Raw genomic sequence first — 115,343 nt, 5'->3', positions numbered from 1 at the left:
TGGAGGATATGAATTCTATTTCTGAAGATGAGGGAGGAGACTTGTATCTCATAAACGGCAATATGACAAAGCTCAAAGATGCCGGTGCTTTTGCAAACACAGGTGAGCAATCTACCGGCAACTCAAACTTAACAGAAAGGAAGTGATACAACGATATGAAACGTAAATTTTGGAATTGGGTAAGCAATGAAGCCGGAAGGACCCTGTTTCTCAACGGGGAGATTTCGGATGAAACCTGGTATGGAGATGAGGTTACTCCAAAAATGTTTAAGGATGAACTGAATTCCTGTACCGGTGATATTACTGTTTGGATTAATTCCCCAGGCGGAGATGTCTTTAGTGCAGCGCAAATCTACAACATGCTGATGGACTACCAGGGCAATGTGAAAGTCAAAATTGATGGACTCGCTGCTTCAGCGGCTTCGGTCATAGCGATGGCTGGTACGGAGGTTTTGATGTCTCCGGTGGCCATGATGATGATCCACAATCCCATGACTGTTGCCATTGGTGATTCCAGTGAGATGCAGAAAGCAAGCGAGATGCTCGCCGAAGTTAAGGAAAGCATTATGAACGCCTATGAGATCAAGACTGGACTATCAAGGTCTAAGCTTTCACATCTGATGGATGCTGAGTCCTGGTTCAATGCCAAGAAAGCAGTGGAACTAGGCTTTGCAGATAAAATCCTGTTTGACGGTGATGAGGATAAACAGAAGGAACCGTTAGAAGCCATGATGTTTTCACGTTCAGCGGTGACAAACTCTTTGCTCTCAAAACTTATCCCACCTAAGCCTGAAAACAAAACACCAATTGAACAGCTAGAAAAAAGACTGAGCCTGCTGGCTCACTAAAATTAAGGAGGAAAATTTATATGAACACAATTCTTGAACTTAGAGAAAAACGCGCTAAAGCATGGGAAGGGGCAAAAGCCTTTTTAGACAGCAAGAGAGGGACTGACGGCATACTCTCAGCCGTAGATACTGAAACCTACGAAAAGATGGAGACGGATGTTATGAACCTCGGCAAAGAAATTGAGCGACTGGAGCGTCAGGCATCTATCGATGCAGAACTTTCCCGTCCCACATCTTTACCGATTACTAATCAGCCTGGAGCAAGTCAGACGGGGGAGATGAAGAAGGGTCGAGCATCCGATTCCTATAATCAAGCTTTCTGGAAAGCTATGAGAAACAAGAATAGCTATGATGTACAGAACGCCCTGCAGATTGGTACTGACTCCGAAGGAGGATACTTGGTACCGGACGAATTCGAGAGGACATTGATTGAGGCCTTGGATGAAGAGAACATCTTTAGAACAATGGCAAAGGTCATCACAACTTCCTCAGGGGATAGAAAAATTCCTGTCGTCGCATCCAAGGGAACGGCGTCATGGGTAGATGAAGAAGGACAAATCCCAGAAGCGGATGATGCTTTCGGGCAGGTTTCAATCGGTGCTTACAAATTAGCCACTATGATTAAGGTTTCGGAAGAACTCCTTAATGATAGTGTTTTTAATTTGGAGAGCTATATCGCCAGGGAGTTCGCTAGAAGAATTGGGGCAAAGGAAGAAGAATCGTTCTTCATCGGGGATGGCACTGGTAAGCCTACAGGAATCTTCAATGGCACTGGCGGTGCGCAGCTTGGCATCACAGCAGCATCTGCGACTGCCATCACGATTGATGAGGTTATGGATTTGTTCTACAGCTTGAAATCACCTTACAGAAAGAACGCAATATTCATCATGAACGATGCAACCGTCAAGGCAATTAGAAAGCTGAAGGATGGTAACGGACAGTACATTTGGCAGCCTTCAATTCAGGAGGGGCAGCCGGACACTATCTTGAATAGACCAGTCAAGACATCAGTATATGTTCCTACAATTGCCGCCGGAGCAAAGTCCATCGCTTTCGGTGACTTTGGATATTACTGGGTAGCTGACAGACAGGGTAGGTCCTTCCAGAGGCTGAATGAGCTTTTCGCTGCTACAGGCCAGGTCGGATTCAAGGCAACCCAGAGAGTAGATGGAAAGCTGATCCTTCCTGAAGCCATCAAGGTGCTTCAGCAGAAAGCGTAGGTGAAAGAGAATGAGTAACGTCAAGAATTATACAGAACAGGGCGGAGAGAAAACCGTCATTGGTGGAACACTTGAGATTGCAGAGGGTGGCCAGGTTATTGGGCTGCCCTCTGATTTTACACCTGCCGCGTTTCAGGCGGATAGCGTTGCATCAACAATTGCAGGACTGGTCGTTGATTTTAACGCTCTGCTTGCCAAACTCAAAGCCGCAGGGCTTATGGCTACTGAATAATGAGGGGAGGTGGGTGTGTTGGTTGTTACACTTGAAGAAGCAAAGTTATATTTGAAAGTCGATGGTGATGAGGACAATACGCTCATCTCTGATTGTATCAATGCCGCAGAGGAGCTTTGCGAGGACATCCTGCGTTTTCCGGTTTCAGAATTTCTTGAGGTTCCAGAAACAGTGAAGCAAGCGGTCCTCTATGCAATTGGTAATCTATACGAGCAGCGCGAAACCTTGGACATGAAGGCAATGATTGATCTTCTGAAAAGGTTGCTGTTCGCATACCGGAAGGATGGGTGGTAAAGATGCATATTGGAGAACTCAGGCATCGTATCACTATTCGAAGGATTTTGCCTGTGATCAATGAGAATGGCTTCGAAATTGAGGAGCCAGAGGAGTATAGAACAGTATGGGCGGCAGTCACAAATCTTCATGGCAAGGAATACTTCGAAGCAAAAGCAGTCCAGGCAGAAAACACAGTCAAATTCACGATCAGATTTTTGGCCGGGGTTGATCAGACCATGCAAATCCTTTTTCAAGGAAAGAGCTACAACATCACTGCCATTGATAACATTAAGTACAGGAATCGGTATATCGAGATTCAGGCAATGGAGGTGGAACCGGATGGCTAAGATTGAATTGGAAGGCATGCAGGAGCTCATCGATAGAGTGAACAAGCTGGGAAGCCAGGGAACAGAGATCAAAAAGAAGGCACTGGACAAAGCCGGTTCAATGGTCAAAAGCAGCATGGAAGAGAAAGCTCCAAGATCAGAGCTTACTAAAAAGCACATGGCTGACAACATCAAGGTGTCGGAGATTGAAAGCGAAAATGGTGTGGACTTTGTTACAATCGGCCCAAACAAAGGTGATAATTCGGAGTTCTTCTATTCGAAATTTACCGAATGGGGTACATCAAAGATTCCAGCGCAACATTGGGCGGAGAATTCGGTGTTGGAGAACAAAAAGAAAATCAATGAAGTAATTAAAGAGGAACTGGAAAGGGGGCTTGGTGATCTTGATTAATAAACTGGTCATAGATACATTAAAGCCCCTTGGCATTCCAGTAGGATTTCAGAAATATTCCGGATCAGATACGACCTATATCACTTTTCACGAATACCTTCAGTCCGGTGAGGAATTCGAGGAAGATGAAGAAGCATTTACCGGGCATTATGTCCAAGTGGATATCTGGTCAAAAGCGGATTACACCACGTTAGCCAGCAATATAAAAGCACTTCTTATTGCGGCAGGGTTTCAAAGACTTAATGAAGCGGATTTTTACGAGCCGGATACGGGCCTCTATCATAAGGGACTCAAATTTTACTATTTAGAATCAAAGGAGGTCGACTAAATGGCAAGACAAATTGGATTAAGAGATATACACATTGCGCTGCTCACAGACGATGACGAGACAGGCGCAACCTATGCGGCACCAAGCAAGCTGGAAAGGGCAGTCAGCGCCAAGCTTTCGCCAAAAGTGAATTCAGAAAACATTTATTCAGATGATACGGTGGAGGACATCATTGCAGCCTTCGACAGCGTTGATGTGGAAATCGAACTCAACCAGCTGTCGCTTACAAGCAGGGCAACCCTGCAGGGAGCGAAGGTGGTCAAGGGTGTTCTCATTGAAAGCAAAGAGGATATTGCGCCGACACTGGCACTTGGGTTTAAATCCAAGAAGCACAACGGAAAATACCGTTATGTGTGGCTGCTTAAAGGCAAATTCGAACTGGCTACAGATGAGTATGACACTGAAGCAGAAAAGCCACAGCCTAAAAGCGCCAAACTCAAAGGCACATTCTTTTCCAGGGATTTTGACGGCAACTTCAGATTTATCGCCGATGAAGATGAAACCGGAATTGACCAGACCATTATTGCAGCTTGGTTTACAGCAGTACCCGCAGAGCCAACGCCTGCTGTGTAGGAAGGAGTTGATAGTACTTGAAAGCAGCTGAACTAAAAAATAAAGGAATTAAATTCAAACTGGGTGATAAAGAGTATGAGTTGAAGCTGGATATGAACACTTTCTGCGAATTGGAGGAAGTTTATGGGGATCTGAACACCGCTTTTGATGATTTGCAGAGCATGAAGCTTAAAGCGGTCAGGGCGCTCATCTATGCCGCAGTGAAGGTTGAGGATGAGGAAATAACCTTAAAAACCGTGGGCGAGCAGTTGGGCTTGAATGATTTAGAAAGGCTCGGGACAGCAATCAACGAAGCGCTAAGCAAAGCTATGCCGGAGGCGGAGGATGCCTCGGGGGAAGCGAAAGCCACTTAAGTTCTGATACATGGGACTGGGAGTGGCTTTTCTATTTGGGAACAAATCTTCTTCAAATGAGCGAGGAACAGTTTTGGAACAGTACCCCGAAAAAACTGCAGGTGCTATTTAAGGTTTATAAAACAGTCAACGGAATTGATGAGCAGAGTTCCTTTGATACCATTGACAATATTCTGTTCTAGAGGAGGTGGGATGAATGGCAAACGGTAGCAATACTGTAGTGGCTAGGGTTGGACTTGACGACAGCGGATTCCAGGAAGGTGTCAGCAAAATCCAAAGAAGCCTGAAAGTGATACAGAGTGAATTTGCGGCAGCCAGCTCAAAGCTTGGTGATTTTGGTAAGTCTACTGATGGACTCAAGCTGAAAGCGGATAGTTTAAGCCGGCAGATGGAGTTGCAAAAGGACAAGGTCGCAGCCTTGACAAAAAGCTACCAGGAGAGCGTTGAGAAAAAAGGTGCTGATGCCAAGGCCACTGAAAACCTGAAGATTAAACTGAACTACGCCAATGCAGAGCTGGGCAAAATGCAGCAGGAGCTCAAAGCAACCACAGAAGAACTGAAAACGAAAAGTTCAGCCTGGTATAAGCTTTCTGAAAGCATGGACAAAGCCGGAGAAAAAATGAAGGCTGTGGGGGATAAGATATCCTCAGCTGGAAAGACATTGTCTACTGCGGTGACACTTCCTTTGCTCGGAATAGGAACTGCGGCAACCAAGATGGCAATGGATGCTGTAGAATCTGAGAACCTCTTTGAAGTGGCAATGGGAGCAGTGGCAGGCGATGCAAGGAAATGGTCCGAGGAAACCTCCAAGGCACTAGGATTAAACGCCTACAATGTCAGAAACAATATGGCCACCTACAATGCCATGCTCACCTCCATGGGACTTACATCTGATGAATCACTAAAAATGTCAGAAGGACTGACACAGTTATCCTATGACATGGCATCATTTTATAACCTGAAGCCAGAAGAGGCCTTCGATAAATTAAAGTCGGGTATCTCTGGAGAGGCGGAGCCTTTGAAAGCTCTAGGTATCCTGGTCAATGACAACACCATAAAGACTTATGCATATGCAAATGGAATTGCAAAACAGGGTGAGCAGCTGACAGAAGCGCAGAAGGTGCAGGCACGTTATGGCGCGATAATGGAAGCAACGAAGAATGCCCAGGGTGACTTGGCAAGAACCATGGACTCTCCGACCAACAAACTGAGGATTATGAAGGAACAGGCCCAGCAGATTGGGATTCAGTTCGGACAGATACTCATACCAATACTTGAGAAGCTGATTGCTATCATTAAGCCCTTGATGGATAGGTTCCAGGGACTTTCCAAGGAACAACAGGAAATGATCGTCAAAATCGCCCTTGTGGCTGCCGCTGTGGGTCCTTTGCTCCTGATCGTAGGAAAGTTGGTTTCCGTAATAGGAACCATTTCCACGTCATTTGGGGCGGTCTCTGGTGCGATGGCAGCGGCAGGTGGAGCATCCGGAGCTGTAGGTGCAGCAATCGCTGCAATTACTGGACCGGTCGGTATTGCCATTGCTGCAGTAGCAGGCTTTATTGCTATATTTGTTTTGCTCTTTAAGAATAATGAGACCTTTAGAAATAGCGTCATCACCGTGTGGAATCAGATTAAGACAATTATGGCCGGTGTATTCGAAGCGATAAGGGCCTTGATACAGGCTTTTGTGCAAGTCGCAGGAGCAGTATGGCAGAAATATGGAGCAGATATCGTCACAGTAATTTCAGCGGCTTTCAATGTTATAGCTACGGTAGTAACGACAGCATTGAATGTGATAAAAAACATTATCCAGATTGTGACCAGCCTCATCAAGGGAGATTGGCAAGGCGTATGGGATGGCATAAAGAATCTGACTCAGAATCTGTGGAATGGAATCCAAAGTGTTATAAGCGGAGTGTTGAACCTGATTAAAGGCATTATCTCCGTTGAGATCGGATTTGTAAAAAACACCATAACTGGGGCTTGGAACACTGTAAAATCAGTCACCTCGAGTATATGGCAAGGTATCAAGACGGCAATCGAAACTCCGATCAATGCGGCGAAAAACACAGTCAAAAACGCGATTGATGCAATTGTAGGATTCTTCAGGAACATAAAGCTTCCAGAAATAAAGATACCTCAGATCAAATTGCCGCACTTCGAGCTAACAGGCAAATTCAGCTTAAGCCCACCACAGGTGCCGAAGCTTTCGGTTAACTGGTATTCGACAGGTGGGATTTTCTCAAGCCCAAGCGTCATTGGTGTTGGTGAAGCTGGCACTGAGGCGGTTGTTCCTGTAGAAAAGCTCGATGAGCTCATGGCGAGAGCTTTGCAGAAAGTAGGAGTCGGAGCAAAGACTAACACATCTGAGGCAGGAATTCAAAGTGGCAATGTGACAAACAACTACGATATTACAATAAATAATCCTAAGCCGGAAGCAGCTTCTGATAGCACTCGCAGGGCGCTTCTCAGACAGTCCTATGGCTTGGGATAAGGGGAGGTGAAGTGAGATTTGAAAAGACAAACATGGCAGTTTAATGGTGTTAGTTTAAACACCAAAGCATGGTCTGTGATTGAAGTTCCAGAAGGAATAGGGACGCCGGGGTTAAGAGGCAGCAATTTACAGGTACCATTTCAAAATGGGAAGCGGTGGATAAAAAAGAGATATGATGAAAGAATTGTGATGCTGCCCATGTGGGTGAGAGGTCTTGACTCTTTGACCGGAAAACTGCCGAGTGGCATGAGCGAGAATGAAGCATTGTATGACAACATCGACTATCTAAGTGGTGTCTTCGGTAAACGTGGCCTTCATGTACTGAAAAGAATTCTTCCTGACGGAACTGTAAGAGAGGCATTAGCCGAAGTATACCGACCTGTCAGTTTTGGAAAGACACAGGCTGGACACGCCAAGTTCGCAGTGGAATTCGTGCTTTCAGATCCGTTTTTCTATGCTTCCCAGACCGCTCAGGAAACACAGATCATAACTTCGACAACCCAGGAGTGGAGCCACAATAATACGGGGAATGCTCCGGTTACAGACGCAATCATCACTTTAACTGGTCCGATGGAATCACCAAAGATTGAATGTCTGGACAGCGATGTGTGGCTTCAGTATCAGGGGAGCATCGGAGCAGGAGAAAGCGTAGTTATAAACACAGGAGATTTTAAATGCACAAAGGGTACCACCAACATGCTCTCGGCTATAAGACATGGAGGAGACGCATACTGGCACGTGCTTGAAGCAGGGTATAACCAATTGAGATTAACAAACGGAGTGTCGGGTGGCAGCATCAAGCTGGAATATTACCCGGCATTTTTTTAGGAGGTGGAAGCAATGTACGCAGAAGTGGCGGAACACAGAATGCCATATGATATTGATGGAACAGAGGTAGGTTTCCGAAGTATGTCGGACATCAATACTATTGATCAGATAATCGGTAACGGCTTGGCATCGTGGCTTGACAGCACAGCAAAAGGCAACTTGAATAAAGAGAACAGATCTCAGTCCTGGAAGGTTGCTGATTACAGGCTGGGAGCAGCATTCTGGTTTTTCTTTCCTGAACTTAGGGAAGTTAATAAAGTAGCATTCCATTGGGGTTCTACGACTGCCAGCACTTTTGTAAGCCAAACGATTCAAGGTTCGGCTGATACAACAAATGGAGTTGATGGAACCTGGGAAACTGGCGTTTATACAATTCCGGCAGCAAACACGGACATGGACCATTGGAGAAATAAAATATTTACCCTTTCTTTTTCCGGTCCAGTAAAAGCAATCAGAATAGGATTTCGCGAAACTTCTCCGCAATTTGATGATTTATATTTGTGTGGGATTCATTTTTATGGAAGAAAGGCTGCAGGGGAACAGCCGGATGATGTTGCTCTAACAGATGCATCTGGAGTCGAGCTGACCTCACTTATAGATTTTGGAGACCAGCCGGAAGGAACTACGGAAATACAAAGCTTTAAAATCAAAAATACAAGCAGCTCAAAGATTGCTAACAATGTTAATATTCAGCTCAATCATGGAGATTTTACGATTTCATTCAGTCAGGATGGGCCGTGGCAAAGTGTGCTTGATATTTCTTCCATAGGGCCTGGTTCATTGTCCAGCACAATATTTGTCAGAAATCTGCTTGGACCACCGCTTTTGACATTAGGACCAAAGGCAGCGAGGGCTATAGTTACAGTCGGGACCTGGTCATAAAGGGGGTGATTAGATGGGCCTTCCAAGCATAAATCTTGTCAGCCCTGCGAATCAGGTGAATTTGACTGTAACAATTAGTCCTTTTGATGCGATCTATAGCGATAATACGAATCAGCTGATTGCCTCATCAGTCAAATTCGAGATTGATACAGTCAGCACCTTTGATAGTTCAAATAAGATAACAAGTGAATATTTAAATGTGAAGCACAATACCACTTGCCGAGTAGCGACGATGCTATCCAATGGAACATGGTACTGGCGAGTAACCGCAATAAATGCAAGCGGCACAACTGTATCGCAGACACAATCGCTAACTATAAGCCAGGTGCTGAAAAGAGCGTTCTCGTTCTATGAGAATATCGGAAAACTTGATTCTTGGGCCAACAAGAGGGTTCTTGCGTTTTATGAAAATATTGCTAAATTGAATCTCTGGCCAAGAAAAAGGACTATTGCTCTCTACGAGAACGTTGCAAAGGCAAATATATGGACGGATCAAAGGGCGCTATATGAATATGAGAACATCACAAGTGATCCGCCATTTCCGTTTGTCGAAAGGCTGTCAACAACTAGAGCATCTGAAGGCACGATTGTCACAATCTACGGTAACGGGTTTGGATCGAAGTCAGAAGCAGACCCACTGAATGCTGACCGAACAGCGAGAGGTTATGGTGGTTATGTCTATCTTGGCACCCAGCTATGCAATGTGATTTCTTGGAGCTGGGAAAAGATCGTGTTCCAGATACCGCAGGAGGCAGAAAGCGGAGCGGTCAAGGTCGCACTGACAGTGCCAGATCCGCCCGGTGTGCGATACAGTAATGTTATCGGAATGGAAGTCTATGATGCTGAGCCTGCCGATGATATTGGAATCGAACTCTTCGTCTGCGATAAAAACAATCCTAACTCAATCCTTTGCCAGCTTGATGGAGCAAAGAGTAAATCTTTTCAGGTTCTTCTGAACAACCCCGGAAGCGGTAAGTTTTCAATCAGCAGGTATGATGAGAAGGGTGGCAGCAGGGATTATGTAACAGATCAGAATTTAATCCTCTGCAGGCTTGATGGCATTGATCTTTTCAAATGGATCATTGAAACAAGAAGGCCTTCCTATGTGGACGATAGCGAGCAGCAGATGATCGAGGTGAGCGGAAGAGGAGTTCTCTCACTTCTTGATCGAGCTGTGGTTTATCCGGAAGGGATGCCACATCCAGTAACACTAGAAAGAACTTTCAAGGACGCACATGGGGGTGCGATATTAAGACAGCTTTTGTTAGAAGCTCAGCAAAGAGGCTGCTTGACAGGAATTGTTATTGATTGGAGCGCTGATTCAGATACCCTCGGCAATCCATTTGAGGATTCCACGACACTCTCATTTCATTCAGGCACACCGCTATCGCAGGTAGCGACAAAGCTGAGTGAAGGGATGGGACTCTTCGATCTTGAGATGACGCCGACATTGCATCTTAAGCTATACAAGGCGAAGGGTGCTGACAAATATGACACTGTAAAATACAGGCCGGGACAGGCAATTGTGAAACTTCAGAACCAGAGTGACAGCTCAAATATGACGAATGCACTACTGGTCGAAGGTGAAAGTGGCAGCTTGATTGAAACCGCGCATCCCACTAGTCAGACAGATTGGGGCAGGAGAGAAGGTTATCTGCAAGCAAGAAACATCCCTAGTGACTGGGCTAAGCTTCAGGACTATGGACAATTGTTTCTGCGAAATGCAGCTCAGGTAAGTTGGGGTATTCAGGGCACTGTAATTAAGTTTATTGATTCAGATGGAAACAAGCTGAAGCCATTTGAAACCTTCATGATGGGTGATTGGATTGGTTGGTATATCCCGCCGGAAGGGAGTGACATCGACGGCTTTGATGGCAAAGTAAGAGTCAAAGGAATCACCTGTGAGGAGGATGAAGCAGGAGCTTTAAGTTATGTCCTTGAGCTCAACAACATCATGCTGGAGCATGAGATCCGTATGAACCAGATTGTCGAGAGGATGTCGATGTTTACCCAAAACAGCCCTTTATCAACTCCTGCGACAGAAAGCCCTGCAGGGGTGAGCCATAATCATACTCATTCCATGCTGCTTGGATTAAATTCCGATGATCATCCTCAATATTACAATGCAGAAAGACATGCGGCGGATTTGCATAGCAGCATTCAAAGAGTATCGAGCCTAAAAAGAACCGGAGCGAATGCTCTGACAGGCGATGTTACTCTAGCGGCAGGTACCAATGTATCAATATCACAAAATGATGAACAAAAGACAATAACAATCTCGGCCAGCGGAAGTGGTGGAATAAGTTATGCAAATCCAATTGATGTACCACCATCAAATCCACATACTAAAGATGATGAGTTTGATGATACAGCTATGGATAGCAAGTGGTCCTGGATAAATCAAGGAACGTCAACATGGGTAGAAAACGGCAGGTATGGCGCAATTGACCTTCTATCTGGTGGGGATCACACTAGGCTGCTCGTGCAAACCGCACCTGCGGGAGATTTCACCTCAACAGCAAAGATCATAATAAGCGGTCCGAAACTCAATTACTTCAATTTTGGAATCTGCCTGTATAACAGCGCAAATGGAAAGAGAATCATTTTCGGGAAATGCAACAGAGATAATTATTCAGGAATGCAGGCAATCAAATTTACTTCGAATACAGCATACTCAAGTGATGCCTATTTAAATGGAGGCTGGGATTCGAATTTCATATATGTGAGAGTGAGAAAAGTCGGTATCTCATACTATTTGGAAATGTCCATTGACGGGGATTTCTGGTGGCAGATATTCACCGAAACCATAGCAAACTTTTTGTCTGCAATAAGTCACGTCGGTATCGGCTATTTCAGAAATAATTCTAATGGAGTGACCTACAAAGGGAGGTGTGACTGGTTCAGAATCACAGAACCATAAATAGAATAAGTTATATTTTGAAAAGGGCCTAAGGGCTCTTTTACTTTTAAATCAGGAGGATTAATACATGAAAGTCATTATTAACAGCATTCAGATAGTCATTGCTGCGCTTGGTGGATACGTAGGCTATTTCTTGGGGGGCCTTGATGGTTTCCTCTATGCCTTGATAGCCTTTGTAGTCATCGATTATTTGACTGGCATCATGGTGGCAGTCTTAGAAAAGAAGCTATCCAGTGAGGTCGGCTTTAGAGGGATTTTTAAGAAGGTCCTGATTTTCTCTTTAGTGGCGGTAGCACACATTATTGATGCAGAGCTTATAAGAACCGGTAGTGCCATTCGCACTGCGGTAATCTTCTTCTATTTGTCTAATGAAGGGATCAGCATTTTAGAAAATACGGCTAAAATCGGGCTGCCGATTCCAGAGAAACTCAAGACAGTTTTAGAACAGCTGAATAAGGAGGAAAAAGCATAATGGGTAAATCAATATATTTAAGTCCATCAACTCAAGAGCATAACCAGGGCTATGGAAGCTATGGTGTTGAGGAAACAAGAATGAATGAAATAGCTGATGTCACACAAAAAGTGCTTCAGAATCATGGTGTGGATGTTTATAGGAACAGGCCAGAGTGGAGCTTGGGTCAGGTGGTGAATGACAGCAATAGAGTTAAACCAGATCTGCATTTTGCCATTCATAGTAATGCTGGAGGAGGAAGGGGTGGTGAGGTCTTTGCTTATGCTGCAGGCGGCGATGGTGAAAAGGCGGCTAAGGCAATCTATTCAGAAATTGAACCGCTTACACCAACATCTGATCGAGGCGTAAAGTTTAATCCAAGCCTATATGAGCTTCGGAATACGAATGCACCGGCAGCTTTGGTGGAGATAGCTTTCCACGACAATGCAGAAGATGCTGCATGGATAGTCAGCAATATAGAATTGATAGGAATAGCTCTTGCCAAGGGCGTGTTGAAATATTTTGGCATTGCTTATAAGAACGCAGAAGCGGAAACCAATAGTTCAACTCATTATTATCGTGTTCAAATCGGAGCATATTCCGTCAAGTCAAATGCGGAAGAACAGCTTGCAAAAGCAAAAAAAGCGGGGTTTACTGACGCCTACATAAAATATGATTGATTTTGAAACGTGGCCTGAGGAGTGTCAAAGCTCTTCAGGCTATTTTTTTATGTTTGAAAATGGGGTTCGAATTATCTCGAATTTTTGCATATAGGTGCAGGATGGTTTCCTGCGGAAGAGGAGGTCAACCTATATGCAAGTCACAAAAATTACAGATGGATCAAGTACTAATGTAGTTTCAAAACTCAGACCGCTAACATCTGACGAGTTCCAGAGTGAATTAGACTACTGGAGAGCAGAAAATATACTTCGGAAGATGCTGAAAATGGGTCTGATTTCTGAGGATGAATTCGACAAAATCAATAAGCTAAACCGGCAGATTTTCTCACCTTTATATGCACAGCTAATGCCTTAAATACCTTGATATAGTGGGCACTCAGAGGTAATATGTCACATACCTGAAGGAGGTGAGAATGGTGAGAAAAGTAACGAAAATATCGGCAGAATTAATAGCTGCAAAACCTAAGCTGAGAGTTGCGGCCTATTGCCGAGTTTCAACAGATAGTGATGAACAATTAGTCAGCCTTGAAGCTCAAAAGACACATTATGAATCCTTCATAAAAGCAAATCCGGAATGGGAGCTCGCAGGGATTTACTATGATGAGGGAATTACAGGTACCAAAAAGGAAAAACGCACTGAATTGTTGAGAATGCTGAAAGACTGTGAACAGAGGAAGATTGATTTCATTGTAACCAAGTCAATCAGCAGGTTTGCCAGAAATACAACAGATTGTCTTGAGCTAGTTCGTAAGCTGACCGACCTCGGAGTCTTCATATACTTCGAGAAAGAAAACATCAACACACAATCGATGGATAGTGAACTGATGCTGACGATCCTGAGCAGTCTGGCTGAGAGTGAGTCGATTTCTATTTCTGAAAACAACAAATGGTCAATACAGAAGCGTTTCCAGAATGGGACATATAAACTCTCCTATCCACCCTACGGTTACGATTATTTGGATGGAGAGATGGTTGTGAACGAAGAACTGGCAGCAATTGTGAAGCGCATTTTTGCAGAAGCCTTATCTGGCAAAGGAACTCATAAAATCGCTGATGGTCTGAAAAATGATGGCATACCATCAAGAAGAAAAGCAAACTGGACGGCTACCACGGTTCGCGGTATTTTATGCAACGAGAGATACACCGGAGATGTGATTTTACAAAAGACTTATACTGATGAACATTTCAACAGGCATTATAACTACGGTGAGAAGGATCAATACCTAATAAAGAAGCATCATGAAGCAATCATTAGCCACGAAGAATTCGAAGCTGTAGGTAAGTTGTTGAATCAGCGGGGAAAAGAAAAAGGGATAGAAAAGGGGAACAGCAAGTACCAAAATCGTTATACGCTATCGGGGAAAATAAAGTGTTCCGAATGCGGCAGTACCTTCAAAAGAAGGATACAAGGTAATGGAAATAACAAATATATTGCCTGGTGTTGTTCTAAACACATCTACGACATTTCAGGATGTTCAATGAGGTCCATTAGAGATGATGTTATTCAACAGGCTTTTATAACAATGATCAATAAGTTGATTTTCGGTCATAAGTTTATTCTAAAGCCACTGCTGCAGAGTTTAAAAGCTGTGAACTACTCAGATAACCTTTTTGAAATCCAGACGCTTGAATCGAGGATAGAGGAGAATGCAGAGCGGAGCCAAGTGCTGATTGGACTAATGACCAAAGGCTATTTAGAGCCTGCCCTATTCAATGCACAGAATAATGAGCTCCGAAAGGAAGCTGCTCTGCTAAAGGAACAAAAAGAAGCCCTTTCTCGATCGGTGAATGGTGAAATGACTGTTACCACTGAAGTTGAACAGCTTTTCAAGCATGTTTCAAAGGCAGAGCCGATTGATAGCTTCGAGGAAAATCTGTTTGAACGCTATGTAGAAAGAATCGTTGTATATTCGCAAGTCGAAATAGCCTTCAAGATGAAATGCGGTATCACTCTTAAGGAAAGGATGGTGATATAGGTGAACCACATACCATTCGGATACATCATCAAAAACGGTAAGGCGATTATTGATGAAAAAGCAGCAACACAATTAAGGGATTTGTTTCAATTATATCTTTCCGGACTCTCTTTAGCAGATGCTGCAGAAAAGGCTGGTATCAAGCGCTGTCATGCATCGATTTCCAGGATTCTTACAAATAAGCGATACCTTGGTGATGACTTCTACCCACAAATAATAAACGATGAAATGATCAAACAGGTCGAGACAGAAAAACTGAGGCGGGCTCAGATGCTTGGAAGAATTCGTGAACAGGAGATTCCAAAATCGGTTATTCCAAAACTGCGGTATAATGCTCAAACAGCACAGCATCTTTATGATGATCCCTTTCAACAAGCCGAATATGCCTACAGTTTAATTGAAAGCGAGGTGATTGCAGATGGCGAATAATCGAAGTGTTACGGTGATACCGGCACGTGCACGAGTAGGCAATAATGTAAATACTGATGAAAAACCAAAACTTAAGGTTGCAGCTTACTGCCGTGTTTCTACTGACAGCGATGAGCAGGCAACAAGTTACGAAGTCCAGATTGAGCATTACACGAACTATATTCAGAGCAACACAGAATGGGAATTGGCAGGGATCTATGCTGATGACGGAATCACAGGAACCAATACAAAGAAGCGTGATGAGTTCAACCGCATGATTGAGGACTGCATGGAAGGTAAGGTCGACATGATTATTACCAAATCCATCAGCCGCTTTGCTCGAAACACCTTGGATTGTTTAAAATTCATTAGACAGCTCAAAGACAAGAATATTCCTGTGTTTTTCGAGAAAGAGAACATCAATACGATGGACTCCAAGGGAGAGGTTATGCTCACCATAATGGCATCCTTAGCCCAACAGGAAAGCCAATCGCTCAGCCAGAACGTAAAGCTTGGAATTCAGTATCGCTACCAGCAAGGTGAGGTCCAAATTAACCACAACCGGTTCTTAGGCTATACCAAAGAGAATAAGCGCCTGGTCATTGTCCAGGAAGAAGCAGAAGTAGTTAAGCGGATCTATCGCGAGTATATTGAGGGTGCAAGCCTTCTGCAAATAGCACGCAGTTTGGAAGCTGACCGAATCCTAACAGCGGCAAATAAAGCGAAGTGGAGACCGGAGACACTCAAGAAGATTTTGCAAAATGAAAAGTATATCGGGGACGCCCTGCTGCAGAAGACCTATACTGTCGACTTTCTATCAAAGAAGCGTGTGGTCAACAATGGTATTGTTCCGCAATATTATGTCGAGAACAGTCACGAGCCTATAATCCCGCGTGAAATTTTCATGCAGGTGCAGGAAGAGCTAATACGACGCGCAAATCTCTATACGGGGAAGAATGGCAAGAAAAGAGTCTACAGCAGCAGATATGCGTTATCAAGCATTGTTTATTGCGGTGAATGTGGAGAGATCTACAGGAGGGTGCATTGGAACAATCGAGGCTGTAGGTCTATAGTCTGGCGATGTGTCAGCCGCCTTGAGGAGAAAGGCTCGGATTGCTGTTCACCAACGGTAAATGAAGAAACTCTCCAAAATGCAGTTGTTAAAGCAATTAACGAGGCGCTTTGCAGTAAGAATACCTTCCTTGAAACTTTGCAAGTGAACATTGCTACCGTACTTAATGAGGTGGGTGACAAAGCCACCGATGATTTTGATGAGAAGCTGGAAGCGTTACAAAAAGAACTTTTAAATCTAGCAAATTCCCAGGCTGACTATAACAATGTAGCTGATGAGATTTACCGATTACGGGGTTTAAAGCAAAATACCCAGGTGCAAAATGCTGAGCGCCAAGGCAAGAGACAGCGTATTGAAGAAATGACAGAGTTCCTTAAAGAGCAGACTGGTGAACTGATTGAATACGATGAGCAGCTGGTCAGAAAGCTTATAGAGAAGATAACGGTCTTTGATAACAAGCTGACCGTTGAATACAAGTCAAGCGTTGTGGTTGATATAGACCTGTGAAAATATGAAGGCTGCTGATTTAAGTATATTGGAGCTTTCTGCAGGAAATGGTTATGGTGAGCGTCTTAAGGAATCACAAGTTTATTGATTTGGAAGTGATGAAGTATATGGGTATTACAGAAGCGACAGACATATCACTATTTTGAAAGCGAGAAATTGATTGTCACCTTTAAGGACTGCACAGAGCTTGGAATGTGGTGAATAACCTATTAGTATACGACTAGGCAATAACATCTACTTTATGATAAAACAGCATAATTTATAAAGATTTTGTTAGTAATTAGGTATTAGAAGAGTGATACTATTTTGAAGGGGCTTCTTACTAAGAAGGTTTTTACTAAGAAACCTAAAAAAATATATTGACAAAGCGATGAAAAGTAAATATGATAATATTAAATCGGATGTTCGTACTAATTGGTAGACGGGAGTGATACTATGAACAATGAACTAAAAAAAGGAAACCAATCTGAGAGAATACTGCAAACTGCATTTGAATGTATTTCTTCAAAAGGTTATGCAAATGTATCCATGCGGGATATTGCAGATGAAGCTGGAGTTGCGCTAAGTCAGCTTACCTATCATTATAAAAATAAGGATGGGTTGCTTACAGAAGTAATAAAAATGATGATTCAAGAATACCTAATAGAAGTTGAAGAGCATTTGAGAAAAGGGGTAACTCCTAAAGAAAAATTGTCGGATCTTATCACATATTTCCAGGAGGTTTTGGAAGAAAACCCAAGGCTATTTAAAATGTTTTATGATTTTACAAGTATGTCACTCTGGTCTGCGCAATTTAGCAATTTACTCCGTAATCTTTTTGAAAATTTAGTAAATCTGATAGAAAAATACGTCTTAGATGACATTCCTTTAAAAAGCAATTTAAGAACCTATACACCAAAATCCATAGCGAGAATGCTTTTAGGAGCAATGTTTGGAACTGCAATACAGGTAATTTTAGATCCTCAAGAAAAAAAGCTACCTGAAGCTTTAAATGCAATTGAATTACTATTGGTTTAAAATCAAAAAAATGAAAAGGAGAGATTTATATGTCAAGTATTTTAGAAAAACCATTTAATATGGGGTTAGGACTCTTTGCCTACTCAAGAGAAAAAATTGAAAAGGTTGTAGATGAACTGGTTAACAAAGGTGAGGTTACCAGAAAAGACGCACAAGAGGTTGTTAGCGATCTTGTAAAAAAGGGTGAAGAGCAACGAGAAGAATTAAAGAAATTTGTCAGGGATGAAATAAAAGATAATATGGATTTGAAGGATCTTGTCAAAAAAGATGATTTAAGAGATATAATCCGTGAAGAGCTAGCAAAAGTGATTAATTATGAAGGAATCGCTACAAAAGAAGATATTAAAAATCTTAGTGAAAAGTTAGATTTAAAATAATAGAATTGCTTTGTTAATATTTGGCAACAGTATTTCTATCTGCTTAATAGTACGGACGTCCGAATGTATTGTTGGGCAATAAAAGCTAGATATAATTTAACATACTTTTGAAGTATGAAGCATTAACTTTCAGATTAAGGAAGAGGGTTACATCGCGTTAGGAGGCAAGAAGACAGATGGAAAATGCCGGATTGGTATTAGAAGGAGGGGGCTTAAGAAGTGTATTTACAGCAGGTGCTTTAGATTATCTGATGGAAAGAGACGTATATTTTTCATATGTTGTTGGGGCTTCTGCTGGAGCATGTAATATGCTCGCTTATGTGTCAAAACAGATTGGACATACACGTGATAATATGATTAAACAAGATGCTGCACAACGATTTTATGGGTTTAATCAACTATTAAAGTCAGGAAAACTTCTTGATTTGGATAAAATGTTCTTTGAAAACCCGCATAAACAGAAACCCTTTGACTTTGACACATATTTTAATTCTGAAATTGAAAATGAAATGGTTGTTACAAATTGTCTAACTGGTAAGGCCGAGTATTTGCAAGAGAAGATTGTAGACAACAGGCTATCTACAATTGTAAAAGCATCTTCGAGCATGCCATTAATTACCCCTATGGTGGAAATCAATGATTGTAAATATTTAGATGGGAGTTTAGCAGATTCGATTCCTATACAGAGAGCAATGGCTAAAGGTTACAAGAAAAATGTAATAATACTAACTAGAAATAAAGGCGACACGGCGACACTACCATATTATCAGAAAAAAATATGTGAGGTTTATTATAAAAGATATCCTGAATTATTAAGCACGATTTTGACAAGACCAACAATGTATCGAAATGAAATAAAAGATATAGAAAAATTAGAAGCAGAAGGAAAGGTTTTTGTTATAAGACCAGGAAATCCTACAATTAAGAGATTGGAGAATGACTATAAAACACTGCTTTTACATTATTCACGTGGCTATTACATGATGAAAGATAACTTCGAATCCTTAATAAAGTTTCTTTCTGATAATATTTAAATATCAGAAAACAAGAACAGAATATGACGAATATCTCAAAAAATTTTTTCTGCGAATAATACAGTCGTATGAATGATATGGATTTTTATGAAGAAATGTATGTTAATACTTTATAAAAATGCTGTACGGAGGTAAATAAGTATGAATCAAAATACTATACCAGAAAGTCTAAAATCATATGGACTCAAAAAGGTGATAACTTATCTTGATTCTGAACCTGATAAGAACATTCCTAAGATTTTAGATTGGGCTGAAAAGTTTGATAAGGATGGAGGTTTAGAAAGCCAATTAAAAACAATTAGAAATGCATTAACTGATGAATCTAGTAACTGGTATCAGTTGACAAAAAGCCTTTGGACTGATGTTGATGATGATGTACGGAAAAAGATGTTTGAAAACTTTATTGTGAATGCAACAATTATAGGCGGTCAGAGACAGGAAAAATCAAGAAAAGAGAATAACTGCAATGTGCCTTGGGCGATCTTAATGGATCCAACCTCAGCTTGCAATCTTCAATGCACTGGTTGTTGGGCTGCAGATTATGGCAACAAAATGAACATGAGTTTTGAAACGTTAGACAGCATAATAGAGCAGGGTAAAGCTTTGGGTACCTATATGTTTATATACTCCGGAGGAGAGCCTTTGGTCCGCAAAGACGACATCATAAGACTATGTGAAAAGCATAATGACTGTGAATTTCTGGCTTTCACCAATGCCACTTTGATTGATGAGTACTTTGCAGATGAGATGTTGCGGGTTAAAAACTTTGTTCCTGCAATCAGCGTCGAGGGTTTTGAAGAAGAAACGGATTTTCGCCGTGGCGAAGGAACCTATGCTGCTGTTGTAAAAGCAATGGGAATTCTCAAACGCAAAAAACTGCCTTTTGGAATCTCCTGCTGTTATACAAGCATGAATACAGAAACCATAGGCAGTGAGAAATATTTTGACGATATGATTAACAAAGGCGCAAAATTTGCTTGGTTCTTCACATATATTCCTGTAGGAGTTGATGCTTCACCAGAGTTAATGGCGACCGCTGAGCAGCGTGAATTTATGTACCATCAAATTCGAAGATTTAGAGATAGCAAACCTATTTTTACGATGGATTTCTGGAATGATGCCGAATATGTAAAAGGGTGTATTGCTGGTGGACGAAGCTATCTACACATTAATGCAAATGGAGATATTGAACCATGCGCATTTATACATTATTCTGATTCAAATATTCATAATACCACTTTGCTTGAGGCATTTAAAAACCCTTTGTTCATGCAGTACAAAGAAAATCAACCATTTAATAGCAACTTCTTAAGACCATGTCCGCTACTAGATAATCCAGAAAAGCTTGAAAGTATGATTGTTACCTCAGGTGCAAAATCAACTGAAATTCTGCATCCTGAAGATGTAAATCTTTTGTGTGGTAAGTGTAAACATGCTTCTGAAAAATGGGCGGAAACGGCAGAGAGACTGTGGAATAATTCTTCTAAAACTGAAAAGAAATTATAAGCATTCAATTTATGATTATAAGGATATCAGTGCAAACGTCTGAATGGTCGTTGGTATAAGGCAACTTTTTTTCAACAAAAGGATTTCACTCAGTATATTAAATTAACACTAAAATTCGGAGGAAATAGCAATGAAGCCAATAATTATTACAGACTCAAATTGTGATCTTACGGCAGAATATTTAAAAGAAAATAACATTCCTGTAATACCATTTTATTTTAATTTAAAAGGGCAAGATTATGCAGACGACTTTGGGAAATCAATAAGTTATAAGGAGTTTTATAACGAGTTACGTAATGGTGAAATGCCAACTACAGCACAAATTACACCTTTCGTATTTGAAGAGTATTTCAGGAAATATATTTCTGAAGGTTATTCTATTGTATATATAGGCTTTTCATCTGAATTAAGTGGATCCTATAACAATTCTGTTCTAGCTAAAAATGCAATATTGGCGGAAGAATCAAATGCTGACATAACAGTTATAGACACAAAAAGTGCTACCACTGGGCAGGGATTATTAGTTTTCTATGCTTGCGAAATGTTAAAACATGGAAAATCCAAGGAAGACATAGTAAGTTGGATTGAAGATAATAAATTGAAGGTTAACCATTGGTTTACAGTTGACAGTCTTGATCATCTTAAAAGAGGTGGAAGACTTTCGGCTACAAGCGCAACTGTTGGCACTTTATTAAGTATTAAACCTATTCTAATCATAAATAATGATGGGAAACTTGTTCCTGTAAAAAAAGTTCGGGGAAGAAAAAAAGCAATTAGAGAGTTGTTAGATGAGCTTAAAAATAAAATTATTAATCCAGAAGAACAGACAATTTACATTACTCATGGAGATTGCATTGAGGATGCAGTATATTTGAAAACTTTACTAATGAGTGAGATCAAAGTGAGAAATGTAGTTATTAATTATCTTGGCCCAATTATTGGGACTCATACAGGACCAGGTTTAATTTGTATTACATTTATTGGTAAAGACAGGGAAATTTAAATTTAATATGAAACTAATGCTTGGATTTGCTGCGATAGAATTGGGCAAATTTTAGTTTTGATGGGGAGACTATTTAATTGAAAAATAACGTTGGAATTATAGGATATGGGCATTATGTTCCTGACTTATTAATAACTAATTTTGAAATAGCTAAGCGTTTTGAAAAAACAGAAAAATGGATAGAAGAAAGGACAGGCATTAAAGAAAGAAGGAAAGCTGAAAAAGGTATCTGCACTTCTGATTTGGCAATAAAGGCCGCCAAAGCAGCAATTATAAGCGCCAATATCACACCTGAAGAAATTGATTTGATAATAGTAGCAACAACAACACCGGACATGTTATTTCCTTCCACTGCGTGCCTGGTTCAAAACGGGATAGGTGCATACAACGCCGCAGCATTTGATGTTTCAGCAGCGTGTACCGGGTTTATATACGGGATGGATATTGCTATTAGTTACGTTTCGTCAGGACAGCATAAAAATGTACTGGTGGTTGGGGCTGACACATATTCGCGAATTATAAATGATAACGACATAAACACAAGTATCCTATTTGGTGATGGAGCAGGTGCTGTTGTTATAGGGAAAGTCCCAAAGGGCTTTGGCATTTTGGGAAGCTTAAAGGGTTCGGACGGTTCGGGCGCAGATTTATTAAAAGTACCTGCAGGAGGAGCAAAACAGCCTCTGACCCATGAGCTTTTAGACAACAGGATGAATACTATAGTTATGAATGGCAGGGAAGTTTTCCAGTTTGCTGTAAAAATCTTTGAAAAAATGATAAATGAGATTACTGAAAAAGCCGGAATAACTCTTGAAGATGTAAATTTGATAATACCTCATCAAGCGAACAAAAGAATATTGCATTCCGTATCAGAAAGGCTGAAGATACCCCATGAGAAGATGTATTGCAATATCGAGTTTTATGGTAATATGTCTTCGGCTTCAATACCTGTCGCTTTATCAGAGGCATGTAATAACGGTAAAGTAAAAAATGGCGACATACTACTGTTTGTCGGATTTGGAGCAGGATTAACATGGGGAGCAAGCTTAATGAAATGGCACGTATGAAAACAGGACATAAAATATTAGGAGGGTTGTGATTGTTTGGTGGATTTAAGTCGTTATAGACATATTAAGAGGTACAGACAAATTATCTTTGTATTTGTCAAACACGGCTTTGGTACGATTATCGATCAACTTGGAATATTTGACTACATCAATATTAGAAAAAAGATTGAAGAGAAAGATGAAAGTATTGATGAAAAGCTATCTACAGGCGGGCGCCTGAGGCTTTCTTTGGAGGAACTCGGCACAACGTTTATAAAGCTTGGCCAGATACTTAGTACAAGGCCGGATATCCTTCCACATGATGTTATTGTAGAGCTTGAAAAGTTGCAGGATGCGGTTCCTCCTTTTCCATTTGATGATGTGAAATCTTTGATAGAAAGTGAATTTGATGACAAACTTGGAAACATCTATAGGGAATTTAATGAAATTCCACTTGCAGCCGCATCAATAGCCCAGGTTCATCTTGCCAGGCTGAACTCAGGCAGAAAAGTGGTAGTAAAAATTCAAAGACCGGGGATTGAAAGAAATATTGATCTTGACTTAATGGTGTTGAAAGATCTCGCATCTTTTATAGATCACCATACAAAGTACGGAAAGCTTTATAATTTCACTAAAACGGTACAGGAATTTGAAAGCACGCTGAAAAATGAACTGGATTTTAGAATTGAAGGAGAAAACGCAGAAACGTTCAAGGAAAACTTCTCAAAAGACAAGGGAATTAGTGTGCCCGATATAAGCTGGATTCATACTACAAGACGTGTTTTAACAATGGAGTATATAGACGGTATACCGCTAAATGATTTCGAGGCATTGGACGTAGCAGGACTAGACCGTAAATTAATAGCCAGAAACCTCGGTATAACAATATTCAATCAAATTTTGAGAGACGGTTTTTTTCATGGAGATCCCCACCCGGGTAATATTATGGTATTGCCTGATAATGAAATTACTTTCCTTGATTTTGGCATGATAGGTAAATTAAATGATGAACGCAAATTACAGTTTTTGAAAATGCTTATGGGAATTACTTTTAAAAACAGTAGATTGATTTTGGAAGCAATAATTGCTATAGATGCCATGACTCATCACGTAAATATGAAAAAATTAGAACGGGAAATTGATGCTTTGCGTGATAAATATTTATCTATTCCTTTAAATGAAATAAAAGTAGGTGAAGTCTTTAAAGAGGTTTTCAACCTTGCTTTTTCATATAATATTGTAATTCCAAGTGAATTTACAATGCTTGCTAAAACTCTTGTTACATTGGAAGGACTGGTTGCAAAACTGGATCCCGAATTAAACGTATTGGAAATCGCAGATCCTATAGCAAGAAATCTTATGTTTAAATCATTTTCTCCCGAAAAAATAGGTGTGGAATTTATAGGCGGAGCATTGGATTACGGGAGCTTATTAAGGGGATTTCCTTCTATTTTTCATAATTATTTAAGAAAATTGGAAGATGACGAATTTACCATGCAGTTTCAAATGAAAGGCATTGAATCCGTCGAAAAACGTTTTGAAAAGATTTTCAACAGGATTACTTTTAGTGTAGTATTGCTGGCTGTAAGCATAATAATAGCAGGAATTGTGATAGGTATAGGGGGGAGTGGCTATGCGGATATAGAAGTATATACTCTAAGCATTACCGCTTTAAAGGTGGGACTGATTGTTGCAAGTTTCATTATTGTAGGCTTAATATTATCGATACTTCGGTCTACGCGTTTAAAATAAAAAGGGCTCAATGAATGAAGTGGGTGGAATTATATGTATTTTCTAGACTTGATATTATTTTTTGCTATATATTCCTTTTTAGGATGGCTGATGGAGACTATATTTGCCAGCACAATTGAAAGGAAGTTTATAAACAGAGGGTTTTTAATCGGGCCCTTTTGTCCGATTTATGGGTTCGGTGCAGTTATGATTATCCTAGGTGCGAAATGGGCCAATGGTATTTTTGAACATGGATTAACATTATATGTGATAGGAATATTATTTTCGGTTATCCTGACTACAATTTTGGAATATATCACAGGTGCTGCTTTGGAAAAATTTTTCAACTGCAAGTGGTGGGACTATAGTGATTGTGCTTTGAATTTGCATGGGTATATTTGCCTGAAATATTCGCTTCTGTGGGGTTTATTGGCATTCCTAATGCTACAGGTAATTCATCCTGAAATTTTAAAAATATATATTTCTATTCCGATACAAACAAAGATATATTTTTCTATAGTTTTAATAATATACTTTCTTGCAGATACAATAAAATCGGTAATGGATATAGTGGATTTAAGAATAGTTATTCTTAAATATTCTGATTTTTCAGTCAATAAGTATTATGATAAGATTATTGAATATAAACGAATTTTTCTTGCATTTCCACGGTTACTGATTTTAAATGCGGGTATTATGAACCGTGACGTAAGGAGTGTTTTAAATGGTAGAATTAATAAAATCAAAGATGAAATTAAGATCAGATTCAAGTAGCTATAGTGAATTTGAAAATTGCATTAGCGATTTGATTCAAAATGAAACTGTGATCTCAATGAATAAGCTTATACAACACAGCAATATAACATGTCTTGAACATAGCATAGATGTGTCATACAACAGTTATTTGGTTTGCAGAGGTTTGGAGCTTGATTACAAATCGGCTGCAAGGGGGGCGTTGCTGCATGATTTTTTTTTGTATGATTGGCATATAACCAAATCAGGACATGGATTACACGGCTTCACTCATCCAGTTACTGCTTTAAAAAATGCTAACGAAAATTTTTGCTTGAATGTAATAGAGAAAGACATTATTGAGAAGCATATGTGGCCGCTTACCATCAGGTTGCCCAAATACAAAGAATCTTTCATCGTTTCTTTTGTAGATAAGTATTGTTCGACGGCGGAAATTTTTAATCTAAGAGACAGAAATAACAGTGATAGATTTATTCGAAAGCTCTTAAGTAGATGTCAAAGAGAAACTTATGAGCTTTGAATTCATTAATAATGTAATGTTAAGAATATAAAGGAGAATTGGGATTAATAATGAAAAAAGTTAAATTCATATATAATCCTAGTGCTGGAGATAGCGCGATTATTGATAAGCTGGATGGAATAATCAAAGTTTATCAACAAAAAGGATATGCCATTTTCCCCATTAGATTAGACGATATATATAACATGGAGAAAGCTTTAGAAGATATAAACTGCGGTTATTCTCATATTCTTGTAGCAGGTGGAGACGGAACCGTCGACTTATTAATAAATCAGATGATGGAATTGAAGGTTGATTTACCAATTGGGATTCTGCCTACAGGAACAGCCAATGATTTCAGTAAGTATATTGGAATGCCTATAGATATTATAGATGCATGCCGACAGATACTTGTAAGTAGACCTATGAAAATGGATTTAGGTAAAGTAAATGACAGATATTTTGTTAATGTGGCAAGCACCGGTTTATTTACAGACGTGTCTCAAAAAACAGATAACAAGTTTAAAAATTCTATTGGAAAGCTTGCATATTATTTAAAGGGTATTGAACAGATACCTAATTTCAAAAAGATACCTGTAAAGATTACTTCCAAAGATGCAAAATACAACGGAGACATGTACATGATACTTGTATTTAACGGAAGAATGGCGGGGAATATTGAACTTGCATACAGAGCGCACGGAAATGACGGCAAGTTGGATGTAATTTTAATAAAGGCAGAATCTTTAGTGGAGCTATTTCCACTCCTTATAAAATTTCTCAAGGGAGATCATCTAGAAGAACCTGTAGGCCTTTTGTATTTTCAGACGGATGAACTCTACATTGAAACTGAGGATAATACTTTAATAACTGATATTGATGGTGAAAGAGGCCCTGATTTTCCTTTAAGGATTGAATGTGTAAAGAATGCAATATCTGTATTAGGTGTGAATAGGAATGTTTTAAGTATAAAAAAGAACCTTTTAAGGAGAAAGGCTTAATTTCAAAGTTAGATTGCTCTTGGCGCAGCAAAAACAATTTCTAAAATTAGCTCATGGAAACTAGAAAAGGTGATTTTAGTGATTGAGTTTATTAGTAGTCATCAATTCTGAATATCTAAATTAGAGGGGAGGCGTTATCATGGCTAATATCTTAGATTATTTAGATTGGCGGGGAGATTTAAGTTTTGCGAGTGATAGTTTTAATGAAGTCGATAATTTGATACTATCGAACCTGTCATATTTAAAATTAGATGGAAGCGTTCCCCACGAAATTAATGACAGTAAAATAACATTATTAGATTTAGCAAATAAATTTATGGCTAGTAAGCTACCACCCTCTGAATACGTGAACTACTATTTTCCGGAAAAGATTGCTGAACTGCTTATAAGAGCTGCAAAGACAGCTCGTTTTCAAAACATAAACTTATTTGGATATGTGAATCGAGTTGACCACCAAATTTCAAATCAGTTTTCTGCAGTGATATTTTCAATTGCTTGTGATGAGTATTTTATTGCTTTTCGAGGCACCGATAACACAATAGCCGGTTGGAAAGAAAATTTACGCATGAGTTTTATAGATGAAGTGTTGGCGCAAAAACAGGCTGCATCTTATGTAAATTGTATTATTTCTAATCTTAAGGGGAGGTTTTATCTTGGTGGTCATTCGAAAGGGGGAAATCTTGCTGTTTATGCTGCAACACACATAAAAAGTGAGATAAGAGATAAGGTCTTAAATATTTACAATAATGATGGACCTGGATTTCACAAAAGTATCATTGAAAGTGAAGGTTATCAAAGTGTTGCAGATAAAGTAAATACAATAATCCCTAAATCTTCAGTGGTGGGTATGCTTTTGGAACATGGAGAAAATTTTAAGGTTATTGATAGCAGCGGATATGGCATATTACAGCATGATGCCTTTTTATGGGAAGTTAAAGGTCCGAATTTTGTTTATAACGGGGAATTGAGTAAAAATTGCCGCGATTTTGATAACACAATACGATTGTGGCTTGATAATTTATCAATAGAACAAAGAGAACATTTCATAGATGCTCTCTTTGAAATTATTCAAGTAACAGGTGCACAAACATTCAATGAATTATCAAAAGAAAAGTTAAAAGTGATTGATGGGATGATAAACAAATATAGAAGCATGGATTCAGAAACTCAACTACTTCTTAAAAAAACAATTGTGACATTATTGAATGAGGGACAAAAAGTATATAGCAAATCTATTGGTGAAAAGATTGACTTAACATTTACCAAAATTCATCCAAGAAAATGATAAAAACATATCAACGGAAATATTGAAAAATATTTCCGTTGATATGTTTCCAAGAACGTCGGTTTCGAGAAAAACAGCAAAAAAACCATTGATATGTTCCCGAGAACGTAAGGTGCAAATGACATCAATGCTGTCCTCTCGAGCCACGTTGAGACTGTTGTCTTGATGTCACGCAAAGATAAATAAAAAGGCTTAGAAAGGCTTAAATCAAAGGTTTCCAGACTTTCGGTTATAATCGCCGATTGCTGGAAACCTTTGTTTTTGTCTCTCATAAGTAGTGTAGGCCTTAACGGAATTGTTAGGTTGAGGATAGAGAACTACTTTTTGCTCTGCGAGTTATGGGAACTGTTGTTTTGGCCTGGGGTTGAAGCTAGAGAACTGTTGTAATAATTTTATGGCGGCAGACCCGTTGTGGAACTACCGCCTCGTTTTTTATACTCCTAAATCTTCATGACCAACATGCTGCTGGAGTATCATACGCATACGCTTAATCATATAATTGATAGTCGTTTGTGGCTTGCCAATTAGCTCGGCTATTGCGTACTGAGATTTCCCATCATAGAGCATTTCAAAAATGCTCGCTAAATCTGGTGCTTGCTGACGTAGCTTTTCTAGAAGGTCTTCAAAGAGCATTGCAGTTAGGATTGCTTCGCACTGATTCGCGTCGGGGTCCTCAAATTCAAGCTCTGTTTCTTCGAAGAAAGACTCAAGTGAAAGCGGAGCTCCGTCCTTCATCTTTTCGCAGGACTTACAGTCCAATTCGCAACGTTTGAGCTTACCTTTACCATCACTAACTGTGCAGCGGCGGCTACGTTCATCACGCCTCATTTCCGCCCAAAGAGGTTGCATGAACGCCTCATACTGTTCTTTTGTTGCCGGAACCATAATAGCGGACACAACTTTATTTCCGATTTTTGCTGGCACTACCTGCGAGCGATCTAAGTTGAAATCTTTGATCGTCTCTTTGGTAACTTCCATAGGGATGAAATACTTCTGATTGTCTGAATTTGTCATAATATGAGCCCTCCTTCGGCTTTAAAGCGAAGCGAGAGCTCACATGACGTGCACCAGCCAAAAAGGCAATAGTCGACCGTCCGAATGGGATAACTCCCGCTTCAGAATTGGCGACCAGCTATTCCAGTAGGCTGGCTGCAGTTATTCAGTTGTTCACCCGATAGGTCTGGAATCATCCTTGATCAGGGGATGTCCTATAAGGTGATAAATCACAGTGCTTTCGCAAATGAATGATTGCTGTTAACGAATTGTTTTCGCGAACGCAAAATAAAATTGATTATTGCGAAAACCTGTGGTATGATTTGTAAAGGTGGCTCACGGGCATGTTTTTGTGCGCTATTTGCGGGCCCCTCTTACATAAATAATTGTAGTTTGTTAGCCTCGAAAAGTAATTGCCGCCAGATTGCTATGAAATTGCCATGATTTTTCCAACATACGGGAAGGAGGATACAAATGAGCGAATTCAATATTTCCGCTTACATAAAGACAATGCAGCGTGGCCTTGCCGAAGACAATAAACAGGAAGCAGCCGGTAGACTGCTTTTGAATTCGGTTGCGCAGCAGAGTTGTGTCCTTGTTGACGTTGATGGCAAGATGGTGACAAATTTGGTCAAGCGTAACGCTGATGTTCACGAGGCAATAAAAACAGCCGCAGCTAGACGGGATGTCATAGCTACGGCTATAAAGTACTTTGAAGATGAAGTTGACTCTAAGTTAAATGTTCATACTATTGACGATGCTTGTGAGGATTTGATAAAGCTATTGGAAAACGACAAATCGGTTGCAGCCAGCAAAAAACAATCTCTTGAGGCTTTATGCAGAGCAGGAGAAATAAATAAATTCCTTGCGATGTCTTTTTTATATGCTATTAGCAGACCCAACAAACAAATAGCCGTTCCTGTTGATGGTGATGACATACCATTACTTGCTGAGGCTGGCTATGAATGCCCTATATGCCATACCTCACTCGTGAAACAAGTGAAGAACACTGTAATGAAGAAGTACAGGATCGTAAACGTATATCCTGAAGACATAACAGGGCTTGAAGATGAATTCAATAATATTGCAGTACCAAGGCGTATTGATTCACAAGGAAATAAAATAATACTATGTGAAAAACATGCAGAGGAATACCTAGTTGAGCCTACAAAGGAAGAATATCAAAAGTTAAAAGCAATCAAAGACCAAATGGTTGCAAACTATTCTTTACGTGTTGATGTCAATGACATGACGTTGGAAGATGATATTCAGACGGTCTTGGATGGTTTAATGAGCGATTTTGATGAGTCGGAGCTTGTGGAACTTTCAATGGATGCTCTGAGGATTGACCAGAAAATTAAGCCTGAAAATCATATGCTTAAAAATGATGAGATAACTCGCGTTCTAAAATATTACAACTACATTAATGACTTATTTTCTTCTATGGATCGTGACGGTACTGGGGATTTTGACCTTATTGCGTCCGAAGTCAACACTGCATATAAAAAGTTGGATAACGGTCGATTAACTCAGGAAGAAATTGTAGATCAGTTAGCGGAATGGATAAGAAACAAGTCACAAGTTGGCAGCAAGTTCCTTCGAGCATGTCATATTGTTGTTGCTTATTTCATTCAGAATTGTGAGGTGTTCCGTGAAATTTCCGAATAAAGTAATACCTTATCAAGCGAGTATTCTGGCAAAATTTCCTGTATTGCTGGTTCATTTAGAACAACAGGATATGAAACCTGCTGATTTATATAAAAAAGTAAAATCAAAAGTCAGTGACGTTGGCGAATTTTTAGAAATATTAGATTGCCTCTATGCCCTTGGGAAAATAGAGCTCAATCGAGAAGGGAGTGCGTTGCATTATGTTGGTTGAAATCATGTGTTCAGAATTTAAAGATCATAGCAAACCCCGTGGACGCATTCGACTTAGGGCGGGGTTAAACACAGTTCTCGGAAGTGAATCCGGTTCAAACTCCATAGGAAAATCAACGTTTCTTATGGTGCTAGATTTTATTTTTGGTGGAAGCGATTATGTAGATAAACTAACAGATGTTCAGACTGAAGTTGGTGTGCACACGATAAATTTTGCATTTCGATTTAAAGAAGAAATGTACTACTTTGCACGTTCAACTGGTGACTATAACATTGTGATAGGTTGCGATTCTGATTATAGGCCATTACCGAACGGCAGTATGCCACTTAATGATTATATGGAGTTCTTGCAGCAAAATTATGGACTTGATCTACCTGGGCTATCACTTAGAAATGCTGTGGGAAGATTTATCCGCGTATACAAACGAGAGACACTTGATGAAGAACATCCCCTTCATCAGGCAAAGCAAGAAACAGCAAAGTATGCAATAGAGGGATTACTAAAAATTGTTGACTTGTATTCTGGAATTGCTGAGCAATCAAAAATTACTAAAGAGGCTAAGGAAAAACACGACGTCTTTAAGAAAGCACAAAAATACCAATACATTCCTTTTGTAACAAAAAAATCGGAATACGATAGAAATGAAGAACGAATAAGTGAACTTGCTTCTCAGGCTGAAGAACTAGCTCATAGAAGCTCTAATGGGCTTCTTGACTTAGATTCCATGCAAGCTGAACGTCTATCAATGTTGCATAGTAACCTCTCTAATTTTAAGAGACAGCGCGCTAAAATAGTATCTCAGCTTCGTGCAATCCGCGCAGATAAAGAGCTCGGTAAAAAGAGCTTCAAACGAAATTTTGAAGATTTGCAACGTTTCTTCCCGGAAGCCAATTTGCAACGTATCGAATCTATAGAAGGTTTTCATAAGCAACTTGCTGGAATATTGAAAGATGAGTTTTCTGAAATGGAGGAAAATTTACAGGCTACACTTATGCTTATTGAGCCTGAAATGAAGTCAATTGAGAGTAGTATTTTGGAAGTTGGAGCTTCAACTAATTTGACTGTTGCCGTTCTTGAACATTATGCGGCTATTGATAAGGAATTGAAAACACTACGTGCTGCTAATGAAAATTTTGAAAAAACGAAAGAATTATCTGATACAGCTAAAGCCTATGAAGAGACTCTGAATAATTTGGTTAGAGAACAGATTGCAAGAATGCAGCAAGCCATCAATAGCGAAATGTTCAAAATTAATCACGAAATTTATAACGGAAGAAAGACTGCGCCATCGCTTACCATAAGTGATGCGTCCCATTATAATTTCTTTACTCCGAGAGATGGCGGTACTGGCTCACAATACAAGGGATTAGTTGTATTCGATTTGGCAATGCTCAACTTGACACCCCTTCCTTTATTGGTCCATGACTCGGTTATGCTTAAACACATAGAGGACGATGCAATTGAAAAGATTTTACAGCTATATTCAAGAACTCCAAAGCAAGCATTCATTGCATTAGACAAAGAAGGGTCTTATACAGCGGAAGCTCAAAAAATTATGAATGATACAAAAATTTTGCAATTGACAGCTGGCGAGGGAGCCCTATTCGGTAGGACCTGGAATGAAGTCTAGACTGATTAATGTTGAAAGCAAATGGAGGCGACACATGAAATTCAGTTATAAGAAGCTGTGGAAACTTTTGATTGATAAAGGGATTAATAAAAAGACTCTTTGCGAAATGAGTGGAGTTAGTGCGACATCAATTGCCAAACTTGGGAATGATGGCAATGTAAACACAGAAATTTTACTCAAAATTTGTACTGCTCTAAAGTGCGATGTCGGTGACATTATGGAGATTGTTTCAGATGATGAAGAGAAGTAAGTTAAATATAACGGCATAAGCCGATGGATTGGTGATTAAAAATGAATAAACTTGACACGTTTTTTATAGCGGAAGAGCAACCTTGGGTAAAGCTCTATAACATGGATTTACCGTCAACAAGGGGGGGACTTTTTTATAATACATTTGCATACCCGACAAAAATTTCTCCAGAATCTATAGCTATCTATATAGCTACACATACAAAGCCTGGTGATACGGTTCTGGATGTGTTTGGAGGTAGTGGTTCTACTGGAATAGCAGCTCTTATGTGTGAGCATCCAACTGAACCCATGAAGGCAATGGCAAAAAAATTTAATCTTCAGCCTGAATGGGGCGCAAGGAATGCTATTGTCTATGAGATCGGAAAATACGGAGCATTTGCCTCGCAGGTAATGGCAAACCCACCTGAACAGAAATTGTTTACTAAGGCTGTTAAAAAGTTGTTGGATACAATGGAAGATGAATTACCGAATTATAAGACTAAGGATGCAGAAGGAAATATGGGCGTAATTCGCCATATAATTTATTCGGATATAGTTCTGTGTACTCACTGCGGTAAGGAGTTTACATACTATGCAGGAATGGTACGATATGACCCACTTAGAATAGACGGTGATGGAATATGCCCTCACTGTGGGCATAAAGGTAAAGCTTCCGATTTTTCATATGTCGCAGAAGAAATATACGACAATTTACTTGAAATGTTGATTACACGAAGAAAGCGTGTGCCGGTTAGAGTCTACGGGCAGACGGGTCGAAATAAGTGGGTACGGGAGGCCGACGAAACTGATATTGAACAATTCAAAGCCACAGAGGCTTTGGAATACCCAAATCAATATGAAGCTCAGAAGATCATGTGGGGAGAGCTATACCGCTCTGGCTATCACACAGGTATCTCACACTTACATCATTTCTACACCAAGCGGAACTTTCTTGTCATGTATTTGCTATGGAAAAGGGCAGAGATGTTTGAACCTAAGGTGCGCGACGCAATTAGATTGATTCTTCTGAGTTACAATGCCTCACATGCAACCTTAATGACGCGGGTTGTTGTTAAGAAGAATTCTAAGGACTTTGTGTTGACCAGTGCACAAAGCGGGGTTCTTTATATTAGTAGTTTACCAGTTGAAAAGAACATTCTCATGGGTGTCAGGCGTAAGCTTAAATCTTTTGAAGATGCCTTCACTTATTTGAATCGCTGTTCTGGACATATTGATGTGATCAACAAAAGCAGTCAGCAGCTAACCCAGCCAGATGAATCCATAGACTATGTGTTTACGGATCCACCATTCGGTGACTTTATCCCATACGCTGAAGTGAATCAAATTAACGAGCTTTGGATTGGAGAGCCAACCAACCGTGCAGATGAGATTATCATAAGTCAGTCCCAGAAAAAAGATGTACCTTGCTATCAGAAGATGATGACTGAGGTTTTTGGTGAAATGAAGAGGGTTCTGAAAGACGATGCATTTGCGACGGTAGTGTTCCATTCGTCGAAGGCGGTAGTCTGGAACGCACTATGCTCAGCTTATTCAGACGCTGGCTTCTCCGTTACAGCCACGACTTCACTGGATAAAAGTCAGGCAAGTTTCAAACAAGTTGTTTCAGAGGGCTCTGTACAAGGTGACCCGTTAATTCTTTTATCAAAGGGTAAAGGCATACATTCGACTTTGCATTCACAAGCAATACTTGATGAAGTCATTGAAAATGATGATTCAGACACCACAAAGAATGAGCGGCAGATTTATGCAAAATATATAGGGAAATGTCTAAAGCTTGGCATAGCAGTAGAATTTGATGCGAAAACCGCCTATGACTATATAGCGCGTAAAACGGAGGCGGTTAAATGACGGATGCTATAACGAGGAAACGTCTTGGACAGTACTTTTCAGGCAACAAGGTAGCAAACCTGCTGGCCAATCTCTGTTCATTGACAGGTGAAGAGTTTGTCATTGACCCGATGGCAGGGGTTGGAGATATGCTTACGGCAGCTATTCAATCAGGGGTACCGGCTGAGAAGATAAGCGGAATTGAGATCGATCCTGATGCCGGAAGTCTGTGCAAGAAAAGAATTGCTCCGGGCAATGTTTACATTGGAGATGCTTTTTCACCCGAACCTTACTTAGCCTTAAGACGTATGGCTTGGGATTTAGTAATCACTAACCCACCATATGTTCGTTATCAGTCCATGGGTAGATTTGAAAGCGATGGCATCCGTCTGAAAAGCGCAAAAGAAACGCGCCGGAGCCTCAGCGAGCTGATTGATGGGATAAGCCATCTTGATGACGATGAAAAGGCATGTTTTCAGCAAATCATTCAAAACTATTCTGGATTGTCCGATCTTGCAGTTCCCGCGTGGATTCTTTGCGCAGCATTGACCCAAGCAGACGGCCGGATTGCCATGGTCGTGCCAGAGTCTTGGATCAGCCGTGATTATGCATTATCCATTAAATATATGTTATTGAAGTTCTTTGATATTGAGTATATTGTTGAAGATTTGAATTCGGTGTGGTTTTCAGATGCACTGGTTAAAACGAATCTTCTTGTCGCAAAACGAGTGCATTACCGAGAGAGCCTTAATGAAATAGGGGATTCAGTATATAAGCATATCAGGCTCGGTGCTGGATTGATCGGCGAGGATAGCCTGGTTCAGAAGTTAACGATTAACGGGAAAGAAGGATACGCAGCGCTCGATAACCTTCTAAATTCCAATTGTGATGTATCCGGAGAAGACTTTGAAATCAGGCAGATTCACCTCAGTACCTTCCTGTCGGAAATGTCTACTTCGCAAGTTTATGAGAAATTGCTAAAAAAACTGGAGCCCAAAACAAAAAATGTGATGAAGGCATCCATTCCCAAGGAACTGCAAGAGGTAATCGGGGGCGACATCCCTCCGACCCACCTAACAGAACTTGCAACTTGGGGTTTTCAGGTAGGACAGGGTTTAAGAACAGGTGCAAATAAGTTCTTTTACACAGAGCTTTCACGGAGTGAAGGGTCTGTTGATTATCTTGTTGCAGATAAGGTTTTTAAAGAAAGAATCATTCCAGTTGCACAGAAGTACTTGCTGCCTGCTTTTCGTTATCAGAGTGATGCTCGGGATGGATTAGTGATTTCAAAATCGATGCTTCCTCATAGGTTGCTTTATATCCAGGAGGATATTTATAACGCTAATGGCCATATCCAGGATGATGCAGATGCACCTTTAGCTGAGCATATTGCCATTGCTGAGAATACCCCTATCGAGAGTAATGGACAACTTAAATACTTTCATGAATTAAGTGCTGTAAAGCCGAATATACGAAATAATGAGGCCCAAGGAGGTATAGTGCGCCGTCATTGGTTTATGCTTCCTGTTCTTACTAATAGGCATACACCACAACTTTGCATCTCACGTGTGAACCATAAAAATGCCAGATGCTGTTTGATTGCTGATGAGGGCATCGTTGTAGATGCAAACTTTTCGACGCTTTGGATTGTAAAAGGAGGTAAGCAACAAGTATATGCGATGTTTGCGCTCCTGAATTCAACCTGGACTCAAAGTTATTTGGAAACAATCTCCACAGTAATGGGTGGAGGTGCACTGAAGGTGGAAGCGTCACACATCCGAAAGCTACTGTTGCCTCTTCCGACAGATGAGTTGATTACGTCATTATCTCTTCTTGGGAAACGCCTTTCCGCAGGTAACACTCCTGAGAGTAGCAATATTATATCCGAAATTGATTACGCAATATTAAGTTCATTATTAGGCAGTTCAAATTCCCATGAAAAGTGTGTCGCCTTACGAGTCTATCTGCAGTCAAAGGTTAATGCACGGCAACGTTAATGGATTAAGGAGGAAAGAGTTATGGTTCAGATTAATTTGCCTGCCGCCAGAGCTTTTGCTACAGAAGCTACCGCTCAGATGCGCGCAGGGGTGATGGAAGATGTGCTTCGTCATCTTCTTTCTGCCAATTTTCCGCAGATGTTTCCCGAAAACCCATGGTGGATTCGGGAGCATAGCACAGGTGCAGAAGCTAATGTACACTACATAGATGCAGCGGGTTTGAGAAGGTATGGATTTATAGATTCGCTTGTTGGAATGACGGCAATTGAATATGAGAGAAATCTGACAGTCAGAACAATCTACGCTGAAGGATACCATCAAGTTGAAGAGTATTGCTCAGCCTTGCTGAATCATGGCATTGCCTGCGACAATATCATTGGTGTATTATCAGATACAGTCCATTGGTTTGCTTTCCGCGTCGAAATCACACGGCTACCGTTGCCAGATATGGAGTATGGCCCGGATAACATTACACTTCATGAAATTGACGCGGTAAACCTTGAAGATCATACGGACGACAATCTAACACGGTTTGGCCTGTTTATTAACCGATATCTTGGACGTGAAGGGTCACGTCATCTTAGTGCGTTGGCATTAGCGATGGATATGGGGTTTGAGAGTGTGTTCTGTGCTCAAAACATTAATGAGTTCCGGAATGTTGTAGATGATGCGTTTACCAGAAGACCGCAATATGGCAACATGATTGCGTCTCTTTGGCAGAACTTTGTCAGCCACCTTGAGAACAACGGAAGGCAGCCGTTTAACCGGAATATCTATGCAAACGAATTGTATATGATCACGCTCGCTAAGTTACTATGCGCCAATATCTTGAACGGATCGGTTGTACGAGACGAAGGAGATAATCTACGGACCATCCTGAATGGTCAATGGTTTAGGGCTATGGGGTTTGTGAATCTGGTTGAATATGACTATTTCGGGTGGTTGAACGAAGCCCCGCACATTGATCAGATTATAACGATTGCAAGGCAGATGCAAAATGATTTGGCAGCATATGACTACAGCTTTATAGCAACGGAAGATTTGTTCGGGCCTCTAGTCGCACAATTGGCAGATAGGGATCGTCGTTTACTCTTGGGGCAAGAATATACTCCACAGTGGTTGGCTGAGAAAATGGTATCTCATATTATCGAGTTGCTTCCTCAGTCAGACTTCCCTAACTTTGTGGATATGTGCTGCGGCTCGGGTGTTTTTGTCGTTGAGACAATCAATCAGACGATTGCCCGATACCATATCATTCCTGATAGATGCCCGGCAGATTTGCTGCGTCAACTTACAAACAGTGTAGTTGGATTTGATATTGACCCATTGGCTGTTTTATTGTCAAAACTTAACTGGGCTATGGCCATGCGATCATTTGTACCGCATGCGGCAGAGGACTTGGTAATACCTATATACCACGCTGACTCTCTATTCACGGCTGCTCCTATTACTACTTTAATTGAAGGCAATTATGAGGAACAAGACCTGCGTATGGTTTTCGATGGCGAACAGGTTAATTTACCCGGATTCCTAATAACTCCAACGTATAGAAGACTGTTCGATTCTTTAATCCATACGTGCTATGAAACCGCGAAAGCCAGGGCTCGCAATACCACAGAAGACTATACTCGTCCCCAAGCCGAGGCACTTGTGGCAACGTTAATTCGTGATCCGGGCGTTCTTATTGAAGAAGAGCAACAAGAAGCCATTATAACGAGTTGTTATGCCTTGATTCCTACACTGGAAAGGCTTCAACGAGAAGGTCGCAATGGCATATGGCCTTTCCTTCTTGGTAATAGCTATCGCCCTGGTCTGGTTAGAGGACAGTTCAATGCTGTTATATCCAATCCGCCTTGGATGGCCATGAGCAAACTCGCTGACAATCCATACAAAACAGTTTTAGTTTCAAGAGCGGAACGGTACGGGATCAAACCAGCTGGTAGTTCGCATCTTCACGTTGAGCTCGCGACGGTCTTTTTCCTGAATTCAATAGATAAGTATCTGCAGGAAAACGCCTTGTGCAGCATAATTATGCCAGATACACTGTTGAATGGATATCATCACGAGCCGTTCAGAAATCAGCAGTTTCTCCATTCTGATTGGCAAGTTCATCTGCGGGTTAATGAGATTTGGGATGTTCCTACTGATACATTCAAGAATAAAGCAATTGTAGTTTTTGGGCAGAAGCTGAACAGCGCAAACCCAAACCCTATTGCCGGAAGGCATGTGCATAGTAATTTACCAGACGAACCATGTGAATTCCGATTGCTACGTCAAGGGAGGCGTTCAGCTTGGTCATCTAATCCGAATGCGCATGATATCACTGAAGGTGTCTTAGAACGAATTCCGTTTTTACAAGGTGCTGACATCATGCCAAGGACGCTGGTGTTTCATAATGCTATGCGGCAACCCAACGGGCGATGGTCGGTTCGACCTGTCCCGCGTCAGAATGATGAACTCTCCTATCTCGTTAGTGACGCAAAGCGCTACAAAGATTTTTCGCTGAATGTACTTAATGTGGACGATCAGTTTATCTACGACTGCTATATGTCAAACCACATCCTGCCGTTTTATGCCTGCGATCCGGCAAAGGCTCTTTTGCCTATGAGAAAAGAAGATGGATGTTGGATGGTGGTAGACGAGGCCGACTTGGTACAATATGGGTCAGGTGCATCAACTGCGTTCCATAGTATTTTTGCTGAGTCCGGCGAATCTGCACATCAGTATTTTGATCGGATTAATTATCGGAACAAGCTAAACCCACAAGTATTCGAGGTGATTGACGATGAAAAACATCTCGTGATGGTGGGTGCCGGTGGCGGATACACTTGCGCATCTTATGTACCGTTTGGGATGATCAACAAAGCGAAAACTATTATTGACCAAACTATCTATTGGTATATCGCTGACTCAGAAGAGGAAGCGCTCTATATAACAGGGATGCTCAACAGCATGGCGTTGGATACCATTATAGCTGATTTTCAACCAGAAGGAGCTATGGGCAGACGTCATGTACATAAGCTACCGTATGCTGTTACGCCACCATTTGATCCTGAAAATGTTGCTCACATGCTTGTAGTTGAAAGAACGCAAGCTTTGATAAACAGTATTGCGGCTGCTTTGCCAGGTTCAGAAGTCATTGGGTATTGTTCTCCATCGAGCAGCACCCTTGCAGTGAGAAGACGCAAGTTCCGTATGTTCATTCATGAATTGCCCGAGAGTAGAGACTATGAAGATGCATGCCGTGAGGTCTATAATATTTGATGGTTAATAATTGAGATCGTCAGGCATTTGGGTTGGTAAATTATTATAGTTAACATCCTGTTTGTGTCAGACAGTAGCTTCGATGGGGATGTTAATAATAAATATTTTAATTTTGGCTATGCCTTTTAATTATTCCTCGGTTGTGGACCGAAAGAAGGGTAAGACAGCGATCTGCATGTCATAATCTATAAACAAAAAAATTGCTCCGCAGTTATCCTATGGCCGCAGGAAGCCATTTGATTAAAGACGGGTACGAACATAGAATAGATGATAGCCTCCGAATATGTTACATTACATTCGGAGGCCTTTTTTAGTCTTTCTTATAAAACGCAGTCTCAAAGCCATCGGCTCTAAGGGCTAAACCTCTTATCCAGGGTGGTGTTCTTCCCATCTGATTGCAAATGACTTCAAGCGAAACATCCTTGCTGCATTCAATAATTATTTCATCATGCACGTGGCCACAGATAAAGCAGTGGTGGAGTGTTTTCATGGCGTAGGCCAGGATATCCCGGCTGATTGCCTGAACAATATTCTCTGTAAACTTCGGACCGTAACTTTCTATTCGTTCCCATTTTTTTGTGATTCCGGTGCCTTCGTAGGTGACAGACTCACTACCAAATTTGTTCTGTTCGATCTTAGGCTTTACATAGGAAAGCGTCCTACCGGAAGGTAGTTCAATGAAAAGCATACCTTTCTCGTAGAAGAACTTAATACCGTGCGTTTTGGTATGGGTTCTGAAGCGAACTGCCTCTTTAACAGTTCTGTCAACATCCCACCACAGCTTTGTAATGTTAGGGTTTGAAGCTCTCCAAGAATCAACCAGCGGCTGTAGCTCATCTTCGGTTAGGCCCATTTCTAACGCCCCCATAGCCTTAAGTGCTCCGACACTGCCGCCGTATCCAAGTGCCAATTCTGCGATTTTACCTTTTTGGCGAAGATGGCTATTTACACCATGCTTCTCAACCGGTACATGGAACATAGCTGAAGCGGAAGCGCAGTAGATATCACCACTCTTTTCAAATACATCTAATCGCCATTGTTCCCCAGCTAAGAAGGACAGAACCCTAGCTTCGATGGCGCTGAAATCGCTGACGATAAATTTGTATCCTGGCTTTGGAATAAAAGCGGTTCGGATAAGCTGAGATAGTGTATCCGGCACATCTTCATAAAGAAGTTTCACTGCATCATAATCTCCGAGTTTTACAAGAGATCGTGCATCTTCCAAATCAGGGATATGGTTCTGAGGGAGGTTTTGCAATTGTATATGCCTGCCTGCCCAGCGGCCCGAGCGTGAAGCGCCATAATATTGGAACATACCTCTAGCTCTACCATCTAAGCAGACGGTGTTTTGCATGGCTTGATATTTTTTAACGCTGCTTTTTGCAAGCTGCTGGCGAAGTAGTAGTACATCACGTTGATCCTCCGGCACCGTCTTTATAAGGGCCGCGACATTCTTTTTGCCAAGGGACTCGGTTTCTGTTCCGCTATCAGAAAGCCACTGTTTTACCTGCACAACGCTGTTTGGGTTATCAAGGTTGGTAAGCTCCTTCATTGCAGCAGTGAGTTCTTCTTTGGATTTTTCATCGAAGATGATGGCATTTTTAACAACATCAAGATCAAGCAGTATGCCTCTATCATTAATCTCTTGATCCAAATGGTATTCATCCCATACAAATTCAGGTACGGGATAGCTTTCTAGGCGCTTCTTGATTGCTTGTTCCACTTCAACATCTCGTATATTGTAGCTCTTAAATAATGACCATTTTACCATATCATGTTCAGGCAAGTTGCGAGTGCGTCCACCATTAACTACGGTAGGTCTGCATGGTAGACAGAAGTAGCGAATGAGGTCTTTGCCTTCTTTTAGCTTCTGTTCACCGAGCTTAAGAACGGCACCTGCACCTTCAAGTGACAGCGGTAAGCCCATATAAGCTGACCATATCATGGTGCAGCGCCAAGAAGACGGATTCAGGTAACCGCCGACAGTGTCTTCAGGAGTGCAGTAACTTCTAAACTTATCTGGATAATGTTTACGAAGCCAGTATGATAAACATATACGCTCGAAGGAAGCGTTAAAGGCCCACTTAGTGATGTTATCATCGGTTAATGCATCTAATATTTCTTCTGGGATTTTCTCACCTAAGGCTAGGTCAATAACTTGTACCTCGCCGCCATTAATCGCGTACCCAAACAGGAGTATTTCAAAACCGGGAGATTCCGTATAACGATAGACGCCGCATTTACTAAGGTCTAAGTCTGAGTAGGTTTCCAGGTCAAGTGATAGTGATTTTATATCTTCCATAACATCTTCCTTTCAAAAGAAAAGGGCGGCAGCAGGAGTGCCACCGCCCAAGCGATTAAAACTTATTGAGTGGATCAAAGTTTTTCACTTTTTCCTTTTTGTGCTTTTTAATGGTGCCCATGATTTCATTCACGACCCAGAACAGGGCTCCGACAATAAATATGCCGTACAAAGTAATCAGTTCAATAACAAGAATAGTTTCCATTTGATTTACCTCATTTCTTTGATTGTCTTGGGTGGTAGGATTGCCTACCACCCGGATTACCAGTTACCGATTACGAAAGGAAGTCATCATCTTCCTCAGTAGCGAAGTCATCTTCAGCGTTAGACTTACCGCCAAGATGCTCACCATCGCGGATTTTTTGGAGGTTGTTGAGAGAACAAGCAATACCTTTATTGCCGTTGGTGTTGAAGGCGTAGAAGTTAACACTAGCGCGGCCATAAACGCCGGAATAAATCTCAGAACGTTCGATGATAGGCTGACGATCTGCATCAACGATGCCAGGAGCAGAACTGTTGTTGGCATTCATAAAGTAGGCGTTTGCATAAACCGGATCATCTGGACGTTCCATATCACCGTCGCGAAGAGGGGTCTTAAGGGTTGCAAGCGGCGGTACAGTACGACCATTGCCTTTAAGCTTGCTTTCGCCTTCGTGATAAGCTGCTTCAATTGCGGCTTTAATCTTATCGATGGTCTTTGTGTCGGACTTAGGGATAATGAGCGAGACACTGTACTTAGGGGTGCCACCATTAATGGATTTGGGCTCCCATGCATTCACATAGCTCCAACGAGTATCAGGTCCAGTAACTACTTTCAATGGATTAACTGCTTTTGTCATGATTAATTTCCTCCTTGATTTTCATTAAAATCTTCATATGCTGAGTTGAATTCGGGCCTCTTGTCATCAGCGGTAACAAGGACCGGCTTTCCAGGCGGCTTAAAGGTTAGGCTACCGAGGATATCTTCAAACGCCTTCTTGCCGAGAAGTGCTGTCATAGCAGTTATGCCGAGTAGCTTCTTCTCGAAGGGGTCTTTACCAGCTGCAATAACGACATTAGCTACAGCGGATTCGTCGGTGTATTTCCTATTGGAACGCCCGGCGACTAATTTAAAACCTTCAAACTTAGTACCGTTCAAAGCTTCCTTCAGAGCATATTCCTTGACATCGCTGGCCCAGGAAACCAGCTCATCTAACTTTGTAAGGATGGATGCTATCTCTTCATTATCGAGAGTGGCAGGTACCTCAAAGTCGTACTTTGCGAGCTCCAGATTGTATTCAGCACGCTTCCTGCAGGTCGCTTTGGCTTTGCAGAACTGGCAGTGCTCGCCAGCTTTGTATTCGCCCTCGCCTTTGATAGCAAGCTGTGCTATAGGAGCCAAGACTTCCTCAGCCCACTGGATGAGTTCAATCTTAGAGATGGTGAATTCGCTAATATTTTCTCTACGTGGCTGATAGATGACCAGGTGGACATTTTCAATGTCGTAAATGCCATCGAAAAGAGCTAATCCTCCAAGTGCATAGCAGAACATTTGTTGATTTCTTTCCGCTGATACCTTGATTCCAAGTCCGTATTTATAGTCAATTACGGTAAGTGTGCCGTCTGCAATGATCAAACAATCAACAGTACCGAAGCCTTCCGGGACGTATTTTGAGAAATCGAGCTTCTGTTCAATTAGTACTTGAGGATCAGCGCAGGTTTCTTTTGCTTTTTCAACCTGCTCAAGTACAAAGGCTGCATAGTCTTCCGCGTGGTTGTTCATTTCCTCGTCGTAGAAGCTTAACGACTCAGTCGGGTCCTTTGTGTTAATCCCCAGGAGCTTTTCAAGCTTGTATTGTGCTAGGGCGTGGGCATCGGTGCCTTCCTGTGCAAAACTGCTGGACACATCCTCAAACTTCTTACTAAGCAGGGCTGATGGCGGACAAGCAATCCACCTGTGTGCAGATGAGGCAGAAAGCAATGCATGTTTTATACTCATTGGATTGCCTCCGCATCCGCGAGTAATGCGGCATACTGTGACGGGTCAATACTGGAGAGCTTATCTGCACCGTATTTTTTCAGAAGTTCCTTAAGAGCTTCTGTATGGCCGGCTCTAGACATATCTGCAAACTTCTTACGAACGTCCAGAAATGAAAACTCTGGTTCTGGTGCTTCTGTCGGTAGCGCAGTTGCTTCAGCTACATCGTCGGTCTCGTCGTTTGTGCTTGAGAAAATCTCAGTAAGTGAGTCAGCAATGTTAATAAGAGTTTTGCCGCAGTCCTTCAGTTCAGAAAGAACCTGACTTAGTTCACTCATCTTGCTCATTTGGAGTTCCTCCTTCCTTCTTTTCTTGTTCCTTTGCAGACAAGGCTTTGATTTTCTGAGCCAGTCTTTTGGATACAACGCTTATAGCTGTGAGAGTGTCAGCAAGCTCTTCATCAAGCTGCTGTTCTTTCGAAGCTTCTGCATGTGTCTGTGTCTGCATAATGTTACCTCCCTTTCCGAGTGGATTTGCTCCCTCTCTAATAGTCCCAGGACAGTTTTGTGTGGTTTGAACGAAAATCTTTTGTGATTTTTTTCAGGCCACACATTTTTCATGTCCTTCACTAGTCCCAGGACACTTAAAGCGGAAATGAACGAAAAAACAGCAGATTTTTTAGGTCTGCTGTCGCTTATATAAGGAAGGAAAATTAATTATCAAAAAGTTCGTTCAAAGTGGCGGTTTCTGTCCTGGGACTGGTAGAGGGACTTTTATGCCGCTCAAATCTTTATAAGGAGGTTCGCTTATGAACGAACAGATGAGATCTAAATACGGTACCGGAGGAGTGGACAAGAAAAACAGTGAAGGCTATTCCGATCCTACCGTATACGAGGCGCTGAGAAACATAAAAAAGGAAGACAAGGTCTTCAGGCCGCTAGTGTTTATCTGCTCACCTTATGCGGGTGATATAGAGAAAAACACAGAGAGGGCTAAGATGTATAGTCGATTCGCTGTTTTCGAGAGAAATGCCATTGCCTTCGCTCCACATCTACTTTTACCTTTATACCTTTCAGATGATGATCCAGAAGAACGCGAGCTTGCACTGTTCATGGACATAGTCTTCTTAGGTAAATGCAATGAGCTGTGGGTGTTCGGCGAGAAAATCACGAATGGCATGCAGCGAGAGATTGATAAAGCCAAGAAGCGATGCATGAAGATTCGCTATTTCACCGAGGATATGGAGGAGGTTGAGTCATGCAGCTAACGATTTGCACCGCAAACTTTACCGGCAATCAGAAGAACTGCCTCTATCCAAATAAAAGCGTGGTTACCTCGGTGGATGAACTTAAGGAAGTGGTGAAGCTCGACCATGTGTGTGCTGAGTATAAGAACAACTACCGCAGCGCAGATAACTTCATTAAGTCTGATGTTATTGTCATGGATTGTGATAATGATCATACCGAAAATCCGGATGAGTGGATAACGCCAGAGGCTTTGGATGAGCTGATATCAGATGTCTCATATGCGATTGCTCCCAGCCGTCACAACATGATTCCTAAGGACGGGAAAACAGTACGACCCAAGTTCCATGTTTACTTTTCTATAGAAGAGATATCAGATGCGGAAGGATACGTGGCTTTGAAAAGAGCAATCCATGCTCAGTTCCCATTCTTCGATGAGAATGCGTTAGATGCAGCGCGTTTCATCTACGGCGCTGATGCCTCTGATGTTTTCTGGAATGAAGGCTGGCTCACGATTGATGAGCTGCTTCAGGACATTCCTGCACCTACAAAAACAAGTAGCAGTTCAATACCTGAAGGTCGCCGCAATAACACGCTGTCGCGTTTTGCTGGTCGTGTTGTAAAGAGATACGGTAGCACCGGCAAAGCCCATGAGATCTTCTTGGAAGAAGCTAAAAAGTGCGACCCGCCTATGGATGATGAAGAGCTTACCGCTATTTGGAATAGCGCCATCAGGTTTGCAAGGAAGGTACAAGGTCAGGATGGGTATGTTCCTCCAGATGATTTCAATGCAGATTTTGACAATAACTCGCTGCGGCCTTCTGATTTTTCTGATATTGGCCAGGCGAAGGTACTGACTCGTGAATATGGCAATGAGCTTTGTTACACCGATGCCACAGATTACCTTCGTTTTAATGGTGAGTTCTGGATGGAATCAAGGCAGCAGTCGGTTGGTGCTATGGAAGAGTTCCTCGATTTACAGCTCCAGGATGCTATTGATGAGGTGACAGGAGCTCTGAATGCTTTAGTTGCCTTGGGTGAAAAAGAAGAAGATATTCTTGCTGGCGGTAAAAAGTATGAAGCTTCACTTTCTGGTGATCCATTAAAGGCATTAAAAAAATATCAGTCGGCGCTGGCTTACAAAGCTTTTGTGATGAAGCGCAGAGATATGAAATATGTCATCTCGGCACTGCAGGCCGCAAAGCCGATGCTGGAAATCAAAGTGAGCGACTTAGATAAGGACGAGTTCCTTCTTAACACGCCGGGTGTTACATTTGACCTTCGTAAGGGTATCGCTGGTGGCCGTGCTCCTGAGGCGTCAGATTATATTACAAAGCAAACGACCGCTTCACCAGGAGATAAGGGTGAGCAGATTTGGTTAGAGGCACTGAGTACGTTTTTCTGTAACGACCAAAAGCTGATTGATTATGTTCAGCAGATTGTTGGTCTCTCAGCAATCGGTAAAGTTTACCTGGAAGCGATCATCATTGCCTATGGTGGGGGTCGCAATGGTAAGTCTACCTTTTGGAATAGCATCTCAAGGGTGCTCGGTTCTTACAGCGGTGCCATATCAGCGGACACGCTTACGGTTGGATGTCGGAGAAATGTAAAACCTGAAATGGCTGAGCTCAAGGGCAAACGTCTCATCATTGCTTCCGAACTTGAAGAGGGCATGCGCCTGAACACATCTATTGTGAAGCAGCTCAGCTCTACGGATGAAATTGAGGCTGAGAAAAAGTATAAGGACCCGTTCAAGTTTGAACCTTCTCATACATTGGTGCTTTACACAAACCACCTACCGAGAGTCGGTGCCAATGATGATGGTACCTGGAGGCGTCTTATTGTTATCCCCTTCAATGCAAAAATTGAGGGTAGGAGCGACATCAAAAACTTTGCCGACTACCTTGTTACTAATGCAGGACCGTCCATCATGAGCTGGATCATCGAAGGAGCAAAGAAAGCTATTGAGGCTAACTACCACTTTGTTGTTCCATCATGTGTTCAGGACGCCATTAAAGCGTACAGAGAGAACAATGACTGGCTTGCTTCCTTCTTGGAGGATTGCTGCGAGGTGAATAAGTCCTACCAGCAGAAATCCGGCGAGTTTTATCAGGAATACAGGGCCCATTGTGGGCGCAACGGTGAGTACACAAGGAGTACAACCGATTTCTATACTGCTTTGGAGACTGCCGGGTTTGAACGCAAAAAGACAAAGAAAGGAATTTTCATTTACGGTTTGCGACTAAAAGAAGAAGAATTTCTAAATTGAGTTGCACCGACCTGCAAAAAATATAATGGTGCAGGTCGATGAAGGTCCTATATAAAAAGTCCCTATAGAGAGTTTTTATATAAAAATAGCCTATAGGGGGTTTATGCAGTGACATGCACCGACCTGCACCATTGATTGATGGAGATATGGCGATGAGAGAAAAAGAGATAGAAAAGAAGTTAACTTTGGAAGCAAAAAAGCGTGGCGGGCTGGCGGTGAAGTTTGTATCTCCGGGCTTTGATGGCATGCCGGATCGAATACTTCTAATGCCTGGAGGAATTATAGCCTTTGTTGAAGTAAAAGCCCCTGGCAAACACCCGCGTCCATTACAGATGGCAAGGCACAAGTTGCTAAGAAGTTTGGGATTTTCAGTTTTCATATTAGACGACGAGAGTCAGATTGGAGGGATTTTTGATGCAGTACAAACCACATGAATATCAAAAGTATGCGATAGACTACATAGAGTCTCATCCGGTATCGGCAGTACTGCTGGATATGGGTTTAGGAAAAACAAGTATCGCCCTTACTGCTATCAATGATCTACTGTTTGATTACTTCGACGCCCATAAGGTATTAGTGGTTGCACCGCTTCGAGTGGCAAGAGATACCTGGCCAGCTGAAATAAAAAAATGGGATCATCTATCTGACCTGATTGTTACAGTTGCAGTAGGAAGCACTGCTGAACGGCTTAAGGCGCTAAAGGCTTCAGCAGATATCTATGTAATCAACCGTGAGAATCTTTGCTGGCTCATTGATGATAGCGGACTGACCTTTGATTTCGATACGATAATCATTGATGAACTTTCTTCCTTCAAAAATCATCAGACCAAGCGCTTTAAGTCACTGATGAAAGTGAGGCCTAAAGTAAAGCGCATTATTGGAATGACAGGAACACCAAGCAGCAATGGACTAATGGATTTGTGGGCTGAGTTCAAATTGCTTGACATGGGTGTAAGGCTTGGTAGATTTATTTCGGCATTTCGCAGCAACTATTTTATGCCAGATAAGAGAAATGGCCAGATCGTTTATAGCTACAAGCCGCTTCCCGGTGCGGAGCAATGTATCTACAAGAAAATTTCCGACATTACGATTTCAATGAAGTCAACGGATTATCTTAAGATGCCTGAACTGATCAGCAGTGAATACACCGTATTGCTTTCTGAAAAAGAGGCAGAGCGCTATGGTGAATTAGCAAGAGACCTAGTATTAGAACTTCCTGGTGGTGAAGTTACTGCTGCCAATGCTGCAGCACTTTCAGGCAAGCTCTGTCAGATGGCCAACGGTGCCATTTATAACGACTGTGGTGGAACAGAGGTAATTCATAATCAGAAGGTAGATGCCTTGGAGGATATTATTGAGGCGGCAGCCGGAAAACCGATACTCGTGGCCTACTGGTATAAGCATGACTACGAAAGAATCGTAGAAAAGCTTCAAAGCATTAAGGTCTCATTTTCTAAGCTGGATACCGCTGAAAGTATTCGAAGGTGGAACAACAAGGAAATAACGGTCGGCTTAATTCATCCCGCATCTGCAGGACACGGTTTAAATCTTCAAGCCGGCGGATCTTGCATTGTATGGTTCGGCCTTACCTGGTCACTAGAGTTATATCAACAGACAAATGCCAGGCTTTGGCGACAAGGCCAAACAGCTGAAACGGTTGTGGTGCAGCACATCGTTACAAAAGGCACTATTGATGAGCGTGTTTTAAGGGCTCTGTCCTTGAAGGATAAAAGCCAGTCAGCGCTTATCGATGCTGTCAAAGCTGATCTGCAAATGAGAGTCAAATAAAGACAATCCGTGCCAATCCGAGAAAAATAAAAATCCGGGGGTACGACTATGGAACCATATGAAAGTTTAGCAAATGCCATTGTTATGCAAGCCGTAAAAGATTATCGGAGTGCACTTCGTAATTTGAAGAAGAGACCTGATAACAGAGGCTACCAAACTGAAGTGAGAATATTAGAACGGTTCTTCCGTTCTAATTGGTACGGTGAGATAACCAGTCTTAATGCTGAGTACCTCATTCGAAGAGTGAACGAGGAGGTGCAAAGAAATGACCGCTAAAGAATATTTATCACAGGCATATCGATTGGATCAGAGGATTGCCAGCAAGCTCGAAATGGTAGAATCCTTAAATGAGTTGGCAACGAGATGCACCTCTACATTAACAAGTATGCCAAGGAATCCTAGTAAAAGCGTATCGCCTATGGCTGACACTGTATTGAAAATCATTGATCTGCAGGACGAGATTAACACAGACCTAGAAAGTTTGGTGGATCTTAAGCGTGAGATCAGTCTTGTTATCCGTGAAGTGGATTACAACGAGTATCGAATGATCCTGGAGAAGCGTTATATCAGCAATAAGTCTTGGCCAGAAATAGCCGTGGAGCTTGGGTATAACCTTCGCCACCTTTACCGATTGCATGATGCAGCGCTTGATAAAGTTAAAATTCCTGAAGACGTCACTGTTTGTCACTATTAGTCCCAATGTGATCATGTTAATGTTATAGTAGCGAAAAGCATAAAGGCGAAGCCTCATGGGAGCAATCCTGTGGGGCTTTTGTTATGCCCAGAAAGTGAGGTGTTTTATGCCAAGAAAACCAAAACGACCATGTTCTCACCCCGGTTGCCCGGAGCTGACAGAGAGCAGATTTTGTGAGAAGCATGCAAAGCAGGAAGCATCTCGTTATGAGAAGTATGATCGTGATCCCCACTCAAAGAAAAGGTACGGTCGTGCCTGGAAGCGCATACGAGATCGCTACATCGAAGCCAACCCACTCTGTGAGGAGTGTATGAAGCAAGGACGAATGACTCAGGCAACTGAGGTCCACCACATCCTTCCGCTTGCACGGGGAGGAACCCATGATGAATCCAACCTCATGGCCCTTTGCACACCTTGCCATTCATCCATCACAGCTCGTGACGGGGATCGTTGGCACGACCGGTAGGGGGGATCAAATCTCTACAACCTTATGCCCGGGGAACGGGCGTGGGGCTTCGTGTAAATTTTTTCATAAGTTTTGGGGGTATTAACCCCCTCATTTAGATTGGAGGTGAACTGATGGGAAAAAGAGGTCCTCAGCCAGGTGTAGGTGGCAGACCGCGAAAGGCTTTAGCGGATAAAATACAGGATGGCAAATCGCACAATCTTCAGATTGTCCCATTGCCTGAAGGCGATTCAGAGATAGGGACGGAAATGCCAAAACCTGCAGACTGGTTATCAGCCACGCAAAAGAACGGACATCCACTGATAGCCAATGACATCTACACAGATACCTGGGGATGGCTTATAAAACACAAATGCAGCCATCTGGTCCCGAAGCAACAAATAGAACAATATGCCATGAGTGCCGCCCGCTGGATTCAATGCGAGCAGGCTATCTCAGAATATGGACTTCTGGCAAAACATCCGACGACGGGTGCTCCAATCGCGTCTCCGTATGTAAGTATGGCTCAGTCCTTTTCAAAACAGACGTACAGTTTATGGGCTCAAATTTTCGCCATTGTGCGAGAGAACAGCCTGACTGATTGCTCGAACTATACCCCTCAAGACGATTTGATGGAGCGGCTACTTACCGCTCGGAAAGGAAAATGATATGGAAAGCAAATTTCTAACAGCAGAAAGCGTGTGTGAAGGCCATCCTGACAAGCTCTGCGACCTTATCGCCGATAGCGTCCTGGATGCGTGCCTTAGCAAAGACTCCGCTTCTCGCGTGGCCTGCGAGGTAATGGCTACAAAGGGAAAGATTATCGTGGCGGGCGAAATCACCTGTAGCGGTAAAATCGATATTAAAAGAATTGTGAGGTACACGCTCCAACAGGTCGGATATGATCCTAGGAAGTTCCGTATCCTCGTTTTCGTGCACAAGCAAAGCCCGGATATCGCTAACGGTGTTGATAATACCTTGGAATACAGGAACGGCAACACCTCTTGGTACGGAAGCTTAGGAGCCGGGGACCAGGGAACCATGTACGGTTATGCTACTAACGAAACCAGACAGATGCTACCTCTTCCAGTCGTACTCGTAAACAGCATCACAAAAAGGCTGGATCAAGCCAGGCATGACGGTCTCATCAAGGGAATTAGACCGGATGGAAAGGCTCAGGTTACTGTGGAGTACCAGGATGGGAAACCAAATAGGGTTAAAACCATCGTCGTCTCTGTGCAGCATGATGCTTCAAAAACACTAGATGAGCTGACCAAAGATATCTACGCCAATGTTCTCTGGAAATGCTTTGAGGATTTTCCTTTTGACGAAAATACCGAAATACTGATCAATCCCTCTGGAAGATTCGTCGAGGGTGGTCCTGCGGCAGACACAGGGCTAACCGGTAGGAAGCTTATGGTTGATACCTACGGCGGTCTTGCTGCACATGGCGGCGGAGCTTTCTCTGGAAAGGACCCAACCAAGGTTGACCGGTCAGCTGCCTATATGGCCAGGAACATTGCCAAGCACATCGTCTGGTGCGATTTTGCCGAGCGGTGTCAGGTCAATATTGCCTACGCCATCGGAAAGGCAGATCCAGTATCCGTAGAGGTAGATACTTTCGAGACTGGGAAGGTACCTGATGAGTTCTTAAGAAAAGCGGTCATGGAAGTTTGGTGCCTTCGCCCAGCTGCCATTATTGAACTTTTGAATCTCCGATTCCCCAGGTATTCAGAAACAGCAGTCTATGGCCATTTCTCATCTTGTCTGTACCCATGGGAGAATGTCGGAAAATATAAAGAATTGGAAGAGGTGGTGAAGAAGTATGAGCAAGACAACCAGTGACATGAAGCTGGTTCCGATACAGGAACTGATACCCTATGTGAATAATGCGAGGACCCACTCTCCAGCACAGATCACCAAGTTGCGCTCAAGCCTTCGAGAGTTCGGATTCGTCAATCCCATCATCGTGGACCGGGACTTCAGCGTGATTGCTGGACACGGCCGCTTAATCGCCGCCAAGGAGGAAGGCTTCACTGAAGTCCCTTGCGTCTTTGTCGACCACCTGACCGAAGCCCAGAAGAAAGCCTATATCATCGCCGACAACCGCTACGCCGAGGATGCCGGCTGGGATGAAGAACTTTTGCGACTTGAGATTGAAAGTCTGCAGGGTATGGAGTTTGATGTTGGATTGCTCGGTTTTGAGCCAGCCGAACTCAATAAACTCATGACTGATGAGGATGGGATTGAAGAGGATGACTTTGATGTCGATGCAGAGCTTCAAAAGCCGGCCATCACCAAGCCAGGAGACATCTGGCTCCTGGGCAGGCACAGACTTGTCTGTGGAGACAGCACAAAGCCCGAAACCTACAGCGCACTGATGGACGGCAAGAAGGCTAACCTTGTGGTCACAGACCCACCATACAATGTTAACTACGAAGGATCTGCGGGAAAAATCAAAAACGACAATATGGGCAATGAAGCGTTCTACTCCTTCCTCTTTGATGCATTCAAGAATATTGAGGAAGTTATGGCCCAGGATGCTTCCATTTATGTGTTCCATGCCGACACTGAAGGATTGAATTTCAGGAAGGCGTTCACAGATGTGGGCTTTTACCTTTCCGGGACGTGCATCTGGAAAAAACAGAGCCTGGTACTAGGTCGCTCCCCATACCAATGGCAGCACGAACCGGTGCTCTTCGGATGGAAGAAAAAAGGCAAGCACATGTGGTATTCAGACCGCAAGCAGTCAACCATCTGGGAATATGACAAACCTAAGAAGAACGGTGAGCATCCGACAATGAAGCCTGTAGCCCTTATTGCATATCCCATTACAAATTCCAGCATGTCCGGTTGCATCGTCCTCGATCCATTTGGAGGCTCGGGTTCGACCCTTATTGCTTGCGAACAAACTGACCGTGTATGCCACACCATAGAACTCGATGAAAAATTCTGTGATGTCATTGTAAAAAGGTGCATCCAGCAGTTTGGCTCCGATGAGCAGATTTTTCTTCTACGCGATGGAATCCAAACAGCCTATAGAGAGCTTGAAATAAGCACTGATACTTCATCTTCAAATCAACAGAATTAGCTTGCTATTACACTTGGTTAGAGTGATATATGTACTACCAAGAAAAAAGGAGGTCTATATCATGACAATCAAATTTAACGTTAACGGTGCTGAACGCAAGCGTCTGGTCCAACTTATCAGCGAAATGACTGGTTCTTCAGCAAAATACCTGGGCGTTCCTTCCTGCGCTTACCAGGTGAGCTGCTTCACCGTCAGCAAGGAGGGAGAGCTTACCTTCGAAGATGGTGCGGACATAAGCAAACTGGAATTACTTATTGAAAGGCTCGCGGAACATGGATTTGAAGCAGAAATCACAGAAACCATTCCAGCTAAAGAATCTTCAGATGAAATCGAAGGACTTGTAATCGAACTGCCACGAGCCACATTCACAGACACAGGCCTTGAAAATTTGAAGCGGCTCCTGGAAAGCAAAGGCGGGCTTATAAAGAAAGCCCTGCAGCTTGAGGAACTACCGATTGAAGTTACGGATGAAAGAGTAAGTTTCCTGTGGTTCCCCTTTCCGGTAGCCCCTGAGGAAATTAAAGCATACTCACACTTTATCTGCTCCTTGGCTAAATTAGCAAAAGAACAGAAACGGATCACCGCAAAGCCCAAAGAAATCGAAAATGAAAAATATGCTTTCCGGTGCTTCCTGCTTAGGCTTGGCTTCATTGGGGACGAGTATAAAGCTGAGCGAAAACTCCTGCTCTCAAAATTGACAGGCAGCTCGGCTTTTAAAAGCGGCGAAGCGAAACATAAGGAGGTTGAGTAATATGAATATCATCTCTCCAGGAATGCTATGCTACCTTAAGGATAAGTATCCGCCGGGAACAAGGGTGAGGCTGGTTCAAATGAATGACGTTTATACAAAGCTAAGCCCCGGCGAACTTGGGACTGTATTAGGAGTCGACGACCTCGGTACGATCCACGTTTCCTGGGACTGCGGTTCAAGCCTTGGCGTAGCTTTCCACGAAGATTCGTGCGAAGTCATCAAGGACCGATAAGGAGGATAACATGAAAGTACATTTTATAAGAAAAGCCAATACCATCGAGGACTTGAAGGGTTATGGGGAAGAAAGTGGCAGCCAATTTGTCATCGAGGAAGTGGTCGAGCTGGAACCGGAGGATTTTAGATCTTTTTCTGAGAGCCTCATTGATGATTATGATTTCATTGCTGAGCGAATTGACAAGATGTTTATGGATGCCGAAAAGGTATGGCACTGCATCTTGGTCAAGGCCAAGGGAACTGAGGATGGCATCCTTGTTGAAAGCGAAGGCTACGATTACGCCCGGTATTCAGCCTACTACCCAGGCACAGAGAGCCCAAAGGAACGCATCATTAGACAGATTCTTGCCATTAGAGAGACCGGCGAGACTAACATGTTTGATACAAAAACTGTCCAGCGGATTGCTTACGAGCGTGGTTACTATGATCTCGTGACATTTATTGAAGAATACAAGAAAGAATACAGCCGTTTCATACTCACTGGCGAGCTATAAAATACAGAAAACTGACTCAAGAGAAGCCTTTCGGGGCTTCTTTTGTCGTCCAGAAGTTAAAGGAGGTGACCGCATATTCGAAAGCTGAAGAAATACAAACCAACCCAATTCATGGGTAAAGATTCTCATTATGACAAAAAAGCCGCTGATTATGCGGTCGGATTCATTGAGTGCCTGTCCCATACCAAAGGAACATGGGCCGGAAAGCCCTTTGAACTTATAGACTGGCAAGAGCAAATCATCCGAGATGTTTTCGGAACGATAAAGGCAAATGGCTACAGGCAGTTCAACACTGCCTATGTAGAAATCCCAAAGAAGATGGGCAAGTCAGAACTAGCTGCTGCTATAGCCCTCCTCCTCACTTGCGGTGATGGTGAAGAACGGGCCGAGGTCTATGGGTGCGCCGCTGATCGAAACCAGGCATCCATCGTCTTTAATGTGGCGGCTGACATGGTGAGACTATGCCCGGCACTTTCAAAGCGCGTGAAAATCTTGGATTCCCAGAAGCGATTGATTTACCTGCCTACTGGGAGCATCTATCAGGTGCTTTCCGCAGACGTTTCGAACAAGCACGGATTCAATACCCATGGGGTCGTATTTGATGAGCTCCATACACAACCCAACAGGAAACTTTTTGATGTTATGACCAAAGGTAGCGGCGATGCCAGAACGCAGCCACTGTACTTCCTGATCACCACTGCGGGCAATGACACAAACAGTATATGTTATGAGATCCACCAAAAAGCTCAAGATATCCTGGAAGGAAGAAAAAACGACCCCACTTTCTATCCGATCATCTTCGGAGCGGACGAAGCCGATGACTGGACCGACCCAAAAGTATGGAAAAAGGCAAATCCATCTCTTGGCATTACGGTTGGCCTCGATAAAGTCAAGGCTGCTTGCGAAAGTGCAAAGCAAAACCCTGCCGAAGAGAACAGCTTTCGGCAATTGAGGCTGAACCAATGGGTCAAGCAAGCTATCCGCTGGATGCCGATGGACAAATGGGACAAATGCTCCTTTCTGGTCAATCCCGATTCGCTGGAAGGCCGCATCTGCTATGGGGGTCTTGACCTATCAAGTACCACAGACATTACTGCTTTCGTTTTAGTTTTCCCGCCAGAGGATGAGGACGACAAGTATTCTATATTACCATATTTCTGGATACCGGAAGAAAATATAGACCTTCGTGCCAGAAGAGACCATGTGCCTTATGACGTTTGGCAAAAACAAGGATTCGTGCAGACCACTGACGGCAATGTAGTCCACTACGGCTATATAGAAGCGTTTATTGAAAAACTCGGAGAGAAATACAACCTCAAAGAAATCGCATTTGACCGCTGGGGGGCGGTGCAGATGGTCCAGAACCTTGAAGGTATGGGCTTCACGGTAGTCCCATTCGGCCAGGGATTCAAAGACATGTCCCCGCCAACAAAAGAGCTTATGAAGCTGATATTAGAGGAAAAACTGGCCCATAGCGGGCATCCGGTTCTTCGCTGGATGATGGACAATATCTTTATCCGAACAGACCCAGCCGGAAATATCAAACCGGATAAAGAAAAAAGTACCGAAAAAATCGACGGCGCTGTTGCCACAATAATGGCACTGGATCGTGCAATCCGCGGCGGTAATGACAACAATGAATCGGTCTACAATCAAAGAGGCCTTTTATATTTCTAACGACAAGCTTATTTGGAGGTGAAGCCCATGAATATACCAATTCTCACAAAGATTTTCAAGGCAAGAGACAAGCCTAGCGATTATTACTCTGGCTCCAATTACACCTTCCTATTCGGAGGAACAACCAGCGGAAAAATTGTAAACGAGTTTACTGCCATGCAAACCACGGCAGTCTATTCCTGCGTCCGCATCCTTTCTGAAGCGCTGGCCTCGCTGCCTCTTAATGTCTACCGCTATAGCCAGGGCGGAAAGGAGAGGGTTTACGACCATCCGCTTTACCACATCCTGCATGACGAGCCGAACAGTGAGATGACATCATTTGTTTTTAGAGAAACCCTCATGAGCCATCTGCTCATTTGGGGCAATGCCTACGCACAAATCATCCGGGACGGAGCTGGACGCGTGGTCGCCCTTTACCCACTTTTGCCTAACAAAATGGAGGTTGGAAGAGACAAGAATGGCGAGATTTTCTACATCTATTCTCGCAACTCAGACGAGAACCCAAATTTTAAAGACTACGGTACCGTTATCCTTAGAAAGCAAGATGTGCTGCACATCCCTGGTCTTGGCTTTGATGGTTTGGTAGGATATTCACCCATCGCCATGGCCAAAAACGCTGTCGGTATGACGCTTGCCTGCGAGGAATACGGAGCCAGTTTCTTCGCCAACGGAGCTAACCCCGGTGGTGTGCTGGAACATCCTGGAGTTCTGAAAGACCCCAAGAAAGTCCGTGATTCCTGGAATGAGGTGTACCGGGGAACGAACAATGCCCACAAGGTTGCGGTCCTTGAGGAAGGCATGAAATACCAGCAGATCGGTATCCCTCCGGAAGAAGCGCAATTCCTGGAAACACGGAAGTTCCAGATCAATGAGATCGCAAGGCTCTACCGGATCCCTCCGCACATGGTTGGGGATCTGGAAAAGTCCAGCTTCTCGAACATCGAGCAGCAATCCCTGGAGTTCGTAAAGTACACCCTCGACCCCTGGGTCATCCGCTGGGAACAAGCTCTCCAAAGGTCTTTGCTCCTGCCGCGTGAAAAAACCGAGTACTTCATCAAGCTGAATGTGGACGGGCTGCTCCGAGGTGATTACCAAAGCCGCATGAACGGCTACTCCATCGCAAGGCAAAACGGATGGCTGTCAGCCAATGATATCCGCGAGATGGAGGATATGAACCCAATCCCAGATGAGGAAGGCGGAAACCTCTACCTCATCAACGGCAACATGACAAAACTCAAAGATGCCGGGGCGTTTGCAAACACAGCCAATGCACCCGACACGCAGATTCAACAGAAAGGAAGTGATGCATGAGTATGAACCGCAAATTTTGGAACTGGGTCAGAGACGACACAGGCAACACCCTCTACCTGAACGGCCAGATTTCCGATGAAACCTGGTTCGGCGATGAAGTGACGCCAAGGGTCTTCAAAGAGGAGCTGGAATCCTGTCAGGGAGACATTACCGTTTGGATCAATTCGCCGGGCGGGGATGTTTTCGCAGCAGCGCAGATCTACAACATGCTGATGGACTACAAAGGCGATGTGACGGTCAAGATCGACGGCCTTGCCGCTTCGGCGGCATCTGTCATTGCCATGGCCGGAACAGAAGTCCTGATGTCGCCCGTGGCAATGATGATGATCCACAATCCCATGACCGTTGCCATCGGGGACTCCCAGGAAATGCAGCGGGCCATCGAGATGCTTTCCGAGGTCAAGGAATCCATCATCAATGCCTACGAGATTAAGTCGGGTCTATCCCGGGCAAAGATCTCAAGGCTCATGGATGCTGAAAGCTGGTTCAACGCCAAGAAGGCCATCGAGATGGGCTTCGCTGACAAGATGCTATTTCACGACGACAATCAAACGGATCATGAAGAAGAGTTGGAAGCTGTGATGTTCTCAAGAACCGCAGTGACCAACTCTTTGCTTTTGAAACTGATCCCGCCTAAGCCTGAGAACAAGACCCCAATCGAACAGCTCGAAAAGAGACTGAGCCTGCTAGCTCACTAATTTAAGGAGGATAACACCTATGAACACAATTCTTGAACTGAGAGAAAAACGCGCGAAAGCCTGGGAATCCGCAAAGGCATTCCTAGACAGCAAAAGAGGTACGGACGGCCTGCTCTCTGCCACAGACACCGAAACCTACGAAAAGATGGAGACCGACGTCATGAACCTCGGCAAAGAGATCGAGCGGCTGGAGCGCCAGGCAGCCATCGATGCCGAACTCTCAAGACCCACCGCTTCTCCCATCACCAATCAGCCCGGAGCCAACATGTCCGGCGAAATGAAGAAAGGCAAGGCATCTGACGCCTACACCCAGGCTTTCTGGAAAGCCATGAGAAACAAGAACAGCTACGATGTGCAGAACGCCCTTCAGATCGGCACGGATTCCGAAGGCGGATACCTGGTGCCTGATGAATTCGAGAAGACCCTCGTCGAATCCCTGGAGGAAGAGAACCTCTTCAGATCCATCGCCAAGGTCATCACCACCTCATCCGGCGACAGAAAGATCCCTGTAGTCGCCACCAAGGGTACGGCATTCTGGGTCGACGAGGAAGGCGCGATCCCAGAGTCCGATGACGCCTTCGGACAGGTCTCCATCGGCGCATACAAGCTGGCCACCATGATCAAGGTGTCTGAGGAACTCTTAAACGACAGCGTCTTCAACCTGGAGAGCTATATCGCCAGGGAATTTGCCAGAAGGATCGGTGCCAAGGAAGAGGAAGCCTTCTTCATTGGAGACGGCGTTGGCAAGCCCACAGGCATCTTCAACGCCACCGGCGGAGCTCAGCTTGGCATTACAGCGGCTTCAGCTACTGCCATCACCATCGACGAGGTCATGGACCTTTTCTACAGCCTGAAATCCCCATACAGGAAGAACGCCATCTTCGTCATGAACGATGCGACTGTCAAGGCCATCAGAAAACTGAAAGACGGCAACGGGCAGTACATCTGGCAGCCTTCCATACAGGCAGGACAGCCTGACACCATCCTGAACAGGCCGGTCAAGACTTCAGCCTTTGTTCCGACCATCGCTGCCAGTGCAAAGTCAATCGCCTTCGGCGACTTCGGTTACTACTGGGTGGCTGACCGTCAGGGCAGATCCTTCCAGAGACTGAACGAACTCTTCGCCGCAACCGGACAGGTGGGCTTTAAGGCTACACAGAGGGTCGACGGAAAGCTGATCCTTCCCGAAGCCATCAAGGTCCTTCAGCAGAAAGCGTAGGTGACGGGATATGAGTAACGTAAAGAACTATACCGAGCAAGGCGGCGAAAAAACCGTCATCGGCGGAACTCTTGAGATCGTGGAGGGCGGCCAGGTTGTCGGCCTGCCCTCCGCCTTCACTCCGGCTACTTTCCAGGCCGACAGCACCGCTACAACCATCGCTGGACTGGTCGTCGACTTCAACGCCCTGCTTGCCAAACTCAAGGCTGCGGGACTTATGGCTGCCGAATAACACTGGGAGGTGAGCGCATTGCTGGTAACACTTGATGAAGCAAAACTATACCTGAAGGTCGACTGTGATACGGACGATTCGCTCATCACCTCCTGCATCAATTCTGCAGAGGAGCTTTGCGAGGACATCCTCCGATTCCCACTCATAGAATTTGTAGAAGTACCGGAGACGGTTAAACAGGCCGCGCTCTATGCCATCGGGAACCTTTATGAGCAGCGGGAAACCGTGGATATGCATTCGATGATCGACCTGATGAAGCGGCTCCTATTCGCCTATCGGAAAGAGGGGTGGTAAATTTGGGAATCGGAAAAATGCGACAGCGCATCACCATCCAAAGAGTGATGCCGGTCATAAACGAGAACGGCTTTGAGACTGAACTACCCCAAGTTTTAAAGACGGTATGGGCCGAGGCCACAAACCTGCATGGCAAAGAATATTTCGAAGCAAAGTCAGTCCAGGAAGAAAACACCGTCAAGTTCACCATCCGCTTCCTGGAAGAAATCGACCAGACCATGCAGATCCTCTTCCAAGGCAGGACCTACAACATCACCGGCATCGACCATATCAAATACAGGAACAGGTACATGGAGATCCGAGCATTGGAGGTGGACGTCAATGGCCAAGATTGAGCTTGAGGGCATGCAGGAGCTAATCGACAAAGTCAATAAGCTTGGAAGCCGCGGTACCCAAATCAAGAAGAATGCCCTGGAAAAATCAGCGGCTATGGTCAAAGGCAGCATGGAGGGAAAAGCTCCCCGCTCCGACTCCAACAAAAAGCACATGGCTGACAACATCCAGGTATCTGAGATTGAAACGGCCAACGGCGTTGACTTCATTCAGATTGGCCCCAACAAGGGCGACAACTCTGAATTCTTTTACTCCAAATTCACCGAGTGGGGAACCTCGAAGATCCCCGCCGTGCACTGGGCTGAGAACTCCGTTCTGGAAAACAGAAAGAAGATCAACGAAACCATACAAGATGAACTTCAAAGGGGGCTTGATGAACTTGCTTAATAAACTGATCCTTGAAACCTTAACCCCCCTGGGAGTCCCGGTCGGTTTTCAGAAATACTCCGGGCAGGCTCTGACCTATATCACCTTTCACGAATACCTGCAGACCGGAGAGGAATTTGAAGATGACGGCGAGGCGTTCACCGGCCATTACATCCAGGTGGACGTCTGGTCCAAATCGGATTACAGCACCCTCGTAGCCGGCATCAAGCAAGCCTTGAAGAACGCAGGCTTCAATAGGCTGGATGAAGCGGACCTTTACGAACCGGACACGGCTCTCTACCACAAGGGGATCAAATTTTACTATTTAGAACCAAAGGAGGTCTAACATATGGCAAGACAAATCGGATTAAGGGACATCCACATCGCCCTTCTGACAGATGACGACAACACGGGTGCGACCTATCAGGCACCCTCCAAGCTGGAACGGGCTGTAAGCGCGAAGCTCACGCCCAAGGTCAACTCGGAAAATATCTACTCCGACGATACGGTGGAAGACATTATCTCTTCCTTTGACAGCGTGGAAGTGGAGATCGAGCTTAACCAGCTATCCCTCACCAGCAGGGCCACATTGCAGGGTGCCAAGGTAGTCAAGGGCGTTCTCGTTGAGAGCAAGGAAGACATCGCCCCGCCCCTGGCGCTGGGTTTCAAGTCGAAGAAGCACAACGGCAAGTACCGCTACGTATGGCTCCTGAAAGGCAAGTTCGAGTTGGCTACGGACGAGTACGACACTGAAGCTGAAAAGCCCTCCCCGAAAAGCGCGAAGCTTAAAGGCACCTTCTTCTCCAGGGACTTTGACGGCAATTTCAGGTTCATTGCAGATGAAGATGAACCAGGCTCAGACCCGACGATCATCTCAGCCTGGTTTACAGCAGTGCCGGCTGAGCCGACACCTGCGGTCTAAGAAGGGGTGATGATATTTGAAGGCAGCTGAACTGAAGAACAAGGGCATCAAATTCAAGCTCGGAAATAAGGAGTACGAGCTGAAGCTCAATATGAACACCTTCTGCGAACTGGAGGAAATCTACGGCGATCTGAACGCCGCCTTTGAGGATTTGCAGAACATGAAGATCAAGGCGGTCAGGGCGCTGATCTACTCCGCAGTGAAAGTTGAGGATGGCAGCGTCACCCTCAAGGCCATCGGCGAACAGCTGGGACTCAGCGACCTTGAAAGCCTCGGTACAGCGATCAACGAGGCGCTCAACATGTCAATGCCGGAGACAGAAGACGCCCCGGGGGAATCGAAAGCCACTTAAGTTCCGCAAGCTGGGACTGGGAGTGGCTTTTCTATTTGGGGACGAACCTCCTGCGGATGAGCGAGGAACAATTCTGGAGCAGCACCCCCAAAAAGCTCCAGGCTCTTTTCAAGGTCTACAAGACGGTCAACGGAATCGATGAGCATTCGGACTTTGACACCATCGACAACATTCTGTTCTAAGGGAGGTGAGATAAATGGCAGGAAACAACAGCACGGTCGTTGCAAGGATCGGCCTTGACGACAGCGGCTTCCAGGAGGGCGTCAGCAAAATCCAACGGAGCCTTAAGGTAGTCCAGAGCGAATTTGCAGCCGCCAGTTCGAAGCTCGGGGACTTCGGAAAGTCCACGGACGGCTTGAAACTCAAGGCGGACAGCTTAAACCGCCAGGTCGACCTTCAAAAAGATAAGGTTGCAGCCCTCACCCGCAGCTACCAGGAGAGCGTCGAGAAAAAAGGTGCGGATGCCAAAGCCACGGAGAACCTGAAGATCAAGCTGAACTACGCCAATGCGGAACTTGGCAAAATGCAACAGGAACTAAAAGCGACCACTGAGGAGCTGAAGACCAAGAGTTCCGCCTGGTACGCCCTCTCTGAAAGCATGGACAAAGCAGGAGCAAAGATGAAGGCCGTTGGGGACAAAATATCCTCAGCCGGAAAAACACTCTCCACTGCAGTAACCCTTCCACTCGTTGGAATTGGTACTGCTGCGACGAAGATGGCAATGGATGCTGTAGAGTCCGAGAACCTTTTCGAAGTGGCTATGGGCGGTGTGGCGGACGACGCAAGGAAATGGTCGGAGGAAACCTCCAAAGCTCTCGGGCTAAATGCATATAATGTCAGAAGTAATATGGCCACCTACAATGCCATGCTCACCTCCATGGGACTTGCATCTGACGAGTCCTTAAAAATGTCAGAAGGTCTGACCCAGCTTTCCTATGATATGGCTTCCTTCTACAACTTAAATCCAGAAGAAGCCTTCAACAAGCTGAAGTCCGGTATCTCAGGTGAAGCGGAACCGCTCAAGGCTCTGGGAATCCTAGTCAACGACACGACTGTCAAGACCTATGCCTACACCCACGGAATCGCCAAGCAAGGCGAGCAGCTGACTGAAGCCCAGAAGGTACAGGCCCGTTACGGCGCAATCATGGAAGCCACGAAGAATGCCCAGGGCGACCTGGCAAGGACCATGGACAGCCCGACCAATAAGATCAGGGCAATGAAGGAACAAGCCCAGCAGATAGGGATTCAATTCGGCCAGATTTTGATACCGATACTTGAGAAACTCATCGCTGTCATCAAGCCTTTGATGGACAGATTCCAAGGACTCTCCAAGTAACAACAGGAAATGGTCGTGAAAATCGCCCTAATTGCTGCGGCTATAGGGCCGGTGGTTTTAGTCATCGGAAAAGTCGTGTCGGTTATAGGAACATTGTCCTCTGCATTTGGAGCTATCTCAGGAGCTATGGCTGCCGCAGGCGGCGCATCCGGGGCGGTCGGTGCTGCCATCGCTGCTATCACCGGACCGGTAGGCATCGCAGTTGCTGCAGTCGCCGGGTTCATCGCAATATTTGTGCTGCTTTTCCGTAACAACGAAAATTTCAGGAACAGCGTCATCACCATCTGGAACCAGGTCAAATCCGTGATGGCGGGTGTGTTTGAAGCCATCCGCGCTTTGATAGCCGCCTTCGTTCAGGTGGCAAGCGCCATCTGGAATAAGTACGGAAACGACATCGTGGCGGTCATCACAGCAGCCTTCAACGTCGTATCCTCCGTGGTCACCACCGCCCTTAACGTGATCAAGGGAATTATTCAGGTTGTGACGAGCCTGATCAAGGGCGACTGGCAAGGCGTGTGGGAAGGCATCAAAAATGTGACCTCCAGCCTATGGAACGGCATCCAAAGCATCATCAGCGGTGTACTGAACTTAATCAGAAGTTTGGTATCCACTCAGATCAATGTCATCAAGGATGTAATTTCCGGCGCATGGAATGCTATCAAATCCGTCACCTCAAGCATTTGGAACGGAATAAAATCCGCCATCGAGACTCCCATCAATGCCGCGCGGAATACCGTAAAGGGAGCAATTGACGCCATTGTCGGCTTCTTCAGGAACCTGAAGATTCCTGAGATAAAAATCCCCCACATCAAGCTTCCCCATTTTGAGATCACAGGCAAGTTCAGCTTGAACCCTCCTCAGATCCCGAAGCTTGGGGTCAACTGGTATGCGTCGGGCGGAATCTTCTCAAGTCCCAGTGTGATCGGCGTTGGTGAAGCCGGCACTGAAGCGGTGGTCCCCATCGAAAAGCTGGACGAGATCATGGCAAAAGCACTGCTCAAGGTTGGCGTTGGTGCTCAATCAAAAGTTTCGGAACCCGGGGTTCAAAGCGGCAATGTTACAAACAACTACGACATAACGATCAATAACCCGAAGCCGGAAGCGGCGTCTGACAGCACCCGCAGGGTTCTGCTCAGGCAGTCCTACGGGCTGGGATAACGGGAGGTGAATTAGGATTTGAACGGACAGACATGGCAATTTAATGGCGTGAGCCTGAACACCAAAGCCTGGTCAGTGATAGAAGTCCCTGAGGGTTTGGGGACACCTGGTCTCCGGGGCAATAACATCCAGGTGCCTTTCCAAAACGGGAAACGATGGATCAAAAAGCGATATGAGGAACGGATCGTCATGCTCCCCATGTGGGTTCGCGGCCTGGATCCCCTTACCGGAAAGCTTCCGAGCGACAAGAGCGAGAATGAAGTCCTTTATGAAAATATTGACTATCTCAGCAGCGTATTCGGAAAGCTGGGGCAGTTTGTTTTGAAACGGATCCTCCCAGACGGTACTGTCCGTGAAGCCATAGCCGAGGTGTACCGCCCCGTTACTTTCGGGAAGACACAGACCGGATATGCCAAGTTCGCTGTGGAGTTCATGCTTTCGGATCCTTTCTTCTATGCTCCGCTGGCCATTTCCGAGACGAGTGCAGTGGCTTCCCTGACTCAGGAATGGAGCCACGAGAATCCCGGAACTGCCCCGATAACCGATGCGACCATTACCCTTACCGGCCCGATGGAATCTCCAAAGCTAGAATGTTTGGACAACGACGTGTGGCTGCAGTACCAGGGAAGCATTGCTCCCGGCGAGAGCGTCATTATAAATACCGGAGATTTCAAATGTACCAAGGGTAGCACCAACATGCTCTCCGCAATCAGGCATGGCGGTGATGCCTATTGGCTGCTTCTTAACAGTGGCTACAACCAATTGAGAATCACAAATGGAGTGTCGGGCGGCAGCATCAAGCTGGAATACTACCCGGCATTCTTCTAGGAGGTGGAATTATGTATGCAGAAGTAGCGGAACATCGGATGCCGTATGACATCGATGGAACGGAAGTTGGCTTTCGAAGCATGTCCGACTTGAGCACCATCAGCCAAATCATAGGGAACGGTATAGCTTCCTGGCTTGACAGCACAGCTAAAGGAAACCTGAACAAGGAAAACCGATCCCAATCATGGAAGGTTGGCGACTACAGACTCGGCAGCGTATTCTGGTTCTTTTTCCCGGAATTGCGCGAAGTAAATAAAGTTGGGTTCCACTGGAGTTCAACTACGGTGTGCTCTTTTGTCAGCCATACTATACAGGGATCAGCCGACACGACCAACGGTGTGGACGGCACCTGGGAGACTGGAGTCTATACGATTCCTGCGGCGAACACAGATATGGACCACTGGAGAAACAAGATCTTCACCCTTTCCTTCTCCGGACCAGTCAAAGCAATAAGGATTGGATTCCGGGAGACTTCGCCGCAGTTTGAGGATCTGTATATTTGCGGGATCCACCTCTATGGGAGAAAGGCTGTCGGCGAGCAGGTTAATGACGTGGTCATGACTGATGTATCGGGGGTTGACTTGACCTCTCTCATCGATTTTGGAGACCAGCCGGAAGGCACGACCGAGATCCAAAGCTTCAAGATAAAAAATACCAGCAATACCAAGATTGCCAACAACGTGAACATACAGTTGAACCATGAGGACTTTACCATATCCTTCAGCCAGGACGGGCCATGGCAAAGCGTACTCGACATTTCTTCCATTGGCCCGGGTTCACTGTCCAGCACCATCTTTGTCCGAAACCTTCTGGGCCCTCCGCTCCTCACCCTCGGTCCAAAGGCGGCAAGGGCTATTGTGACCGTCGGCAGTTGGACATAACGGGAGGTGATTAGATGGGGCTGCCTAGCTTAAATCTGGTCAAGCCTTCCGACCTGGCATCTCTGAGCGCGACCATTTGCGCCTTTGACGTAACTTACAGCGATAATGAAAATCAGCTGGTCGCCTCATCGCTCAAGGTCGAGGTGGACACCGTCGACACATTCGACAGCGCGTCCAAAATAACGAGCGAATCCATAAACGTGAGCCACAACACCACTTACCGGATGGCAGTGATTCTGTCTGAAGGCACCTGGTACTGGAGGGTCACAGCCACCAACACATCAGGTACTACCGTTTCACTGGTCCGTTCCTTGAACGTGAGCCAAGTCCTGAAGCGCTCTGTTTCATTTTATTTGAGCATCGCAAAACTTGGAGTCTGGACAAACAAAAGGATTCTTGGCTTCTACGAGAATATCGCAAAGCTGAGCCAGTGGCCAAGGAAACGGACAATGGTACTCTACGAGAATGTTGCCAAAGCCGACATCTGGACGAACCGACGCGCGCTTTACGACTATGAGAACATCACAAGCGACCCTCCGTTTCCTTTTATTGAAAGACTATCGACCACAAGGGCCTCTGAAGGCTCGGTTGTGACCATCTATGGAAACGGGTTCGGCTTCAAAGCTGAAGCGGACCCGCTTAATGTTGACAGATATTTGCGCGGCTACGGCGGGTATGTCTACCTTGGCACCCACCTTTGCAACATCATCTCCTGGAGCTGGGACAAGATCGTATTTCAGATCCCCCAGGAGGCAGAAAGCGGCGCTGTCAAGGTTGCACTCACAGAACCCAATCCCCCAGGTGTTCGCTACAGCAATGTCATCGGTATTGAAGTATATGACGCAGAGCCTGCTGATGATATCGGGATCGAGCTTTTTGTTTGCGATAAGAACAATCCCAACAGCATCCTTTGCCAGCTCAGCGGCGCAAAGAGCAAGTCATTTCAGGTGCTCCTGAACAACCCCGGCAGCGGTAAATTTGCCATCAGCAGGTTTGATGACAAAGGCGGAAGCCGGGATTATGTGACCGACCAGAACTTCATCCTGTGTCGGCTTGACGGCATCGACATTTTCAAATGGATCATTGAATCAAGACGGCCTTCCTATGTAGATGAGGGCGAGCAGCAGATGATCGAGGTAAGCGGCAGGGGCGTCCTTTCCCTCCTTGACCGGGGCGTTGTGTACCCCGAAGGAATGCCGCATCCGACCACGCTGGAGAGGACCTTTACCGATGCGCACGGCGGCGCTATCTTGCGCCAGCTTCTTCTGGAAGCCCAGCAGAGGGGCTGCCTCACCGGGGTCTCCATCGACTGGACTGCCGATGCGGATACATTGGGGAATCCTTTCGAGGATTCTACGACCCTTTCCTTTCATGCAGGTACACCGCTCTCCCAGGTGGCCACGAAACTCAGCGAAGGCATGGGCCTTTTTGATATCGAGATGACACCGACCCTGCATCTAAAGCTGTACAAGGCAAAAGGTGCGGACAAGTATGACACGGTCAAATACCGGCCGGGTCAGGCAATCGTCAAGCACCAGAACCAGAGCGACAGCACAAACATGACCAACGCCCTCCTGGTCGAAGGCGAAAGCGGAAGCCTCATCGAGACGGCGCACCCCACAAGCCAGACGGATTGGGGCAGGCGCGAAGGTTACCTCCAGGCGAGGAACATCCCCAGCGACTGGGCAAAGCTCCAGGATTATGGTCAGCTTTTCCTTCGAGGGGCGGCGCAAGTCAGCTGGGGCATTCAGGGAAGCGTCATCAAATTCATAGACTCTGAAGGCATCAAACTCAAGCCTTTTGAAACCTTCATGATGGGCGACTGGATCGGCTGGTACATTCCACCAGAAGGAAGCGACACGGAAGGCTTTGACGGGAAAGTCAGGGTCAAAGGAATCACCTGCGAGGAAGATGAATCAGGTGCTTTAAGCTATGTCCTTGAGCTGAACAACATCATGCTTGAGCATGAAATCCGGATGAACCAGCTGGTTGAACGGATGTCGATGTTCACGCAGAACAGCTCCCTCTCAACCCCTTCAACCGAAAGCCCTGCCGGAGTGAGCCATAACCATACCCATGGCTCACTACAAGGCTTGAATGCAGACGACCATCCCCAGTACTTTAACGATGAAAGGCATGCTGCTGACCTGCATACGGCCATCCCAAGGGTTTCAAGTATTAAGAGGACAGGCGGGAATGCCCTGGTCGGAGATGTTACCTTGGCAGCCGGCACCAACGTATCCATCGCCCAAAACGACGAACAAAAGACGATTACAATATCTTCGGCAGGCGGCAGCGGTACAAGTTACACGAATCCAATCGACGCCCCGCCTGCAAACCCGCATTCAAAGGACGACGAGTTCGATGATACCGTAATGGATACGAAATGGTCATGGGTCAATCAAGGTACGGCAACATGGACTGAAAATGGTCGTTATGGGGCGATTGACATTCTGCCAGGCAGCGACCATACGAGGTTATTGGTCCAGGCAGCGCCTGCAGGAGATTTCACCGCAACAGCCAAGGTCATGCTCAACGGGCCGAGACTCAACTACTTCAATATCGGCATTTGCCTTTACAACAGCGCCAACAGCAGAAGGATCATTTTTGGCAAATGCTCCAGGGACAGTTACTCAGGCATGCAAGCGATCAAATTCACATCAAACACCGCTTACTCGAGCGATGCTTACCTGAACGGCGGATGGGATTCCAACTTCATTTATGTGAGGATCCGCAAGGTTGGAAGTTCATACTTTCTGGACATGTCTATCGACGGTGATTTCTGGTGGCAGGTATTCACGGAAACCATCTCGAACTTCCTGTCGGCGATCAGCCATGTCGGAATCGGATATTTCCGCAACAACTCCAACGGCCTGACCTATAAGGGGAGGTGCGACTGGTTCAGGGTCACGGAACCTTAAAAAAATAAATAGTACTAATTCAGGAAGGGCCTTCGGGTCCTTCCTGTTTTTATGAAGGAGGAACTAATGAAAGACATCATCAACACTTTTCAAATCATCATTGCCGCTGTGGGCGGCTACATCGGCTACTTTCTCGGCGGATGGGACGGCTTCCTGTATGCCCTGGTGGCATTTGTAGTCATCGACTACATCACCGGCATCATGGTGGCGGTCCTTGAAAAACGACTCTCAAGCGAAGTGGGCTTCAGGGGCATCTTCAAGAAAGTGCTTATATTTTCACTGGTTGCTGTTGGTCAGATAATAGATTCAGAGCTATTACAAAACGGAAGTGCCATAAGGACTGCTGTCATTTTTTTCTATCTCTCCAATGAGGGAATTAGCATCTTGGAAAATACTGCAAAGATAGGTCTTCCCATCCCTGAAAAGCTCAAGGGTGTACTAGAGCAACTCAATAAGGAGGAAAAAGTATAATGGGGAAATCAATATATTTAAGTCCATCAACTCAGGAGCATAACCAGGGCTATGGAAGCTATGGAGTTGAAGAAACAAGAATGAATGAAATAGCTGACATCACACAAAAGGTGCTTCAGAATCATGGTGTGGATGTTTATAGGAGCAGGCCAGAGTGGAGCTTGGGTCAGGTGGTGAATGACAGCAATCAAGTTAAACCAGATCTGCATTTTGCCATTCATAGTAATGCTGGAGGAGGAAGGGGCGGTGAGGTCTTTGCTTATGCTGCAGGTGGAAATGGTGAAAAGGCGGCTAAGGCAATCTATTCAGAAATTGAACCGCTGACACCAACATCGGATCGAGGTGTAAAGTTTAATCCAAGCTTGTATGAACTTCGGAATACGAATGCTCCGGCAGCTTTGGTGGAGATAGCTTTCCACGACAATGCAGAAGATGCCGCCTGGATAGTCAGTAATATAGAAGCGATAGGAATAGCACTAGCAAAGGGCGTGTTGAAATATTTCGGTATTGCCTATAAGGCCGTAGAAGCAGAAACCAACAGTTCAAAGAGTTATTATCGTGTTCAGATTGGGGCATATTCCGTCAAGTCAAATGCAGAAGAACAGCTTGCAAAAGCAAAAAAAGCAGGATTTACTGACGCCTACATAAAATACGATTGATTATTTAACGAGGCCCGAGGAGTGTAAAAGCTCTTCGGGCCATTTTTTCATGTTTGAGATTGGGGGTTCGAATTATCTCAGATTTTTGCATATAGGTGCAGGATGGATTCCTGCGGAAGAGGAGGTCAAGCTATATGCAAGTCACAAAAATTACAGATGGATCAAATGCTAATGTCGTTTCAAAACGCAAACCATTAACACCTGATGAATTTCAGAGTGAAATAGACTACTTGAGATCAGAAAAAATACTTCGCACAATGCTGAAAATGGGTCTGATTTCTGAGGATGAATTCGATAAAATCAATAAGCTAAACCGGCAGATTTTCTCACCTTTATATGCACAGCTAACGCCTTAAATACCTTGATATAGTGGGCACTCGGAGGTAATATGTCACATACCTGAAGGAGGTGAGAATGGTGAGAAAAGTAACGAAAATATCGGCAGAATCAATAGCTGCAAAACCGAAGCTGCGTGTGGCAGCCTATTGCCGAGTTTCTACAGATAGTGATGAACAATTAGTCAGCCTTGAAGCTCAAAAGATACATTATGAATCCTTCATAAAAGCAAATCCGGAATGGGAGCTCGCAGGGATTTACTATGATGAGGGGATTACAGGTACCAAAAAGGAAAAGCGCACTGAATTGTTGAGAATGCTGAAAGACTGTGAACAGAGGAAGATTGATTTCATAGTAACCAAGTCAATCAGCAGGTTTGCCAGAAATACAACAGATTGTCTTGAGCTAGTGCGTAAGCTGACCGACCTCGGAGTCTTCATATACTTCGAAAAGGAAAACATCAATACACAATCGATGGATAGTGAACTGATGTTAACGATCCTGAGCAGTCTGGCTGAAAGCGAGTCAATTTCTATTTCTGAAAACAGCAAATGGTCAATACAGAAGCGTTTCCAGAATGGGACATATAAACTCTCCTATCCACCCTATGGTTACGATTATTTGGATGGAGAGATGGTTGTGAACGAAGAACTGGCAGCAATTGTGAAGCGTATTTTTGCAGAAGCCTTATCTGGCAAAGGAACTCATAAAATTGCTGATGGTCTGAAAAATGATGGCATACCATCAAGAAGAAAAGCAAACTGGACGGCCACCACGGTTCGCGGTATTTTATGCAACGAGAGATACACAGGAGATGTGATTTTACAAAAGACCTATACCGATGATCATTTCAACAGGCATTATAACTACGGTGAGAAGGATCAATACCTAATAAAGAAGCATCATGAAGCAATCATTAGCCACGAAGAATTCGAAGCTGTAGGTAAGTTGTTGAATCAGCGGGGAAAAGAAAAAGGGATAGAAAAGGGGAACAGCAAGTACCAAAATCGGTATACGCTATCCGGGAAAATAAAGTGTTCCGAGTGTGGCAGTACCTTCAAAAGAAGGATACAAGGCAATGGAAATAAAAAATATGTTGCCTGGTGTTGTTCCAAACACATCTACGACATTTCAGGATGTTCAATGCGGTCCATAAGGGATGATGTTATTCAACAAGCTTTTATAACAATGATCAATAAGTTGATTTTCGGGCATAAGTTTATTCTTAAGCCGCTGCTGCAGAGCTTAAAAGCTGTGAACTACTCAGATAACCTTATTGAGATCCAGGCGCTTGAATCGAGGATGGAGGAAAATGCGGAGCGGAGCCAAGTGCTGGTTGGACTAATGACCAAAGGCTATTTAGAGCCAGCCCTATTCAATGCACAGAACAATGAGCTCCGAAAGGAAGCCGCTCTGCTAAAGGAGCAAAAAGAAGCCGTTTCTAGATCGGTGAATGGTGAAATGACTGTTGCCACTGAAGTTGAACAGCTTTTAAGGCATGTCTCAAAGGCAGAGCCGATTGATAGCTTCGAGGAAAATCTTTTTGACCGCTATGTAGAAAGAATCGTTGCATATTCGCATGTTGAAATAGGCTTCAAGATGAAATGCGGTATCACTCTTAAGGAAAGGCTGGTGAGATAGGTGAATCACATACCATTCGGATACATCATCAAAAATGGCAAGGCGATTATTGATGAAAAAGCAGCAGCACAAATAAGGGATTTGTTTCAATTATATCTTTCCGGACTCTCTTTAGAAGATGCTGCAGAAAAGGCTGGTATCAAGCGCTGTCATGCATCGATTTCCAGGATTCTTATAAATAAACGATACCTTGGTGATGACTTCTACCCACAAATAATAAACAAAGAAATGATCAAACAGGTCGAGACAGAAAAACTGAGGCGGGCACAGATGCTTGGAAGAATTCGTGAACAGGAAATGCCAAAAACAGTAGTTCAGAGATTACAGTTTGCTGCTCCAGCACCCCAGCATCTTTATGATGATCCCTTTCAACAAGCCGAATATGCCTACAGTTTAATTGAAAGCAAGGTGATTTTAGATGGCAAATAATCGTAGCGTTACAGTGATACCGGCACGCGCACGTATAGGCAATAATGTAAATACTGATGAAAAGCCAAAACTTAAGGTTGCTGCTTACTGCCGTGTTTCCACTGACAGCGATGAGCAGGCAACAAGTTACGAAGTCCAGATTGAGCATTACACGAACTACATTCAGAGCAACATGGAATGGGAACTGGCAGGGATCTATGCTGATGACGGAATCACAGGAACCAATACAAAGAAGCGTGATGAGTTCAACCGCATGATTGAGGACTGCATGGAAGGTAAAATCGACATGATTATTACAAAATCCATCAGCCGCTTTGCTCGAAACACCCTGGATTGTTTAAAATTCATTAGACAGCTCAAAGACAAGAATATTCCTGTATTTTTCGAGAAAGAGAATATCAATACGATGGACTCCAAGGGAGAGGTTATGCTCACCATAATGGCATCCTTAGCCCAACAGGAAAGTCAATCGCTCAGCCAGAACGTAAAGCTTGGCATTCAGTATCGCTATCAGCAAGGAGAGGTTCAGATCAATCATAATCGGTTCTTAGGTTATACCAAAGAGAATAAACGGCTGGTTATTGTCCAGGAAGAAGCTGAAGTGGTGAAGCGCATCTACCGCGAATATATTGAGGGTGCAAGCCTTCTGCAAATAGCACGCAGTTTGGAAGCTGACGGAATCCTAACAGCGGCAAATAAAGCGAAGTGGAGACCTGAGACACTCAAGAAAATTTTGCAAAATGAGAAGTATATCGGGGACGCTCTGCTGCAGAAGACCTATACCGTCGACTTTCTATCAAAGAAGCGTGTGGTCAACAATGGCATTGTTCCGCAATATTATGTCGAGAACAGCCACGAGCCTATAATCCCGCGTGAAATTTTCATGCAGGTGCAGGAAGAGCTAGTACGACGCGCAAATCTCTATACTGGGAAGAATGGCAAGAAAAGAGTCTATAGCAGCAGATATGCGTTATCAAGCATTGTTTATTGCGGTGAATGTGGAGAGATATACAGGAGGGTGCATTGGAACAATCGAGGATGCAGGTCCATAGTCTGGCGATGTGTCAGCCGCCTTGAGGAGAAAGGCTCGGATTGCTCTTCACCAACGGTAAATGAAGAAACTCTCCAAAATGCAGTTGTCAAAGCAATTAACGAGGCGCTTTGCAGTAAGAATACCTTCGTTGAAACTTTGCAAGTGAACATTGCTACCGTACTTAATGAGGAGGACGACAAAGACACCGATGATTTTGATGAGAAGCTGGAAGAATTACAAAAAGAACTTTTAAATATAGCAAATTCCAAGGCTGACTATAACAACGTAGCTGATGAGATTTACCGATTGCGGGATTTAAAGCAAAACACCCAAGTGCAAAATGCTGAGCGCCAAGGCAAGAGACAGCGTATTGAAGAAATGACAGAGTTCCTTAAAGAGCAGACTGGTGAACTGATTGAATACGATGAGCAGCTGGTCAGAAGGCTTATAGAGAAGATAACGGTCTTTGATAACAAGCTGACAGTTGAATTCAAATCCAGCTTTGTAGTTGATATCAGACTGTAAACAAGATGGCTGCTGCTAAAGGGTAAATAGATCCTTGATCGGCGGCTTAGTCTGTATTTCGACAAGTAAACTGCTACTCAATAACATTAATTTAACATCGAATTATCACAAACCTTGAGTGTCACAAGTATATGTGGTCCTTATATAGAGGCAATCGAAAGACTTCAACCTACGCGTATCATCGCATTTTAGTATAAAGACGGGGTCTCGTATGTCTGAGAGATGAATTAGTGGTGAAATGAAAAAATCCGGAAATGTTCCAAATCAAAATGAATGATAATTAAAAAACATTGTTGAGTCAGAAGCAATGTGATATTATTAGCAGATAGGCGGATTTTGTTGCCCCTTATTAGTACTGTAATATAGATTTAGGAGATGATGTTCATGACAAAAGGACAAATTGAATCGAAATTAAGCGAAGCAATTAGTAAGTTTGAAATTGAACAAATGGGTAGAGGACCTGAAAAAATCAGGACAATTATCTTCCAAGATTTGATAATTATTAGACTTAAAGGTTTTTTAAGTACTTCCGAAAAGAGCTTGGCTCAAAATAAGGAAGGCATAGATCTGATAAAAAAATTAAGAACTGCTCTGTTCGAAAATGCGCGTGAAGGTCTGGAAGAAGCGATTAAATCAGTAATTGATGTCAATATCATCAGCACGTATTCTGATGTGAGTACTAAAACAGGTGAAAAAATTATTGCTGTAGTAGTAGACCAAGACATTGAAGAAAATATAATAAATTAGTAAATTGGAAGACAGATTGAAGGGGTACTAACCAGTCAAGCGTAAGCCAATAACAGGGTTCTGTGGAATCTTTGTTATTGGCTTTTTTTATTTTATTTAGGAAGGTGATTGTATGAGTCAGAAGAAAATATCGAAATTAAACCCGCCTTCAACCATTGGTATCATTGGTGGTGGACAATTAGGAAGAATGCTGGTTTTGGATGCAAAGAGGATGGGGTATAACGTTATTGTATTCGATCCGAAACCCAATTCTCCGGCGGGTCAAGTTGCTGATGAACAAATTACTGCAGTTTATGGAGACTTAAATGCGTTAAGAAATTTAGCACGAAAGACTGACGTTATTACATATGAATTTGAACATATTGATGTGGATCTGCTCACTTTATTGGAATATGAGGGGTATACTATCTACCCATCGGCTAAAACGCTTAGATTGATTCAAAATAAATTTGTGCAAAAGAGCATGTTGAATAACATTGGCATCAAAGTGCCTGAATTCTACTTGATAAATACTTTGAAAGAATTGAGAGATGTGTTTTATAAGTTTGGGCAAAAAGCTATCCTTAAAACATGTAGAGATGGGTATGATGGTAAAGGGAATTTAGTGCTTAATGATATCAATAAGCTTGAAGAAAATTATCAAATATTTAGGGGTTTGGAGATAATGGCAGAAGAATTTATACATTTCACAAAAGAAGTTTCAATTATTGTTGCCAAGAATCATGATGACATAGTGCTTTATCCAATAGCAGAAAATTTCCACGAAAATAGCATACTCATTAATTCCCTCATACCTGCAAATATTTCTGTTGAAATTGAAAAGCAAATTCATATCATGAGCAAAAAAATTGTCGAAGAATTAGACGATTTTGGTATCTTTTGTATAGAATTTTTCATTGATTCTGATTCAAATGTTTTAGTTAATGAAATTGCACCAAGACCTCATAATTCAGGGCACTATACCATTGAAGGGTGTGTTTCTTCGCAATTTGAACAACATATTAGAATTATAACAGGCATGCCATTAGGATCTCCTAAATTAAGATTGCCATGTGCTATGTATAATATTTTGGGGAATGAACACGTTGCTGGAACTTATAGTGTTAGTGGAGTTGATGCAATTCTAAACATTAAGGATTGTCATTTCCATTTGTATGGAAAGCTGGAGTCCAAACATTTAAAAAAAATCGGACATATCACAGTGCTTGATGATTCGGTTGGTAAAGCGAATCATCAAGCGAAAATCGCATTAAGCAAAATAAAAATAGATTAATATGAGGAGCAATTAAAATGAGAAAAATTCCGTCTAGCATGGCAACACAGCACCCTGACAATGCTGATAAATATATAACAATACAACAAGAACCAGAAGAGGCTATTCATGGCTTAACATGTCAGAAAAATGGTGGGTTGGGGATTGAAGAAATCATGATAGATTTTGAAGGAAAACTTACCCCGTATCATCAGACATCTCAAATCGCTTTAGGATTTATCAATAAAGGAATAATTCCGGGAAAAGATGTTTTCATTACTCCAAGGATACCAAATGCAAAGAAAGAACCAATTTTTAGACAGCTTATGAGCATTATGTCACTTGTAGAAACCAATATTCTGGCTTATAAACAAACTTCCGTGCAAGCTATTTCCGAGACTGTTGTGCCCATGATTGAAACAGGACATGAAATAATTCAGTTGCAAGAAAGGATTAACTCTGTCATCGAACTTGGCAATAAAAATTACGACATTCAATTTCCATTAAATAGCATTAGGATTATTCCTCTTGTAGAAAGTGTTCCAGCGCTTGTAAATGTGGATGTGATTTTGGATGAGTACTGTAATGATTCATTAAGTAAGGGTTATTCATTCGAAACTATTAGAATCATGTTCGCACGTTCAGATTCGGCTATGTCATATGGAATGATTTCATCAGTCTTAGCTGTGGTGATTGCCACTGATAAATCACTCAAGTGGGGAGAATTAAATAGTGTTGAAGTTGCTCCAATTCTAGGATGTGGAGCATTGCCGTTTAGGGGACATTTCACTGAGGAAAACTTAGAATCCATATATGAGACATATGCAGGAATAAGAACTTTCACAATTCAGTCAGGCTTAAGGTATGATCACGGTGAGGCTGAAACTAAAGAGGTGGTGAATAGTCTAAAAGGGAATATTGGAAAGCAGGTTAAAAGAGAATTCACGTTAGAAGATACTGAATTAATGAAAGAATTCATCGGCATATTCACTAAAAATTATATGAGAACATTCTTGAAAATCATAAATACAGTTGAAATAATTTCAAAATATATTCCGAAGAATCGCGATAGATTGTCAAGTACAAAAACCGGATTAGAATATATCAGAGAAATAGCAAATATGGTGGAATTATCTAATCTTGTAAAAGATCAGAAACTGAAAGAAGAACTAATTGGCATTAATACTGACATACAGTGTACTGTGCCAAGAGCAATATCTTTCACATCTGCAATGTATACATTAGGTGCACCACCTGAATTCATAGGTGTAGGAAGAGGTTTAAAAGAAGTAGAAGAAAAATACGGTAGGGAAGGTATTGAAAAATTATTATGTTACTATCCTCAATTAAAAAAGGATTTAGTGTTTGCATCTAAATATGTTAATGTGAAAATCTCAAAAGGAATAATTGAAGAAACGGCACGATTGGAATATCAGGAGGATTTTGATTTTGCTTGTAAAATTTTAAATATACAAAAGGAAGATGTCGAAATCAATGAAGATGAATTTTATCATACCCTCTTAAAATCAATTCGGCCAATAATCTTACATTTGATTGGGAAGCAAAAAGATCTCTTTGATGACGGGGATGAAGAAAAGAAAATTCTTAATGAATGGATTGTAAAAATGGGTAAAATCAGAGGAAGCCTTGGGTAACTTAATAGCTGCAAGGTTAAATTTTGTTCCATATTTGTGATGAAATTATAAATCTAGAATGGAGGGAATATGGTATGAACGATTGCAAAAAAGAAAAGACCGGTGGGCCGATAGTTGGCATTATTATGGGAAGTGAATCAGATTTAAAAATCATGAAAATGGCTGCGTTTGTCTTGGAACAATATGATATTATTTATGAAATAAAAGTTGTATCGGCCCATAGAACACCTGAAAGAATGGTCGAATATGCAAAGAATGCTCAAAGTAGAAATATTGAAGTCATAATTGCGGGTGCTGGCGGTTCTGCACATTTACCTGGAATGGTAGCGTCACTGACCAGTCTTCCTGTTATTGGTGTTCCAGTTAAACTTAAAGAACTTGATGGATTAGATTCCTTGCTGTCAATCGTACAAATGCCAGGAGGTGTACCTGTCGCAACTGTAGGAATTAATAATGCGAAAAATGCAGGTATTCTTGCTGCTAGAATACTCGGGATTAAATATCAAGACATACGTAAAAAAATAGAAGTAATTACCCTGGCGGTAGCAGAAAAGGTTATATACGACTTGGAAGATAAATTAAAAGAAAGTTGGGATTTGGATGAATCAAAATTTATCGATGCAAAATAAAAAATATGAATCCCTAAAGAGATGGGGGTATGTACTTCTTGGAATCATCATAATGATGTGTCTTGGAACTGTCTATTCTTATAGTATTTTTAGACTTCCAATTGAAAAACTGTTCAATATAGGTGCAACACAAAGTGGAATGCCATATATGACAGCACTGGCTTGTTATGCTTTTTTTATGTTTTTAACTGGTAGATATCTGGATAAATTCAATCCGAGATACATTATCATAGTAGGTGGGTTTCTCGTGTCACTTGGGTGGATTTTATCTGCTTATGCGCCCAATATTTATATTTTGACGATCACATATGGGTTAATAAGTGGTGCAGGAGTGGGAATTGTTTATGGCGTACCAATGACAGTTGTAGCAAGATGGTTCCCCGAAAAAAAAGGTTTGGCTGTTGGTATGGTTTTGATAGGATTTGGCTTATCACCGCTTATAACTGCACCACTTGCTAGATTTTTTGTTGAGCAATATGGGATTATGAATACTTTTCAAATTTTAGGAATTTGTTTTGGAATAATAATACCTATTCTTTCATTACCCTTTAAATATCCTTCTGATTCAGAAATATTAAATTTAAAGTCAGTTAAGCATGTAAAGAATAGTCTAAACGACTTAAATACTTTAAACATGATTAAGTCTATAAGTTTCAAAGGACTGTACATCAATTTTTTTATAGGTACAACGATTGGGCTCATGTTAATTGGATTAACGAGTAGTGTCGGTATTGAATTAATCGGATTATCACCAAAGAAGGTTGCCTTATTGATGGCTCTGTTTGCAGTTTTCAACGGTATTGGCAGACCTGCATTTGGGTGGCTTACCGATAAACTCTTTTCAAAAAATGCGATGTACATGTCTTACGGATTGATTATTTCTTCAGCTGTTTTGATGTTGTTTGCAAATAAAGGCGATGTAATAATATACTCTATTTCATTTTCAGTATTTTGGTTTAATCTGGGAGGTTGGTTAGCAATTGCGCCTACCTCAACATTAGCACTCTATGGTACAAAACATTATAGTCAAAACTATGGTGTTGTTTTTACAGCTTATGGCATTGGTGCGATTACTGGAGTCGTGACGTCAGGTATGTTACTAGATATGCACCAAAATTATCGGTATGTATTTTATTATGTCATTGCATTGTGTTTGATAGGTATTTTAATGACTTCAAGGCTGATGGAGGAGAAGTAAATAGTGGAATTTAAAAATCATAATAAAATTTATGAAAACAGAAGAATTGTACTACTTACAAAACACGAAAAGGAAAAAGTTATTAAACCAGTTCTGGAAAAAGAAACAGGCTGTGAATTAATAGTAGAGACTAGATTTGATACAGATAAGCTCGGGACCTTTTCAAGGGAAATAAAACGGCCAAAATCTCAATTAGATACAGCAAGAATGAAAATCAGAATAGGTATGAAGCTTTTTAATACTGACATTGGTATTGCTAGTGAAGGAAGCTTTGGGTCGCATCCTTATGTACCCATTCCTTGGAATATAGAGCTAGTTCTGCTATACGATAAAAAAGAAAAAATGGAGATTTACGGGATATACGAAGGGTCAGAAACCAATTTTGGTCATTTGGAGACAAATAACTTTGATGATGCATTAAAGTTTGCTGAAAAAATTGGGTTTCCAAAGCATTTTTTAATCCTAAGATCAGATGACGAATATTCAAAAAATATTATCAAAGATATTGACAGTGTTGATAAGTTGAAAGATAGTTTCCATTGGTGTTTGACGAAATCTCGGTCGGGCAATGTATTTATTGAAACAGATATGAGAGCTCATGCAAATCCTACCCGAATGAAAAACATTGAAAAGGCAACTCAAGATTTAATTTTAAAGTTGATGAATTTTTGTCCTGAATGTGGTGCACCTGGGTTTATAATAAAAGAAGCAATTAAAGGCCTTCCTTGTGAACAATGTGGATTACCAAGTGCGATGACGCTTAAATATGAATTTAGTTGTCACAAATGCAAACATGAAAACGAACAATTATACCCAAGAGGGGAATTTGCGCCTGCTCAATATTGTAATCATTGCAATCCATAAGATTGCATATTAAAAGACAGGAGGAAAGCATGGTTTTATTACGATAAATGAGTGTTATTTTAATTTACCCGAGTCATTAATTGCACAGACATCAATTTAAGAGCGGATTGTTCAGCATATAGAAACCAAACCCTCTCTTCAGGGCTGATCTGGGTTTGGAGACAGTGATCGTTTTGTGAGACATAATTCGGTTTTCTGGTAACTGACAAGAAGAATGGGAGAGGTCTATTTGTGTTATATAAAATTATGAAAGAAGGTTGAAAATGAAAGAATATTATAATAAATCTGTAGACGAAGTTCTGCAAGAACTAAAAGTTGGAGAAAATGGTCTTGCCGATTTACAAGTCGATAATATGCGAATGCAGTTTGGAGAAAATAAATTAAAGGAAGTTAAAAAGCCATCGCCTATTATGGTCTTTGTGTCCCAGTTTAATGATTTTTTGATTTGGATTTTATTAGTAGCTGCGGCTATGTCAGCATTTTTAGGGAAGTATGAAAGTACATTGGTAATTGCTGTTGTTGTGATTATCAATGCAAGTTTAGGCACTGTTCAGCACTTGAAAGCTGAGGAATCCCTTCAAGCCTTGAAGGCACTGTCTTCACCAAAATCTAAAGTCATCCGCAATGGCGCGACGGTAGTTGTAGCATCGGAAGATGTTGTCGTCGGAGATTTAATTATTGTTGAAACGGGAGATTTCGTTTCTGCTGATGGCAGAATCATTAAATCCTTTAGTCTCAAGGTTGATGAAAGTGCTCTTACTGGGGAATCGGTAAGTGTAGAAAAGGATACAGTGACCATTAACGCCTCAAAACTGTCACCTGGTGATCAATGTAATATGATTTTTTCAGGAACTCACATCACCTATGGCAGAGGAGTGGCTGTTGTAACTTGCGTAGGTGGTAATACGGAGATTGGTAAAATAGCCACACTTCTAGAACGGGCAAAGGATAAGGAAACTCCACTACAAAAAAATCTTGATGATTTCGGGAAAAAATTAGCTGCCATAATCATTGTAATAGCTGCATTGATTTTTGCATTGAATCTTTATCGTGGCAAACCTATAATTGATGTTTTTATGTTTTCTGTATCATTGGCTGTAGCTGCAATTCCGGAAGCATTAAGTTCCATTGTTACAATAGTCCTTGCTATAGGTACCCGCAGAATGGCGAAGGAAAACGCAATTATTAGAAAGCTCTATGCTGTTGAAGGGCTGGGTAGTGTCTCGATAATATGTTCCGATAAGACAGGAACACTGACGCAAAACAAGATGTCGGTGAAGCAGATATATACTCGCAGCCAACTATTTAAAGAAGATAACCTAGATATTAAACAAGAACATGATTTTAGACTATTGATGATGTCCATGCTCTGCAATGATGCGATAACAACTGAGAGCCAAGAACTTGGTGATCCTACAGAAATTGCTTTAGTCAACCTTGGTGAGTTGTACGGATGGGACGAACTGAGGGTACGAGAGAATTACAGAAGGATTTCGGAGCTTCCTTTCGATTCCAATCGAAAGCTAATGAGTACCCTTCATGATATCCACGAGAAAAGACTTATGGTCACAAAGGGTGCTTTGGATGCTATCCTTCAAAGAGCCCAATTTATCGATGACGAGAGAGGGATTCGAGCCATTACACCTGAGGATAGGGCGAATTTGGAACGAATTAATACTGAGTTAGGACAGAAAGGTCTTCGAATATTGGCCTTTTCATATAAGGAATTTAATGGGGAACAGTTAGGTTTAGATGATGAAAATAAATTAGTATTTATTGGATTAATAGCTATGATGGATCCTCCGCGCGCAGAATCGGCAGAGGCTGTTGCCAACTGTTATAGAGCTGGAATTCGTACGGTTATGATAACAGGCGATCATATCATTACTGCATCAGCGATTGCGAAGGAAATAGGAATTATGGATAATACTACAGAAGCTATAGAAGGCTATAAAATTGAATCCATGACAGATAAAGAGCTACTGGATATTGTTCCAAAAGTGTCAGTGTATGCCAGAGTGTCACCTGAACACAAAATTAGAATTGTAAGAGCTTGGCAGGAGCTAGGACATGCAGTAGCGATGACTGGTGATGGTGTTAATGATGCTCCAGCATTAAAACAGGCTGATATTGGTATAGCTATGGGGATAACAGGAACGGAGGTTTCCAAGGACGCAGCCTCAATGATTCTTACTGATGATAATTTTGCTACCATTGTCAAAGCAATCAGTAATGGAAGAAGTATTTATGGGAACATAATGAATTCTGTGAAATTTCTGCTCTCTGGCAACACAGCAGGTATCCTAGCGGTCCTTTATGCATCAATAGTAAACCTTCCTGCTCCTTTTGCTCCAGTTCACTTGTTATTTATTAACCTATTGACAGATAGCTTCCCAGCAATCGCCATTGGGATTGAATCGCCAAAAGCATCTTTAATGAATGAAAAACCGAGAGATATTAAAGAATCTATTTTGACTAGACCATTTGCAATTGAGGTTTTACTTCAAGGGTTATTGATTGCTACTGTAACTATGATGGCTTTTCACATTGGAATGCAAGCTTCAGAAGCCGTAGCAGTAACTATGGCCTTTGCGGTTTTATGTCTCTCGCGTTTGATACATGGGTTTAACTGCCGAAGCAAGGGACCATTGACTGCCGAGACCTTATTTTCAAATCGTTATATTTGGATTGCATTCATAACAGGATTTTTGCTTCTAACTATAGTGCTTACTTGGGATCCATTCAAAGGGATCTTTGAAGTGGCTAAGCTAACAGGACAACAGTATTTAGTAGTATTAATTTTTTCCTTTATACCGTTAGTTTGTATCCAGCTTGTTAAAAGGATCAGATCGGCATACAACAAAGCTTTGGTTTAGTACCACTAAAGTGTCATTTATTGTAGTGGATATTTTCCCGCGAACGTCGATTTCCAGAAAAACAGCCAAAAACCGATTGATATGTTCCCAAGAACGTAAGGTTTCAAAATTGGCTTATGACATCAATGCTGTCCTCTCGAGCCATGTTGAGACGGTAGTATTGATGTCAAGGGTTGATAAGTAAGAGTGTAGAAGCGTTTGTGAATAAGAACTTTCCGTGATTTGAGATCTGGTTTCAAGCCGGAATGATGATCACGGATTTTTATTTTGTGGGAACTTATCCAAGATAGACGTTTTACAATATTGAACAGCTTTTATGTATATTGATTGGTGAGTTGATATAATTGCTGGCAAAAACGTTGTGAGTGGATAGAATAGTTATCACAATCACAGTCACTATCAATAATACTGATTGTGTATGTGAAATTCAGTATCTGTTTTGATGATAACACATTCTGAAATAGTAGTATTAAGGGAAAGGGTTAAGAAGTAATTGACCTGAAAAAGCTTGAAATCAAGGGGTTCTAGATATTGAGTTTTTCTCTAGCTTATTTACCAGAAGTGTTCGTATCAGTGAGCCCTTTTTTGATGCTTGAGTTAACATGTCAATTACTCATTGGGATAATTATTGATACTTACTCGGAATAACATTCTAATTTATTTGCGATGCGGAATTAATAACTAATAATAATAAGTTGTGACATTTGTATAAGGGGTATGGTATAATGATTTGAGATAGTTTTAAAGGAGAGTAAATCAATGGAGAACTTTAGCAATGATGTATTTACAATATTGAATTACCAAGGAAGCAAGAAAAACTTGCTGAGCTTTATACATAAAAATACAGTCGAAGTAATTGATGACAAGAAAGCAGTATTTGATATATTTGCAGGATCTTGCGCTGTTGGCTACTCATTCAAAAGGTATTACAAAATCTTTGCGAATGATAGTGAGATGTATTCTTCTGTAATTGCAAAAGCCTTACTTCAGTACAATGATAAATCACTATGGGAAATATATAAGAACCGATTTAATGAGTCTTACCAGAGGAATTATAATGATTTGTTTAAATTATTTGGTAAGTATGCAGTTGAAGAGAATGAGTTAATTCGAGCAGAAGATATTCAAAAAGTAAAGTCTTTTTATGATAACTATCCAACAGTGTGGAACGGTTATCTAAGATTGTATAATGACACAATCAGAACGGCAAAAGACTTAAAGAAGAGAAAAAATCAAATTCCGTATATGTTATTCACTACTTATTATGGAAATACCTATTTTGGGGTAAATCAATCAATAGAGATTGACTCTATTAGATACGCAATTGAAGAAATTGAAGATAACGCCTTGAAGAATGTTCTGTTGACATCATTATTTTTCGCCATGAAAGAATGTACTTTTTCTAAAGATGGACATATGGCTCAACCACTTAGTATAGAGAACAACCAAACAAAACTGTTTAATGTAAGGAAGAAATCAATCTTTGACTATTTTCAAAGAAAATTATTTGATTTTCAATCACCAGATTTTGTTCTAAGTAGTAATGATAATATAGTTTTCAATAAACCGATATCAGAAGTATACAATATTGATAGTCTGAAACAAGAGGTTGGATTTATATATGCTGATCCACCATATACTGATATGCAATACTCAAGGTATTATCATTTATTAAACACTGCGGCATTATATGATTATGATAGCATTTCTTTATATAGAGGGAAGGTTTCTAAAGGTTTGTATCGTGAGAATCGCTTTCAATCACCATTAAGCCAAAGATCGAATGCCTTAGATCAAACTAGTATGCTATTTGATTATTGCAAAGGAAACAGAATAAATTTAGCTCTGAGCTTTGCATACCCAAGAAATACAAAAGAGCAGGCTACAAATAGGTATACAATGGATATAGAAGATATTATCGGAACTGCAGAGATCAAGTTTGGAAGAAAGAATGTAAAGGTTCTTACAGAGGAATATGAACACTCCAATAATAGAAATAAAGACACAAAAAAAGTATTGGAGTATTTGATTGTTTGCAAATACTAGGGGGTGGTAGAGTGTTAAAAGACTTGAGTGAAGTAAAAGCAAAAATTAAAACTACAGTTGCCACTAATAATAATGATTTATATAAGTCGCATTTATACTGGTCACAAAAACCATATAATATTTGCGATATTTTAATAGAGAATTTTTCTGAAAAAGGTGATATAATATTCGACCCATTCATGGGATCAGGAGTTACTCTAATACAAGCTATATCAAAGGAATATTCGAGAAAAGCTGTTGGAGTGGAAATAAATGAAGTTCCGATATTTATAATAGACGTTTTATTAAAAAAGTATAATCTTCGAAACACAAAAGCACTAATTTGTAAATTTGTGGATAAAATTGCGTATTTGGAAGATTATTATAAAACGGTATGTAATTCATGCGGAGAAAAAGGGATTATTACTAAATCAATATTTGACCGTGAAGATTTCGCAAGTGATCCTGTAATCAAAGAGATTCACTATAATTGTAACTGTAGTAAAAAGATACTTAGGAAAGATTCGATAGAAGAAGATTACTCAATGATGAATGGATTAGAAGAATATAATCAGATTAACAATATTAGCAATTTTGAGTTACTAAGTAATACGAGAATTGCTGTTTATAAGGGGCAGAAAATCTCTGATATTTTTACAAGAAGAAATTTCTTTATTATAGATAAGGTAATTGAAATTATAAATAGTTTTGAGGAAGAAGAGCAAGAGCTGTTGAACTATATTTTATTAAGCAGCTTACACTTATCCAAGATCACTGACACACACTCAAATTCACAGTGGCCTTTATGGACTCCTAAAATAAATTGTGTTGAAAAAAATATAATACCGGTAATAAACAAAAGAGCCAAAGCTCTATTATTATCTTTAAAATATGCACAGCAAAACCTATGTAGTAATAGATATAGAACTGATGACCTAATAAATATGAATCCAGGGGAATTTAAAATAATCAACAAGGGAATTCAATTTCTCTCAGAATCAGATATCCCGGATAACAGTATAGACCTTGTAATTACCGATCCGCCGTATATGGGACAAGTATTATACTCTGAATATATGCAGTTATATAAACCTTTTTTGAAACTTGATTTTAATTTAGATGATGAAATTGTTATTTCGACTGCGCCTGATAGAAAAAAAGAGGAAAAAGAGTATTACAAGCTATTAGACGAAGCCTTTACTAAAATAGGGAAAAAAGTTAAAAACAACAAATACATGTGCATGTATTTTCATGATAGTAATCTTAATGTTTGGAAAAAGATTATCGATATTTTAGAAAAAGCCGGATTTCGATACTTGTCGCAGGTTCATGTTAAGAAAAAGAACACTTTAAAGAATATTATTAGCCCCAAAAAATCATTGAACGGTGACGCAGTACTCTTTTTTATAAAAGAACCTTATGTAAAAACAGAGGTAAGAGAAGTTGAGAGTCTAGAAGAAATAGAGCTTAACGTTATAAAACACGCAAAATATATTATTAAAACTTATGGACCTCAATCAACGCCAGAACTGTATGATGATGGTTTAATGGAATTCATCATTCATAACGGGTGGCTTTCAAAGTTGTCTATCAAGTATAAAAGTTTAGTGGAAATATTTGAAAAATATTTAATTTGGGATGCCACTAAAGGAAAATGGATGATTTAGAGGAGACTTGAGATAGTCTCCTCTATTTTTTAATTTCAGTTTTTTTGGAAGTCAAGTAATCCGTGGTAGTATTTACCTGGAAATGATATGTTTAGACGTTCAATGAGATCTTCACCGTTAATGATTTCCACTCCTGTGCTTTTAGCCTCTCTTTTTCCATGTTCAGTGTAATCTGAAGTAGTTATACAAATTGCATGCTGTATCTCAGAAGAATACTGCATCATCATACTATGCAATCTTTGAATAGGCTCGCCACCGACATTACCTATCCAACGCTTAGATTGGAAAATATATCCTTCTAATTCTCCAGTTAAAGGATTAGTTTTCTTGGCTCTCAGATCGATCCCTCTATCACCTGCGCCACCTATGCGTATCACACTTATAAATCCTTCAGCAGTCAAAAGATCTTTAAGAACATCTTCAAATCTATAACCATCCAGCATTGAGATATCAATAGCGTCCTCTGTGGGAGAAACAGATACCCTTGTTTTTCTAGTATAGGAACTCTTTTCATCTGTATTGCAGTAATTTTCAATCAAGTTTACAATATGTTTTTCTCTGGAAGGATCTTCGAGTATCTGCGCTAGGATATTAGGATCGCCGTTGCATACTTTACTACTAATTTCGAAGTACAAGTCATCAAGAGTAAAAGATCCCCATTTTTCAAGTAAATTATTGATGATTATCGGTACAATGTCATAGAGTTTGTTGAATAATGTAGTGTTGTCTTCTATCGATAAATATAGTTTATCGGGGTCAACGTAGACCATGGAGGTTCTTTGATCTATTATAAATTGTTCAGTAATTAACGCCCTAATCCTTGTTGTTTCAGTTTCAGTTAAATCTCCTACCTGCTTGTCAAGAGTTTTATTAGATATTTCTTTGTAGGCAGATGTTAAAGTGATTCCGTTATTTTTCAAAATTTGACTATATAATAACTTGCCAAGCTCTAACTCAATATTTCTGTTGTTTTTGTACCAATAAGCTTTTTCTTCATCTAATTTTATGAAGAAAATAAGCATCTCAGTTGAGAGTGTGTCCCTCCAAGCAGATTGCTTCCTTAACGTAGGATCATTCTTAGCAATATCAACCCTATAGATGTATTCAAAGCCATTTTTCCTAGCGAGGTCAATAAAATTTGAAAAAGTTTCAAAAAACTTCTTTTTACCAAGATTTAGAGTGAGAGCAACAATACCATTAGTCTTAATGGCTTTTGAAAACAAAGAGAACATGGTGTCAATAGATTTATAGTAGTTCACTACATCTTTTTCTCTTCTGGTGGGAGCATTGGTTACCACAATTTCTTTATCTAACATTTCCTCACTTAGCTGATACTGAATTTTATCTGAAAAATTGAATAGCCAATCCCTATATAGCTGGTTTCTTTCTAAATATGGAACTTGGTCAGTATAAGGTGGATCTGTATAGATTACGTCAAAATATTGATTAAATTTTGGCTGTCTTAGTACTGAGGCATAATCGCCACAAATCATATTAGCATAGGTTAAAAGCGTAGTTTTATCTGGTGATTGTTCACAATAATGTTTATTATATGCCACCATATTATTGTATTTTGTTTCAAATAGGTACCAAACATTCATGTCTTGCGCTTTATTTCGTATAACATGATACAATATATCTGAGCTAGAACCGTATTGCGTAATCTTACTTAGAGTTAAAGCTGAAACTAGAGCATGTTGAAGTAAGTCTTTTTCTTTGCAATCTGGAATCGAAGATATTTTATCTTGTATTAACAATAGTGCGTACTTATTTCTATTAGAAAAATTTCTATCATATCGATCGGCTCCTGTACTTGAAGTAATATTTATACGACTATTTGTTATTAATTCATGATCAGGAAATCGTGACGTGTCTAATGAATTGACTTCATAAATCTTCTGTTCATCTTCAGATGAGAACCTCTTGGATGTTTCACCACAAATCGGGCACTTGTAGTAAAGTTTAATGTTTTTCCCATCAATAATTTCTCTGTGTGGTTGTGGGTTATAGTATTCTTCTGACGTAGGATCAAAATATAATGTTTTAATATAATTTACTTCGTTACAACAATGTGTTTCATATAGATACATTACATCGTTAAAAATATCGGATTTGATTTCCTGAAACATTGATTCAAGTTTTGCATAATCAATTTTCGAGTGGAGTGTAGCTAAAACATCAAAAGTATAATTATCTAATTCAATTCCAACTGTATCTCTACCTAGCATACTGCTAGCAAATACGAATGAACCAGATCCCATAAAAGGATCACAAATTTTTGAGTCTGGTGAACTAATATAATCCAGAACCTTTAATGCAATACTTTCAGATTTTCGTCCTTTAAAATTAAATGATCTCTTGGCTATGGATGGGATAGTATTACTTTCGTCATCCAACATTTTAAGTAAATTAGAAAACTTCTCGAGTATTTCATTTGGCACCTTTGCGTTATAAGAATTGTTTTGCATATACTTCTCCTCCGTTTCATTCAATTAATTTATATGGACTTATTTCTAAAAACTGCGATAAAATTTCTAAAGATTTTAAAGATGGCGTTTTATTATTTTTATTTTTAAAGTACGAATAATAAGTGTGCTCAGAGAATTCACCATCAAAATAAGCGACAAAATCTGCTGCGGTTTTAATATCATATTTGTTTAAATATTTCCGCAAATTCACACAAAACTTCTCATTTGAAATATTATTTAAAGTATGAATAAATGTGTAGGAATTAAAATCAATTTTGGTACCGATTAAATCTCTTGAGGAAACTTGCAAGATATTTGCTATTTCGTCGATAACGGCGAGAGGTGGGGTTCTTTGGAAGTTTAACCATGAAACTAATCGATTGTAATTAAGAGAAAGATGAACTGACAACTCTTTTACTGTATCAAGTTGTTTATAAGATATGTAATTATTTAGGTTACCGACAAAAAATCTCATAGTAGTCATATGTTTTATTTCCACTATTATCCCTCCCTCCATTATAATTTTATGATATAATAATAACATAGTAAAAATGTGGTATTAGTACCAATAGTGAATTAGTTGTGCGCTTAGTACCTAAAGTGAAATGTTGTGTTTTTTTCTGATAATAAATCGTATATTTTATTGATGTATTATGGTTTAGAAAATAAGAAAGAGAGGGGGAAACCTATGCCGTCAAAGCGTTCTTTTACTGACTACATTTCAAGCAGATTCTACAATGAGTTCTACACTGCTATAGAAAAGTATATTGAAGAAAACCCCAACAACTTAGGCTTAGACTTGAAAAATGTAAAGCATATAGGAGAAATCTCTCTTTCAGAAATGGAAGTAAAATACGTATTGGTGAGAGATCTCCCGGAGCTTAAAATTGAGTTTGATGTTATCGTAGATGCAGAAATTGAGGTTACGGAAGGTGATTATCACTATGATGATTACGACTTGTTTAATAAGTGGTTTTTGCTGAGATGCTCTGGAGATTTAGAACATAGTCTGGATGATTTTGCAATTAGAGAAATATCTCTCTATAGCCAAAAGAACAAGAACCCCCACCCGTTATCAGACTCATTAGTTCCATATATTAAAAGGGAACAGCTCGATACCGCTGCACATGATTTTTTGAAAAAATATTATCCTGAGGCGTTGAAAAAACCTATGCCACTTGAACCAGAAGTACTTGCTGAAAAAATGGGCTTAGAAGTTATCCTAAGGGATATCACAGAAGACTTATCCGTTTTTGGGCAGATTTTTTTTCATGACAGTGAGGCAGAATTCTATGATCCAGATGAAGGTGAATGCATAAGCACATCAGTCAGAGCCCGGACTATTTTTGTTGATCCAAAAGCCTATTTTCTTCGTAATTTGGGTGCTGTAAATAATACTATTGTTCATGAATGTGTACATTGGGACAAGCATAGAAAAGCATTCGAACTGGAAAGGCTCTATAATAGTAGTGCTACTAAAATAAAGTGTCAGGTAGCTGGAGGAATAAAAAATAGCAATAAAGAAGCTACTGATTGGATGGAATGGCAAGCTAATGCCCTGGCACCAAGAATCCAAATGCCCCTAGCTATGTTTAAAACAAAGGCTTTTGAGTTTATCAAGGAGTTTCGACAACAATCTGGAATCATCGAACTAATTGATGTGATGGAACCAGTTATTGATGCTTTGGCTACATTTTTCTGTGTATCCCGTATTGCAGCAAAAATTCGAATGATTGATGCCGGATTTGAAGAAGCAATAGGTACATACACATATCTTGATGGCCATTATGTAAAACCCCATGGTTTCAGTAAAGGTTCCATTAAAATAAATCAAACATTTTCTTTAAGTGCTCAGGACGCAGCTATAGAGCGTTTTATCAATCCCGAACTTCGTGCTTTAACTGATAGTGGAGATTATCTTTTTATAGACAACCATTTTGTGTACAATTCTCCACTTTATGTAGAGCGTGATGAAAACGGAAGACTAGATTTAACAGGTTATGCCCGTTCTCACATGGATGAATGTTGTCTAGTATTTGATATGAGTATCACAAGCAAAGTTGACAATATTTATCATACCACTTGCTTCCTGAATCGTGAACCAAGTGATATTACATTTGGTATTAAGTTTCACAATGGGTTTGAAAATGCACCTCAAGAACGACAAATTCAAATGCGAAAGAAAATTCAAGCTGAAGAACTAGAGATTCGAAAACAGATGACAGATGATCCTGAACAGTGCATGGATCTTCTTCTTGCATGGCGAAAAATGAATTATACTGATTTGGGTCTTGAAATAGATAGAGACCCCAAAACCATAAGTAGAACGGTAAAGGGGGAAACAAATCCAAAGGTTGAGACAGCTGCACTAATATGTTTTGGACTAAACCTACCACCAGTTATTAGTATGAAGCTGATGGAGGTATTAGGCTGCAAGCTAAATCCTATGAAATATCCAGATCACCAATGGATAAATGAGGCATTATACATGAAATACCCAGAACCAATATGGGCTGTCCGAGAGTATCTTGAGCCATACGGGGTAGAAATTTAAAATTTTTTATCTAAAAATCGGACATGGTGTGTCCAGTCTATAAGAAATCTAAGCAGACCTTTAGCAAAATACGGTCTGTTTTTATATATCCCAAAAACAGAACTACTGTAAACTGCCCCTTAACCAATCGAGGAGCAAAACGCCGGAGTTATCTATGAAGCCTATAAGAGGCAGAAATAGATGACTCCGGCGTTTTTTTGTTTGCATAGATTTTGAGGACATTGCATGTCCATTTTCAAAAAATATTTCATGTTACATTTTTAATAGATAAGCAATCATGCTATCTCAATAAAATCTCAATGTCCTAGTGCGCATACGGACGGCGGGATGCATAAGAGTTCAGAATACAGTGATAAAGACTGTATTTGGAATGAGGATGCACCCACCGTGATTTCGTGTGCCCATTTTTAGGACAAGCGGAGTCTGTGGTCATCTTCTCCACAGGCTCTTTTTGTATTCCGCCGTCAATGCCAGGACGGAAAGGAGTACAAAATGAAAATTAAAGTACTGTATGAAGAAAACATCAAAAACGGTCACAAGAACTACACCACAATTGAAATTCCAGATGGAGATTACAGCGTAATGCTGGACATCGACTATGAGCAGCGTCTTTCGGAGGCTAAGCCTGAGAAGAAAGAAGAAGTCAAGCGTTGTCAAACAGTACAAGAGATGTTTGACCTGTTGAACTCCAAAGAATATAACGGTTGGCGGAGGGAAACTAGGCGGATTGACCCTAATCCCAAGATGAAAAAATCAAATGGCAAGAGGGGATTTATCCAAGGTGAACCAGATGATGAGTCCTTTAACATTATGGATTATCTCTGTACAACCTCCGATGATGAAACACTCAGTAGAGATTATGAATGCGAGGCCATTTGCGATTGGATCCGCAAAACTCTTGCCAAGAAACCAGAATGGGCAGAGGCCTTTATTGCAGTTCGTATCGACGGAATCCCAATACGTGAATATGCCAACTCCATAGGTGCAGATGAGAATAACATCACCCAGAAATTAAAGAGAGCAACAAAAAAATTACAAGAAGAATATCAGAATCGTCAGATTTGACCTTCTCCTGTGGCTACCACTTAGAAGGGTCAAGACCTTCAAAAAATTTAAGGAGGTAATTCTGATGAGAGAATTAATACCTAAGGACCAATATGGTGTATTTGCCGACACCAATGATACGGCAAGAGTGGATAGTTTGTTTGTGGCAGAGTTCTTTGAAAAACGTCATGACCATGTTATCCGAGACATTAGAAAAATCACTGCCCCCAAATCTGGGTTGAGTGATAATTTCATCCATTCAAACTTTAAGGCTGATTCTTATAAGGACAGTACTGGCAGAAAGCTACCTTGTTATTTCATGACTCGCGATGGGTTCACGATGCTGGTGATGGGATACTCGGGACAAAAAGCAATGAAATTCAAAGAGCTTTACATTCGTAGGTTCAATGAGATGGAGTGCTTCATTAAAACGCTTGTTTCTGCAAGACAAGAGTTTCCACTATTAACCGCCAACATAAAGTTACTTCATGAAAATCCCAAGCCATATCACTTCAGTAATGAATGCGATATGTTAAATCGCATCGTAGTTGGAATGACTGCAAAGCAGTTCAGATTAGCAAACGGCATTGAAAAAGGAAAAAGCATCAGGCCTTATTTGTCTGAGGAGCAGATTACGATGCTTGACACATTACAAAAAGTAGATGTTGGCTTGTTAGTGGCTGTTCCAGATTATCAGCAGCGCAAGCGTCATCTGGAGTGGTACAAAACCAAATCAGAAAAAAATTAGGGGGTTACAACAATGTTTTATGTGAAAGAAAGATTGAATGATTCCATGGAGATATCCATTGAAATAACAGATGAGAATGTATTTACCCACTGCCCAATGTGTGGATCAGAGGTGTCAGTAGATATTGCTGAAATTTTAAGTGATGGTGAGAGTGACCTTTATGGTACAGCAGTTTTCTGTGATGAATGCAGTAAAAAGGTCAAGAGTGGAGGACGGTACTATGAGCATAAATAAATTCAATCCTGAAGGATACTATGACCCTACTCCATATGAAGCACTAAGTAACGTCACTCGAGAGGAAAAGGCAGCGTCAAAACCTGCCTTCAAGCCTCTTGTCTATATTTGTTCCCCTTTTAGTGGGAACACCGAAGGCAATATAAAGCGAGCGCAGGACTTCTGCCGGTTTGCATTAGAGAAAGGGAACATTCCACTGGCTCCACATCTTATGTTTCCACAGTTTATGAATGATAACAATGAAAAAGAACGCGACCTGGCAATTTTCATGGACATCATCCTCATGGGCAAATGCCAGGAAGTGTGGGTACTCGGTGATGTCATTTCAAAAGGGATGAGTATTGAAATTGAAAAGGCTAAGAAGCGTAGACAGCCGATCAGATACTTCAATAAAGAATTCGAAGAGGTGAACTCCTTATGAAAAGAGTAAGAGCAATACAGGCCAGATTTGAACACGGAGAAAGACCTCGTACGAAGGGAGGTTATTAAATTGAGAAAACTAGCCATTGCCTACGGGAACAGCCGACAGGCAAAGAAGTGGGTCAACAAAGAAATCACATTTGATGAGCTAAAAGATAGGTTGAAGACTCCAATCCGGACAACGGAATCAGCAGAAGAATATGCCAAATTCAGCAAATCCCAAAAGGATGATGCAAAAGATCATGGTGGTTTTGTTGCAGGGGTATTAAAAGGCGGTCGCAGGAAAATCGACACTGTGGAGCTCCGCTCAATGATTGCCTTAGATGGTGATCGCATTAATAAAGAGTTTCTTGAAAACTATGAATCGAATGCCCAGTATACCTCAGTTCTATACTCCACTCATAGCAGTACTGATGAGAATCCAAGGGTCCGCATTATCTTGCCTCTTACAAGAGATGTATCACCAGAAGAGTTTGTAGCAGTTTCAAGATATCTCGCACAGATGCTCGGCATGGATTATTTCGATGAATGCTCTTATCTCCCAAACCAGCTTATGTACTGGCCCAGTACGCCATCCAATGGAAACTTCATCTATAAGGAATTGGATAAGGATTGGCTTAATCCAGATGATATTCTAACAGCTCATCCTGAATGGACTGATCCTACAAGACTTCCGACTTCATCCAGGGAGAGCAAGGCAAATACAGTATCGCATCAGAAGGTACAGGATCCTCTTGATAAGGAGGGTGTTGTCGGGCTTTTCAATAGAGTCTACTTTCCTGTAACAAAAGCAATCGATGCGTTTTTGTCAGATGTATACGAGCCAACAGAAAATGAGGCCCGCTATCATTTTATAGAGTCAAGCAGTATGGCCGGTGTTGAAATCAAGGATGGTGGGAAATTTGTATACAGCCATCATGCCAAGGATCCTGCATACCTTAAATTATGTAATGCCTTTGACATCGTCCGTATTCATAAGTTTGGTGATGACGATGATAAGAAGTCCTTCAAAAGCATGTGTGATTTTGTCATGAAGATTGATGAGGTGAAGGTCTTTGCTACCAACGAGAAACTTGCAGAAGCTGAAGCGGACTTTACGGATATTGGTGACAACTGGAAAGAAAAACTGAAATATCAGCCTCGAAGTCAAGTGCTCGAAAACAGCGTGTACAACTTAAACCTTATCCTTAATCATGATCCGGATTTTAAGAATTTTGCATTCAACGAGCTATCAAACCGTATCCAGGTCACTGGACCGCTTCCATGGGAAAGGCCGGAAGGTAATGTGTTTTGGAGAGATGCCGATACAGCCCAGCTTAAGTCAATTATGGATATTCGCTACCTTCCGTTTTCAAGCAGAAACCATGATGTTGCATTTACCAAAGTTGCTGATGATAGGCGTTTCCATCCCATAAGGGATTATCTTGATTCCCTTCCTACATGGGATGGGGTAAAGCGTGTGGAAGATGTGTTCATCAAATATCTCCAGGCGGATGATACCGAATATATACGCACAGTGACTAGAAAGACCTTTGCAGCGGCGGTTGCGCGGATATATGTCCCTGGTATTAAGTTTGACTGCGTTCCAGTGCTGGATGGCGATCAGGGTATTGGCAAAAGCACAATTTTAAAAGACCTGGTAACAGCAGATTTTTACTCTGAAACCCTATCCCTTACGGATATGGACGACAAGTCGGGTGCTGAAAAACTCCAGGGGTTCTGGGTAGTTGAAATCGGTGAGCTTGCTGGAATGAAGAAAGCGGACATTGAAAAAGTGAAAGCCTTCCTCTCTACCTCAGATGATAAGTACAGACCGTCCTACGGCAGAGTGGTAGAAAGCCATCCAAGGCAGTGCATCGTCATTGCAACAGTAAATGGCGAGCGTGGATATTTACGCGACATTACCGGTAACCGCCGCTTTTGGATCATCAAGGTGCATCAGAAAAAGCAGAAAAAGACCTGGAATTTTACAGAAGGATATAGACAGCAGTTCTGGGCTGAAGCAAAAGAAATATGGAACTCTGGTGAAAAACTGTATCTCGAAGGTGATGTTTTAGAAGAGGCGGAAAAGGCGCAGAAAGGTGCCATGGAGGCTGACGAGCGTGTTGGTATGGTGGAAGAGTACTTGAATACACTGCTTCCAGATGACTGGGACAGTATGGATTTATTTGCCCGAAGAAATTACCTAAGCGGTTGCGAATTCGGAGGCGCTAAGCATACAGGAACTGTTACGCGAACCTCTGTAAGCAATGCTGAGATTTGGTGTGAATGCTTCAATCGTAATCTTCCAGAATTAAAGACTACTGATAGTTATCAGATCGCAGCACTCATGGCGCAGATTCCAGGTTGGGAACGAACCAGCAGTATTAAGCGTTTGCCGATTTATGGCAGGCAGCGACTTTATCATTATGGTGAATAGGGAACACAACACAACACAAGATTTTCCCTTATATTAAAAATGCTTTTTCTTAAAAGTAGATAGTAGATACCTGTGCATGTACACGCGCGTTAGTAAATATAGGGAAATGCTTGTGATTTTGTGTTCCTGTGTCAGATGGGAGGTAAACAAGTGACTGAAAAATATATAGAGCAAAAACTGGTGAAAGCAGTGAAAGAGCTGGGAGGAATTGCACCAAAGTTTGTAAGTCCGGGGTTAGATGGTGTGCCAGACCGCATTGTACTTTTACCTATGGGAAGAATCGCCTTTATTGAATTAAAGGCACCGGGAAAAAAGATGCGTCCAATACAAGTAAAGCGAAAAAGGCAACTGGAAGCGTTAGGGTTTTTAGTCTACTGCATTGATGGGATAGAGCAGATTGGAGGGGTGCTTGATGAAATCAAAAATGAAATGTAATTGGTGTGGTAAAGAAACTTATAAATACCCATCACAAATAAAAAAGCATAATTTTTGTTCTCGCAAGTGTTTATCTGATTTTAGCAATAAAAGTATAAACCCTACTGGATATCATGAACTCAAAGACTATACAAATATGTCAGTTCATCTCTCAGAGTTAAATCGCGAGTTAAACCCCACAAAAATGACAAAAGAGATGAGAGCAAAAATGAGAAAAGCTAGGCTAGGTACAGGTGAAGGAAAAACATATACAAAATATTATGGGAGACATGCTCATAGGGTGGTGGCAGAACAGAAACTTGGTAGAAAATTAAACAAGAATGAAGTTGTGCATCACATTGATGGCAATCGAAGAAATAATGATCCTGATAACTTAATGGTTTTCTCTTCAAGTTCAGATCATATGAGATATCACGCTCAGATTAGAAAGTTTTTTGATAAAGGAGAAATACCTTCGAAGGTGATAGAGGAGGTGATGCCCTTATGATGTTCAAAGCGTATGACTATCAGAAATTTTGTATCGACTATATCGATAAGAATGAGATATCAGCACTGTTTTTGGACATGGGTTAGGTCTTGGTAAAACCGTTATAACCTTGTCGTCTATTTACAGTCTATGCCTTGATCGGTTCGAAATCAGAAAAGTATTGATTATAGCCCCTTTAAGAGTGGCAAGGGATACTTGGCCTTCTGAAATTAAAAAATGGGATCATCTAAAGGGCTTATCTTACTCAGTGGCTGTTGGAACTGAAAAAGAGAGAATAGATGCCCTTATGAAAAGAGCCACCCTTTATATCATCAATCGTGAAAATATAGATTGGCTTGTAAACAAAAGCGGTGTACCCTTTGACTTTGATATGGTTGTCGTTGATGAGTTATCTTCTTTTAAGTCCTATGGAGCAAAGCGCTTTAAAAGCCTTCTGAAAGTAAGGCCCAAAGTGAAAAGAATAGTCGGACTTACTGGAACGCCTTCAACAAATGGACTTATGGATCTCTGGGCAGAGTTTCGTATTCTGGACTTAGGCCAAAGACTCGGTAGGTATATAACTCACTACCGGAATGCTTACTTCACGCCGGATAAGCGCAATGGTCAGATCATCTTTTCATATAAACCTATGGCTGGAGCAGAAGAGAAAATTTATAACCAAATATCGGATATTACGATTTCCATGAAGTCTTCGGATTATCTCAAAATGCCAGAATGCATCATGAATGAAGTAGATGTTTATCTGAATGAGAAAGAGTGGAGCATTTATTCAAAATTTAGAGATGAAATGGTTGCAAGTTTAGGTGAGGAAGAGATTGATGCGGCAAATGCTGCAGTGCTTTCTGGCAAACTCCTGCAGATGGCAAACGGTGCTGTCTATGATGGTGAAAACAAAGCACATGTTATTCATGAGAGAAAACTTGATGCCCTTGAAGATTTAATTGAAGGGACCAACGGAAAACCGGTCCTTGTGGCTTATTGGTACAAGCATGATCTGGAACGCATCCAGAAGAGATTTCCTGTAAGGCAGCTAAAGTCATCAAAGGACATTGAAGAGTGGAATGAAGGAGAGATTCCTGTAGCTGTTATTCATCCAGCAAGTGCTGGACATGGACTTAATCTTCAGAGTGGTGGTTCCACCCTGATATGGTTTGGTCTTACCTGGTCCTTGGAGCTCTATCAGCAAACCAATGCCCGTCTTTATAGGCAAGGGCAAAACGACACGGTTGTCATTCATCACATCATTGCTAGAGACACTATTGATGAAAATGTTATGGCTGCACTAAGTAAAAAAGAAAAAACTCAGGCAACTTTGATTGAGGCAGTAAAAGCAAAACTGGAGGTGAGTCGATGATTGATCCGTATGAAAACTTAGCCAACGCCATAGTCTTACAAGCCGTCAAGGACTATAGGGATGCACTAAAGAAGCTGATGAAGCATCCACGCCATGAATCTGCAAAATATACAAAAGCCGAGGTGGAGAGGTTCTTCCACTCTGATTGGTATAGAGAACTTACCACGGTAGAACCGGAGATACTAATCCGAAAACTTAAAGAGGAGGCCAAACAATGAATGCTAAAGAATATCTTAGTAAAGCATATCGATTGGATCAAAGAATAAACAGTAAGCTTGAGCAAGTTGCATCCCTGGAGAATATGGCTATGAACTGTACTTCGGCCATAAATGGAATGCCTAACAACCCTAGCAAATCAGTATCTCATATGGCAGATGCTGTCTGTAAGATTATAGATATTAAAAATAATTTGAACGATGATCTCGCCAAACTACTAAAGTGCAAGATTAACATTATTGAGATCATCCAAGGTGTGAATAATATTGAATACAGGCTGATTCTTGAGAAACGCTACCTGTCATATCAGCCTTGGGAAGACATTGCTTATGACCTTGATTATTCTGTAAGCTGGGTACTAAAGCTTCACCGTAAAGCGCTTAGAGCTGTAGATGCTGTATTGGCTGGAAGGGAGAATAAGAATGGGATGGCATGAAGCAGTAGAAGACGGAATAACCATTGGTAAGGATAGTAGAGATTCCAATTGTTATTATCCACCTTGCCACATCTGTTCTACTCCTGTTTATAGTTGGACATACACTCGTGGTACAAAGTATACCTGCAAAGACTGCAGGTCTGAGCTGGTGCGACAGTCGCGTGAAGAAGGGAATGCAATCAGCACTGATAAGAAACAGATGAAGCTGCAGAATGCTTTAAAGAGAATCTCTAAGGTCACCGATATTGCACACTACAACGATGCCATTCGTCTTGTGGAAAAGAGTCTGAACCAGACTGGATGGTATCAGAGTACTGAAGAAATAATGGTAGCACTTGAACTTATCCGACGTGGCGTTAAAGCGTTCCATCAGGTGAAGATCTTCGACTACTCTGTTGACTTCATATTGCCTGAGATGAAAGTTGCTCTTGAGATTGATGGCAAGATTTATCACGGGAAAGACAGACAAAAATATGAGAGTATCCGAGATGAGGTCATTACCAATAAACTCGGTGAAGGCTGGGAGATAATCAGAATTTCTACAGATAACATCAATAAGAATGTCACCAAGCTAATCCCTGGTATCAATGCAGTACTTAAAAGAAGAAAATGTCAAAGTGGATAGTAAAGTCCACATGAGTCCACTTGAGTGCAGTTGAATTTTTTAGTACTCTATAATTGAGAGATAATAATGTAAACAAGCCTTCATGGGGAACACCCCACGAGGGCTTTTCTTATGCCCAAAAGGAGGTGAACCGATGCCATACAAACCTAAGCGTCCTTGTGCTTACCCAGGCTGCGGTCGGCTTGCAGACAGCGAGCAATACTGCACCGAGCATAAGAAGATGGTCGCTAAACGATACAACCAATACCAACGTGACCCTGCTTCCAATAAACGGTACGGCAGGTCCTGGAAACGTATCAGGGACCGCTACATCAAAGCCCATCCTCTTTGCGAGGAGTGTGAAAGGAATGGAAGGATTAAAGCTGCTGAAGAAGTCCACCACATCCTCCCTCTCTGCAAAGGCGGTGGCAATGAAACCAGTAACCTGATGGCCCTTTGTAAGTCATGTCACTCAAAGATCACTGCTGAGAGTGGCGACCGGTGGGGGAGGTAAAATCTCTACAACTTTTCAATCCGGACAGCGGGCTGGGGTGTCGTGTTAAAAAACGCAGATTCAAACGAGGGTATAGCCCCCACTTTGCAAAGGAGGTGTGATCATTGGCAAAAGACGGTACGAACAGAGGTGGCGCTCGTGTTGGTGCAGGGGCAAAAAAGAAACCTCTGGCTGACAAAATAGCTGAAGGCAATCTCGGTGGCAGGAAACTGACCGTGATGGAGCTTTCCGACACTGCAGACCTTGAGGGACAAGAAATGCCTGAACCTAATAAGATGCTTGAAGCCATTCAAAAAGATGGAAAGGCTCTGGTGGCAGGCGAAATCTACAAAGCCACATGGCAGTGGCTGGATAAGCGTGGATGCGCTGCTCTGGTTTCTCCGCAGCTCCTTGAACGGTACGCTATGAGTGTTGCCCGGTGGATTCAGTGTGAAGAGGCCATTACGGAGTATGGCTTTCTTGCTAAGCACCCCACCACAGGAAATGCCATTCAAAGTCCTTATGTATCCATGGGCCAGAACTACATGAACCAGACCAATCGTCTGTGGTTTGAGATATTCCAGATTGTAAAAGAAAACTGTACTGGCGATTACAAAGGAACAAATCCTCAGGATGATGTGATGGAAAGACTTCTTTCTGCTCGTAGGGGCAAATAAAAAAAGATGGGAGATAATGATATGAGTAAAAACTACAGAACCGCAGAAAGTGTTTGCAAGGGACATCCTGATAAGCTTTCTGATTTAATCGCTGACAGCATTCTGGATGCTTGCCTTCGCAGAGACAAAGCTTCACGTGTGGCCTGTGAGGTCATGGCTACCAAAGGTAAAATCATCGTGGCGGGCGAGATCACCTGCAGCGAAAAAATTAACATCCGCCTTATCGTAAAAAATGTACTTCGTGAGGTTGGATACAGTCCATGGAAATTTACAGTATTCGTGTTTGTACATCATCAAAGTGTAGATATTGCTGCTGGTGTAGATACAGCACTTGAAGCAAGAAATGGAATTAGTGATCCTTATGGTTCCATCGGTGCTGGTGATCAAGGCACTGTTTATGGCTATGCTACCAATGAAACTCGTGAGCTGCTGCCTCTGCCTTTACTTCTCTCTCATAGAATCGTAAAGCGTATTGATGAATGTCGCAAAGGAAAAATAATCAAGGGTATCCTGCCCGATGGCAAAGCACAAGTTACCGTTGAGTATGATGGGGATAAACCTATCCGCGTTAAGACTGTGGTAGTTTCTGTTCAGCACCATAAGGACAAAACTCAAAAGCAATTAGAATCAGATATCTTAAATAATGTGCTTTGGCAGTGCTTCGAGGATTTCCCCTTAGATGATGAAACCGAGATCCTCATCAATCCTTCTGGTAGGTTTGTTGAAGGTGGTCCTGCTGCTGATACCGGGCTGACTGGCAGAAAAATCATGGTAGATACCTATGGCGGTCTGGCTTCCCATGGTGGTGGTGCTCTTTGTGGAAAGGACCCAACAAAGGTTGATAGAAGTGGTGCATACATGGCCAGGTACATTGCTAAGAATATTGTTTGGAGCGGGCTTGCTGAAAAATGCGAGGTCGCTATTTCTTATGCCATCGGAAAAGCAAACCCTGTGGCAGTTAATGTGACATCCTTTGGTACGGGGAAAATCAGTGATGAAGATCTAGGTGAACTGGTAAAAGAGATCTTTAATCTTCGTCCTGCGGCCATCATTGAAAAGCTACGCCTAAGAAATGCGATCTACTCTGATACAGCAACCTACGGTCATTTTAACTCATCACTCTTCCCGTGGGAGAACGTGGATTTCAATCTAAACTTAAGAAGGGTGGCGGAAAGATATGAAGATTGAAAAACTGAAAACTAAGCTCTTACTTCCCGCTGACTATAACCCCCGTAAAGATTTAAAACCCGGGGATGCAGAATACGATAAACTAAAACGCTCCATTGAGCAGTTTGGTTATGTTGAACCGGTCATCTGGAACAAGACCACTGGCAGAGTTGTAGGCGGCCACCAGAGATTAAAAGTGCTCCTTGATTTAGGAATGACCGAAGTTGAGTGTGTGGTCATTGAAATGGATGAAGATAAAGAAAAGGCGCTAAACATTGCCCTTAATAAAATCAGCGGCGACTGGGATAAGGATAAGCTAGCCCTTCTTATCGCTGACCTGCAAGGTGCAGACTTTGATGTTTCCCTTACAGGTTTTGATCCCTCTGAATTGGATGACTTATTTAAGGATTCCTTGAAAGAAGGCATCCACGATGATGAGTTCGATGTGGATGCAGAGCTGGAAAAACCCGCCATGACAAAACTGGGTGACGTCTGGAAGCTTGGTCCCCATAGACTGGTTTGCGGTGATTCTACCAAGGCTGAAACCTTCACGCTTCTTATGGATGGAAAGCTGGCAAACCTGGTGGTGACAGATCCCCCTTACAATGTAAACTATGAAGGCTCCGCCGGTAAAATCAAAAACGACAACATGGGTGATTCTGCCTTCTATGAATTCCTATTGGCGGCTTTTACCAATACGGAAACCGTGATGACGCAGGACTCATCTATCTATGTTTTCCATGCAGATACGGAAGGGTTGAACTTTAGAAAGGCATTCTCTGAAGCTGGCTTCTATCTCTCCGGCACCTGCATCTGGAAAAAGCAATCGTTGGTCCTTGGTAGGTCTCCTTACCAGTGGCAGCATGAACCTGTGCTCTTTGGCTGGAAGAAAAAAGGCAAGCATAACTGGTACGCAGATCGAAAGCAAACGACCATCTGGGAATTTGAAAAACCTAAGAAGAATGGCTCTCATCCAACTATGAAGCCTGTGGCTCTTGTGGCCCATCCTATTCTTAATTCAAGTCTCAGCAACTGCATTGTCCTGGATCCCTTTGGCGGTTCTGGTAGCACCCTCATTGCTTGTGATCAGACCCAGCGGATTTGTCACACCATTGAGCTTGATGAAAAGTTTTGTGACGTCATAGTCGAAAGGTTCATTTCTGGAGCACAGACTTCAGATGATGTCTATCTCCTGCGTGATGGCAAAGAATACCGCTACAGTGACCTCCCTGAAAATAAATAACATAACTATCGAAAGATAGACTTGCTATTAACATCACTTAGAGTGATATATGTAGTAAGCCAAAAACAAGGAGGTCAATACCATGAAAATCAGTTACAACGTAACCGGTAACGAACGGAAGAAGCTGGTGAAGCTCATCAGCGAAATCACAGAGGTTCCCTTAAAATACCTGGGAGTTCCATCTTGTGCTTACCAGGTCGGACCCTACCAAATCGGAAAAGACGGAGAGCTAACCTTTGACAACGAATTGGATCAGGACAATATCAAGACGCTGATGAAAAAGCTACAAGATGCAGGGTTTGAAGCTGAGGTGGATGAACCAGCTCCTGCTGAAGATGAACTTGAGGAAACGGGACTCATCATCCAGATACCAAAAGACTCCCTTTCCAATGAAGATTTGGAAAAGCTAACAAAGTTGTTAGAAGCAAAAGGAAACCTCATCAAGAAAGCGCTGAATGTGGATGCCCTCCCCATTAAAACCGATGAAGAACGCGTTAGCTTCCCTTGGTTTTCAAAGCTGCCAAATCCAGATGCGATAAAAGCCTACTCCCAATTCATCACAAAGCTTTGTGAGATGGCGAAAACACAAAAGAGAATCACTGTGAAAGAAAAAGAAGTCGATAATGAAAAGTACGCATTCCGCTGCTTCCTCCTCCGCCTTGGATTTATTGGAGAAGAGTTCAAAACCCACAGAAAGATTCTCCTTCAAAACCTTTCAGGCAGCAGTGCTTTCAAAGGAGGTGCTCCTAATGAAACCGATCAGTAAAGAAAGACTGGCCCACCTACGCAAGCAGTACCCTGCTGGTGCCAGAGTCCAGCTCCTTAGCATGGATGATGTGCAAGCACCACCTGCGGGCACAACAGGCACCGTGTGGGGCGTTGATGACACAGGCTCCATCATGGTTCAGTGGGACAACGGCAGCAGCTTGAATGTGGTTTACGGCATTGATTCCTGTAAGGTAATCGATGAAAAGTCCAGGGAGGAGACATAGCAATGAAGGCATTATTTGGTCGAAAGTTCTATAACATCAAGGAACTACGAGAGGCAACTGAAGAAGCAAAGGAAGATGGCGTCATTGGTTCTGATTACACTGTGATTCGAGAAGTTGAACTCAGTGATTCAGAGTTTAAAAAGTTCACCAGTAATTTTCTAGAAGATCAGCCCTGGATCAAGAAGTCAGATGGCGGGACCAATGAAAAAGGTGAGCTTCGATGCATTAGGGTCATTAACAAAGACACCGGTGAAAAGATATTGTCTAATACGGAAGGTTATGAATTCTCGCGTTACACAGCGATTGAAGATTAAACTGAAAACCTGCTCTATTACTACAGAAATGACTTGCTATTATTCTCGTTTAGAGTGATATATGTAATACCAAAACAAAACCACACTAAATGGAGGATGAGAACATGAAAAAAATCAAGGCATTTGAAGAAGCCAAAGCAACCGGCGCAAACTTTAAGGAGTCTGGAATCAACAGCACCATGTACTGGGCTTACGAAAGAAGCAAGGAAGCAGGAAACGACACCATCGACTTTTCTGAGGTCATTTGGGATTACGACATCGAACCCATTGTTAACGCCTGCAGAGCCTATGGAATCGACCACATCACCATTTCAAGCACCTTCTCAGGGCTGATCGCAACCCTTGCCGAATTTGAAAAGCACGGTTGCAGGATGGAGGGACTTACCAAGGTTAAGACGAGCCACACCGACTGGCAGACCGGTGAAAAGCAAATTCTACCGGCGATTGTGATTAGGATTTAAGGAGGGCTTAGACCATGTGGAGAGAAGGCAAAATCGAAGTCGAAAACAGAACCATTCAGTACTGGATCAAAAGCTTTGACTTAGGCTCCCCTTACGGCATTGATGAGGGTAGAATATCAAAGCTGATGCTAAAGCGAGAAGGCCAGATCATAGCAAACTTTGATAGAGGCTGGGACATTGAACCCATCGACGGCAATGCGCAGGCTGCACTTGAAATATTGATGAAGGAATACAATTAACAACAAGATTAAAAGCACAATGGAACAGGGCTGTATTATAGCTCTTTTCCTCGTTACAGAAGACCTTATGGTCTATTTTTTATGTCTTTTTTAAAGGAGGTGTCCGCATATCCGAAAACTAAAGAAGTATAAACCAACCTCTTACATGGCGAAGGATTCCCATTACAGTAAGGAGATGGCGGACTATGCAGTAGGTTTTATTGAATGCCTCTCCCATACCAAAGGAACTTGGGCAGGAAAGCCCTTTGAACTTATAGATTGGCAAGAGCAAATCATCCGTGATTTATTTGGAACCATAAAACCAAATGGCTATCGCCAGTTTAATACAGCTTATGTAGAGATACCAAAGAAGATGGGGAAAAGTGAGCTCGCGGCGGCTGTTGCCCTGCTCCTAACCTGTGGAGACAATGAAGAACGTGCTGAGGTTTATGGCTGCGCTGCGGATCGTAACCAAGCCTCCATCGTTTTTAATGTGGCAGCAGATATGGTGCGAATGTGCCCTGCCTTGTCCAAACGGGTAAAGATTCTGGACTCACAGAAAAGACTGATCTATCAACCCACGGGAAGCATTTATCAAGTGCTTTCTGCAGATGTAGGAAACAAGCATGGCTTTAACACCCATGGCGTTGTCTTTGATGAGCTTCATACTCAACCGAATAGAAAGCTCTACGATGTTATGACCAAAGGTAGTGGTGATGCCAGAATGCAGCCCTTGTACTTTCTCATCACCACTGCAGGTGATAACCAGAACAGCATCTGCTGGGAGGTTCATCAGAAAGCTCTAGACATCATGGCAGGAAGAAAGAATGATCCTACATTCTACCCTGTCATTTATGGAGCAGCTCTTGAAGATGACTGGTCTGATCCAAAGGTATGGAAGAAAGCAAATCCATCCCTTGGCATAACTGTCAGCATGGATAAAGTAAAAATGGCCTACGAGTCTGCAAGACAAAATCCCGCTGAAGAAAACAGCTTCAGGCAGCTTCGACTCAATCAATGGGTGAAGCAGGCTATTCGTTGGATGCCTATGGATAAATGGGATGCCTGTGCTTTTCCGGTTAATCCAGAAGCCCTTAAAGGCCGCGTCTGCTATGGCGGACTGGACCTTTCCTCTTCCACTGACATTACGGCCTTTGTACTTGTATTTCCTCCACAGGATGAAGATGACAAATATGTGGTTCTGCCATACTTCTGGATACCAGAAGACAGTATTGATCTTAGGGTTAGACGGGATCACGTGAATTATGATGTGTGGGAGAAACAAGGCGTTCTTCTAACTACCGAAGGCAATGTTGTCCACTACGGTTTTATCGAGACTTTCATCGAGGAGCTTGGAATGAAGTATAACATCCGGGAGATTGCTTTTGACCGCTGGGGCGCAGTTCAAATGACGCAGAACTTAGAAAATTTAGGCTTCACAGTCGTTCCTTTTGGACAGGGCTTCAAAGATATGTCTCCTCCAACAAAGGAATTGATGAAGCTGACGTTGGAAGAAAAGATAGCCCACGGTGGCCATCCTGTACTTCGTTGGATGATGGATAATATCTTCATTAGAACTGATCCTGCTGGAAATATCAAAGCAGATAAAGAGAAATCCACCGAGAAGATTGACGGTGCTGTTGCCACAATCATGGCTCTTGACCGTGCAATCCGCTGTGGTGGAGAAACTGGTAATTCTGTTTATGATGATAGAGGGTTATTAGTTTTCTAAGAATAGTTTTGCATAACACCCATACGCAATGCATCATCCTCAACCCCATCATGCAATCAGTTTTCATCAATTTTCAATTGTCAAATACATCCACGTATATTTAGGGTAAAATACTATTGAGGTGATGAAAATGCGTGATGATGCTTATAGAAATTGGCTACAGGGCAAAATTTCAAGTCGTCCTATATCTGATAGTATTAGCCGTTGTCGAAGGATTGAAGAAAGTTTAAGACTAGACCTAGATGAAGAATTTGCAAAAGATGGTGGCCGAAGCCTTGTGAACTTGCTAGAATATTCTTCTGAAGATGAGAGCCTTAATCGTCCAGCACCTGATGGTATTAGTTTTTCTCCAGGTTCAAATATTAAAAACGGAATGTCATCATTACGTTCCGCTGTTAAAAAGTATTTTGAGTTTTGCAGATCATCTAGATAACAATGCACAAATTTATGAGCATCTCAGTAGAGGTGCTTTTTTCATGCCCATTTTAAGGAGAGTGATGTCCATGGGAATATTGCAAGGGATATTTAAGGCCCGAGACAAGCCTAAAAATGCTCTTGGCGGCAGCCCTTACAGCTTCTTTTTTGGAAGCACCAGCGCTGGAAAACCGGTCAATGAACAAACCGCTATGCAAATGACCGCAGTGTACAGCTGCGTGAGAATCTTATCCGAGACGTTGGCCGGACTACCCCTTCATGTCTACAAATACAATGATTCCGGTGGAAAGGAAAAGAACCTCAAGCACCCGTTATACAAGCTGCTTCATGACGAACCAAACCCAGAGATGACTTCTTTTGCCTTTAGAGAGACGCTGATGAGTCATCTTTTATTATGGGGAAATGCCTATGCACAGATTATTCGGAATGCACGAGGTGAAGTGATCTCCCTCTACCCATTAATGCCAAACAAAATGTCAGTCGATCGCGATTCAAGTGGTCGGCTTTTCTATTTGTATCAACGTGGTAGCGAAGATGCTCCTACTCTTGGTAGAGAGAATCAGGTCTACCTTTCACCCTCTGATGTCCTTCATATCCCCGGACTTGGATTTGATGGGTTGGTAGGCTATTCACCTATTGCCATGGCGAAAAATGCTGTGGGCCTTGCCATTGCTACAGAAGAATATGGAGCTAAGTTTTTTGCGAATGGAGCTTCACCCGGCGGTGTCTTAGAGCACCCCGGCACCATAAAAGACCCTGCAAGGATCAAAGAATCCTGGAATGCAGCCTACCAAGGGAGTGGAAACTCTCACCGAGTGGCTGTCCTTGAAGAAGGTATGAAGTACCAGCCTATCGGCATTTCTCCTGAGCAAGCACAATTCCTTGAAACTAGAAAGTTTCAGATCAATGAGATCGCTCGTATCTTTAGAGTGCCCCCTCATATGCTTGCTGACCTTGAGAAGTCATCCTTTAGTAACATCGAGCAGCAATCACTGGAGTTTGTAAAATACACCCTCGACCCTTGGGTGGTCCGCTGGGAACAGTCCATGTGCAGAGCTCTACTCATGGAAAGTGAAAAACCTAATGTATTTATCAAGTTCAATGTGGATGGACTTCTTCGTGGTGATTATGTAAGTCGAATGAGTGGTTATGCAACGGCACGTCAAAACGGTTGGATGAGTGCCAATGATATCAGAGAGCTTGAAAATCTGGATAGAATTCCAGAGTCATTAGGTGGCGACCTCTACCTCATCAACGGCGCCATGACTAAATTACAGGACGCAGGCGCGTTCGCAAATATCAAAGAAACGGAGGAACCTTAATGAAGAAGTTTTGGAACTGGGCACGAGATGAAAACACTGGTGTCCGAACACTTTATCTAGACGGCGTTATTGCCGAAGATTCATGGTTTGATGATGACGTCACCCCTAAGGCATTTAAAGCAGAGCTTACTGCCGGTGAGGGTGACATTGTTATATGGCTTAACTCACCAGGAGGTGATTGCATTGCTGCAAGTCAGATTTATGCCATGCTGATGGATTACAAAGGCACTGTTACTGTAAAGATTGATGGCATTGCCGCTTCAGCAGCCTCAGTCATCGCCATGGCAGGGACAACGGTGCTCATGGCACCAACAGCCCTTATGATGGTGCATAACCCTCTCACAGTAGCCATTGGAGACAGCGAGGAAATGAAAAAAGCCATCGCCATGCTATCTGAAGTGAAGGAGAGCATCATCAATGCCTATGAAATTAAAACGGGTCAGTCTAGAACTAAGCTCTCTCATCTTATGGATGCAGAGACCTGGCTTAATGCGAAAAAGGCCATCGAGCTTAGCTTTGCTGATGGCATCTTGGAGGATGAGAAGAAAAGAAATCAGACCGAGGACTTTACCTATGCCTTTAGCCGTAGAGCTGTTACCAACTCTCTGCTGGATAAGGTAAAACCCAAACTACCAAAAGAGAATACTGGCACCCCTGTTGAGTCGCTGGAAAAGCGACTTTCTTTGATTCAACACTAAATTTTAGGAGGAAAACACTATGAACAAAATTCTTGAACTGCGTGAAAAAAGAGCAAAGTCCTGGGAAGCTGCTAAAGCATTCCTGGATACCAAAAGAGGTACAGATGGAATTGTATCCGCCGAAGACACTGCAACCTATGAAAAAATGGAAGCTGATGTGGTTGCCCTCGGTAAAGAGATTGATCGTCTTGAAAAACAAGAGGCCCTTGACCGCGAGCTTTCAAAGCCACTTAACACTCCACTTACCGGAAAGCCTATCTTCCAAGGTATGGAATCTAAATCTGGTAGAGCTTCTGCTGAATACCAGAAAGCATTCTGGAATGCCATGAGAACCCGTTCTGGTGAAGGGCTTGATCCAGTGATTAAGAACGCACTGCAGATTGGAACCGACACAGAAGGTGGATATCTTGTACCAGATGAGTTCGAGCGTACTCTTATTGAAGCCCTGGATGAAGAGAATATCTTTAGAAAGCTGGCCAATGTCATTTCCACTGCCTCTGGCGATCGTAAGATTCCTGTTGTTGCCTCCAAAGGAACCGCTTCTTGGATTGATGAGGAAGGTGCAATTCCTGAAAGCGATGATAGCTTTGGACAGGTATCCATCGGCGCTTACAAGCTGGGTACCATGATAAAGGTATCTGAAGAACTGCTTAATGACAGCGTGTTTAATCTCGAAAACTATATCGCCAAGGAGTTTGCAAGACGTATCGGTAACAAGGAAGAAGATGCCTTCTTCATTGGAGATGGATCTGGTAAGCCTACGGGTATCCTTGCGGCCACTGGTGGCGCGCAAATTGGCGTAACCGCAGCAAGTGCCACTGCTATTTCCATTGATGAAGTTTTGGACCTCTTCTATTCACTTAAATCGCCTTACAGAAACAAGGCCGTTTTCGTCATGAACGATGCGACCATTAAGGCCATTAGAAAGCTAAAAGATGGTCAGGGTCAGTATATCTGGCAGCCTTCACTTCAGGCTGGAACACCAGATACCATTCTGAACAGACCTGTTTACACTTCATCTTACGTTCCTACCATCGCTGCATCTGCAAAGTCCATCATCTTCGGTGACTTTGGCTACTACTGGGTAGCAGATCGTCAAGGCAGAGTATTCAAGAGACTTAATGAGCTCTATGCAGCTACTGGTCAGGTAGGTTTTGTTGCCACTCAGCGTGTGGACGGAAAGCTGATTCTGCCTGAAGCCATAAAAGTGCTTCAGCAGAAAGCGTAATGGAGGTGTCCTATGAGTTATAACACAAAGAATTATACCGAACAGGGCGGTGAAAAAACCGTCATTGGTGGAACTCTTGAAATCAAGGAAGGGGCGGTCGTTACTGGCCTCCCCATTCTCGATAATCAAGCTGCAAGTACTGCTGCCACAGTAGAAGATTTGGTGACGGATTTTAATGCTCTCCTCACCAAACTTAAGGCTGCAGGGCTTATGATTTCAGACTAATGAAAGGATGGTGGCGGTATGACACTGCTGGAAAAAGTAAAAGCAAATCTTATTCTTGATCACTCGGCTGATGATGAACTCCTTGAGATGTACATCACCGCCGCCACGAGGTATGCAGAGAGTTATCAGCATCTTCCTGAAAACCACTACGTGGAAGCCGTTATGCCTGCCACCACACAGCAAGCCATCATTATGCTGTCGTCCCACTTTTATGAATCGAGGGACGGCAGCACTGGTGGTTTCTTTTCTGATAATGTGCAGGCTGGACAACAGGTATGGAATACGGTCAATCTCCTGCTGAGACTTGATCGGGACTGGAAGGTGTAGATATGAGCTTTGGGAAAATGAACACCTTTATCGATATTGTAGAAAGCGTCACCATTAAAGACGCTGAAGGGTTTAAAACAGAAGTTGATAACATTGTTGCATCTGTCAGGGCTTATCGAGAAGGTCGCCATGGCAATGAGAAATGGGCAAATAGAGCTTCCTTTTCTGAAGCCACAGACCTTTTTCGCTTTCGCCGCATACCTGGTATAACCATTAAAACGTCTATGGTGATCATCCATAGTGATAAGAGATTTGAAATTACATCTGTTGAGGATGTGAAAGGCCGCGGTATGTACATTGAAGTGCTGGCTAAGGAGGTGATTCCAAGTGGCTAAAGCAACCATGAAAATGCCCGATGAATTTCTGATGAAGCTCTCAAAGCTTGGTGATAAAACAGATGAAATCATCTCTAATGTTTTAGAAGCTGGCGGTGAAGTTGTTCTGGATAAAGTCAAATCCAACCTTAAAGGCGTTATTGGTAATAATACCAAAGAAAAAAGCCGCTCTACCGGTGAGCTGGTTTCTTCCCTGGGCCTCTCTCCCACTAAGCTAGATCGAAATGGAAACTTCAATGTCAAGGTTGGCTTCAATGAACCTCGTGGTGATGGAGATGCCAATGCTAAGATTGCAAATATCCTTGAATACGGTAAATCAGGTCAGCCTCCTAAGCCCTTCTTGAAGCCAGCAAAATCCGCATCTCGGAAGGCATGCATAGAAACTATGAAATCAGAACTGGATAAGGAGATTGAAAAGCTATGAGCTTACTTTCAGATTTAAACCTCATACTGGCTCCCTTTGATATCCCTGTGGAAACAGGAGTGTTCTCTGATGTGCCTCCCGATGAATATCTGGTCATTACACCTATGTCAGACAGACTGGATCTCTTTGCGGATAACGAGGCATACATGATTGTTTCAGAAGCTCGGCTTTCTCTTTTTACAAAGAAGAATTACATCAAACGTAAAAAGGAACTGACGAAAGCCCTGCAATCTGGAGGGATAACCATCACGGACAGACAGTATGTAGGTTACGAACATGATACTAAATTTCATCATTACGCTATCGACGTAATGAAAGAATATGAAACGGAGGAAGAATAAATGGCAACGATTGGTTTGGATTCTCTATATTATGCCAAGATCACAGAAGATCAAAATGGCGTTGAAACCTATGGTACCCCTAAGGTGCTGGCTAAAGCCATGACAGCAGAACTGAGTATTGAGCTTATTGAAGCGATACTCTATGCAGATGATGGTGCATCTGAGGTCATTAAGGAATTTAAGAGCGGGGCTCTCAGCTTAGGTATCGATGATATCGGTTCACTTGTAGCTCAGGATTTAACCGGCTGCAAAATTGACAGCAACAATGTGGTGGTTTCAAGAAGTGAAGATGGTGGTAGCCCTGTGGCAGTTGGGTTTCGTGCCAAGAAGGCCAATGGAAAGTATCGATACTTTTGGCTCTACAGGGTTATCTTCTCTGTTCCCGCCACAAGTCTTGCCACCAAAGGCGACTCCATCACATTTAGCAGTCCCACCATAGAAGGAACTGTGTTTAGGAGAAATAAGCTGGACGGAGAAAACAAACATCCCTGGAAAGCGGAAGTTACTGAAGGAGATAATGGTGTATCGGCATCCACTGTAATAAGCTGGTTCACATCCGTTTATGAACCAGACTTTACCCCAGTTACGCCGACCGTAACTATTACAACTCAACCAGCAACTCTCACAGAGGTCACTGAAGGAAGCATTACTGGAAGCCTTTCTGTTGTGGCAAGCTCCAACACCTCAAACCCTGTAACTTTTCAGTGGTATGAAAATACCATCGACAGCACCACTGGTGGTACTGCCATTAATGGAGAAACTTCTGCGAGCTTTGATATTCCAACAGACCTTTTGGCGGATACCTATTACTACTACTGCGTCTTAAGTTCTAGTGGCACAGAAAACGTGACGACCACAGTGGCTACTGTTGTTGTTTCTTAATGGGAGGGTTGATCATGGCAGATGAAAAATTAAAGATTGACGAAGCCGGTGAAGAAAGAAGCACCACCATTGATATTGGCGGCACGGAGTTTAAGATGATTCTTACCACCAAAGCTACAAAGGAAATTGCCAAGCGCTATGGTGGTCTTGAGAATTTGGGCGATAAGCTCATGAAAACTGAGAACTTTGAAATGGCACTTGATGAGATTGTGTGGTTGATTACACTTCTCTCAAACCAGTCCATTTTAATTCATAACATCAGAAATAAGGATGATAGAAAAGAACTTCTCACAGAAGATGAAGTGGAACTTCTTACCACACCCTTTGATCTGGCTAATTACAAGAATGCCATTATGGCCAGTATGATGAAAGGTACAAAAAGGAATGTGGAGAGTGACGACTCAAAAAACGAGGTGGTCGGGTAAGCAGTGAGGAACTCTTTACCCGACTAATCTATTTTGGCACTGCCCACTTGAGAAGATTTGAAGATGAAGTGTGGCTTTTGCCCATCGGCTATTTGATGGATCTATGGGAATGCCACAAGCAATTTATCGGGATTTCAAAACCAAGAAAAGATCACAATATTGACGATATTATCCCGGAGTATTTATAACACTACCATGTAATGTGGCACCTTAAGCGGTGTCATTTTTCATGCTCCAAGGAGGTGAAACCATGGATAATTTATCCGACTTCTAAGATAAGTTATCATATCCCATATGTGTA

General features: G+C 42.3%; 122 protein-coding genes and 2 pseudogenes (1 of these 124 running past the window's edge). 115 read left to right on the top strand and 9 right to left on the bottom strand.

The window, feature by feature from the left end; genetic code table 11:
• From T472_RS10855 to T472_RS10705, 31 genes are all read left to right on the top strand, one after another.
• Window positions 1–146: part of a phage portal protein coding region (locus T472_RS10855; RefSeq protein ID WP_023863594.1), annotated on the top strand (this coding region is incomplete at its 5' end). Its footprint begins 546 nt before the window's first position; the window shows 146 of its 692 annotated nt.
• A gap of 9 nt (window positions 147–155) precedes the next feature.
• Complete coding sequence (locus T472_RS10850) at window positions 156–848, top strand: head maturation protease, ClpP-related (RefSeq protein ID WP_023388614.1); 693 nt, start codon at window positions 156–158, stop codon at window positions 846–848.
• A gap of 20 nt (window positions 849–868) precedes the next feature.
• Window positions 869–2,068 (top strand): phage major capsid protein, encoded by a 1,200-nt coding sequence (locus T472_RS10845; RefSeq protein ID WP_023388615.1) that lies wholly within the window; start codon window positions 869–871, stop codon window positions 2,066–2,068.
• Between the two features lie 10 nt (window positions 2,069–2,078).
• Complete coding sequence (locus tag T472_RS10840; RefSeq protein WP_023388616.1) at window positions 2,079–2,300, top strand: hypothetical protein; 222 nt, start codon at window positions 2,079–2,081, stop codon at window positions 2,298–2,300.
• A gap of 18 nt (window positions 2,301–2,318) precedes the next feature.
• Entirely contained in the window at window positions 2,319–2,594 is a 276-nt protein-coding gene (locus tag T472_RS10835; protein WP_023388617.1) for a head-tail connector protein, read from the top strand.
• A 2-nt stretch (window positions 2,595–2,596) separates the two neighbouring features.
• Window positions 2,597–2,923, top strand: coding sequence for a phage head closure protein (locus T472_RS10830; protein ID WP_023388618.1), 327 nt, complete (start codon window positions 2,597–2,599; stop codon window positions 2,921–2,923).
• Window positions 2,916–3,314: an HK97-gp10 family putative phage morphogenesis protein gene (locus tag T472_RS10825; protein WP_023388619.1), complete on the top strand. Its 399-nt coding sequence runs from the start codon at window positions 2,916–2,918 to the stop codon at window positions 3,312–3,314. The genes T472_RS10830 and T472_RS10825 overlap by 8 nt, the downstream gene beginning before the upstream one ends.
• Window positions 3,307–3,642, top strand: a complete 336-nt coding sequence (locus T472_RS10820; protein ID WP_023388620.1) for a hypothetical protein — start codon at window positions 3,307–3,309, stop codon at window positions 3,640–3,642. The genes T472_RS10825 and T472_RS10820 overlap by 8 nt, the downstream gene beginning before the upstream one ends.
• Window positions 3,643–4,215 carry a major tail protein gene (locus T472_RS10815; RefSeq protein ID WP_023388621.1) on the top strand — a complete coding sequence of 191 codons (573 nt, stop codon included), beginning with the start codon at window positions 3,643–3,645 and terminating at the stop codon, window positions 4,213–4,215. It begins immediately after the preceding gene.
• 17 nt (window positions 4,216–4,232) lie between these two features.
• Window positions 4,233–4,568 (top strand): hypothetical protein, encoded by a 336-nt coding sequence (locus T472_RS10810; RefSeq protein WP_023388622.1) that lies wholly within the window; start codon window positions 4,233–4,235, stop codon window positions 4,566–4,568.
• A gap of 196 nt (window positions 4,569–4,764) precedes the next feature.
• Complete coding sequence (locus T472_RS10805) at window positions 4,765–7,062, top strand: phage tail tape measure protein (RefSeq protein WP_023863592.1); 2,298 nt, start codon at window positions 4,765–4,767, stop codon at window positions 7,060–7,062.
• An 18-nt stretch (window positions 7,063–7,080) separates the two neighbouring features.
• Entirely contained in the window at window positions 7,081–7,890 is an 810-nt protein-coding gene (locus T472_RS10800; protein WP_023387466.1) for a phage tail family protein, read from the top strand.
• Window positions 7,891–7,902: 12 nt separating this feature from the next.
• Window positions 7,903–8,772: a hypothetical protein gene (locus T472_RS10795; protein WP_023863591.1), complete on the top strand. Its 870-nt coding sequence runs from the start codon at window positions 7,903–7,905 to the stop codon at window positions 8,770–8,772.
• Window positions 8,773–8,785: 13 nt separating this feature from the next.
• A complete protein-coding gene (locus T472_RS10790; RefSeq protein ID WP_023387504.1) occupies window positions 8,786–11,692 on the top strand; it encodes an IPT/TIG domain-containing protein in 2,907 nt (968 codons plus the stop codon).
• A gap of 67 nt (window positions 11,693–11,759) precedes the next feature.
• A complete protein-coding gene (locus tag T472_RS10785) occupies window positions 11,760–12,164 on the top strand; it encodes a phage holin family protein (protein ID WP_023387505.1) in 405 nt (134 codons plus the stop codon).
• Entirely contained in the window at window positions 12,164–12,823 is a 660-nt protein-coding gene (locus T472_RS10780) for an N-acetylmuramoyl-L-alanine amidase (protein ID WP_023863590.1), read from the top strand. The genes T472_RS10785 and T472_RS10780 overlap by 1 nt, the downstream gene beginning before the upstream one ends.
• A 133-nt stretch (window positions 12,824–12,956) precedes the next feature.
• On the top strand, window positions 12,957–13,178 hold the full coding sequence (locus tag T472_RS10775) for an SHOCT domain-containing protein (protein ID WP_023863589.1): 222 nt from the start codon (window positions 12,957–12,959) through the stop codon (window positions 13,176–13,178).
• Window positions 13,179–13,239: 61 nt separating this feature from the next.
• Window positions 13,240–14,799 carry a recombinase family protein gene (locus T472_RS10770; protein ID WP_040907389.1) on the top strand — a complete coding sequence of 520 codons (1,560 nt, stop codon included), beginning with the start codon at window positions 13,240–13,242 and terminating at the stop codon, window positions 14,797–14,799.
• A complete protein-coding gene (locus T472_RS10765) occupies window positions 14,800–15,228 on the top strand; it encodes a serine integrase family protein (protein WP_023863586.1) in 429 nt (142 codons plus the stop codon).
• Complete coding sequence (locus T472_RS10760; RefSeq protein WP_023863584.1) at window positions 15,218–16,786, top strand: recombinase family protein; 1,569 nt, start codon at window positions 15,218–15,220, stop codon at window positions 16,784–16,786. The genes T472_RS10765 and T472_RS10760 overlap by 11 nt, the downstream gene beginning before the upstream one ends.
• Before the next feature lie 435 nt (window positions 16,787–17,221).
• A complete protein-coding gene (locus tag T472_RS10755; RefSeq protein ID WP_023387325.1) occupies window positions 17,222–17,803 on the top strand; it encodes a TetR/AcrR family transcriptional regulator in 582 nt (193 codons plus the stop codon).
• A 29-nt stretch (window positions 17,804–17,832) separates the two neighbouring features.
• Window positions 17,833–18,180, top strand: coding sequence for a phasin family protein (locus T472_RS10750; RefSeq protein ID WP_023387326.1), 348 nt, complete (start codon window positions 17,833–17,835; stop codon window positions 18,178–18,180).
• Between the two features lie 176 nt (window positions 18,181–18,356).
• Window positions 18,357–19,214, top strand: a complete 858-nt coding sequence (locus tag T472_RS10745; protein ID WP_023387327.1) for a patatin-like phospholipase family protein — start codon at window positions 18,357–18,359, stop codon at window positions 19,212–19,214.
• Window positions 19,215–19,355: 141 nt separating this feature from the next.
• Window positions 19,356–20,720 (top strand): radical SAM/SPASM domain-containing protein, encoded by a 1,365-nt coding sequence (locus T472_RS10740; protein ID WP_023387328.1) that lies wholly within the window; start codon window positions 19,356–19,358, stop codon window positions 20,718–20,720.
• A gap of 130 nt (window positions 20,721–20,850) precedes the next feature.
• Window positions 20,851–21,723 (top strand): DegV family protein, encoded by an 873-nt coding sequence (locus T472_RS10735; protein WP_023387329.1) that lies wholly within the window; start codon window positions 20,851–20,853, stop codon window positions 21,721–21,723.
• A 77-nt stretch (window positions 21,724–21,800) separates the two neighbouring features.
• Window positions 21,801–22,790 (top strand): 3-oxoacyl-ACP synthase III family protein, encoded by a 990-nt coding sequence (locus T472_RS10730; protein WP_023387330.1) that lies wholly within the window; start codon window positions 21,801–21,803, stop codon window positions 22,788–22,790.
• A gap of 39 nt (window positions 22,791–22,829) precedes the next feature.
• A complete protein-coding gene (gene ubiB / locus T472_RS10725) occupies window positions 22,830–24,521 on the top strand; it encodes a 2-polyprenylphenol 6-hydroxylase (protein ID WP_040907386.1) in 1,692 nt (563 codons plus the stop codon).
• Window positions 24,522–24,554: 33 nt separating this feature from the next.
• Window positions 24,555–25,274, top strand: a complete 720-nt coding sequence (locus T472_RS10720; RefSeq protein WP_023387332.1) for a putative ABC transporter permease — start codon at window positions 24,555–24,557, stop codon at window positions 25,272–25,274.
• Entirely contained in the window at window positions 25,225–25,773 is a 549-nt protein-coding gene (locus T472_RS10715; RefSeq protein WP_023387333.1) for an HD domain-containing protein, read from the top strand. The genes T472_RS10720 and T472_RS10715 overlap by 50 nt, the downstream gene beginning before the upstream one ends.
• Before the next feature lie 50 nt (window positions 25,774–25,823).
• Window positions 25,824–26,753: a YegS/Rv2252/BmrU family lipid kinase gene (locus T472_RS10710; RefSeq protein WP_023387334.1), complete on the top strand. Its 930-nt coding sequence runs from the start codon at window positions 25,824–25,826 to the stop codon at window positions 26,751–26,753.
• A 139-nt stretch (window positions 26,754–26,892) separates the two neighbouring features.
• Window positions 26,893–28,038 (top strand): DUF2974 domain-containing protein, encoded by a 1,146-nt coding sequence (locus T472_RS10705; RefSeq protein WP_023387335.1) that lies wholly within the window; start codon window positions 26,893–26,895, stop codon window positions 28,036–28,038.
• A 432-nt stretch (window positions 28,039–28,470) separates the two neighbouring features.
• Here T472_RS10705 and T472_RS10700 read toward each other — a convergent pair whose 3' ends face one another.
• The gene (locus T472_RS10700) at window positions 28,471–29,052 is read right to left on the bottom strand and encodes a helix-turn-helix domain-containing protein (RefSeq protein ID WP_052011805.1); all 582 of its coding nucleotides are present in this window, start codon (window positions 29,050–29,052) and stop codon (window positions 28,471–28,473) included.
• A 453-nt stretch (window positions 29,053–29,505) separates the two neighbouring features.
• On the opposite strand from T472_RS10700, the gene T472_RS10695 reads away from it, so the two are divergent.
• The 7 genes from T472_RS10695 to T472_RS10665 are packed head-to-tail and all read left to right on the top strand — an operon-like array spanning window position 29,506 to window position 39,880.
• Window positions 29,506–30,699 carry an ABC-three component system protein gene (locus tag T472_RS10695; protein ID WP_023387336.1) on the top strand — a complete coding sequence of 398 codons (1,194 nt, stop codon included), beginning with the start codon at window positions 29,506–29,508 and terminating at the stop codon, window positions 30,697–30,699.
• Window positions 30,683–30,910, top strand: a complete 228-nt coding sequence (locus T472_RS10690) for an ABC-three component system middle component 7 (protein WP_023387337.1) — start codon at window positions 30,683–30,685, stop codon at window positions 30,908–30,910. The genes T472_RS10695 and T472_RS10690 overlap by 17 nt, the downstream gene beginning before the upstream one ends.
• Entirely contained in the window at window positions 30,900–32,540 is a 1,641-nt protein-coding gene (locus T472_RS10685; protein ID WP_023387338.1) for a DUF2326 domain-containing protein, read from the top strand. Before T472_RS10690 ends, T472_RS10685 begins: the two co-directional genes overlap by 11 nt.
• A 34-nt stretch (window positions 32,541–32,574) precedes the next feature.
• Window positions 32,575–32,790 (top strand): helix-turn-helix domain-containing protein, encoded by a 216-nt coding sequence (locus T472_RS10680; RefSeq protein ID WP_023387339.1) that lies wholly within the window; start codon window positions 32,575–32,577, stop codon window positions 32,788–32,790.
• A gap of 41 nt (window positions 32,791–32,831) precedes the next feature.
• Complete coding sequence (locus T472_RS10675; protein WP_023387340.1) at window positions 32,832–34,640, top strand: DNA methyltransferase; 1,809 nt, start codon at window positions 32,832–32,834, stop codon at window positions 34,638–34,640.
• The gene (locus T472_RS10670; RefSeq protein WP_023387341.1) at window positions 34,637–36,616 is read left to right on the top strand and encodes an N-6 DNA methylase; all 1,980 of its coding nucleotides are present in this window, start codon (window positions 34,637–34,639) and stop codon (window positions 36,614–36,616) included. The genes T472_RS10675 and T472_RS10670 overlap by 4 nt, the downstream gene beginning before the upstream one ends.
• 21 nt (window positions 36,617–36,637) lie before the next feature.
• A complete protein-coding gene (locus tag T472_RS10665; RefSeq protein ID WP_023387342.1) occupies window positions 36,638–39,880 on the top strand; it encodes an Eco57I restriction-modification methylase domain-containing protein in 3,243 nt (1,080 codons plus the stop codon).
• Between the two features lie 310 nt (window positions 39,881–40,190).
• On the opposite strand, the gene T472_RS10660 is transcribed toward T472_RS10665, so the two are convergent.
• The 6 genes from T472_RS10660 to T472_RS19915 all read right to left on the bottom strand — a co-directional run bounded on the left by T472_RS10660 (window position 40,191) and on the right by T472_RS19915 (window position 44,646).
• Window positions 40,191–42,173, bottom strand: coding sequence for a DNA polymerase (locus T472_RS10660; RefSeq protein WP_369323073.1), 1,983 nt, complete (start codon window positions 42,171–42,173; stop codon window positions 40,191–40,193).
• A 64-nt stretch (window positions 42,174–42,237) separates the two neighbouring features.
• Window positions 42,238–42,387: a hypothetical protein gene (locus tag T472_RS19770; protein WP_023387344.1), complete on the bottom strand. Its 150-nt coding sequence runs from the start codon at window positions 42,385–42,387 to the stop codon at window positions 42,238–42,240.
• A 70-nt stretch (window positions 42,388–42,457) separates the two neighbouring features.
• A complete protein-coding gene (locus tag T472_RS10655) occupies window positions 42,458–43,021 on the bottom strand; it encodes a DUF2815 family protein (RefSeq protein WP_023387345.1) in 564 nt (187 codons plus the stop codon).
• A gap of 2 nt (window positions 43,022–43,023) precedes the next feature.
• The gene (locus T472_RS10650; protein WP_023387346.1) at window positions 43,024–44,160 is read right to left on the bottom strand and encodes a DUF2800 domain-containing protein; all 1,137 of its coding nucleotides are present in this window, start codon (window positions 44,158–44,160) and stop codon (window positions 43,024–43,026) included.
• On the bottom strand, window positions 44,157–44,486 hold the full coding sequence (locus T472_RS10645; RefSeq protein WP_023387347.1) for a hypothetical protein: 330 nt from the start codon (window positions 44,484–44,486) through the stop codon (window positions 44,157–44,159). The genes T472_RS10650 and T472_RS10645 overlap by 4 nt, the downstream gene beginning before the upstream one ends.
• The gene (locus tag T472_RS19915) at window positions 44,470–44,646 is read right to left on the bottom strand and encodes a hypothetical protein (protein ID WP_023387348.1); all 177 of its coding nucleotides are present in this window, start codon (window positions 44,644–44,646) and stop codon (window positions 44,470–44,472) included. The genes T472_RS10645 and T472_RS19915 overlap by 17 nt, the downstream gene beginning before the upstream one ends.
• Window positions 44,647–44,947: 301 nt before the next feature.
• Between T472_RS19915 and T472_RS10640 the strand changes: the two genes are divergently transcribed.
• The 44 genes from T472_RS10640 (at window position 44,948) to T472_RS10435 (ending at window position 87,684) form a co-directional block, all read left to right on the top strand.
• The gene (locus T472_RS10640; protein WP_023387349.1) at window positions 44,948–45,406 is read left to right on the top strand and encodes a DUF7768 domain-containing protein; all 459 of its coding nucleotides are present in this window, start codon (window positions 44,948–44,950) and stop codon (window positions 45,404–45,406) included.
• Complete coding sequence (locus T472_RS10635) at window positions 45,397–47,652, top strand: phage/plasmid primase, P4 family (RefSeq protein ID WP_023387350.1); 2,256 nt, start codon at window positions 45,397–45,399, stop codon at window positions 47,650–47,652. The genes T472_RS10640 and T472_RS10635 overlap by 10 nt, the downstream gene beginning before the upstream one ends.
• Before the next feature lie 152 nt (window positions 47,653–47,804).
• Entirely contained in the window at window positions 47,805–48,086 is a 282-nt protein-coding gene (locus T472_RS10630; protein ID WP_023387351.1) for a VRR-NUC domain-containing protein, read from the top strand.
• Entirely contained in the window at window positions 48,067–49,440 is a 1,374-nt protein-coding gene (locus tag T472_RS10625; protein ID WP_023387352.1) for a DEAD/DEAH box helicase, read from the top strand. Before T472_RS10630 ends, T472_RS10625 begins: the two co-directional genes overlap by 20 nt.
• A gap of 265 nt (window positions 49,441–49,705) precedes the next feature.
• A complete protein-coding gene (locus T472_RS10615) occupies window positions 49,706–50,134 on the top strand; it encodes a hypothetical protein (protein WP_023387354.1) in 429 nt (142 codons plus the stop codon).
• A gap of 106 nt (window positions 50,135–50,240) precedes the next feature.
• On the top strand, window positions 50,241–50,600 hold the full coding sequence (locus T472_RS19365; RefSeq protein WP_040907371.1) for an HNH endonuclease: 360 nt from the start codon (window positions 50,241–50,243) through the stop codon (window positions 50,598–50,600).
• 113 nt (window positions 50,601–50,713) lie between these two features.
• On the top strand, window positions 50,714–51,247 hold the full coding sequence (locus T472_RS10610) for a P27 family phage terminase small subunit (RefSeq protein WP_023387356.1): 534 nt from the start codon (window positions 50,714–50,716) through the stop codon (window positions 51,245–51,247).
• 1 nt (window position 51,248) lies between these two features.
• Window positions 51,249–52,424, top strand: a complete 1,176-nt coding sequence (gene metK / locus T472_RS10605; RefSeq protein WP_023387357.1) for a methionine adenosyltransferase — start codon at window positions 51,249–51,251, stop codon at window positions 52,422–52,424.
• A complete protein-coding gene (locus T472_RS10600) occupies window positions 52,405–53,670 on the top strand; it encodes a site-specific DNA-methyltransferase (RefSeq protein ID WP_023387358.1) in 1,266 nt (421 codons plus the stop codon). The genes metK (T472_RS10605) and T472_RS10600 overlap by 20 nt, the downstream gene beginning before the upstream one ends.
• 61 nt (window positions 53,671–53,731) lie before the next feature.
• On the top strand, window positions 53,732–54,421 hold the full coding sequence (locus T472_RS10595) for a hypothetical protein (RefSeq protein ID WP_023387359.1): 690 nt from the start codon (window positions 53,732–53,734) through the stop codon (window positions 54,419–54,421).
• A gap of 1 nt (window position 54,422) precedes the next feature.
• The gene (locus T472_RS10590) at window positions 54,423–54,653 is read left to right on the top strand and encodes a DUF4314 domain-containing protein (RefSeq protein ID WP_023388625.1); all 231 of its coding nucleotides are present in this window, start codon (window positions 54,423–54,425) and stop codon (window positions 54,651–54,653) included.
• A gap of 10 nt (window positions 54,654–54,663) precedes the next feature.
• A complete protein-coding gene (locus tag T472_RS20690; RefSeq protein ID WP_023388624.1) occupies window positions 54,664–55,149 on the top strand; it encodes a DUF5049 domain-containing protein in 486 nt (161 codons plus the stop codon).
• Window positions 55,150–55,224: 75 nt separating this feature from the next.
• On the top strand, window positions 55,225–56,826 hold the full coding sequence (locus T472_RS10580) for a terminase large subunit (RefSeq protein ID WP_040907353.1): 1,602 nt from the start codon (window positions 55,225–55,227) through the stop codon (window positions 56,824–56,826).
• Window positions 56,827–56,853: 27 nt separating this feature from the next.
• Window positions 56,854–58,137 (top strand): phage portal protein, encoded by a 1,284-nt coding sequence (locus T472_RS10575; RefSeq protein ID WP_023388414.1) that lies wholly within the window; start codon window positions 56,854–56,856, stop codon window positions 58,135–58,137.
• Between the two features lie 2 nt (window positions 58,138–58,139).
• Window positions 58,140–58,835 carry a head maturation protease, ClpP-related gene (locus T472_RS10570; protein ID WP_040907366.1) on the top strand — a complete coding sequence of 232 codons (696 nt, stop codon included), beginning with the start codon at window positions 58,140–58,142 and terminating at the stop codon, window positions 58,833–58,835.
• Between the two features lie 19 nt (window positions 58,836–58,854).
• Entirely contained in the window at window positions 58,855–60,054 is a 1,200-nt protein-coding gene (locus T472_RS10565) for a phage major capsid protein (RefSeq protein ID WP_023388611.1), read from the top strand.
• A gap of 10 nt (window positions 60,055–60,064) precedes the next feature.
• A complete protein-coding gene (locus tag T472_RS10560; protein ID WP_023388610.1) occupies window positions 60,065–60,286 on the top strand; it encodes a Head fiber protein in 222 nt (73 codons plus the stop codon).
• Window positions 60,287–60,304: 18 nt separating this feature from the next.
• The gene (locus T472_RS10555; RefSeq protein ID WP_023388609.1) at window positions 60,305–60,580 is read left to right on the top strand and encodes a head-tail connector protein; all 276 of its coding nucleotides are present in this window, start codon (window positions 60,305–60,307) and stop codon (window positions 60,578–60,580) included.
• A gap of 17 nt (window positions 60,581–60,597) precedes the next feature.
• On the top strand, window positions 60,598–60,915 hold the full coding sequence (locus T472_RS10550) for a phage head closure protein (RefSeq protein WP_052011806.1): 318 nt from the start codon (window positions 60,598–60,600) through the stop codon (window positions 60,913–60,915).
• Entirely contained in the window at window positions 60,902–61,300 is a 399-nt protein-coding gene (locus T472_RS10545; RefSeq protein WP_023388607.1) for an HK97-gp10 family putative phage morphogenesis protein, read from the top strand. The genes T472_RS10550 and T472_RS10545 overlap by 14 nt, the downstream gene beginning before the upstream one ends.
• A complete protein-coding gene (gene gp17 / locus T472_RS10540; RefSeq protein ID WP_023388606.1) occupies window positions 61,287–61,625 on the top strand; it encodes a tail completion protein gp17 in 339 nt (112 codons plus the stop codon). Before T472_RS10545 ends, gp17 begins: the two co-directional genes overlap by 14 nt.
• Before the next feature lie 3 nt (window positions 61,626–61,628).
• On the top strand, window positions 61,629–62,201 hold the full coding sequence (locus T472_RS10535; RefSeq protein WP_023388605.1) for a major tail protein: 573 nt from the start codon (window positions 61,629–61,631) through the stop codon (window positions 62,199–62,201).
• A 16-nt stretch (window positions 62,202–62,217) separates the two neighbouring features.
• Entirely contained in the window at window positions 62,218–62,553 is a 336-nt protein-coding gene (locus T472_RS10530) for a hypothetical protein (RefSeq protein WP_023388604.1), read from the top strand.
• Between the two features lie 56 nt (window positions 62,554–62,609).
• The gene (locus T472_RS20510) at window positions 62,610–62,735 is read left to right on the top strand and encodes a hypothetical protein (RefSeq protein WP_278279737.1); all 126 of its coding nucleotides are present in this window, start codon (window positions 62,610–62,612) and stop codon (window positions 62,733–62,735) included.
• A 14-nt stretch (window positions 62,736–62,749) separates the two neighbouring features.
• Window positions 62,750–63,889, top strand: coding sequence for a hypothetical protein (locus tag T472_RS20310; protein WP_242864796.1), 1,140 nt, complete (start codon window positions 62,750–62,752; stop codon window positions 63,887–63,889).
• Window positions 63,890–63,898: 9 nt separating this feature from the next.
• Entirely contained in the window at window positions 63,899–65,047 is a 1,149-nt protein-coding gene (locus tag T472_RS20305) for a phage tail protein (protein WP_242864795.1), read from the top strand.
• A gap of 18 nt (window positions 65,048–65,065) precedes the next feature.
• Complete coding sequence (locus T472_RS10520) at window positions 65,066–65,875, top strand: phage tail family protein (RefSeq protein ID WP_023388602.1); 810 nt, start codon at window positions 65,066–65,068, stop codon at window positions 65,873–65,875.
• 38 nt (window positions 65,876–65,913) lie between these two features.
• Entirely contained in the window at window positions 65,914–66,756 is an 843-nt protein-coding gene (locus tag T472_RS10515; protein WP_152975161.1) for a hypothetical protein, read from the top strand.
• Between the two features lie 14 nt (window positions 66,757–66,770).
• Window positions 66,771–69,677 carry an IPT/TIG domain-containing protein gene (locus T472_RS10510; protein ID WP_023387837.1) on the top strand — a complete coding sequence of 969 codons (2,907 nt, stop codon included), beginning with the start codon at window positions 66,771–66,773 and terminating at the stop codon, window positions 69,675–69,677.
• 66 nt (window positions 69,678–69,743) lie between these two features.
• A complete protein-coding gene (locus T472_RS10505) occupies window positions 69,744–70,148 on the top strand; it encodes a phage holin family protein (RefSeq protein WP_023387838.1) in 405 nt (134 codons plus the stop codon).
• A complete protein-coding gene (locus tag T472_RS20300) occupies window positions 70,148–70,807 on the top strand; it encodes an N-acetylmuramoyl-L-alanine amidase (protein WP_023863578.1) in 660 nt (219 codons plus the stop codon). The genes T472_RS10505 and T472_RS20300 overlap by 1 nt, the downstream gene beginning before the upstream one ends.
• A gap of 134 nt (window positions 70,808–70,941) precedes the next feature.
• Window positions 70,942–71,163 carry an SHOCT domain-containing protein gene (locus tag T472_RS10495; RefSeq protein ID WP_023863576.1) on the top strand — a complete coding sequence of 74 codons (222 nt, stop codon included), beginning with the start codon at window positions 70,942–70,944 and terminating at the stop codon, window positions 71,161–71,163.
• 61 nt (window positions 71,164–71,224) lie between these two features.
• The gene (locus T472_RS10490) at window positions 71,225–72,784 is read left to right on the top strand and encodes a recombinase family protein (RefSeq protein WP_040907360.1); all 1,560 of its coding nucleotides are present in this window, start codon (window positions 71,225–71,227) and stop codon (window positions 72,782–72,784) included.
• Window positions 72,785–73,213 carry a recombinase family protein gene (locus tag T472_RS10485; protein WP_023863574.1) on the top strand — a complete coding sequence of 143 codons (429 nt, stop codon included), beginning with the start codon at window positions 72,785–72,787 and terminating at the stop codon, window positions 73,211–73,213.
• Entirely contained in the window at window positions 73,203–74,771 is a 1,569-nt protein-coding gene (locus T472_RS10480) for a recombinase family protein (protein ID WP_023863573.1), read from the top strand. The genes T472_RS10485 and T472_RS10480 overlap by 11 nt, the downstream gene beginning before the upstream one ends.
• Window positions 74,772–75,155: 384 nt before the next feature.
• Window positions 75,156–75,518, top strand: coding sequence for a Na-translocating system protein MpsC family protein (locus T472_RS10475; protein WP_023863572.1), 363 nt, complete (start codon window positions 75,156–75,158; stop codon window positions 75,516–75,518).
• 112 nt (window positions 75,519–75,630) lie between these two features.
• Window positions 75,631–76,791: a 5-(carboxyamino)imidazole ribonucleotide synthase gene (gene purK / locus T472_RS10470; RefSeq protein WP_023863571.1), complete on the top strand. Its 1,161-nt coding sequence runs from the start codon at window positions 75,631–75,633 to the stop codon at window positions 76,789–76,791.
• Between the two features lie 17 nt (window positions 76,792–76,808).
• A complete protein-coding gene (gene ppcA, locus T472_RS10465) occupies window positions 76,809–78,425 on the top strand; it encodes a phosphoenolpyruvate carboxylase (protein WP_023863570.1) in 1,617 nt (538 codons plus the stop codon).
• Between the two features lie 74 nt (window positions 78,426–78,499).
• On the top strand, window positions 78,500–79,054 hold the full coding sequence (purE, locus tag T472_RS10460; protein ID WP_023389206.1) for a 5-(carboxyamino)imidazole ribonucleotide mutase: 555 nt from the start codon (window positions 78,500–78,502) through the stop codon (window positions 79,052–79,054).
• The gene (locus T472_RS10455) at window positions 79,026–80,252 is read left to right on the top strand and encodes an L-lactate MFS transporter (protein WP_082447658.1); all 1,227 of its coding nucleotides are present in this window, start codon (window positions 79,026–79,028) and stop codon (window positions 80,250–80,252) included. The genes purE and T472_RS10455 overlap by 29 nt, the downstream gene beginning before the upstream one ends.
• 3 nt (window positions 80,253–80,255) lie before the next feature.
• Window positions 80,256–81,116: a DUF6671 family protein gene (locus tag T472_RS10450; protein ID WP_023389204.1), complete on the top strand. Its 861-nt coding sequence runs from the start codon at window positions 80,256–80,258 to the stop codon at window positions 81,114–81,116.
• 263 nt (window positions 81,117–81,379) lie between these two features.
• The gene (locus T472_RS10445) at window positions 81,380–83,992 is read left to right on the top strand and encodes a cation-translocating P-type ATPase (protein WP_023389203.1); all 2,613 of its coding nucleotides are present in this window, start codon (window positions 81,380–81,382) and stop codon (window positions 83,990–83,992) included.
• A gap of 759 nt (window positions 83,993–84,751) precedes the next feature.
• Window positions 84,752–86,038, top strand: coding sequence for a DNA adenine methylase (locus tag T472_RS10440; RefSeq protein WP_052011804.1), 1,287 nt, complete (start codon window positions 84,752–84,754; stop codon window positions 86,036–86,038).
• An 11-nt stretch (window positions 86,039–86,049) separates the two neighbouring features.
• A complete protein-coding gene (locus T472_RS10435) occupies window positions 86,050–87,684 on the top strand; it encodes a DNA methyltransferase (protein WP_052011803.1) in 1,635 nt (544 codons plus the stop codon).
• 35 nt (window positions 87,685–87,719) lie between these two features.
• Here T472_RS10435 and T472_RS10430 read toward each other — a convergent pair whose 3' ends face one another.
• The gene (locus T472_RS10430; RefSeq protein ID WP_023389202.1) at window positions 87,720–90,152 is read right to left on the bottom strand and encodes a restriction endonuclease; all 2,433 of its coding nucleotides are present in this window, start codon (window positions 90,150–90,152) and stop codon (window positions 87,720–87,722) included.
• Between the two features lie 16 nt (window positions 90,153–90,168).
• Window positions 90,169–90,651 carry a hypothetical protein gene (locus T472_RS10425; protein WP_023389201.1) on the bottom strand — a complete coding sequence of 161 codons (483 nt, stop codon included), beginning with the start codon at window positions 90,649–90,651 and terminating at the stop codon, window positions 90,169–90,171.
• A gap of 189 nt (window positions 90,652–90,840) precedes the next feature.
• On the opposite strand from T472_RS10425, the gene T472_RS19945 reads away from it, so the two are divergent.
• The 33 genes and pseudogenes from T472_RS19945 to T472_RS10265 all read left to right on the top strand — a co-directional run bounded on the left by T472_RS19945 (window position 90,841) and on the right by T472_RS10265 (window position 115,042).
• Entirely contained in the window at window positions 90,841–92,706 is a 1,866-nt protein-coding gene (locus tag T472_RS19945) for an ImmA/IrrE family metallo-endopeptidase (protein WP_023389200.1), read from the top strand.
• Between the two features lie 492 nt (window positions 92,707–93,198).
• The gene (locus T472_RS10415) at window positions 93,199–93,771 is read left to right on the top strand and encodes a hypothetical protein (RefSeq protein WP_023389199.1); all 573 of its coding nucleotides are present in this window, start codon (window positions 93,199–93,201) and stop codon (window positions 93,769–93,771) included.
• A gap of 64 nt (window positions 93,772–93,835) precedes the next feature.
• Window positions 93,836–94,498: a Rha family transcriptional regulator gene (locus tag T472_RS10410; RefSeq protein WP_023389198.1), complete on the top strand. Its 663-nt coding sequence runs from the start codon at window positions 93,836–93,838 to the stop codon at window positions 94,496–94,498.
• A gap of 12 nt (window positions 94,499–94,510) precedes the next feature.
• On the top strand, window positions 94,511–94,732 hold the full coding sequence (locus T472_RS10405; RefSeq protein WP_023389197.1) for a hypothetical protein: 222 nt from the start codon (window positions 94,511–94,513) through the stop codon (window positions 94,730–94,732).
• Complete coding sequence (locus tag T472_RS10400; protein ID WP_023389196.1) at window positions 94,719–95,153, top strand: DUF7768 domain-containing protein; 435 nt, start codon at window positions 94,719–94,721, stop codon at window positions 95,151–95,153. The genes T472_RS10405 and T472_RS10400 overlap by 14 nt, the downstream gene beginning before the upstream one ends.
• A gap of 69 nt (window positions 95,154–95,222) precedes the next feature.
• A complete protein-coding gene (locus T472_RS10395) occupies window positions 95,223–97,571 on the top strand; it encodes a virulence-associated E family protein (RefSeq protein WP_023389195.1) in 2,349 nt (782 codons plus the stop codon).
• 150 nt (window positions 97,572–97,721) lie between these two features.
• Window positions 97,722–98,006 (top strand): VRR-NUC domain-containing protein, encoded by a 285-nt coding sequence (locus tag T472_RS10390; RefSeq protein WP_040907347.1) that lies wholly within the window; start codon window positions 97,722–97,724, stop codon window positions 98,004–98,006.
• Window positions 97,984–98,493 carry an HNH endonuclease signature motif containing protein gene (locus tag T472_RS10385; protein ID WP_023389193.1) on the top strand — a complete coding sequence of 170 codons (510 nt, stop codon included), beginning with the start codon at window positions 97,984–97,986 and terminating at the stop codon, window positions 98,491–98,493. The genes T472_RS10390 and T472_RS10385 overlap by 23 nt, the downstream gene beginning before the upstream one ends.
• A pseudogene (locus tag T472_RS10380) lies at window positions 98,490–99,847 on the top strand (SNF2-related protein). The gene T472_RS10385 and the pseudogene T472_RS10380 overlap by 4 nt, the downstream one beginning before the upstream one ends.
• Window positions 99,844–100,065 carry a hypothetical protein gene (locus tag T472_RS10375; RefSeq protein ID WP_023389190.1) on the top strand — a complete coding sequence of 74 codons (222 nt, stop codon included), beginning with the start codon at window positions 99,844–99,846 and terminating at the stop codon, window positions 100,063–100,065. Before T472_RS10380 ends, T472_RS10375 begins: the two are co-directional and overlap by 4 nt.
• Window positions 100,062–100,499: a DUF1492 domain-containing protein gene (locus T472_RS10370; RefSeq protein WP_012065077.1), complete on the top strand. Its 438-nt coding sequence runs from the start codon at window positions 100,062–100,064 to the stop codon at window positions 100,497–100,499. Before T472_RS10375 ends, T472_RS10370 begins: the two co-directional genes overlap by 4 nt.
• The gene (locus T472_RS10365; RefSeq protein ID WP_023389189.1) at window positions 100,486–101,124 is read left to right on the top strand and encodes an endonuclease domain-containing protein; all 639 of its coding nucleotides are present in this window, start codon (window positions 100,486–100,488) and stop codon (window positions 101,122–101,124) included. The genes T472_RS10370 and T472_RS10365 overlap by 14 nt, the downstream gene beginning before the upstream one ends.
• Window positions 101,125–101,257: 133 nt before the next feature.
• Window positions 101,258–101,617, top strand: coding sequence for an HNH endonuclease (locus T472_RS10360; protein ID WP_023389188.1), 360 nt, complete (start codon window positions 101,258–101,260; stop codon window positions 101,615–101,617).
• Between the two features lie 104 nt (window positions 101,618–101,721).
• Window positions 101,722–102,273, top strand: a complete 552-nt coding sequence (locus T472_RS10355) for a P27 family phage terminase small subunit (RefSeq protein WP_023389187.1) — start codon at window positions 101,722–101,724, stop codon at window positions 102,271–102,273.
• 21 nt (window positions 102,274–102,294) lie between these two features.
• Window positions 102,295–103,461 (top strand): methionine adenosyltransferase, encoded by a 1,167-nt coding sequence (gene metK / locus T472_RS10350; protein ID WP_023389186.1) that lies wholly within the window; start codon window positions 102,295–102,297, stop codon window positions 103,459–103,461.
• A complete protein-coding gene (locus T472_RS10345; RefSeq protein WP_023389185.1) occupies window positions 103,451–104,683 on the top strand; it encodes a site-specific DNA-methyltransferase in 1,233 nt (410 codons plus the stop codon). The genes metK (T472_RS10350) and T472_RS10345 overlap by 11 nt, the downstream gene beginning before the upstream one ends.
• An 82-nt stretch (window positions 104,684–104,765) precedes the next feature.
• Window positions 104,766–105,449 (top strand): hypothetical protein, encoded by a 684-nt coding sequence (locus tag T472_RS10340; protein ID WP_023389184.1) that lies wholly within the window; start codon window positions 104,766–104,768, stop codon window positions 105,447–105,449.
• A complete protein-coding gene (locus T472_RS10335; RefSeq protein WP_023389183.1) occupies window positions 105,433–105,675 on the top strand; it encodes a DUF4314 domain-containing protein in 243 nt (80 codons plus the stop codon). The genes T472_RS10340 and T472_RS10335 overlap by 17 nt, the downstream gene beginning before the upstream one ends.
• A 2-nt stretch (window positions 105,676–105,677) precedes the next feature.
• Window positions 105,678–105,989 (top strand): hypothetical protein, encoded by a 312-nt coding sequence (locus T472_RS10330; RefSeq protein ID WP_023389182.1) that lies wholly within the window; start codon window positions 105,678–105,680, stop codon window positions 105,987–105,989.
• A 104-nt stretch (window positions 105,990–106,093) separates the two neighbouring features.
• Window positions 106,094–106,450 carry a DUF7698 family protein gene (locus tag T472_RS10325; RefSeq protein WP_023387160.1) on the top strand — a complete coding sequence of 119 codons (357 nt, stop codon included), beginning with the start codon at window positions 106,094–106,096 and terminating at the stop codon, window positions 106,448–106,450.
• Window positions 106,451–106,464: 14 nt separating this feature from the next.
• The gene (locus T472_RS10320; RefSeq protein WP_023387159.1) at window positions 106,465–106,689 is read left to right on the top strand and encodes a DUF7678 domain-containing protein; all 225 of its coding nucleotides are present in this window, start codon (window positions 106,465–106,467) and stop codon (window positions 106,687–106,689) included.
• Between the two features lie 109 nt (window positions 106,690–106,798).
• Window positions 106,799–108,400, top strand: a complete 1,602-nt coding sequence (locus tag T472_RS10315; protein ID WP_040907341.1) for a terminase large subunit — start codon at window positions 106,799–106,801, stop codon at window positions 108,398–108,400.
• 130 nt (window positions 108,401–108,530) lie between these two features.
• Window positions 108,531–108,833, top strand: a complete 303-nt coding sequence (locus T472_RS19355) for a hypothetical protein (RefSeq protein ID WP_169788236.1) — start codon at window positions 108,531–108,533, stop codon at window positions 108,831–108,833.
• Between the two features lie 70 nt (window positions 108,834–108,903).
• A complete protein-coding gene (locus T472_RS10310) occupies window positions 108,904–110,157 on the top strand; it encodes a phage portal protein (protein WP_023387663.1) in 1,254 nt (417 codons plus the stop codon).
• Window positions 110,157–110,855, top strand: a complete 699-nt coding sequence (locus tag T472_RS10305; protein WP_023387662.1) for a head maturation protease, ClpP-related — start codon at window positions 110,157–110,159, stop codon at window positions 110,853–110,855. The genes T472_RS10310 and T472_RS10305 overlap by 1 nt, the downstream gene beginning before the upstream one ends.
• Window positions 110,856–110,874: 19 nt before the next feature.
• Window positions 110,875–112,083, top strand: a complete 1,209-nt coding sequence (locus tag T472_RS10300; RefSeq protein WP_023387661.1) for a phage major capsid protein — start codon at window positions 110,875–110,877, stop codon at window positions 112,081–112,083.
• Between the two features lie 12 nt (window positions 112,084–112,095).
• On the top strand, window positions 112,096–112,308 hold the full coding sequence (locus T472_RS10295) for a Head fiber protein (RefSeq protein WP_023387660.1): 213 nt from the start codon (window positions 112,096–112,098) through the stop codon (window positions 112,306–112,308).
• An 18-nt stretch (window positions 112,309–112,326) separates the two neighbouring features.
• Window positions 112,327–112,635 (top strand): head-tail connector protein, encoded by a 309-nt coding sequence (locus T472_RS10290; protein ID WP_012065059.1) that lies wholly within the window; start codon window positions 112,327–112,329, stop codon window positions 112,633–112,635.
• Window positions 112,636–112,637: 2 nt separating this feature from the next.
• On the top strand, window positions 112,638–112,970 hold the full coding sequence (locus T472_RS10285) for a head-tail adaptor protein (protein WP_023387659.1): 333 nt from the start codon (window positions 112,638–112,640) through the stop codon (window positions 112,968–112,970).
• Window positions 112,963–113,394: an HK97-gp10 family putative phage morphogenesis protein gene (locus tag T472_RS10280; RefSeq protein WP_023387658.1), complete on the top strand. Its 432-nt coding sequence runs from the start codon at window positions 112,963–112,965 to the stop codon at window positions 113,392–113,394. The genes T472_RS10285 and T472_RS10280 overlap by 8 nt, the downstream gene beginning before the upstream one ends.
• Window positions 113,391–113,735: a hypothetical protein gene (locus T472_RS10275; RefSeq protein WP_023387657.1), complete on the top strand. Its 345-nt coding sequence runs from the start codon at window positions 113,391–113,393 to the stop codon at window positions 113,733–113,735. The genes T472_RS10280 and T472_RS10275 overlap by 4 nt, the downstream gene beginning before the upstream one ends.
• Window positions 113,736–114,311, top strand: a pseudogene (locus tag T472_RS10270) (major tail protein); the annotation flags it as partial. It abuts the gene before it with no gap.
• Between the two features lie 320 nt (window positions 114,312–114,631).
• Complete coding sequence (locus T472_RS10265; RefSeq protein WP_023387655.1) at window positions 114,632–115,042, top strand: hypothetical protein; 411 nt, start codon at window positions 114,632–114,634, stop codon at window positions 115,040–115,042.
• Window positions 115,043–115,343: the final 301 nt, after the last annotated feature.

Origin of the sequence: Youngiibacter fragilis 232.1, assembly GCF_000495435.3 — a bacterium.
GTDB lineage: Bacteria > Bacillota > Clostridia > Clostridiales > Clostridiaceae > Youngiibacter > Youngiibacter fragilis.
The sequence above is the reverse complement of the archived record's forward strand: the minus strand, read 5'-3'. Positions and strand labels throughout refer to the sequence as shown.

What these genes read in the sequence shown, in the direction of transcription:
- T472_RS10680 (WP_023387339.1), top strand. Translation starts at nt 32,575, where the DNA reads ATGAAATTCAGTTATAAGAAGCTGTGGAAACTTTTGATTGATAAAGGG.
- T472_RS10640 (WP_023387349.1), top strand. Translation starts at nt 44,948, where the DNA reads ATGAACGAACAGATGAGATCTAAATACGGTACCGGAGGAGTGGACAAG.
- T472_RS10845 (WP_023388615.1), top strand. Translation starts at nt 869, where the DNA reads ATGAACACAATTCTTGAACTTAGAGAAAAACGCGCTAAAGCATGGGAA.
- T472_RS10755 (WP_023387325.1), top strand. Translation starts at nt 17,222, where the DNA reads ATGAACAATGAACTAAAAAAAGGAAACCAATCTGAGAGAATACTGCAA.
- T472_RS10375 (WP_023389190.1), top strand. Translation starts at nt 99,844, where the DNA reads ATGATTGATCCGTATGAAAACTTAGCCAACGCCATAGTCTTACAAGCC.
- T472_RS10565 (WP_023388611.1), top strand. Translation starts at nt 58,855, where the DNA reads ATGAACACAATTCTTGAACTGAGAGAAAAACGCGCGAAAGCCTGGGAA.
- T472_RS10285 (WP_023387659.1), top strand. Translation starts at nt 112,638, where the DNA reads ATGAGCTTTGGGAAAATGAACACCTTTATCGATATTGTAGAAAGCGTC.
- T472_RS10710 (WP_023387334.1), top strand. Translation starts at nt 25,824, where the DNA reads ATGAAAAAAGTTAAATTCATATATAATCCTAGTGCTGGAGATAGCGCG.
- T472_RS10290 (WP_012065059.1), top strand. Translation starts at nt 112,327, where the DNA reads ATGACACTGCTGGAAAAAGTAAAAGCAAATCTTATTCTTGATCACTCG.
- T472_RS20690 (WP_023388624.1), top strand. Translation starts at nt 54,664, where the DNA reads ATGAAAGTACATTTTATAAGAAAAGCCAATACCATCGAGGACTTGAAG.
- T472_RS10265 (WP_023387655.1), top strand. Translation starts at nt 114,632, where the DNA reads ATGGCAGATGAAAAATTAAAGATTGACGAAGCCGGTGAAGAAAGAAGC.
- T472_RS10430 (WP_023389202.1), bottom strand. Translation starts at nt 90,152, where the DNA reads ATGCAAAACAATTCTTATAACGCAAAGGTGCCAAATGAAATACTCGAG.
- T472_RS10325 (WP_023387160.1), top strand. Translation starts at nt 106,094, where the DNA reads ATGAAAAAAATCAAGGCATTTGAAGAAGCCAAAGCAACCGGCGCAAAC.
- T472_RS10790 (WP_023387504.1), top strand. Translation starts at nt 8,786, where the DNA reads ATGGGCCTTCCAAGCATAAATCTTGTCAGCCCTGCGAATCAGGTGAAT.
- T472_RS10505 (WP_023387838.1), top strand. Translation starts at nt 69,744, where the DNA reads ATGAAAGACATCATCAACACTTTTCAAATCATCATTGCCGCTGTGGGC.
- T472_RS10550 (WP_052011806.1), top strand. Translation starts at nt 60,598, where the DNA reads ATGCGACAGCGCATCACCATCCAAAGAGTGATGCCGGTCATAAACGAG.
- T472_RS10840 (WP_023388616.1), top strand. Translation starts at nt 2,079, where the DNA reads ATGAGTAACGTCAAGAATTATACAGAACAGGGCGGAGAGAAAACCGTC.
- T472_RS10695 (WP_023387336.1), top strand. Translation starts at nt 29,506, where the DNA reads ATGAGCGAATTCAATATTTCCGCTTACATAAAGACAATGCAGCGTGGC.
- T472_RS10595 (WP_023387359.1), top strand. Translation starts at nt 53,732, where the DNA reads ATGACAATCAAATTTAACGTTAACGGTGCTGAACGCAAGCGTCTGGTC.
- T472_RS10300 (WP_023387661.1), top strand. Translation starts at nt 110,875, where the DNA reads ATGAACAAAATTCTTGAACTGCGTGAAAAAAGAGCAAAGTCCTGGGAA.
- T472_RS10645 (WP_023387347.1), bottom strand. Translation starts at nt 44,486, where the DNA reads ATGAGCAAGATGAGTGAACTAAGTCAGGTTCTTTCTGAACTGAAGGAC.
- T472_RS19355 (WP_169788236.1), top strand. Translation starts at nt 108,531, where the DNA reads ATGCGTGATGATGCTTATAGAAATTGGCTACAGGGCAAAATTTCAAGT.
- T472_RS10510 (WP_023387837.1), top strand. Translation starts at nt 66,771, where the DNA reads ATGGGGCTGCCTAGCTTAAATCTGGTCAAGCCTTCCGACCTGGCATCT.
- T472_RS10445 (WP_023389203.1), top strand. Translation starts at nt 81,380, where the DNA reads ATGAAAGAATATTATAATAAATCTGTAGACGAAGTTCTGCAAGAACTA.
- purK (WP_023863571.1), top strand. Translation starts at nt 75,631, where the DNA reads ATGAGTCAGAAGAAAATATCGAAATTAAACCCGCCTTCAACCATTGGT.
- T472_RS10330 (WP_023389182.1), top strand. Translation starts at nt 105,678, where the DNA reads ATGAAGGCATTATTTGGTCGAAAGTTCTATAACATCAAGGAACTACGA.
- T472_RS20510 (WP_278279737.1), top strand. Translation starts at nt 62,610, where the DNA reads ATGAGCGAGGAACAATTCTGGAGCAGCACCCCCAAAAAGCTCCAGGCT.
- T472_RS10655 (WP_023387345.1), bottom strand. Translation starts at nt 43,021, where the DNA reads ATGACAAAAGCAGTTAATCCATTGAAAGTAGTTACTGGACCTGATACT.
- T472_RS10415 (WP_023389199.1), top strand. Translation starts at nt 93,199, where the DNA reads ATGAAAATTAAAGTACTGTATGAAGAAAACATCAAAAACGGTCACAAG.
- T472_RS10570 (WP_040907366.1), top strand. Translation starts at nt 58,140, where the DNA reads ATGAACCGCAAATTTTGGAACTGGGTCAGAGACGACACAGGCAACACC.
- T472_RS10775 (WP_023863589.1), top strand. Translation starts at nt 12,957, where the DNA reads ATGCAAGTCACAAAAATTACAGATGGATCAAGTACTAATGTAGTTTCA.
- metK (WP_023387357.1), top strand. Translation starts at nt 51,249, where the DNA reads ATGGAAAGCAAATTTCTAACAGCAGAAAGCGTGTGTGAAGGCCATCCT.
- gp17 (WP_023388606.1), top strand. Translation starts at nt 61,287, where the DNA reads ATGAACTTGCTTAATAAACTGATCCTTGAAACCTTAACCCCCCTGGGA.
- T472_RS10665 (WP_023387342.1), top strand. Translation starts at nt 36,638, where the DNA reads ATGGTTCAGATTAATTTGCCTGCCGCCAGAGCTTTTGCTACAGAAGCT.
- T472_RS10785 (WP_023387505.1), top strand. Translation starts at nt 11,760, where the DNA reads ATGAAAGTCATTATTAACAGCATTCAGATAGTCATTGCTGCGCTTGGT.
- T472_RS10780 (WP_023863590.1), top strand. Translation starts at nt 12,164, where the DNA reads ATGGGTAAATCAATATATTTAAGTCCATCAACTCAAGAGCATAACCAG.
- T472_RS10650 (WP_023387346.1), bottom strand. Translation starts at nt 44,160, where the DNA reads ATGAGTATAAAACATGCATTGCTTTCTGCCTCATCTGCACACAGGTGG.
- T472_RS20310 (WP_242864796.1), top strand. Translation starts at nt 62,750, where the DNA reads ATGGCAGGAAACAACAGCACGGTCGTTGCAAGGATCGGCCTTGACGAC.
- T472_RS10545 (WP_023388607.1), top strand. Translation starts at nt 60,902, where the DNA reads ATGGCCAAGATTGAGCTTGAGGGCATGCAGGAGCTAATCGACAAAGTC.
- T472_RS10345 (WP_023389185.1), top strand. Translation starts at nt 103,451, where the DNA reads ATGAAGATTGAAAAACTGAAAACTAAGCTCTTACTTCCCGCTGACTAT.
- T472_RS10515 (WP_152975161.1), top strand. Translation starts at nt 65,914, where the DNA reads ATGCCGTATGACATCGATGGAACGGAAGTTGGCTTTCGAAGCATGTCC.
- T472_RS10715 (WP_023387333.1), top strand. Translation starts at nt 25,225, where the DNA reads ATGGTAGAATTAATAAAATCAAAGATGAAATTAAGATCAGATTCAAGT.
- purE (WP_023389206.1), top strand. Translation starts at nt 78,500, where the DNA reads ATGAACGATTGCAAAAAAGAAAAGACCGGTGGGCCGATAGTTGGCATT.
- T472_RS10685 (WP_023387338.1), top strand. Translation starts at nt 30,900, where the DNA reads ATGTTGGTTGAAATCATGTGTTCAGAATTTAAAGATCATAGCAAACCC.
- ppcA (WP_023863570.1), top strand. Translation starts at nt 76,809, where the DNA reads ATGAGAAAAATTCCGTCTAGCATGGCAACACAGCACCCTGACAATGCT.
- T472_RS20300 (WP_023863578.1), top strand. Translation starts at nt 70,148, where the DNA reads ATGGGGAAATCAATATATTTAAGTCCATCAACTCAGGAGCATAACCAG.
- T472_RS10535 (WP_023388605.1), top strand. Translation starts at nt 61,629, where the DNA reads ATGGCAAGACAAATCGGATTAAGGGACATCCACATCGCCCTTCTGACA.
- T472_RS10275 (WP_023387657.1), top strand. Translation starts at nt 113,391, where the DNA reads ATGAGCTTACTTTCAGATTTAAACCTCATACTGGCTCCCTTTGATATC.
- T472_RS10370 (WP_012065077.1), top strand. Translation starts at nt 100,062, where the DNA reads ATGAATGCTAAAGAATATCTTAGTAAAGCATATCGATTGGATCAAAGA.
- T472_RS10410 (WP_023389198.1), top strand. Translation starts at nt 93,836, where the DNA reads ATGAGAGAATTAATACCTAAGGACCAATATGGTGTATTTGCCGACACC.
- T472_RS19915 (WP_023387348.1), bottom strand. Translation starts at nt 44,646, where the DNA reads ATGCAGACACAGACACATGCAGAAGCTTCGAAAGAACAGCAGCTTGAT.
- T472_RS10365 (WP_023389189.1), top strand. Translation starts at nt 100,486, where the DNA reads ATGGGATGGCATGAAGCAGTAGAAGACGGAATAACCATTGGTAAGGAT.
- T472_RS10400 (WP_023389196.1), top strand. Translation starts at nt 94,719, where the DNA reads ATGAGCATAAATAAATTCAATCCTGAAGGATACTATGACCCTACTCCA.
- T472_RS20305 (WP_242864795.1), top strand. Translation starts at nt 63,899, where the DNA reads ATGGTCGTGAAAATCGCCCTAATTGCTGCGGCTATAGGGCCGGTGGTT.
- T472_RS10560 (WP_023388610.1), top strand. Translation starts at nt 60,065, where the DNA reads ATGAGTAACGTAAAGAACTATACCGAGCAAGGCGGCGAAAAAACCGTC.
- T472_RS10635 (WP_023387350.1), top strand. Translation starts at nt 45,397, where the DNA reads ATGCAGCTAACGATTTGCACCGCAAACTTTACCGGCAATCAGAAGAAC.
- T472_RS10575 (WP_023388414.1), top strand. Translation starts at nt 56,854, where the DNA reads ATGAATATACCAATTCTCACAAAGATTTTCAAGGCAAGAGACAAGCCT.
- T472_RS10340 (WP_023389184.1), top strand. Translation starts at nt 104,766, where the DNA reads ATGAAAATCAGTTACAACGTAACCGGTAACGAACGGAAGAAGCTGGTG.
- T472_RS19365 (WP_040907371.1), top strand. Translation starts at nt 50,241, where the DNA reads ATGCCAAGAAAACCAAAACGACCATGTTCTCACCCCGGTTGCCCGGAG.
- T472_RS10385 (WP_023389193.1), top strand. Translation starts at nt 97,984, where the DNA reads ATGAAATCAAAAATGAAATGTAATTGGTGTGGTAAAGAAACTTATAAA.
- T472_RS10630 (WP_023387351.1), top strand. Translation starts at nt 47,805, where the DNA reads ATGAGAGAAAAAGAGATAGAAAAGAAGTTAACTTTGGAAGCAAAAAAG.
- T472_RS10320 (WP_023387159.1), top strand. Translation starts at nt 106,465, where the DNA reads ATGTGGAGAGAAGGCAAAATCGAAGTCGAAAACAGAACCATTCAGTAC.
- T472_RS10705 (WP_023387335.1), top strand. Translation starts at nt 26,893, where the DNA reads ATGGCTAATATCTTAGATTATTTAGATTGGCGGGGAGATTTAAGTTTT.
- T472_RS10405 (WP_023389197.1), top strand. Translation starts at nt 94,511, where the DNA reads ATGTTTTATGTGAAAGAAAGATTGAATGATTCCATGGAGATATCCATT.
- T472_RS10670 (WP_023387341.1), top strand. Translation starts at nt 34,637, where the DNA reads ATGACGGATGCTATAACGAGGAAACGTCTTGGACAGTACTTTTCAGGC.
- T472_RS10815 (WP_023388621.1), top strand. Translation starts at nt 3,643, where the DNA reads ATGGCAAGACAAATTGGATTAAGAGATATACACATTGCGCTGCTCACA.
- T472_RS10625 (WP_023387352.1), top strand. Translation starts at nt 48,067, where the DNA reads ATGCAGTACAAACCACATGAATATCAAAAGTATGCGATAGACTACATA.
- T472_RS10310 (WP_023387663.1), top strand. Translation starts at nt 108,904, where the DNA reads ATGGGAATATTGCAAGGGATATTTAAGGCCCGAGACAAGCCTAAAAAT.
- T472_RS10480 (WP_023863573.1), top strand. Translation starts at nt 73,203, where the DNA reads ATGGCAAATAATCGTAGCGTTACAGTGATACCGGCACGCGCACGTATA.
- T472_RS10615 (WP_023387354.1), top strand. Translation starts at nt 49,706, where the DNA reads ATGACCGCTAAAGAATATTTATCACAGGCATATCGATTGGATCAGAGG.
- T472_RS10805 (WP_023863592.1), top strand. Translation starts at nt 4,765, where the DNA reads ATGGCAAACGGTAGCAATACTGTAGTGGCTAGGGTTGGACTTGACGAC.
- T472_RS10720 (WP_023387332.1), top strand. Translation starts at nt 24,555, where the DNA reads ATGTATTTTCTAGACTTGATATTATTTTTTGCTATATATTCCTTTTTA.
- T472_RS10475 (WP_023863572.1), top strand. Translation starts at nt 75,156, where the DNA reads ATGACAAAAGGACAAATTGAATCGAAATTAAGCGAAGCAATTAGTAAG.
- T472_RS10750 (WP_023387326.1), top strand. Translation starts at nt 17,833, where the DNA reads ATGTCAAGTATTTTAGAAAAACCATTTAATATGGGGTTAGGACTCTTT.
- T472_RS10295 (WP_023387660.1), top strand. Translation starts at nt 112,096, where the DNA reads ATGAGTTATAACACAAAGAATTATACCGAACAGGGCGGTGAAAAAACC.
- T472_RS10700 (WP_052011805.1), bottom strand. Translation starts at nt 29,052, where the DNA reads ATGACAAATTCAGACAATCAGAAGTATTTCATCCCTATGGAAGTTACC.
- T472_RS10760 (WP_023863584.1), top strand. Translation starts at nt 15,218, where the DNA reads ATGGCGAATAATCGAAGTGTTACGGTGATACCGGCACGTGCACGAGTA.
- T472_RS10735 (WP_023387329.1), top strand. Translation starts at nt 20,851, where the DNA reads ATGAAGCCAATAATTATTACAGACTCAAATTGTGATCTTACGGCAGAA.
- T472_RS10795 (WP_023863591.1), top strand. Translation starts at nt 7,903, where the DNA reads ATGTACGCAGAAGTGGCGGAACACAGAATGCCATATGATATTGATGGA.
- T472_RS10335 (WP_023389183.1), top strand. Translation starts at nt 105,433, where the DNA reads ATGAAACCGATCAGTAAAGAAAGACTGGCCCACCTACGCAAGCAGTAC.
- T472_RS10590 (WP_023388625.1), top strand. Translation starts at nt 54,423, where the DNA reads ATGAATATCATCTCTCCAGGAATGCTATGCTACCTTAAGGATAAGTAT.
- T472_RS19770 (WP_023387344.1), bottom strand. Translation starts at nt 42,387, where the DNA reads ATGGAAACTATTCTTGTTATTGAACTGATTACTTTGTACGGCATATTT.
- T472_RS10305 (WP_023387662.1), top strand. Translation starts at nt 110,157, where the DNA reads ATGAAGAAGTTTTGGAACTGGGCACGAGATGAAAACACTGGTGTCCGA.
- T472_RS10850 (WP_023388614.1), top strand. Translation starts at nt 156, where the DNA reads ATGAAACGTAAATTTTGGAATTGGGTAAGCAATGAAGCCGGAAGGACC.
- T472_RS10675 (WP_023387340.1), top strand. Translation starts at nt 32,832, where the DNA reads ATGAATAAACTTGACACGTTTTTTATAGCGGAAGAGCAACCTTGGGTA.
- T472_RS10830 (WP_023388618.1), top strand. Translation starts at nt 2,597, where the DNA reads ATGCATATTGGAGAACTCAGGCATCGTATCACTATTCGAAGGATTTTG.
- T472_RS10495 (WP_023863576.1), top strand. Translation starts at nt 70,942, where the DNA reads ATGCAAGTCACAAAAATTACAGATGGATCAAATGCTAATGTCGTTTCA.
- T472_RS10600 (WP_023387358.1), top strand. Translation starts at nt 52,405, where the DNA reads ATGAGCAAGACAACCAGTGACATGAAGCTGGTTCCGATACAGGAACTG.
- T472_RS10440 (WP_052011804.1), top strand. Translation starts at nt 84,752, where the DNA reads ATGGAGAACTTTAGCAATGATGTATTTACAATATTGAATTACCAAGGA.
- T472_RS10610 (WP_023387356.1), top strand. Translation starts at nt 50,714, where the DNA reads ATGGGAAAAAGAGGTCCTCAGCCAGGTGTAGGTGGCAGACCGCGAAAG.
- metK (WP_023389186.1), top strand. Translation starts at nt 102,295, where the DNA reads ATGAGTAAAAACTACAGAACCGCAGAAAGTGTTTGCAAGGGACATCCT.
- T472_RS10745 (WP_023387327.1), top strand. Translation starts at nt 18,357, where the DNA reads ATGGAAAATGCCGGATTGGTATTAGAAGGAGGGGGCTTAAGAAGTGTA.
- T472_RS10740 (WP_023387328.1), top strand. Translation starts at nt 19,356, where the DNA reads ATGAATCAAAATACTATACCAGAAAGTCTAAAATCATATGGACTCAAA.
- T472_RS10825 (WP_023388619.1), top strand. Translation starts at nt 2,916, where the DNA reads ATGGCTAAGATTGAATTGGAAGGCATGCAGGAGCTCATCGATAGAGTG.
- T472_RS19945 (WP_023389200.1), top strand. Translation starts at nt 90,841, where the DNA reads ATGCCGTCAAAGCGTTCTTTTACTGACTACATTTCAAGCAGATTCTAC.
- T472_RS10455 (WP_082447658.1), top strand. Translation starts at nt 79,026, where the DNA reads ATGAATCAAAATTTATCGATGCAAAATAAAAAATATGAATCCCTAAAG.
- T472_RS10360 (WP_023389188.1), top strand. Translation starts at nt 101,258, where the DNA reads ATGCCATACAAACCTAAGCGTCCTTGTGCTTACCCAGGCTGCGGTCGG.